A 115,343-nucleotide genomic window follows, 5' to 3' on the forward strand; every position below is an offset into this window, starting at 1 on the left:
TGACAGGGGGTGTTGATGGTATCGCCGGAGTGCCGCGTCCAGACCTTTTCGGGATCGACTTCTATGATGACGGAAATTATTACTTCTTTTTGTTAGCTTTGTTTATCCTGGCCTTGCTGATTTCCGGCCTTATCCGGATATCGCCACTGGGGCAAGCATTGAAAGCCATCAAATCCAATGAGGTAAGAGCGGAGCAGATCGGCTTTAATGTTCAGCGGCTTCAACGATCAGTCTTTACGATTTCCGGAATTTATGCCGGTATTAGTGGCGGCTTGCTTGCTTCGCTGATTTTCTACGTCGGTCCGCAGATGCTCCACTGGAGCACGTCCGGTGATATCGTAATCATGGTTCTGCTGGGGGGGATGGGTACGTTATTCGGGCCTATTCTCGGTGTTGCCATTTTCGAGATTATGCGTGAATGGCTGTCGACCCAGACATCGCACTGGTACGGCATACTTGGCCTTGTCTTCATTATTTGCACGATTGGGATGCCGAAAGGGATTGCGGGATTGGTAACGCAGCTTTGGGACCGTATCACGCCGGGGGGCAAGTCATGAGCGGTGCAGAACAAGCAAAACACGTATTGCGTTGTGAGGATATTGAGGTGTCCTATGGCGCATTCAAGGCCGTAACCAATGTCAGCTATGAGTTTAAACCTGGTCTGTTGTACGGTTTGATAGGGCCGAATGGTGCAGGGAAGACGACGCTTATGAATGCGTTGTCGGGGCGCGCCCAACTCAGCAACGGGCGCGTGTTTCTCAATGAACAGGAGATTACGAAGCAGCCACCTCATGCTCGGACATGGGCAGGCCTTGGTCGAAGTTTCCAGATTACCCAGATATTTTCGGAGATGACGGTCTTTGAAAACCTGCGTCTTGCGGCACAGGCACATCATTTCAGGTTGCAACCATTCTGGCGTCCGGTCGGGAAGTTCAGAGAGATTGCGAATGATGCCGAAAGAGTGTTGCAGGAGATTGGACTCGAGAGTTTCGGTCATATCAGTGCCGGAAGCCTCTCCCATGGGGATCAGCGCGCGCTCGAAATCGGACTTGCCTTGCTAAGCGAGCCGCAAGTTCTACTGCTGGATGAGCCACTTGCCGGGGTCGGGCATGATGTCGCGGAAAAGGCCGTCGAATTAATCCGTCGTGTATCGCAAGGGCGCACAGTCTTGCTGATTGAGCATAACATGGACGTCGTAATGGAAATTTCCGATGAGATTATTGTCATGCTGGCGGGTGAAATACTGGCGTCAGGCGAGGCTGAGACGATCAAGAGTGATCCTCGTGTTCGAACCGCATATCTGGGAGAGGAAGAATGAGCATTCTGGAAATGCAGAATTGCAATGTCTTCTACGGTAAGGCTCAGGCATTGCATGATGTTTCAATCATAGTGGGAGATGGCGAGATAGTTTCCCTGATCGGTCGAAACGGCGCCGGTAAAAGCACCTTGCTGAAGGCAATCATGGGCCTGAACCCAATAAAATCTGGTACACGTAAATTCGAAGGCCGCGATGTCACCAATGCGACCACCGAGATGCTAGGACGGTCCGGCATCGCATTCGTGCCAGAAGATCGGCGAATTTTTGCAACATTGAGCGTTGATGAGAACTTGCGTATTGCGACAGTGATGGGACGCAAGGGGCCATGGAATCTAGAGCGCGTTTACAATCTATTTCCGAGGCTGAAGGAGCGGATGAATTCTCGCGGGGATACATTGTCTGGTGGGGAACAGCAAATGCTCGCCGTCGGTCGTGGGCTGCTCACAAATCCGAAGCTGTTGCTATTGGACGAACCCACAGAAGGTCTTGCGCCTTTGGTGGTCGCGGATCTCATCAAAGCTATGGAACTTATCAACGCGGAAGGCGTCGCAATTCTTCTTGTCGAGCAAAATTTGAAAGTGCCACTGAAACTCGCCAAACGGCAGTATCTGATTGATAACGGACATATCCGATGGTCCGGAAAAACAGATGAACTGTTGGCAGAACGGGAAAAAATCGAAGCACTCATAAGCCTCTAAAATTGGGAGTTAAGCGAATGTCAGATGTATATATCATTGGAATAGGGATGTCGCAGTTTGGGAAGTTCTTGAACCGTTCCGTCAAGGACATGACTGCTGAAGTAGTTGAAGAGGCTCTGAAAGACTCCGGTCTGGAACGAGAGAATATTCAAGCGGCATTTTTTGCAAACGCCTCCCAGGCGGCAGTTGAGGCGCAGTATCTGGTGCCGGGGCAGATTGCCTTGCGTTCTGCTGGGTTCGAAGGGATTCCGATTACCAATATCGAGAATGCCTGCGCCAGTGCGAGTACTGCCCTCAACTCAGCCTGTGCCTTTGTCCAGTCCGGGCAGGGCGATATCGCGCTTGCAATTGGAACCGACAAGATGAACTCGACGGACCGTGCCCGCTCCTTTGCGGTTTTCGACGGTGGGTGGGATGTCCATACGGCTGACGAATCCATTGCCCGGTTACAGGCTATGTCAAAAGACTTGCCGTTGCCGCCAGAAGCGGAAGATAACGGCGGACAACGCAGCGTCTTTATGGATGTCTATGCATCTCTGGCGCGTAATCATATGAACGCATTCGGGATAACACAAGCCCAGATTGCGGCCGCTTGTGCAAAAAACCATACTCATTCCCAATATAACCCCAAGGCGCAATATCAAAACAAGATGACAGTGGAAGAAGTACTGCGGGACCGACCCGTTGCCTGGCCGCTGACACTTGCCATGTGCGCCCCGATTAGTGATGGCGCTGCAGCGGCTATTGTGGTTTCGGAAGAAAAAGCGCGCCAGATCGGCATGGGACGTGCCGTAAGGATCGCGGCGTCTGTCCTCCGGTCGGGCACAAACCGCAAGCATGACGAATTCAACAAGCAGATCACCCATCTGGCCGCAAATGCCGCCTATGAAAAGGCGGGTCTGTCCCCGAAAGATATGGACGTAGCGGAAGTCCATGACGCAACGGCTTTTGCGGAGCTGCTTCAGGTTGAAGCTTTGGGATTCTGTGAGTTTGGGGAAGGCGGCCGCCTGTCCGAGGAAGGTCATACGACAGTTGGCGGGCGCATTCCTGTCAATCCCTCCGGGGGCTTGGAGTCCCGTGGTCATCCCATTGGGGCAACCGGCCTCGCGCAGGTTTATGAACTCGTAACCCAACTGCGCGGGGAGGCGGGCCCTCGTCAGGTGGAGGGAGCGCGGACAGCCATAGCCGAAAACGGAGGTGGGTTCCTGGGCTATGAAGAAGCCGCTGCCTGCATCACCATATTGCAGAAGAATTAATCGAAGACGGGAAAAACAGTCATGCGCGTAATAGACTATTTCGATCGTGGTGTTGCGCTGGATCCGGAACGGACTTGCCTGAAGGACAGCCGTATTTCTCGAAGCTATGCGGATGTGCAGGAGCGAAATTACAGGATTGCTAATGCTCTTATTCGGATGGTCGTAAAGCCTCAGGCGAAAGGCGCTGTTTTCAGTTCCAATGCCGTGCCGGCATTTGAATGTTGCCTTGGTATGTTACGCGCGGGCGTCGTATGGGTCCCACTCAACGCGAAAAATGAAGTCAAGGAAAACGCCTATATCCTCGATAACTGCGATGTCGAAGTTCTTTTCTATCATAGTGAATTTGAGGAAAAAGCCGGAGAATTTGCCAAGCTTTGCCCGAAAATCCGGCATTTCATCTGTATCGATAAGTCGGGTGGTCGCGGCGTCTATCTGGAAGACTTGATAGAAGGCGAGGAGAGCACCGATCCGGATATCCCGAGTGATCAGGACACATTAGCCTCTATCTTTTCATCTGGCGGAACAACAGGCCTTCCCAAGGGTGTGCTTTGGAGCAATCGTATTTGGGATGCCATGATTACGGCTTTCTATACTACGATGCCTATGAAGAAACCGCCGGTTCATCTGGTCGTTGCCCCGATGTCCCATGCGGCAGGTGTCCTCGCTATTCTCTCTATGGCGAATGGCGGAACTCAGGTAATTCTTCCGCAGTTTGATGCGGAAATGGTTGCGAAGACAATCGAGAGCGAAGGCGTCACACATCTCTTCCTTCCGCCGACGGCAATTTACATGCTACTCGCGTATCCGGACGTGAAGAAATATGAATACAGCAGTCTGGAGCATTTTATCTACGCGGCGGCACCCATGTCAGTTGATAAGTTGAAGGAATGTCTGGATATCTTTGGTCCGGTCATGAGCCAGTCATTCGGGCAAGCTGAGGCACCGATGTTTTGCACCTATTTATCACCTCAAGATCACCTTGTAATAGGAAGTAATACAAAGGAAAAGCGTCTGGCGAGTTGCGGGCGCCAAACCCTGCAGACCCGTGTCCGGATCATGGATGATGAGGGCAATCTCCTGCCGCCGAATGAGCGCGGGGAAATTGTCGTTAAAGGCAATCTGGTGATGACAGGCTATTATAAAAATCCAGAAGCAACTGCGGAGGTTTCCACATTCGATTGGCACCATACCGGCGATATCGGATATATCGACGAAGACGGGTATGTGTACATTGTCGACCGGAAGAAAGACATGATCATTACCGGTGGTTTCAATGTTTACCCGAGTGAGATCGAGCAAGTGATTTGGGGGCATCCTTCCGTTCAGGATTGTGCGGTGGTAGGCGTACCCGACGAAAAATGGGGTGAAGCCGTGAAGGCGGTGATTGAGTTGAAACCAGGCTGCACGCTTGAGGAAGAGGAAATTATTAACCTCTGCAAGAAAAATCTTGGCAGTGTTAAGGCTCCGAAGTCCGTCGAAATCTGGAAAAGTCTACCCCGCACACCGGTTGGAAAAGTGCGCAAGAAGGATATTCGTACGAGCTACTGGACGGACAAGGAGCGGGCGATCTAGCTTCCCCAGGCGCGTGCGGCCTGAGGGAACAAATAACCCTGAAAAAGCAAAAAGAATGGGGAAATGATGTAATGAATATTTCCAGCTTTTTACCCAGCGTTGCCAATGTTCATGGCGACAAGCCGGCTGTCTCTCTCGGAACGAAGCGATTGCATACCTACCGCGCGTTCTCGGATCGTGTCACCGGCCTCGCCGGAGCGTTACGTGGCGAACTTAGGTTAAGCGTGGGTGATCGCGTTGGTCTTGCGATGACGAATACACCGCAATATCTTGAAATTTTGGTTGCCTGTTGGCATGCGGGGCTCTGTGTTGTGCCGATGAACTCAAAACTTCATCCAAAGGAGTTCTCCTACATCTTGGATCATGCCGGCGTTAAAATCTGCTTTGTCACTGAAAACCTGACGGAGGGCGTTAGCGAGTCCCTTGGTACGGTCGATGGATTTAAACAGGTTATCTGTGTTAATGATGATGAATATGAAACTCTGATCAAACACGCGCCTATCAACAAGGTTGATGTCTCTGCCACGGATCCAGCGTGGATATTCTATACCAGCGGAACAACTGGACGCCCAAAGGGGGCAACACTCACCCATCAAACCTTGCTCGCTATGACATTGCGATACTACGCGGATATAGATCAACCTTCACCGGAGGATAACTATTTCCACACGGCTCCGATGTCTCATGCGGATGGTCTTTACGCCCTTCCGCATCTAATAAAGGCATCACATCATATCGTGCCGGAAAGCGGTGGATTTGATGTGGCGGAGATTTTCGGCCTTCTTGAAACCTATAAGAACGCAACCTTCATGGCTGCGCCGACGATGCTGACGCGGATGACGAATCATCCGAAGGCAAGCGAAGCCAGGTCCGAGAATATCAAGACAATCTATTATGGCGGGGCCCCTATGTATCTGGAGGATACGAAACGCGCCATTGCCACATTCGGACCCTGTTTTGTGCAGATTTTCGGACAGGGCGAATCGCCGAACACTGGCACTAGTCTCAGCAAGGAATTGCATGCAGACTATGATAACCCGAAATATGAAAAGCGACTTTCAAGTGTTGGTTTGCCGCGCACAGGGGTGGAAGTCAGAATTGTCGACGAAGAGGACAATGAAGTTCCGACCGGAGAAATTGGCGAGATTGTCTTAAAAAGTGATGTCGTCATGGCGGGTTACTGGAATGATCCGGAGGCTACGAGCCGGACAATCAGAAATGGATGGCTCCATACAGGAGATGTCGGATTTTTGGATGAAGACGGATTTCTCACCCTGAAGGACCGCTCCAAAGATATGATAATTAGCGGTGGAACCAATATATATCCGCGTGAGATTGAAGAAGTGCTGCTCATGGACAGCCGCCTGGAAGAGGTGTCTGTAATCGGCCGTCCTGAGGCGGACTGGGGCGAGGAAGTCGTTGCCTTTGTCGTGCTGAGGGAAGGAGCATCCATTACAACGGAAGAACTCGAGAATCTTTGCCTGAATAATATTGCCAGGTTCAAGCGGCCCAAGGAGTATTTTTTCGTCGATCAATTGCCAAAAAGTAATTACGGGAAGATCCTGAAAACTGAGCTCAGAAAGCACTTTCACCTGAAAAATTCATAAGTGCCTGACAACATAAAATTTCCGGGATGATCGCTAATTTTGTTTCCCTGTTTAAAAAAATCTCCCTGATACATGTCTAATTTTCCCTGTTAACTTTTTTAGGGAATAAGGAAAAACAATAATGAGAATAGAGAGTTATCACGTATTCTAAGAGGAATTTACGTTGAAATAGCTAAATTCCCCGTATTTTCCCTGTTTATCAGGGAAATAGGTGGAGACGGGTTCGCTTCTGACTGCTACCTCCACCACTCATTCAGAGGCGAACCCTGGTCCAATCCAGGTTCGCCCCTGAACGCCGCAGTTCCGGGGCCTTTGGTGATACCCTCCGTGAACAGAGACACATCAATAGGAGCATTAAAGCCGTAAATCGGCATTCGTCTCTGTCGCCCTGTTTCAGGGTCCAGTCCATGGTATATTAAGATAGTCTATTGATGGAAACCGAGATGCTTTCGCTGCTCATTCCAGTCGGTTGGAAGAGGGTTTATTCTCTTGAGGGACCTAACAGTCAGCGTCTCGGGCTGGCGGCCTGCAAGAATTCCCTCAATGATGGAGGGCGCCAGGCATACAATCATAAGTGCTAGAGAGATTTTGGTGTCGTCCTCTTTTTGGGCAATTGTCCCGAATAGTTTGGTTATTTCATTATAATGGTTTTTCTCTGACAACACCGCCCGCTTCCTGATAGAATACCCGAGATTTAAACCAATATTAATGAGAAATTCAGTGGCGCTATCTTCAAAGGTTACCAAGAAAAAATCTAAGCCATCTCCAGCTTACCAGGGGCCGCGTTCTACTCTCAGGACATTGCAACTAATAGAGAGAATATCGGCTCAGCCCGAGGCTACCACGTTGGCTCAGTTAAGTCAGGACCTGGAGATGCCTAAGAGCAGTCTGTTGGGATTACTTCGCGCTTTAACACAACATGGATATCTTCAACATGAATCCAACAATTATACGCTTGGGCCTGCGGCTCATCGACTTGCGATGGCCATAATACCGAACCTGTCGCTCCCTAAAGTGGCTAGACCTATCATGCGTGATCTTTCTGTTGAAACGGGGGAAACGGTAGTCCTGGCAGTACTAGATGATGAGTTGCGGCGCGTTGTTTATGTGGATAAGACGGAAAGTACCAGCGCGATACGTTATACTGTTCCGATTGGGACAAGTCGGCCACTTTATTGTAGTGCAGCTGGCCGGATATTATTGGCTTTTCAATCTCCTCAGTGGATTTTGGATTATCTTTCCACAGCGCCTTTTGAGAAACTTACTCAGAATACTGTGACAAATGTCGAAGACCTAAAATCTATCATAATGCAGGTAAAGAAAGACAAATTTTCAACTACCTTCGGAGAAACTTCCGAAGATGTCGCGGGCTTTTCTGCAGCAGTATTTGATATTGACTTGAAAATTGCCTTCGCTTTGAATATTGGAGCTCCATTGGAGAGGGGCCGCAAAAACTCGGCTTTATATATCGATGCAATACAACAGGCCGCAGAGAAGCTTTCTTTACGACTGGGGTCGGTTAATACAAATAAGGGAGCCTGAGTAACTTTATAGGCCACAAACGGAGCAGAGGAAGTTAATGCATTTGATCCGGTAACCATAGTGTTAGCTCGGGTAAGAGCAGCAAAATAGCGATGGCTACAATATGCGCGATGACATGTGGGAATGTTCCCATAAAGACATCCAGCAACGAGGTATCTGAATATTTAGCTACAACAAAACAATTCAGTCCAAAAGGTGGAGTGACCATACCAATTTCTGCACAAACTATTATTATAACGCCTAGCCACACGAGATCGAAACCAAGTGATGCCACAACCGGAGCAACAATTGGAACTGTTAGAACAAGAATTGCCATTTGGTCCAAGAAGCAGCCAAGTGCTATATAGATCAAAACTAAAACAATCAGAATCATCCATGGGTCTAATGGCAGGCTTCCTACCCAACCTACGAGATTTTGGGTAGTTTGTGTGAGAGCAAAGAAAACCGAGAAAATATGAGCTCCAAGCATAATGATTGCGAGCATACATGTGGTTTTAACGGCTCGGGATATGAGTGAATATACTTCACCTGGGGTCCTTTTGCCTCTAGTAAAGTAGATGATGGCTGAAACGAGTGCTCCCAAAGCGGCCGCTTCAGTAGGTGTGGCAATACCGGTATAGATAACTCCGGTTACGGATAAGAACAACACCAAGATTGGTCCGACTTTTCGTAGTGTAGAAATCTTTTCACGCAAAGGCACACGTGCGCCTAGCGGCGCACGTTTAGGATCTTGCCACGCCAAAAGATACGTTGTGATCATGATCGTCATCATTATCAGAATCCCCGGACCGACACCGGCTATCAGGAGTTTGGCGATGTTGACGTCTGCAAGAAGGCCATAAACCACCATTGCAATACTCGGTGGGATGAGCATGGCAAGTGTCCCTGAAACCGCGACTACTCCGGCGGCCATTCGAGGTTCATAACCACGTTTCCTCATAGCAGGCAGAGATGTTGAGGAGAGCGTTGCGGCCGCCGCAGTTGACGAGCCGCATATAGCGCCGAATCCAGCGCCTGCAAGCGCGGTGGCCATCCCAAGTCCTCCTCGTACTCGCCCGAACCAGGCGGCAGCTGAGTTAAACAGATCGTCTGCGATTCCAGAACGAAGTACGAATTCAGCCATTAGCAGGAACATCGGGATCGTAACAAACTCGAATGTCATAGCTGTATCACGGGGCATGCTAGACAATATAGCGATAGCCGCTGAAGTTCCGCCGACCCAATATAATCCAATCATGCCTGAAATGGCTAATGCAAAGCCTATAGGGATTCCAAAAACCAAAAGGACTAGTAGCAGAAGTGAAATTACTGTGGCGATCATTCTACAGCCTCGTCCTCAAGACAGACATAATTATCTCGTCCGAATTTAACCAACATATAAAGGTGATGAATGAATCTTAAGCAGAGTATTCCTGCACCGATTGCAATTGGCAGATATGAGAGCCAGCCAGGCCACATAATATATCCGGGCAGAAATTCGTTGCGAAAAAAACCGTCGATAGCATGTGACGTCGCTCCGTAAGCGATTATAAAAAATGCTATAGCTGCGAGCGTTGTACCCATGAATTCTGAAATAGCTTTCATGCGATCAGGAAGATGGGCGCTGATCAGTGTAATCCTGATATGATCACCCGAACGAAAAGTAGGCGACAAGGCGAAATATATCAGAATGCTCATGATATAGTATGTAGCAAGATCGGCGGCCCATTGAATTGGCGAATTTATACTGTATCGGAGCACCGCGTCGAGGCTGATCACAATCATGAGGATTATCATGGCCCCTATTGTTATTGTGAGCGCCACTTGTTCTAGCCGCCTGATGATCGATTCCATCTTTGCTCCCTGCTCGTGGTAAAAGAGAGATTTCTTGTTCACCACTTTTTCTTTTTTTAATTCACTAAGACTTTGATAATGCCGCCCTCAATTGAGGGCGGCAAGAGTCTTTGCTCGGTTGATTGATCTTCAAATTTAGTTACTTATTCAATCAACATTTTTTGAACAGGACTACTGGGAGGAGTTTGCTTGTTGGAATGCTTTGAGGACTTCTTTCCCCTTTTTCCCAACGCCATTCATCTCATTAGCCCAGTCTGCTGCAACACTTTCGACTTGCTGATGCCATTCGGCTATCTCCTCAGCAGTGAGCGTCTTGGGCTTTAATTTTCCGGAGGAGACAAGTTTATTGCGGACTTTCTTTTCATCTTCGTCCATCCATTTACAAAGCCGCTTTTGCGTCATCTCGGCTGCGTTCGTCATGACCTTTTGTGTTTCCGCCGACAGCGTGTTCCATTTTTTTTCTGTCATTGCAATGATGATGCCGGCGGAACCAAGTTGAGGGCCCTCCACCATATAGTTCAAGACTTGATCCAAGCTGTATTGTTCGAGAGCGTTAAGAGTAAACAAGGCTCCGTCAACCGTTCCACGTGAAACAGCATCATAAAGTTCTGGTGAAGAAGCGCGAACAGGAACGGCGTTCAGCGCGTGCATGGTCTTGTTCATTGCGCTGCCGTTAGCTCGTATTTTCAGTCCATCAAGATCTTCAATTTTGGAAACTTCCTTCGAGGAAGTAAGAATGCGATAAGGAATTAATACGGCAGCAAAAAGAGGATACAATCCAAGTGGTTTTAATTCTTCTTCGTACAAAATTCCACCGGGCTTGGCAATCTCCCAAAACTTGGATGTTCCTTCGCAAGAATCGGCGTACATCCCCGGTAATTCCGATACTGTTGACAAGGGCATTTTGTCCGAAGAATAAGAAGGAATAATCAAGGCAAGGTCGGCCAGGCCTGAATTTAGGACGGCCAAATTGTCTTTTCCGAGCTGGGCGGCTGGGTAGACTTCAAACGCTACGTTACCGTTCGTGCCAGCGGTTACCTCTTCAGTAAAAATTTTGGCGCCTTCAGTCCACAAATAATGTGTTGCGGGAAGCACATATGCGTATTTCAGTGTTTGCTGTTCTTGAGCGGCCGCGCTGGACATTGTTGTCAAACATGCCGCGACAAACGCCAATGCTTTGCCGGCTTTTCCAGCTCTCGACCAAAAGGTCTCCGATTTCGGGCGTGAGAGATGTAAATTTCTCGTATTGCCCTCCATTGGCAAGTGTGTCCAGGTGTTATTTCGACGCTTCTGTATCATTATTTTTCCCCTCGCTCTTAGTTCATAATTTAGAACGCTATTCAAAAAAAATATATTTGTCAATTTTTTTGGCCAAATTTTAATGGCGTAATCCTGATTTGTTTGAGTGTATCTAGTAACTAGTACAATTACCTGATACTGGACAATCTGAAGCATTGATAACTCGGTATTTTATCTAACATAAAGAAATATATAATATTATTAACTTAAATCTTGCTTTCTTGCGTGAGTGTCAGATTGAAATGATTTTCAACTACGATTGAGCGGAATTAATTTTTTTGAAGATTCGCTATTCAAAATAGCGCTTTTTTTCTCAGTCCGGAAGTTTATGCATGATCACCCCTAATGGGCTGAAGCGGCGAGAGCTGAATATAAGCCAAATAGCATAATGTAGGCCGGAATTCTGCACTTTCTGTGTGTTTGAGATTGCGGCTGGATTTCATAACTCCACCTCCATTCTATTTTTATGTAATTCGGTTTACATAAATTTTTCGTATTGACGTTCTAAAAATAGAATTGTATTCGATAAATAGAACAATGGAGGAATTGATGGATTTCCAGTTTGATGAGCGATTTGAGGATCTGCAACGCCAGATTTATTCGCTGTGTGAGGGATTTGATGATCAGTATTGGCTTGATCGGGATAATGACGGCCGTTTTCCGGAGGAGTTTTATCAGGAAGTGGCCCAAAACGGTTGGCTAGGGATTGCTATGCCGGAAGCTTACGGTGGAGCCGGGCTGGGAATATCTGAAGCGGCTGCAATTTTGCAGGTTGTTGCGGAAAGAGGCGGATTAAGCGCAACTTCTGCAATTCACATGAATATTTTCGGATTGCATCCTGTAGTTGTGTTCGGTACCGACGAACAGAAATCCCGAATGTTGACTCCGCTTATCAAAGGGGAAACAAAAGCTTGTTTCGCCGTGACAGAGCCTACGACTGGCCTGAATACGACGAAATTGAAAACCAAAGCTACACGACGCGGCGACACCTATTACATTTCGGGGCAGAAGGTGTGGATATCCACTGCTCAAGTAGCAGATCATATGTTGATCATTGCGCGAACCACGCCATTGGAGGATGTCAAAAGACCAACTGAGGGTCTGACTCTGTTCTACACAAAACTCGATCGAAACTATGTCGATGTCAGAGATATTCCGAAGATGGGTCGAAAAGCAGTCGACTCGAATGAATTATTTATAAACGACCTCCCTGTTCCAGCCGAAGATATGATTGGAGAAGAAGGTCGCGGTTTTGAATGTATTCTCCATGGTATGAATCCGGAGCGAATTCTGGTTTCGGCGGAGGCCGTCGGCGTGGGCAGATCGGCTTTGTCGCGTGCCGCTAACTATGCGCGAGAACGTATCGTATTTGACCGCCCAATTGGCCAGAACCAAGGAATTCAACATCCTCTTGCTAAATCATGGATTGAGCTTGAGGCAGCCCATTTGATGGCATTTCGTGCAGCCCAACTATATGACAGTGGTCTGCCATGCGGTCCCGAAGCCAATGCCGCGAAATACTTTGCGTCAGAAGCAGCCTTTAAAGCATGTGAGAATGCGTTCTTTACTCATGGCGGATTTGGATATGCCAAAGAGTTTCATATTGAAAGATTGCTGCGCGAGATCATGATTTTCCGCGTAGCTCCGATTAGTCCGCAACTAATTTTGTGCAGTATCGCAGAGAAAAAGCTCGGCCTGCCAAAATCTTACTAGGGGACTCTTGATATGGATCCGATACGATCAATGCTCTTTATCCCGGCAAACAAGCCTACCTGGATTGAGCGCTCTCCGACATTTGGGGCAGATGCAGTAATTCTTGACCTTGAGGACAGTGTGCCAACTAAGGATAAGGAGCTTGCGCGGGAAAATTCTGCCTCAATGATACCGTCACTGACGGACGCCGGTCAGCGGGTTTATATCCGTATTAACCGCTCAAATTATATGTATGATTTTGATGATATCCTCGCCCTGACCTGTCCGGGAGTTGAAGGGCTTATGCTTCCGAAAGTCAGCGGAATCGATGATATATCGTTAGTAGATGCGCTTATAGGTGAAGCTGAATTCCGGAAAGGGCTGAAACCCGGTTCGATTGCGTTGGCGCCGGTATTGGAAACAGCGTCGGCAATTATAAAAGCATATGAAATCGCATCACATCCCCGAGTGGCGCTGGTAGTTGCTGCGAGTGCAAAGAATGGAGATGTCGCAAGATCTCTGGGATTTCAGTGGACTATAGAAGGCACAGAAACACTTTATATGCGGTCCAGTTCCATCTCTGCCGCACGCGCCGCAGGGAAGGTTGCAATTGGTGGATTGTGGCAAGACGTCCACGATATGGCTGGACTCGAAAAATGGGTTAAAGGAAACCGGCAACTCGGTTTTCATGGGGAACTTGCCCTGCATCCATCGAATGTAGCTGTAATTAACGATATCTATACGCCCTCAGACACTGAGATCGCCTACTACTCAAGAATGATAGCTGCCTTCGAAGCCGCACAGAGGGATGGGCGCGGTGCCTTGATGTTTGAGGGAGATCATATTGATCTGGCCCACATCGAAACGGCCCGCAGCATAATTTCACTCAACCAAAAAATCAAAAGCAAGTGAGGAACCATGTCAAACGCACATCATTCTGGTCGATACTATGAGGAGCTTATCATTGGCGACACCTACCAACATTCAATTCGTCGCACAGTAACGGAAACGGACAATCTTCTGTTTACAGCGCTTACGCATAATACTCAGCCCCTTCATCTCGACGAGGAGTTCGCAAAAGGAGAGCTATTTGGGACTCGCGTCGTCAACAGTATCTATACCTTGGGGTTCGCGGTTGGTGTGGGTGTCACAGAGCTAACACTTGGAACCACCCTCGGAAATCTCGGATTTGGCCGGATTGATTTCCCTAAACCTGTTCGTATTGGCGATACCTTGCGTGCTGAGACGACAGTGGTCGAAAAAAGGGATTCAAAATCAAGATCGGACGCGGGTATCGTCGAGTTTGAAACCCGAGGCTATAACCAGCGTGACGAAGTTGTTGTGATCGCTCGCAGAAAGGCATTCATGAAGAAATCTCCAAGCCAGAGAAGAACAAATTCGGCTAAGGAGGAGACTCAAAAATGACTTCAGATGTTGTTTGGCGCCCAAATGCAGAAATTATTTCAAATAGTAATCTTGTTGCATTTATGGAGCGCCATGGCATCGGCAATTATGCTGAATTGCAACAGAAAGCTGAGCTAGAGCCAGAATGGTTCTGGGAAGCGATTCTCGAAAATATCGACTTTCAGGCTCCATATAAAGAATTGCGAGATGAACGACGAGGGCCGGAGTTTACTTCGTGGTGTATTGGAGGAAAGGCAAATATCGCTCAAAATTGCCTTGCTCGCCATAAGCATACGCCCATTTGGGAATCTGATGCCATCGTCTACGAAAAGGAAGACGGGAGTACTCAGACATGGACGTATCAACGGCTTTCCGATGAGGTTGATGCTCTTGCAAATGGCTTGCGGGAAATTGGGTGTTCCCGGGGTGACGTAATCGGGCTTTATCTTCCTAATTTGCCAGAGGCATTCGCAGCCTTTCTGGCAACAGCAAAAATTGGTGCGATTGTGCTGCCGCTTTTTTCCGGGTTTGGTGCAGCCGCTCTTACGGATCGTCTTAAAGATGCGGGTGCTAGTGCCATCATAACCGTCGATGGAACCATTCGGCGTGGGCGTCTCGTCGAAATGAAGTCCGTTGTTGACGAGGTGGCAACGAATCTCCCTCAACTTGAAAGAGTAATTGTGCTCAAGCGGGCGATCTGCGCCGGAGTGGAGACCTATGATCGAGATTATAACTATGACGAACTGATCGCTAAGGGTACAGGGGCGAGCCATATCGAGGAGACAAACGCGGATGACCCGCTGATGCTCATGTATACTTCCGGCACTACCGGAAAGCCTAAGGGAACGGTTCATACACATGTCGGATTTCTAGCCAAGCTAATACTGGATATGGGGCTAATGCTTGATCTCAAATCGACAGACAGGTTGCTCTGGATAAGCGATATGGGATGGCTTGTAGGACCCTTGATTGCTGTTGGCGCAACTAATTCCGGAGCAACAACTCTTATCGTTGAAGGCGGACCTGACTTTCCAGATGCAGGACGCATGTGGCGTCTTATTGATGAACATCAAATTTCATTTCTGGGGTTGGCGCCGACGATTGCCCGCTCATTTATGAAAGCAGATGGCGCTGGTGTTGAAGATAGAAAACTATCGTCTCTCCGGGTTTTGGTTTCTACTGGAGAGGCATGGACTGCGGATGCGTGGAATTGGGTTTTCGACAAAGTCTGTCGTCGCCGGATACCAATCCTAAACTATTCGGGCGGAACTGAAGTCGGTGGCGGGATACTTGTGGGTACGGTCCTCCACGCTATGAAGCCTTGTGCTTTCACTACAGCTATACCAGGCATGCAGGCTGACATTGTCGACGAGACCGGAAAGTCTGTACCTGACAATGTTGTAGGAGAACTCGTTCTACGTGGGTCTTCTATGGGGCTTAGCCGAAGCTTGTGGCAGGATGATCACCGCTATTTAGAGAGTTACTGGCAAGATTTTCCTGGCTTGTGGCGTCAAGGCGACTGGGCAGTTAGAGATGACGAGGGCTTCTGGTTCATTCTTGGCCGATCTGATGATACCTTAAAAATAGCCGGAAAACGCACCGGACCGGCCGAGATTGAGGGATTGCTCGCCGGTACCGGTATGGTTGCCGAAGCCGCAGTTATCGGAATACCTCATTCCGTCAAGGGGCAAAGTGTAGGCTGCGTCGTCGTGTTGATGCCGGATTGTTCCTGGAATAAAGACCTGATGGACGTTTTGGAAGCCGCGGTTGTTGAGGGTCTGGGAGCGCCTTATCGCCCTTCTTTTATTCTTCCGGTAGCGGATCTCCCGAAAACTCGGAACATGAAGGTAATGCGTCGTATGGTGAGAGCCGCCTGTCTTCGAGAGAACCCCGGGGACACGTCTTCACTAATTAATCCGGAAGCAGTTGAAGAAATAAAAGACGCTGTCAAAAACGCCGGACTAACAAAAATCATAAATGGATAGCTTCATGATTAAGCGATTTAGTCCTCTTGCAGGACTTAAAGTAATTGATTTGTCTAAAGTACTCGCTGGTCCAGTTTGCACTCAATATCTGGGTGATCTCGGGGCAGACGTGATCAAAATTGAACCGTGTGAAGGTGGAGATGATACACGTAGCTGGCCCCCCATAGACGGGTATGATGGTGCCGTATTTCTGAGTTGTAACAGAAACAAAAGAAGCTTGGCACTGGATTTGAAGACAGGCCCGGGCAAGAAAATTCTAAGGAAACTTGTTGCGAAGAGCGATATCTTTGTTGAAAGCTTCAGAACGGGCGTAACGCAGCGTCTTGGCATAGATTACGACTCAATGAAGCAGATCAAGCCCGATCTTATCTATGCGAGTATATCCGGATTTGGTCGTAGTGGTCCTTTGGCGAACTCACCCGGATATGATGTTATGATACAGGCATTTAGCGGTATCATGAGCATTACCGGCGAGAAAGGAGGAGCACCGGCAAGAAGTGCTTTTTCTCCTCTGGATCAAACTACCGGTATTCATACGGCTCTTGGCATATTGGCGGCCCTCCGCCACCGTGACCAAACCGGTCAGGGGCAGCTAATAGAAACCTCTCTGTATGAGACGGCCCTTTCGTTTCTTTCATATACTGCGCAGGGGTATTGGACGGATGGGCGTGTGCCAGAGCGCGCCGGGTCTGGTCATGACTCTCTTTGCCCCTATCAAGCATTCATTGCGAGTGACGGTTATATTTTGATCGCTTGCGGAAACGACAAGCTATGGCAGAAGCTGTGCAAGGCGTTAGGCTTTGACGATATTGCTAGTGACCCTAGATATGCAACAAACGTTGCGCGTGTGGCTCGTTTTGATGAAACGGTTCGATTGGTTGCTGATGAGATTGTTAAAAAGACTGTTTCAGAGTGGACGGAGATATTATCTGACGCCGGAGTACCAAATTCTCCTATTCATAATGTAAGTGAGGCACTCCAACATCCCCAAGCCGTGGCTCGTGAAATGATCGAGAATCTCCCTCATCCAGCGGCCGGTAACGTAAAGGGGATTTCCATGCCTGTTTTGTTTGCAGGGTATAGCAGACGACCTCGTTCTGCTCCTCCATTGCTTGGAGAAAACAGTGTTGAGATTCTGCGTGAAATCGAGGTGAGTGAGGAGGAAACGAATACATTACTTGCCCACGGCATCATTCGCGTGACTGAAGCAAATTCAGAAATCTAGAAATAAAAAACTTGAAAGGGAATTAAACAATGAGAATAGACTATGAAGCATACAATCAGCTTGCGTTTGACCGACCCGGGGATCGCATACTGAGAATAACTCTCAATCGTCCGGAAAGTTTAAACTCGTTAGATGCGGAAGGGCATGCCGAGATTACTGAGATTTGGCGAGATATTGATGCCGACCCGGATATCAGCGCGGTAATTCTGAGGGGTGCGGGCAAGGGTTTTTCTGCCGGTGGAGATTTCTCGATGATTGAGGAAATTATATCGGATTACGATGCGCGAGTTCGCGTTTGGAAAGAAGCCAGGGACCTAGTTTACAATATCATCAATTGCAACAAACCAATTGTTTCTGCAATGCATGGTCCGGCGGTCGGTGCAGGACTTGTTGCGGGACTTTTATCCGATATTTCGATTGTGACACCCACAACAAAAATAATTGACGGACATACTCGGCTTGGCGTTGCAGCAGGCGACCATGCGGCGATTATTTGGCCCCTCCTTTGTGGAATGGCACGAGCTAAATATCATTTGCTTTTATGTGAGCCAATGAATGGACAAGAAGCTGCCGATGCCGGGTTGGTCTCACTTTGTGTGCCAGAAGAAGAGCTTGAGAAAAAATCAATTGAAATCGCAACTCGCCTCGTAAATGGAGCGCCGAGTGCTATCCGTTGGACAAAATATTCTCTTAATAATTGGCTGCGTATGGCCGGCCCCTCATATGATACCTCCACTGCATTGGAGATGTTGGGATTCACTGGGCCGGAGGCTCGTGAAGGTGTGGCTTCACATCGTGAGAAGCGAACTCCTGTATTTCCCAGGCATTCTTCCGCGTAATTAGATATTTGCGGTAACTAAAACTGCTGAATTTCAGATGAAATTCAGCAGATTATTGCCAAGTAAGATAAGAAGGAAGGGGCGTTAAATGAATGCCAGTAAGGATGAAGGGCTTGTTTGTCCATCTGATTTACCATTGGCCGGACTTAGGGTACTTGATTTTACCTGGCTTCTGCCCGGACCGTTTGCGACATTGTTGCTAGCCGATCTCGGAGCGGATGTCATTAAAGTCGAGCGGCCTGGAAGCGGTGATTACCTACGGAATATTCTCCCTGCCATGTTTGAGCATATTAATCGAGGTAAACGGAGCATCACAATTGATTTAAAAGATTCAGATGCGCACTCTGATTTGTTGAAGCTTGTCTCATCATCGGATGTGGTCCTTGAAGGGTTTCGTCCCGGAGTAGCTGACAGGATTGGAATTGGATATGATGCCTTGTCGGCAGTTCGATCGGATCTCATCTATGTTTCGATTTCAGGATATGGGCAGACAGGTCCATACAAAGCTTTGCCCGGGCATGACATTAATTATCTAGCGATGTCGGGGGCGCTTTTTGTGCCTGCATCCTGGAATGAAAAGCCTCATCGAAGTGGATTGCCTGTTGCTGACCTTACTGCGGCTTTATATGCGACCGTGAATATTTCAGCTGCAGTCCGTAAGCGCGACAAAACTGGAAAAGGAAGCCGTATCGACCTGTCGATTGCCGAAGCGGCATTGCATTGGTCGGAAGTTCGAATGGCGGGTGTCGATTCAGACAAACCAACTTGGCATCATATTCATCCTGCTAACGACGTGTTCGAAACGAAGGATGGAAGAGAACTATCCATAGCTTTAGTGGAAGAAAAGTTTTTTTTAAGTTTTTGCGCCGCTATTGATCGACATGATTTACATAATCGATTTGAATCTGTTGAACAAATCACAAAGGATCACTCTGCAGCTGCTGCGCTTCACGCAGAGCTGGTACACATTTTTAAGCAGCATAGTCTTGAGGAGTGGGTGAAAACACTTGGCCAGTCTGATGTACCTTTTGCGCCCGTGAGCAATCCGAACGAAGTCCGTCAGAACCAGCACTTGAATGCCCGAGGATTATTTGACAACACGTTTATGTCAATACCGGGCGGATTGGGGACTCGAAAAGACATGAGTGCCGCGCCGGAAATTGGCGAACACACGCATGAAATACTCTCGGAGTTAAAATGACACAATTAGTAGGCAGAAACCATGGCTCATGATGAAACAAGACCTCTTAGCGGCATTAAGGTGCTGGATTTTTCAAAATTCATCGCTGGCCCTATTTGTACGCAATATCTCGGTGCCATGGGGGCGGATATCATAAAAGTTGAAGATCCGGACGGAGGTGATGGAGCGCGTTCCATTCCACCATTCGTTGGTGATGATGGGGCGACCTACTTGGCCATGAACGCCAATAAGCGGAGTATTTCGGTCAATCTAAAATCGCAAGCCGGCCTCGACATTATTCTGAAAATGGTGCCGGAAGTCGACGTTGTTGTAGAAAGCTTGGCACCTAATGTAGCAGATCGTCTCGGTATTGGTGCGGATGCCCTCAGGGCAATAAACCCAAAGCTTATCTATTGTTCGATTTCCGGGTTTGGCAAGAATGGCCCCTTAGGCGATCAACCTGGTTATGAAGTAATGATGCAAGCTTTCAGCGGGTTGATGTCCGTTACTGGGGAGCCTAATTCCGGACCGCTTCGCATAGCTTTCTCGCCGCTCGACCAGACGACTGGACTGCATGCATTGACGGGCGTTCTTGCAGCTCTGCGGCAACGCGATTTAACTGGCGTCGGTAGTGAAATAGAAGTTTCCTTATTCGAGACCGCTATCGCTTTGCTTGGATGGCATGCACAGAGCTATTGGATCGACGGTGTGCCGCCAAAACGAGTGGGTTCTGGACATGCTACCCTCGTCCCTTATGGCAGCTTTCGTGCTCAGGACGGCGACGTTCTGATTGCAATAGGAAGTGATAATCTATGGCGCAAATTTTGTACAGCCGCCGATTTGAATGCGGCGAAAGATGATCCACGCTATGCCAAAAATGCGGGTCGCGTAGCGTTAGCCGATGAAGTTAATAGGTTGGTACAGGATCGAATCTCTGAAAAATCCATTGCGGATTGGACTGAGGTTTTTACGGAACATCGGATTCCCTTTGCACCGGTAAATGATCTTCCTACCGTGCTTAATCATCCGCAACTTGCTGCGCAAGGCCTCGTAGATGAATTTAAGCATGCTGTTGGCGGCGATATGCGTGCAGTGGGACATCCGGTAACATTTAAAGGTCTTTCCCGATCCATTTTAAAACCTCCCCCCTTACTTGGCGAGCATACTGATGAGGTTTTGATGAGTTTGGGATACTCCAAGGCGGAGGTTGAAGCACTGGCTGAACAGGGAGCTATTAGTTCAGAGATAGAAAATAAATAGTCACAGGAAGTTATCTCACAATAACAATGGAGTTAAGTAGTGAAAAGTGAAGAACTAAAAGGAAAAGTCGCACTTATTACAGCGGGTACTTCAGGTGTGGGACTTAGGGTGGCCGAGCAGCTTGCTGAGGCTGGTGCAATGGTAATTGTGAATGGTCGTACGAAAGAAGGGGGTGAGAAGGCGCTTAAAAGGCTTGAGCCAATTTCCCCAAAAGTGAGATTTATTGCTGGCGATGTATCCAATTATAACAGTATTAAGTCTGTAGTCGATCAAATCGATCAGGAATACGGCTGTCTGGATATTCTTGTTAGCGCTGGTGCGCCGGGTTTGCCAGGACCAATGCCGTTTTCTGCTATGACACCTGAGCAACTCGAACAGGGATTCGTGACCAGAATATTCCCTCGAATTTTTCCTGTACATACTGCCATTCCGGCCCTAAGCAAATCAAAGGAGGCATCTGTTGTCATGCTTACAACAGATGCAGCGCGGCATCCGACTCCTGGAGAAACCGTCGTCGGGGCAGTTGGCGCTGCCGTCATGCTTGCTACCAAGGCGTTGGCGAAAGAGTTGTCATCAATTGGAATTCGCGTTAATGCCGTAGCGATGACAATTACGTCGGATACGCCCTCTTGGGATAGGGCTTTTGGTTCAGAGAGTTTTCAAAACAAGCTTTTCTCGAAAGCAGTTTCCCGCTTTCCACAAGGTCGCCCTCCCAATGCAAGCGAGGTAGCAGACGCTATATCATTCTTGCTGTCTACACGAGCTACTCAAATTACCGGTCAGACAATAAGTGTGAATGGCGGGCTATCTTATGGCGGCTGGTGAAGAGCCGCAGTGCAAAACGAAATTTATCACGTCAAGTTTTGTAAATGCGTGTATGCATAAGTAGAAAAATATATTCATATGATCGCAAAACACCTAGCTGATCCAGAATGAAATAGCAAAAGACAGCAGTATTATCCCTATTAAACAATAAAGGCAGCGATGATGATCCCAGTTAGGAGACTATTCCATATGATATAAAATAATCTATTGATGGAAACCGAGCCGTTTTCGCTGCTCATTCCAGTCGGTTGGAAGAGGGCTTAATCTTTTAAGGGATCTAACCGTTAACGTCTCCGGCTGGCGGCCTTTAAGAATATCTTCAATGATAGAAGGCGCCAGGAAAGCGAGGGGGAGCATTCGGGTAATTTCCGTATCAAAGATCTTTTCGCGAATGGCGATTTCCTTGACTGATTTGACCTCTCCAGACGCCAGCTGATCAAACCAGTTTCTTGCCGTTGCAATCAGCCGACAGAGATCCGGATCAGGTTGACGAGCTTTGGTCGCACTTTCGATTATCAGCTTCGTCTCCATACCTTGGCGCTGCATAGTGACGGTATGGTTCAGGGTAATGATGTCGTTACGACTATCAGTCGGGATCGCCTCAATTATTTCCAACAAGTTGAACAAGGCATTGCGGCTTAAATCAAAGGAGATGGTGTCGGTGGAAAAGCCGACCCTGTGAATGATTGTCCGCAAAATAGATTGTTGATACTCGATATTCTCGTCAATCAATTCGCCTGCCAGTTCGTCCGCCTTGACTTTCAGTATTTCCAAGAGAGAAGGAGCGCGATTGGCAAGTTCGAGTAAATCCATCAGCCTCTGTCTGTCTTGAAGCAGGTTATGGATAAGCCCGATAACCATTGACTCCACAGTCTGCGCAGGCAGTCGCCATCCATTGCTATCGGACTTCGGATGGGACACCAGCTTCTTTGAGATATAATAGCGATATCTCTTGCCATTCTTGCTGGCCTGAGCTTGATAGAGCGGTTCTCCCTCTTCGTCAAAGACCAGCCCCGTCAGCAGAAACGGTGCTTTCACATTTGTCGGCGAAGACCGCTCCCGGCGATTGCTGCTCATCATATGCTGAACCTGGTCCCAGGTCTCCTGATCGATGATAGCCTCATGCTGACCAGAGTAGGTTTCTCCTTTATGTGGGATCAATCCTATGTAAAGCGGGTTTGACAGCAATCGATACAGGTTACCCCGCAAGAAGGGCTTGCCGCCTGTAACAGATTCATCCTTTCGGATAATTTTCTTGGTAACAATGCCGAGACGGTCTGCCTCTGCTTTTAAAAGCCGTACTGTTCCGAGTTCGATATAGAGATCGAACAATAATCTTACTGTTGCGGCTTCCTCCTTATTGATCACCAGCTTGCGATCCACGACATCGTAACCTAGCGGCAGATTGCCGCCCATCCACATGCCTTTCTTTTTGGAGGCCGCGATTTTATCCCTAATTCTTTCCGCCGTGACCTCCCGTTCAAACTGGGCAAAGGAGAGAAGTACATTCAATGTCAGCCGTCCCATATAGGAGGTGGTATTGAATGCCTGCGTCACCGAGACAAAGGAAACATCATGTTGATCCAGCTTCTGGCATTGTCAGAGGAAAGTGACTAGGCGCAATAAAGAAGAAAGGTGGTATCTTTATGCAGCGAGTTGCCGCCACTCCATAAGGGCCGCTTCACGTTGTAACTCGAAGTTTTTGCGGCTATTGAGATGAGGCTCGTGATTGAAATGATTATAAACTGATGAGTGAATTGAGATAAATTTCTGTAGCGATTTCATGCTTCGGAATTTGGTCATCGCTCGTTCTCGTCGTCGGAACGGTTGATGCGAATTCTCTGCTCGATTATTGATCCATCGCCCCGTTTCCTGGCGGGTCTTGTTGCCGATCGCTTTCATCGCAGTTCTGTAGGAACGAAGCTTATCCGTCACGATTATTCGCGGATTGCCATATTTCTTCATGGCTTTTTTCAAAAACTTAAGTGCAGCTTTACGATCCCGCCTCTTGGTGACAAAGGACTCGAGAACTTCTCCTTCATGATCAACGGCTCGCCAAAGGTAATGGATTTCACCGTTGATCCGGACGAAGCCTTCATCAAGATGCCATCTCCATTGAGATCCTATTCGCATAGATGCGGATCTTGTCTTTCTGATTTCTGCAGCAAACACTGGTCCGAACCGATTCCACCAGGCGCGCACCGTCTCATAGCTAACGTCGATACCCCGTTCATGCAGAAGATCTTCAACCTGACGCAGTGACAACGGATATCGAACATACATCATCACGGCCAGGCGGATGATTTCCGGTGAGGTCTTGAAATAGCGGAATGTATTTTTCATGAGCAGATCGTAAATCCAGCCTCGTCACAGCTCAAGCCGTTTTCCTCTGACAATGCCTCCTGGTGCCTTGTCACGGCGATAGCAGCCCTCGGGATCAAAACATCATTAAAGGACATGTTGACCATCGGCTATCAGCCAATGCTTCTAATAACACTGGAAACACTGTTCATCGCCGCATAGGTTCTTATCGGCGGCGCCTATCTACTAACGTGATTTGTGGTAATGAAGCTTTGTTATAGTAATGATGTTCTGTGAATATATCAATCGGATGTAGTTCCCTGTTCTCAATTATTAATTCCCTAATCGGAAATTAATTTTCCCTGTTAAATTTCTTTGGGAAATTCTGAAAACATTAATAAAAATTGCGATTTACGGCGGTGCGTTGGTTGATTTAGGGTAAATTTCGTCAAGAATCCCAGTATTTTCCCTGTTTAACAGGGAAAATTGTAGAGACGGGTTCGCATGAGACTACTAACACCACCACTAATACTGAGGCGAACCTGGATCCAGTCCAGGTTCGCCCCTGAACCCCGCAGTACCGGGGCCTTCGGGGCTATCCGGTGATGGCAGAGACTCTCCATGGTAGCCTCATTCTGTAAATTTTCCCCTTCGTCTCTGCCGCCCTGTTTCAGGGTCCAGTTCATGGGATATTACGATGGACTATTGATGGAAACCGAGGCGCTTTTGCTGCTCTTTCCAGTCGGTTGGGAGGGGACTTGTTCTTTTGAGGGTGTTGTCACATTAACGTGCTTAAAGCGCAGAGAAAGGTCATGGCACTATTTATGCGGCAGCGCTTGCAGTTTCCCAAACGCCATATGCTGCAGCGCGACTTTCCTTTAAATGAGATCGGTATAATAGGTGGCGTTGGAGAAAAAAGTTATTGTAAGCGGCTGATTGAACATTAAGGAAATTCTGAGCAGATCCTGGTGACTTAAACTTCTGCATTTTTCGTTCTCTTCTCCTTACCGGGAGATGTGAATTTTCCGCCCGATTGTTCTCTCTTTTGTTATCAATGTGCTCAACTTTCAAGCCTAGAATTCGAAACGCTTTATGATAGGATTACAGCTTGTCTGTGACGATTTGCGTTGGCGCAAAACCCTGCTTCTTCAATAATTTTCTCATCAGTTTCAAGGCAGCTTTGGCATTTCGCCTTGGTTGTACAAGGAAATCCAGCACTTCGCCTTCACTATCAACAGCACGCCAAAGGAAATGCCGCGTTCCTCGAATAACAATAACCATTTCATCCAGATGCCAAATATCGTTCGGAGTAGGGCGGCAAGATCTCAGATTTCTGGCGATTGGTCCGCCAAACTTTAGAAACGTCTTCGAACGGTTTCATAAGAAATATCTAGACCTCGTTCCGCGAGCAAATCTTCAATATCCCGATAGCTCAGTGTAAATCAGGCGTAAAGCCAAACAGCGTGTTGAATTATGTGCGGTGGAAAACGATGGCGCTGGTAGGAAATATTTTTCATCGAAGAAGACTAGTTCAACGCCGGATTATTTTCCACGAAGTTAATGTGACAATACCATCCAGATTCCATCTCTACTGAGATCCTATTCGCATCGATGCTGAACTGGCCTTTTCAATTTCTGCTGCAAATATGGGACCGAACCGATTCCACCGGAAACGCACCGTCTCGTAGCTAACGTTGATACCTCGTTCATGCAGAAGATCTTCAACCCGTCGCAGTGATAGTCGATAACGGATATACATCATCACGGCCAAGCGGATGATTCCATGTGAGGTTTTGAAGTATCGGAATGGATTTTTCATGAGATGACCGTAAAAACAGCCTCAACACGGCCCAAGTGATTTTACTCTGACAGCACCCTTTGGACTGATCCGGTCAGCCCTGGTTTCTTGATTTCAGGAAAAGGGCTAGTTGTCTGTCGTGACGGCTGACGGCGGATCGTCGGCTGTCATTCAGCCAGGTCGGCCATCTTGCGCCCTCGCCCGTTGGCTGGTCCCCGACAACCGTGACCCGTTGAATGATGCGTTCTTCGGAAAAATCGTTCAACACATAATGCTGGGTGCACCGGTTATCCCAGATTCCGATGGCGCCTTCCGACCAGCGGTATCGCACCGTGAAACGCGGGTTCTGGACCCAGCCAGTCAGAAAGTCGAGCAAGGCCGCGCTTTCCGGTGCACTCATTTCGACGATACGCCGGGTAAAATGTTCATTCACATAGAGCGCTTTCCGGCCCGTTTCGGGGTGAATTCTGACGACCGGATGAATGGCCATCTGTTCGGGGTGATTATGCGGTAGCGCATCATGTAGTGCCGTCAACCCAGTACATAATTCCTGCATCGGCGGGGATAGCGAATCGAACGCGGCACAAAGATTTGTCCACATCGTATCGCCGCCGGTTTCGGGACATTTGACCATGTTCAGAATGGACATCAAAGACGGTTGTTCCTGGAATGTCAGGTCCGTGTGCCACTCATCGGCAATGCCGCCATTGCTCGCCACCAGCTCAAAAACTTCCGGATGATCCAGATACGGGTTTTTCAGGTTTGGATGCCCTTCCAGTTCGCCAAAATGGCGCCCAAGGACGACGTGATCCTCAACGGAAAGATTCTGCTGCGGAAAAAACAGCACCATATGTTCGGCCAACAGACGCCGTATTTCCGCAATATCGTTGCTATTGACAGTCGCCAGATCAATGCCCTGTACTTCTGCGCCCAATGCACCGGACAGTCGGTTGATATCCCAGTTTTTCATGTCAGCCCCGGCTTTTTTGTTTAATTGTAACCCCAATCCGCTGATTTGATAAATGTTTCTTTATCGTTGTTAAGGTTTTGTCAGAAGAAAATTGCTTGGTGGCATTTGCTCGTCGACTAGCGTCCGAGCATGTTAAAACAGAACGCATTTCGCTATTTCAAAACCTTACCTGAGATCATTCGCCTTGCAGTGAAGATGTACGTCAGATTTGCCCTTTTACTTCGCAATGTTGGGGACCTTCTTCATGAACGGGGCATCGATATCTGTCATGAAACAGCTCGCAATTGGTGGAACCGGTTTGGTCCGTTGTTCGCTAGAGAAATACGGAAGAAACGACTTCACCCTTCCCTGAATCATTCCAACTGGCGATGGCATATGGACAAAGTAGTCGTGAAGATAAATGGCGAAACTCACTACCTGTGGCGAGCCGTCGATCACGAAGGAGATGTTCGGGAAGCCTGTATTTCCAGATGGCGAGATTGTAAGGCTGCACTGAAATTTCTCAAGAAAATCACAAAGCGATACGCAAGACCGCACGAAATTGATACAGATCGTTTAAAACCATATCCTGCTGCTATGAAGACTATCGGAAATGATGAGGTTCAAGAAGTTGGCCGCTGGTCCAACAATCGCTGTGGAAACTGCCATCTATCATTTCGGCGAAGAATGCAGGCGATGCTGAATTTCAGGCGCTGATGAAGTCTACAAAAATTCGCCTCTATTCAAGCCTCAAAGAAATGCTGCACTGGCCGAGTGGCGGCAACTTGGTGCGGCATAATGGGGGCACCGCTATGCCGCTTTTTAGGCCATACATAGACTACGTCGCATTAGTCTGACAGCGCCTCGGTGAGGCATTGGATGCCTCACCGTGTTGGCTTGTTAATTTTATTTGAGCTTGCCGGGCAAGCTAAGATCTCCTGACGCGACATCGAATACATCGGTCACGCATAGAAGAGGTGCGTGGACATTTGCGTTCACTTTCAATGCGGCGGTTACTCCGTCATATGAGGCCCCGGCAATTGCTTCTGCGTCAGCAAATGAAACATTGATCTTGACTTCAGGTCCGTCAAACAAGGGAGTGAAGCCTGGACTGTCGATAAATATCGGAAGACCCGGCCAGGTGGCGGGCATGGCGGGGGATTGGCCTTCGGGAATATCCCGAACGGCCAATGCGCCTTCTCCGCAGGCTGCCGTCGGTGCGAGGACGACCCAATGACTATGCCATTTTGTGCCGTCATTTGCCGGATCTCCGTCCCCGTCCTCATCATATAACGGGGTGTCATCAAAATCTGGGTGGCTGGTGGCGACAAGTGCCAATATTCCTGTATTCCCTTCAAATCCGACAGTTGAAGGGTCAAGGGATGTCGGCCAGACATAGGATAAAACGGTTGCACCACCCAGAGAGCCGGTGGGCGACGGCACCTCCGAACCGGCTAAGCCGTTTGTGGTCATATGAAAGGTAACTGTGCGCCCCTTGCGGTGAACATGCGCGGCCAGAATATCAAAGGCGGCGATTTTTGAGCCGTCCGCAGGAGAGACAACAGCGCCCTCCTGATTGACGGCGTGAGATTTATGACTGGCATCTGCGAAGGCAGAGCCGGTGCAGAAGATTAGAATTGTTGCGATAGCCAAGGTTTTCATAGTGAGCTCCTAAATATAATATCGACTCGATACTAATAACTTGGAAAATTTGATATTGCAATAATAATTTCGACTCGCTATTTTAATTTCCATGAAAACAGATGATCAACGACGTATCAAGGACCTGATCGAACGGCTTGGCCGTATCAGTGCAGCGGATGAATGGGGCGATGATATCAACCCGACCCAGTGGACGGCATTGTCCTATCTGGCGCGGGCCAACCGATTTTCACGCTCTCCGTCCCATGTTGCGGATTTTATGGCGACAACGCGGGGAACCGTTTCGCAAACGCTCAAATCGCTTGCCCGCAAAGGGCTCATCACGGAGAACCGTTCTGAGCATGATAAAAGATCAATTTCCTATTCGATTACGGAAAAGGGTGAGATGCTCTTTAATAAAACGAGTACGATCGAAGAGGCGGTTTTACTGCTTAGCGGGCAGGAGGTATCCACTCTTTTAACTGGCCTTGAAGCCCTGGCCCGCACGGCGCTAAAGCAGAGAGGATATAGAAGTTTCGGGGTGTGCGATACATGCGACTATCATCGCAAAGAGCCAAAGGGCGGATACTGTAATCTGTTGAAACTGCCGTTATCACCAACGGATGCCAAAAAGATTTGTCATGAACACAGATTGGTTGTCGAAGCTTAGGACGGCTCTGTCACATTAACGTCCCACGGCATTGTCACATTGACTAACCTAAAGCGCAGAGATTTCTTTGTGGTAATCTTCAGGCAGCTATGCTTGCACTTGTCCTAATGGCCAACGCCCTATGATAGGATCTTAGATTAGCGATGACAATTTGCGGTGGAGAACAGCCTTGTTTCTTCAATAATTTCCTTATCAGTTTCAAGGCAACTTTAGCGTTTCTACTTGGTTGTACGAGGACATCCAGGACTTCTCCTTCAGCATCGACGACATGCCACAGGAAATACCGTCTTCCTCGAATAACGACGACCATTTCCTCTAATTGCCAAATATAATTGGGAGTAGGGTGGGGAGATCTCAGATTCCGCGCAATTGGTACGTCAAACTTAGAAACCATCGTCGGACAGTTTCGTAGGAATTATCCCGGCCTCGTTCGGCCAACAGATATCCAATGTCCCGATAACTTAATGTAAATCGGGCATACAGCCGAACTGCCTGTCGAATGAGGTCAGAGGAAAAGCGATGCCGGGAATAGGAGATCTTTTGCATCGGTGGAGTTTAGATCGTCTTCAATTTCGTCGCTAAGTTAATGTGATAACACCAATCAGCTTATGTTGGATGATGATGCCCTGGATCACGCCGCATTTAACCGTTGGGCATATTGTTTTCGCCCTTGGAATATCAAGCTACATCCTTGTCGCCACACCATTTGAAGAGATGGATCTAATCNGACCACGCCGACAGAACCTGCAGAATAGCTAACACGTATTTACAGAAGGTAATTTCGCTCTAAGGAAATCTTTTGCATTTCAGGAGGCGCCCATAGATGACAATACCTATCTCTGACTTCATCAGTTCGAAACTGACAGTTTTACCTTTCGTATTTGTCAAATATGCCCTTTTCTTGACAAAAACGCCACTAGTCTAAGCATATTCGTTGCCATAGCATCTATAAGGATATGGAAGGGGCTGGCAATGCGGACGATCTGAAATCACATCCGCTTTGCAGGCATTGATGCACAACATGTCAGGTTACAGCACGTAACGGGAAGAAATTTAACATGGGAAACGAATGCAAACGTCGGTTACCGGAAGCTAATGACAGGCTATTCCTCACAGAGGCCGGGATCGAGACAACCATGATGTATAAGAAGGATTGGGAGTTTCGGCATTTCTGTCTGTTTGAGTTGCTGCAAAATGATCGGTTTGTGGATGATCTGCGTACCTATCATACGGGCCTGATTGAGGTGGCCGTTGAACATAAAGTCGGTCACCTGTTGGATGGTGTTCATTACCGCGCGAGCCCCGACTGGGGAGCCTTGTTGGGCATGTCTGAACAACAGCTTGCAGACCTCACCGCAAAAGGTATCGAAATTTATTCTGAGTTGTCTCAAGAATATGCGACCGAGGACACACCGATCCCGGTCGGATGTTGCATTGGTCCACGTGGCGACGCCTACAACGCTGATCTCGTAATGAGTGCTGAAGAGGCCTAAGAATATCACAGTGTACAAATCGCCACCGCTAAATCGGCTGGTGCTGATTTTATTTCTGCCCTGACCTTCAATCACATCGAGGAGGCAATTGGGATCACCCGAGCCGCTAGCGCTGCTGAAATACCAATCATAATGTCGTTTTCGCTTGGCCGAGAGGCTGTCCTCAAGACGGGACCGACGATCGGTGACGCTATTGAGGCAGTAGAGGTAGCCACCGATCGAGCACCCCTTTTTTACATGATAAATTGCAATCATCCGATTGACTTCGCACCTGCCATTGCTGCACCGGGGCGCTGGATTGACAGGTTGAAAGGAGTGCGGCCCAACGCCTCTTCTCTTGATCACGGGATACTATGTAAGCTTGGCCACCTTGAGGAAGGCGATCCAATTGAGTTGGGACAGCAAATGGGGGATCTGGCGCGGAGGTTTCCGCAGCTCAACGTTTTTGGCGGATGTTGTGGTACTGATCGGCCCCATATGGAGCAAATTGCTAAAAACGTTCTCAATGTTCGGGCGCACGCCTAAAATCGGCTTTGTCACATTAACTTACGATGGCCGTAGACAAACTCCAGTAATTTTTCTTAAGCAAGCGGCGCTTGCATTTTTCCAAATCCCAAATTCTTCAATGTTACAATCTCTCTCTGACACTGCCTTTGACCTCGACAAAGGTCTGGAAATCTCACTATCCGCAAGGAAACTCGTTTCTTGATACTTGCGGGCAAGACTGTTGCTCTTCGCCTCACACCGCTTCGATTGGTTTGGCGATTTGGGATATGTGTTGAAACTTCTTGCGATAGGCCGCGGGCGACAGGCCGACGCTTCGTTTGAAGAGCCTTCGGAATGAAGCCGAGTCCTCATAGCCAACTGAGATCCCGATGTCGTCAACTGAATAGGATTCAATTTCCAGCATCTGTTTGGCTTCCTCGATCCTCAACGCCTGCACGTATTCAATTGGCGACAATCCTGTTGCTGACCGAAAGCGACGAGAAAATGTGCGGGCATTTAGGCCGGAGCGTCCGACCATGTGTTCGACTGGATTAGCCACAGCATAGTTGTCGGCGATCCATACCTGACAATCAGATATCTGTCTGTCTGTCGTTTCTATCGGACGGGTCATCACTGAATAGGGCGACTGGCCTTCGGAATGCCCACTGATCAAAAAGACTTTGGCAGTTTCAATAGCGTGCTGATATCCGCAAAACCGGGCGATCAGGTAGACCGCCAGATCATGCCATGCACTGACGCCACCGGCCGTCACGATAAGATCAGACTCCGCGGTCAAGCACAGAACAGAATCATTGCGAAACGCAACTTTTGGATAGTGGCGCTGGAACATGTCACGATAGGCCCAATGGGCCGTTGCCTCGTGCCCATCCAAAAGGCCCGCCTCGGCCAGCATAAGTGACCCCGAACAGACGGAAGTTAGCAGTGCGCCGTCCGAATGCACTTTGCGAAGCCATGCAATTTCACGCGGATGGCGCCCTTTGGGGACATCATAGATTGAAGTATACATATCGCAAACAATCACCGCGTCGGGCATATCAATTTGGCTCACAGCGGTATGCGGCTCTACAGGGATATTCCCCAGACAGCGAAAAGCTTTGCCATCCGTTGATGCAATGCGGACATCCAATAGCTCGTCACCTGGAGCCCCGACCACCATGTCGGCATAAACCGCCCCTACCGATTGTAAAACATCATAAAGTCCGTAAAGAACTGACGCTGAGGTTTCTGGCGCCGCCAGCAACACGATCAATGGCTTTCTGTTTTTACTCATGGGAACTTCTGTCTTATTTGGCACGGTACTGGCATATTTGCCTTATGTGTTTGTCCAGTATGCCCATTTTTTGGCGAAATTGCCACTTACGCTTATAGCGGCGTTAACCTAGCTTTGCGAGAGAAATTTGAATGGGACTAAAAGGAACGAGAAGATGGATAAATTCAATAGCACTCTCGAAAGGCTTTCTAGTAGCTTTGATGGAAATATTATCGGGCGCGAAGATACTCAATTTGACGAGGCCCGCGCGGTTTGGAATGCGATGATTGATCGCCGGCCGTTGATTATTGCTCAGTGCCGGACCGTGCGTGATGTGCAGGCCACGGTCAGGCTGGCAATGGCACAGAATCTGCCCATCGCAATTCGTGGTGGGGCGCACAATGTGGCTGGTCACGCGGTGTGTGACGATGGCGTGATGATCGATCTTTCGTTGATGAGAGGTGTCGAAGTTGACGCAGCAAGCTGTGTCGCAAAGGTCGAAGGCGGCGCCCTGTGGCGGGATGTAGATGCAGCCACTCAAGTGCACGGCTTGGCGACGCCGGGCGGGCTGATATCGGACACTGGCGTGGCGGGGTTGACGCTTTCAGGTGGTATTGGATGGTTACGCGCGCAACACGGACTTTCGATAGATAATCTGATAGCAGCGGACGTGGTTATTGCTGATGGCACTTTGGTCCGGGCAAGCGCCGATGACAACCCGGATTTGCTTTGGGCCCTGAAAGGGGGAGGCGGCAATTTCGGGGTCGTGGTGCAGTTCGAATTCAAACTGCATGCCATCGGGCCGGAAGTCATGTTCGCGGCACCTATCTATGCGCTGGAAGACGGCCCCGGACCAATTCGCGCGTGGCGCGATTTTTTGGCCGTACACGGCGATCGCGTTGGATCGTTATGTGAATTTTCCACAGCGGCTGAGGGCGACGATTTCCCAGAAAAATACTGGGGAAAGCGGGTCTATACACTGGCCTGTGTTTATAATGGCGATGCAGAAGCAGGGGAGTCACTTTTGCAGCCTCTTCGTGAATTTGGGAACATGGTCACTGATTTCTCGGATCGGATTAGCTATTGCGATGTGCAGCAATTGTTCGACACGTTGATGCCCTTTGGTGATTTCAGAAGCTACTGGAAGGCTCGGTATCTGACCGACCTGCCCAACGATATGATTGATCTTGCGATGAAAAACGCTGCTGCTGCGCCATCGGATAACTCAATCTCGTCATTGTGGAATTTTGGCGGCGCGACTGCCAAAGTTGCTGCAGATGCGACCGCATTTGGCGACCGGTCCATGGGCTGGATGTATTCGTTAGATGGCGTCTGGTCTGATCCCGCTGATGACAATGTTAACATGGCCTGGTCGCGCGATGGCTGGGACAGTGCGGAACCATTCGGTCACCACGGTCGCGCCTATCTCAATTTTCCTGGGCACGGGGAAGACGGCGCAGATTTGACTCGGATAAGTTTCGGAGAAAATTATGAACTTCTGGTTGAAATCAAGATTAAATACGATCCGGAAAACCGGTTCCGCTTCAACCAGAATATTGTTCCGGAGGCATTGTCATTTTAACTTCAAATCTTTTCCCTGTTGATCAGGGAAATAGGGGAAGACGGGTTCGCTCTAAACTTCAGCCTCCACCACTTCTTCCAAGGCGAACCCGGCTCCAGTCCGGGTTCGCCCCTGAGCTCCGCAGAACCGGGCGCTTTGGAGATATCCCCTTTGAACAGAGACGCCTCGATCAGGTTATTTAAGCCGCAATTCGGCATTCGTCTCTGCCGCCTTGTTCCAGGGTCCATCTAGAAGATCTTCAATATCTAAACCACCCAATGTAGATCATGCATACAGCCAAACTGCATGTTCAATGATGTGAGAGAAAGCGATGCTGGGACTAGGAGATTTTTTTTGCATCAGCTGAGATTAGATCATCATCAATTTCCGGGTTACAGAGTTAATCTAGCATCACCGGAGTTCATTAATGACTATGTCGAAGATCCGTGCAAAGACATTTTGCGCGTTGCGGTGAAGCGTTATATGTATATTGGCTTCAATATTTTTTATTTTGGGAGTTAGGTGCCATGACCACGCAATATGGTCAGTTTTGCCCGATTGCAAAGGCAACAGAAATCCTTGGTGAGAAATGGACGCTTCTGATTGTCCGTGAGCTTTTGATGGGGGGGACGCGGTTTAACGACCTGCAACGAGGGCTTACCACGATATCACCCACAATTCTATCCAAGCGTTTAGCGACGCTGGATGAATATGGCCTTATCTACCGTCGCCGCATCGACGGGCAACGCGGGTTTGAGTATTTTCCGACCGAAGCCTGCCAGCAACTGAAGCCAATCCTGCTCGCGTTGGGTAGCTGGGGAATGCATTGGTCCAGAAATTATTTAACTGCAAATGATTACGATGTAGAGCTTTTGATGCTCTACCTGGAGCGTAGCGTTCAACCGGAGAAATTACCCGGATCCAAAGCGGTCATTCGGTTCAAATTTTCAGATTTCGAAGGCATCTCCAACTGGTGGATTGTCGTCAACGGAACCGATGCGGTCGATGTTTGTACGACAGATCCAGGCAAGGATGTTGATGTCTATATTACCACATCCGTTAGAACGATGGTCGATGCCTGGATGGGGCGATTGACCTATCAACAGGCAATAGCCTCGGGCGATTTCGATGTGCTTGGCCCCGCCGCGTTGACCCGCAACATCAAAGTCTGGTTGGCCCAAAGTGTGTTTGTCGATATCCCGTCACCTAGTGAGATTTTGGGTATTTCAGCTAGCAATCTTCTTTAGTGCTGAGCAGGTAACGCCAGATATTTAGCCTTTGATGCGACTGATGATTGTCAAACTGATACATTCTGGGCGCGCCTGTGGTCCAAGGGGCCCATTACCCTCAGGATTTAGACTTCCCGGCTGTCAACCATGACCGTCGGGATGCTTTTTTAGTCCAATTTCGCTTCGAGTATAATGTTGAAAGGTGTCTGGGCCACCCGACGGACGCGAGGGAAACCGGCTTCGATAAGCACCTCTGACAGACGCCGCTCGCCTGCTTGCGCTCCAAGCGCTAGTCCGACCTCCTGTGACAGTGAGCAGGGCGTACAGACAGCCGTTGATGCTGCATAGTACAAGCGGCTGACCGGGTTGATATTTTCTTCAACTGCATTCCCCGCAGCTGGTTCAACCAGCATCAGGCTGCCGCCGGATTTCAACGCCTTTCTTGCGTGACGGGCTGCGCCAACAGGATCACCCATGTCATGCAGACAATCCATGAAACAGATTAGGTCAAAACCATCTGCAGGATAGGATTGCGCATCCGCAAGCTCAAAGCGCGTATTCGTTGTTGCATCGGCCTCTGCTGCACGATCCTTGGCGGTTTCAATTGAGGCGGCATGATTATCGAAGCCGACAAAGGTGGAATTAGGAAATGCTTTAGCCAATACGATTGTCGATGCCCCGTGCCCACAGCCCACATCGGCAACTTTGGCACCGGCAAGGAGTTTTTCCTCCACGCCTTCCATTGCCGTAATCCAGTCGGATACCAGAAAAGTTTGATAGCCCGGCCGAAACAGTGACTCGCTGCCGCAAAAAAGCCGGTGATGGTGTTCACCCCATGCAATTCCTTCGCCCGTGCGAAATACATCTACAATTCGGTCTTCATCCAGCCATAGCGATGCGGCGACTTCCAGCGCGGGAACCAGAAAGACGGGGCTTTCGGGATCTGCGAGAACGGGAATATAGGCGTCTGGAAGTGTGTATGTGCCTATGTCCTTGTCGTAGATCAGGTAGCCGCCGGCCACCTGGTTGTTGAGCCATTCGCGAACGTAGCGCTCGGCCAGTTTGCATTTGCTGGCCAATGCGGAGGAGGTCATTGCTCCGGCACCCGCCATGGCCCGATAGAGACCCAGCTTGTTTCCGATATTTGTCATGACACCGGAGAGCGTGGCGCTGACATCAGAGACGACTTGTCCGGCGAAGGCTTCTGTCGTGAGTGTTTCCATTTTCATTTCTAAGACTCCTGTTTTATTGCGTCTACCGTCGTTAGTGCCCGATACGACCTGGTTGGAAGGGCAGTTCAAGTATGTGAGAATGAGATATTATGGGCCGGCTAAACGTCCTGGATATCGCGGCCGTTCAAAATGCGGTTAAAGCCGATATCCTGCAACGCGCGTTTAGACATATTGCGCATCACATATTGTTCGCGCTGATGCCGTTCGAATGCCACGACACGCTCGGCCGCAAATTTCCATGCGTTCAGGATGTGCGCCCCAAAACTGAGCCGGGATCTGGAACGTAATAAGGAAGCCGAGTTGAGCGTGGGAATGAAATTTACCAATTTCGCTGTTTGAGCCAGCGAGGTGGATAGGGCATGATGCTGTATCAGCAAGCTACTTCTAAATTTTGACATTTGGTCACTCCCGTCGATTGTCTACCAGGGCATATCGCCTCAGGTCATGACCGGAAAGTAGGCCGCGATGCATTGGCAAAATAGTTCACAAGAAATAGCATCCAACTACATTAAATGGAGTAACATACTATTTCTGGATGAGTAGTTATGAGGGAGGGCGGTTATTATTGGGCTAAGGTGAGCGGATCTCAAATTTCGAGCAATTGGCTCACCAAATTTCAGATACCCGCGTCGATTTGTTTCGTGTGGAATATCTAACCCGCGATTTGCTGGAAGATATTAAATATGCCGATAGCTCAGTGTAAGTCGAGCCTACAGCTAAACAGTAAGCTGCATGAGTTGAGGCGGAAAGCAATGCCGGGGATTGAAGATCTTCCAAATTGAAGGGGGCTAGTACAATGCCGGCTTCTTTTTCACGAAGTTAATGTGACAACGCCCTTATGCACGGATTTCCACATCACTTTCGCGCGCGAAGGCCATCAAGAAAAATATTTAGAAAGCTATTTGCAATTTCTGAATAAGTTTCGCGATTTCCTCTGGTTTGCCAATACGGAACCCAATTAAATGCCCCAAATATTGCGGCAGCGGCGAGTTTTGGCTCACATGGCGCGATTGACCCATCCTTTACTCCCTGATCGACTAAGTCTCGAATAGCCTGATCAAGTTTCTTTCTTCCTTTTCGTAAAGTTTTACGGCTCTCTTCGGATAGAACATTATCATTTGATAGAGCCAGACATGCCCCGAATTCATTGGACAACAGGTCCAAATAGCTTCGCATGATCATAGCAATGCGTTCCAATGGCGGGAGGTCGTTATTCTGGCTGCTAGCCAAGGTCTCTTCCATAAATTCAAGGGCTAAGCGGCTACACTCAAAAAGAATGTCATCTTTATTTTTCACATAATAATAAAGCGTCCGCTTTGAAACATTCAGCTCAGACGCAATATCATCCAGCGACGTCCGATCAAATCCGTGTTCATTGAACAGTCGAGCACCAGTACGCAAAACCGCCATGCGTTTTTGTTCTCGCGGATCATCACGGGTTAAATCCATTTCGCTCCATGCGACTGATGCCATTCCTCTGCCCTTTTCCTAAACCTAAATGTCACCTAACCGACTTCAATCTGATGTGCAAGTCGCGTATTTTTTTAAAGTATATACCATTACTATTGACGTGTAACCCACCGGTGGGATACAAATCGACAAATTAAAAAATACGGGGCTTAAAACAATAACCATTCAAAACGGATCACGGATACGGCAGGGATTCTATGGGAGATAAAAAACATGCAACTCACGTCAGTCATTAGAAGGGCTGCGCAAGCAAACTCCAAGGGGATGGCCACTATTTACAAAGACCGGCAACAAACCTGGCCGGAGTTTGTTGAGCGTGTCGCAAAATTGGCGGGAGTCCTTCAGAAAGCCGGTATGAAAAAAGGCGACCGGGTCGGCATGCTTGCCCTCAACTCCGATCGGTATCTGGAATATATCTTTGGCGTTTTGTGGGGCGGTGGGGTTATCGTCCCGATGAATCTGAGGTGGACTCCCGATGAGAATGCCTATTCAATTGATGATTCCGGAACCGAGATCATGCTCGTCGATGAAAATTATACGGGTATGGTTCCGGCGATACGGGGAAAGTCCCGCTCTCTGAAAACATTGATTTTTTCTGGTGAAGGTGACACGCCGGAAGGAATGTTGAACTACAATGAAATTATCGAGGCCGTCGAGGCCGTTGAGGATGCAGGGAGGGGCGGTGAAGATCTGGCCGGTATCTATTATACGGGAGGTACGACCGGATTTCCTAAAGGTGTGATGCTGTCGCATCGCAGCCTTTACATTAGCAACCTGTCAAATTGTCGTGAATTCTGTATACCTGACGGCGGTAGTTATTTACATGCGGCGCCGATGTTTCATCTTGCAGACGGGGCGGCTTCCTTGGCGGTGACATTCGCTGGCGGTACGCATATCATGATCCCGAGCTTTTCGCCGGAGGCGGCGCTGAAGGCCATACAGGACCACAGACCGACAAATGTTCTGCTCGTCCCGACGATGATTCAAATGCTTATCCGGAATCCCGACTTTGCCAAATATGATACCTCGTCTTTAACGACGATAATGTATGGCGCGTCGGCTATTAGCGAGACCGCGCTGGTTGAGGCGATGTCAAAGCTGCCGCATACGAAATTCGTTCAGGCCTATGGGCAGACGGAATTGAGCCCTGTTGCAACAATACTCGCGCCTAAATATCACGTAACGGATGGGTTGAATTCCGGCAAACTACGCTCCGCGGGAAAGGCTGTCGGAACTTGCGAGCTTAAGATTGTTGATGAACAGGGGTATGAGGTTCCCACGGGGACTGTTGGTCAAGTTGCCGTAAAGGGGCCCATTACAATGCTGGGTTATTGGAATAAGCCCGAACAAACAGCGGAAGTCTTAAAGGACGGCTGGGTTTATACGGGCGACGGCGGATATCTCGACGACGAGGGGTTCCTGTTCATTGCGGATCGCCTCAAAGATATGATTGTTACGGGCGGTGAAAATGTTTACTCCGCCGAGGTCGAGCAGGCTGTTACCAAACATCCGGCTGTTGCAGAGTGCGCTACAGTCGGTATACCTCACGAAAAGTGGGGCGAGAGTGTGCATTCTATTGTCATTCTCAAGCCGGATGCCACCGCGACGGAAGACGATATCATCAAGCATTGTCACAATCTGATTGCCGGCTACAAATGCCCGCGCAGCATAGAATTTCGCACTGAACCCTTTCCCTTGTCGGCGGCAGGTAAAGTACTGAAAAAGGATTTGCGAGCACCCTATTGGGAAGGCAAAGAGCGCAATATTAATTAGGTGTATATAAAATATTTAGGAAAGCGAATATTATGCGTAGAAAAATTGTTGTCGCGGGCGTTGGTATGACGCCGTTCGTAAAACCCGGTCAGAACGAACCTTATCCGGTCATGGGGGCCAAGGCGATAAATATGGCTCTTGAAGATGCCGGTATCGGGTATGACAAAATTCAACAAGCCTATGCAGGTTATGTCTATGGCGACAGTACCTGCGGCCAGCGCGTTCTGTATGAAGTTGGCATGACAGGCATCCCCGTCATCAACGTCAACAACAATTGCTCGACGGGTTCCTCTGCTCTTTTCCTCGCGCGTCAAGCGGTTGAATCAGGCGTTGTAGACTGTGCGTTGGCAGTTGGTTTCGAGCAGATGACACCAGGCGCCTTGAGGGATGTGTGGACGGATCGACCGAGCCCGCTCAGCAAGTTCAACAAGGTGACAGATGAGCTAACACAGGATTTCACATCGCCAATGGCCTTGAAAATGTTTGGTGGTGCAGGGATTGAGCATCAAAAAAAGTACGGCACGAAAGATGAGACTTTCGCCAAAATTCGCGCCAAAGCAAGTGCTCACGCTGTTCACAACGACAAAGCAATTTTCCGCAAGGAAGTTTCTGTTGAAGACGTTATGGAGTCACCTAGGGTCACCAGCCTCCTTACGCGCCTCCAATGTTGTCCGCCTACTTGCGGCGCCGGTGCGGCCATTGTCTGCACTGAAGAGTTTGCCAAAAGACATGGTATCAACACAGATGTCGTTATTGTCGGTCAGGCTATGACAACGGATTTTGCGTCGACCTTCGATAAAGACGATATGATGCGGGTTGTCGGGTATGACATGACAGCCGCCGCCGCCAAACAGGTTTATGAGCAAAGCGGTGTTGGTCCGGAAGATATCGACGTAGCCGAACTTCATGACTGTTTTACGGCGAACGAACTAATCACTTACGAAGGCCTTGGTTTCACGCCGGAAGGTGGTGCCGAAAAATTTATTTGGGATGGTGATAATACCTATGGTGGAAAAGTTGTCACCAACCCGTCTGGCGGTCTGCTGTCCAAGGGCCATCCTCTCGGCGCAACAGGGTTGGCGCAATGCTTTGAGTTGGTCAATCAGCTGCGCGGTACTGTCGGTAAACGGCAGGTTGAAGGTGCAAAAACGGCGCTCCAGCATAATCTTGGGCTTGGTGGCGCCTGTGTCGTTACACTTTACCAGGCGACCTGAATCTTTCCTCCCATAGGGGCGTTTTGCTTCGGCAAAATGCTCCTGACCTTCTATTCATGAGCTATAGCAATGATTGACCGTAGTCATATCGGGCGCGAATTCGGTGTCCATACCGCAGAAATAGAAAAGGGCCGCCTCAGGTTTTTCGCCAAAGCAACCGGTGAAACCAATCCCATCTATTTCGATGAAGACGCGGCGAAAGCTGCCGGACTTCCGACGCTTCCGGCACCACCGACATTTTTGTTTTCGATGGATATGGAGGTGCCGGACCCTTTCGAGATTCTTGCCATCATGGATATTGATCTGGGGAAAATACTTCACGGAAACCAGGAATTTACCTACCACAAGGACGTTTATGCCGGAGATTCTATTTCCTTCAAGTCAACGGTAACGGATATTTTCGACAAAAAGGGCGGCGCGCTGGAATTCGTCGTTAAAAAGACGAGCGCTACAAATCAGCATGGAGATGTCGTTGCCGAGATGACACGCACCATTGTTGTGCGGAACGGGTAAGGGGGAAAATAGTGCCAAATGTGACCTTTGCTTCGGTGAATGTTGGCGATGTAATCCCCGCTTTGACTAAGGATGAAATTACGCGCACGACCTTGAGCCTTTTTGCGGGCGCTTCGGGCGATCATAACCCCATTCATATTGATATAGATTTCGCCAGAAAGGCGGGAATGAAAGATGTTTTTGCCCATGGCATGCTGTCCATGGCGTATCTTGCGCAAACTGTCACTAACTGGGTGCCGCAGACAGCGTTGCGCAGCTATGGTGTCCGGTTTTCCGCCATTACCCATTTAAAAGACAGAATTACCTGTTCCGGTGAAATAATTGAAAAATTTGAAGAAAATGGCGAAACACGTGTTCGCTTGAAGCTTCAGGCCGCCAATCAGGATGGTGAAGTCAAGCTGGTCGGCGAGGCGGTTGTCGCCCTTCCCTAATGCTAACAAATAGAGTGTTGAAGCAATGAAAAAACTTACAGGAAAAGTCGCCTATGTAACTGGTTCCGGACGCGGCATTGGCCGTGCCGTTGCCCTAAAACTGGCCAGGGAAGGCGCAAACGTTGTGGTCAATGATCTGGACCAGGAACCCGCCGAGGAAGTGGTTGGCGCGATCAATGCCATTGGCGGCAAGGCAATTGCGGTTGTCGGAAGTGTCACGGACGAGGGTTTTGGCGATAAGTTTATCAGTTCCGGCCTCGAGGCTTTTGGCGGTATCGACATTATCGTCAACAATGCAGGATACACATGGGATGCGCACGTTCATAAAATGAGTGATGAGCAGTTTGATGCGATGATTGACGTTCATCTGAAAGCTCCGTTCCGTATTATGCGTGCGGCTTCCCCATACATCCGCGCTCAGGCCGACAAGGAAGCGATCGAAGGACGGGAGGTTTTCCGCAAAATCGTCAATATCTCGTCAATCGCGGGCACCGGCGGGAATGTCGGCCAGATCAACTATTCGTCGGCGAAGTCCGGCGTGCTTGGGATGACCAAGACAATGGCGAAGGAATGGGGGCGGTTGAAAGTGAATGTGAATTGCGTCGCTTTCGGCTTTATCCGGACCCGCCTGACCGAAGCAACCAATGAAAAGAAAACAATTGTTGTTGAAGGTAATGAGGTTGGCATTGGCATTCCGGAAAAACTTGTTACCGGGATGGAAATGATGATCCCGCTGGGACGCGCCGGAACACCGGAAGAAGCGGCAGATGGCGTTTATTTATTCTGCGCGCCGGAATCCAACTACGTTAGCGGTCAGACCCTGATCGTTGGCGGCGGCCTGACCATCTAGACCATAAGGAGAAGCCTATTTTCTTTTGTACTACTAAGATGCCGTTTTGTGTGTTGGCTTTAAGAGAGCGAAGCAGTGAATTTAAATTCTCGCCGGCATTGTCGACTAGTTGATAGCTCCATTTTTTTAATATAAGCAAACATAATTTACTTGCTGGTTGACCATTAAATATATAAAATTGATTTCAATAAACGAAAAACGAAAAACAGGGAGAAAGCAGATGAAAAATAAACTTGGCGTTAAAACTTTTGCCGCGGTGATCGCTTTTGGCACGATCGCCATGTCTGGTAACTTATCTGTTAACGCAGAAGAGTTGCGGATTGCGGTCGGCATGGCCGGAGATAGTGCTCTAGTCCGCGGAATGCAAAAATTTGCAGACAATTTGAAAAATAATACAGGTGGTGAATATACGGGTAAAGTTTACCCCAATACTCTTCTTAATTTTGCCGAGAGCATGAACGGACTCCGCGACGGAATCGCAGATATCGCCTATGTGGTACCTGCTTATCACCGGGCAGAATTCCCCAATTCTAACCTCATCGTCGATACTGCTACTTTGTCTACCAATCCCGTTATTATGGCAGGTGCTGCGAATGAGTTTATGATGAACTGTACTGCCTGCCTGAAAGAGTACTCGGTGCAGAATCAAGTCTTCATGGGCCTTTCTGTTCTTGGTCCTTATTATCTGATGTCGAAGGATAAAATTGTTAGCCTCAAGGATTTCCAGGGGAAAAAGATTCGCGGATTTGGCCCATTCGGCCGCTGGATTGAGGCAATGGGGGCGTCTGCGGTTGTGCTATCCGCCAACGATGTTTATGAAGCTATCAGTCAGGGCCAACTAGATGGCAATACCCATACTGTCGACAATCTAAAAAGTCTGTCGTTGGGTGAGGTGACGGATTACCTGCTGGATGTCCCGATTGGTCTCTACATTGGCAATTCCATGTTTAATGTAAACAAGGATATCTGGCATGGCCTGTCCGAAAAACAAAAGCGCCAGTTCCTTCTTTCTGCTGGCGATGCACTAGCGTTTACGACAGTAACCTATCTTGCGGATAATATGGCCTATATGAAGGATCCTGCTTCTGTCGGTGTCGAACTCACTCAGCCGAATGCCGATGTCGTCGATGCAACTAAAAAATATTATGAAGACGAATTTGCCATTGTCGCCGACCTAAGTGTCAATAAGTATGGCATCGCGGATGCGGCAGAGCAGATTCAATTTATGCGTGCTCTGGTTAAGAAATGGGAAAAACTGGTCGCTTCCATTGATCAGACCGACCCTGTTGCCGTCGGGAACCTCTTTAATGAACAGATTTTCGGCAAGATTGATATGAAAATTCTCGATTGAATAACTGCTTGTACATCTCAGGAATTTTCCATGAAAATTTTAGGACGTATTATCTCAAGCCTCGTGATCGCCTCCACAATGTTGGGGGCGGTTGCATTGATCCTGATGATGCTGCAAATTGTTGCCGATGTAGTCTTCAAGAATATTTTCTCCTGGCCTCTGCCGCTTACATCGATTTTCGTTGCCAACTATTACATGGTGATTGTGGCATTCCTCCCGTTAGCACTGGCTGAAAAGCTCAGCCGGCACATTTCAGTAGAGCTATTATTCCAGCATTTTTCATCGACATGGAAGCGCTGGGCGGGCGGTTGTATCTGTCTTTTCGCCGGTGTCGTCAGCGCCGGTGTCGCTTGGCAGTTGTGGTGGGAGGCGCTTAAGCGGTTTCGTGCAGGAACCTTTATCGTCGAACAAAGTATCTCCATGCCAACATGGCCAAGTTATTTCGTACTACCAATTGGCTTTGGCCTTCTTGCGCTCGTTCTTTTCTACAGAACGGGGATAGTAGTCACAGGGTTTTCGAGCGGACTCCACGAAGAGCCTTTAGACGGCGCGAAAGCGTCGGAGAAGGTGTAGGGGCGCAATGGAAAGTGAAATTATAGGCAGTCTCGGACTTCTGGTCCTTGCCGGAATGTTACTTCTTCGTATTCCCATTGGGATTTGCCTGATTGTTGTATCTTTTGGCGGTATTTGGGTACTTATCGGTCCACGCCCTGCTTGGGGCATCCTGTCAACGGTGCCTTATGAATTTTCCGCTAAATGGACATTGTCCTCCGTGCCGATGTTCCTGTTTATGGGATATGTCTGCTTTTATGCAGGGCTTACAAAAGGTTTGTTTGCTGCCTGCCGAAGTTGGCTGGCGCGACTTCCCGGAGGCTTGGCGATTGCCTCTGTGCTGGGTTCGGCTGGCTTTGCCGCCGTCACTGGGTCAAGTGTCGCCTGCGCAGCGGCTATGGGACGCATTGCCATTCCCGAAATGCTCGCGAGCCGTTATAATCCAGCACTTGCTACAGGGTCAATCGCCGCCGCGGGAACTCTCGGCGCGCTAATACCGCCAAGTATTCTTCTAATTTTGTTCGGTATATTTGCAGAAATTCCGATCAGCCAACTATTTATCGGCGGGATCGGTGCAGGTGTATTAACCGCAGGCCTCTATATTTTTACCATATGGTTGCTTGCGGTCATGCGCCCGGAACTGGCGCCACGAATGACCGAATTGCCTCCAATGGCAGAGCGCATTGCTCATTTGCGGGAAACCTGGCCAATTTTACTGCTAATGGCAGTAGTTATCGGGGGTATGTTTGTTGGGTTATTCACGGCGACTGAAGCAGGCGCTGTTGGTGCCTTTGCATCCATCATTATAGCCGGTTTTAAGGGTTCCTTGAATTGGCCTGCTTTTTTTTCGGCAATACAGGAGACACTGACGACGACAAGTGCATTGTTTCTGATCGCCATTGGCGCAAATCTCCTGACGCGATTTTTAGCGCTCTCTGGCAGTGGAGACATGATTGCGGAGGCTGTTATCGGTTTAGGTTCAGACCCGATCCTATTGCTTCTCGGAATTTCCTTTCTTTATCTGTTGCTTGGCATGTTTCTCGATCCGATAGGCGCAATGTTGTTGACGCTTCCGGTGTTGCTCCCGGTTCTGGAGGGCGCACATATTGACCTGATCTGGTTCGGAGTTTTTTTGGTGAAGTTTCTTGAAATCGGAATGATCACGCCGCCGATCGGCCTGAATGTGTTTGTCATCAAGGGCGTCGTCGGAGACCAGGTACCATTAACCACTATTTTTCGAGGAATACTCTGGTTCCTTATGGCTGATGCGGTCGTAGTGGCGATCATGATTCTGTTTCCGGAAATTATTACCTATCTGCCAAGTCTTATGGATTAAGTATAGAATCCAGTGGAATATGCCAAATTGCCATGGCAGAGGATTAATATTCTGGAGAAAAAAATGAGCGATAAGGGTACTTTGAGAGCCCCGCAGACACCAAGCCGAATTCTTGTCGCCAATCGTGGTGAGATCGCAATTCGGATCATGCATGCGGCGGCGGAACTCGGTATTGCGACCGTCGCGATCTATTCGGACGACGATGCGTCGGCTTTGCATGTCCGAAAAGCTGATATGGCCGCCTCCCTTGGCGCATCTGGCGCGCGGGCCTATCTTGATGGCGCGAAGATTGTGGCGATTGCGCGGGAAACAGGCTGTGATGCCATTCATCCCGGATATGGCTTTTTAAGCGAAAACGCGAAATTTGCGCAAAGCTGCCTCGATGCCGGGATCATTTTCATCGGGCCCAAACCGGCGACATTAGAGCTTTTTGGCGACAAGGTTGCCGCGCGCAGGCTTGCCGAGAAAGCCGGTGTTCCGCTCCTGGCCGGAACGGCCGGACCAACCAGCGTCGAAGAAATGCACGACTATTTTGACAAGCTCGGTCCCGATGGTGCGGTGATGATCAAGGCGGTTGCCGGTGGTGGCGGCCGGGGCATGCGGAAGGTGGACAAGGCATCGGATCTGGATACAGCCTACAAACTTTGTAGTTCCGAAGCGGCGGCCTCCTTTGGTAACGGCGATGTTTATGTCGAGCGGCTGGTCCGCCGCGCGCGGCATATCGAAGTCCAGATTATTGGCGACGGCAATCAGGTCGCCCATCTTTGGGAGCGCGAATGCACCATTCAGCGGCGCCATCAGAAGGTTGTGGAAATTGCGCCGGCACCGGGGCTAGACCCTGCATTGCGGAAGCAGTTACTTGAGGCCGCCGTGACGCTCGCCAGGGCAGGGAACTATCAAAGTCTCGGGACGTTCGAATTTCTCGTTGACAGGGACTGCGAGGATCCCGAAAACGCTTTCGTCTTTATCGAGGCAAACCCGCGCCTGCAGGTGGAGCATACGGTCACCGAGCAAGTAACGGGACTGGATCTGGTAAAGCTGCAGATACGGATAGCGGGCGGGCAGAGCCTGTCCGACCTTGGCCTCGACAAACCATCCGACCTGCCGCGCGGATACGCGATGCAACTGCGGATAAATGCGGAGACGGTTGGTAAAAACGGGGAGGTCAAGCCGTCCATGGGGGAACTCACTGCGTTCGAGATTCCGTGCGGTCCGGGTGTCCGGGTCGATACAGCCGGTTATGTCGGCTATCACTCCAACCCGAGTTTTGACTCACTCCTTGCAAAACTGATCGCCTATGATCCGTCACCGGTTTACACCGACGTTATCGCAAGGGCCTATCGCGCCCTCTGCGAATTCCGGATCGACGGCATAACGACAAATATCCCGCTTCTGCAAAATCTATTGCAGAATCCGGCCTTTCTTGAAAATGACGTCGATACCGGTTTTTTTGAGTTGCATCTTGCAGAGCTGATACAAAAAGATCATGCGCATCCGAGCCGTTACGCCCGGTCAGAAGCCGGAAACGACAACATGCAGGTGAAAGAAGTTTCGGTGGCGTCGCCGGGCTTCGCAACCATATCTGCGCCCATGCAGGGGACCGTGATTGCGATCAAGGCAGGGGTTGGCGAGACAATTGACGCAAATGGAGAGGTGCTGGTTTTGGAAGCCATGAAAATGGAGCATATCATCGTTTCCGGCATCTCCGGCAGGCTGGACAAGCTGTTTATCGAAATTGGCAGTACGGTTGCGGAAGGGCAACCTCTCGCATTTGTTGAGCCGCAAGATGTTGAAATCGAGGCCACGACCGCAGAAATTGAAATTGATCCGGACTTTATACGGCCCGATCTCGCCGATGCGCTGGAGAGGCGGCGCCGAACGCAGGATGCGGCGCGACCGGACGCCGTTGCCCGACGCCGAAAAACGAAACAGCGGACCGCTCGCGAAAATATCGAGGATCTGACAGATCCAGGGACCTTTGTGGAATATGGCGGGCTTACCGTGGCGGCGCGTCAATCCCGTAACACCCTCGAAGAGCTTATCGACCGCACCCCGGCCGACGGGCTGATCGCGGGCATTGCGCATATCAACGGCGCGCATTTTCCGCCGGAGAAGGCGCGTTGCGCGGTTCTGTCTTATGACTACACGGTGCTGGCTGGAACCCAGGGTTGGAAAGGTCATGAAAAAACCGACCGGATGCTCGAGGTTGTCCGCCGCCGGCGGCTGCCGCTCATCTTCTTTACCGAAGGCGGTGGGGGACGGCCCGGCGATACCGACGTGATCAATGCGGGCGGCCTGACAACGCCGACGTTCCACAAACTTGCTGAGTTGAGCGCGCTCGTGCCGCTGATTGCCATCAATTCCGGTCGTTGTTTCGCGGGCAATGCGGCGGCTCTGGGCTGCTGCGATGTGATCATTGCCACCGAGAATTCGAATATCGGTATGGGGGGGCCGGCGATGATCGAAGGCGGTGGCCTTGGTGTCTATCGTCCCGAGGAAGTCGGACCGATGTCGATACAGGTTCCAAACGGAGTGGTTGATATTGCCGTAGCGGACGAGGCGGAGGCCGTCGCTGCCGCGAAAAAATACCTGTCCTATCTTCAGGGGCCGTTTACGGAATGGGATTGTGCGGATCAACGCCGACTTCGCAATGTCGTGCCGGAGAACCGGCGTCGATCCTACGACATGCGCGAAGCCATTGACCTGATCGCGGATACGGATACGGTGCTGGAACTGCGGCGGGATTATGGTGTCGGTATGATTACCTGCCTCGCCCGGATAGAAGGGCGGGCAGTCGGGATTATCGCTAACAACCCAAGGCATCTTGGCGGTGCGATCGACAGTGATGCCGCCGACAAGGGCGCGCGGTTCATGCAGGTGCTCGACGCCCATGGCATCCCGGTGCTTTTTCTCTGTGATACACCCGGAAACATGGTCGGACCGGAAGCGGAAAAATCAGGTCTTGTGCGTCATTGCAGCCGTCTCTTTCTGGTTGGCGCAAATCTTAGCGTACCGTTCTTTACGGTGGTCTTGCGCAAAGGATACGGGCTTGGCGCGCAGGCTATGGCGGGCGGTGGCTTCCATAACCCGCATTTCCTCGTTTCCTGGCCAACAGGAGAATTCGGGGGTATGGGCCTTGAAGGGGCTGTGCGGCTCGGTTATCGGGAAAAGCTGGCAGCAATTGAGGACGCGGAGGAGCGCGAAGCGACCTTTCAGACACTGGTCGATGAGCTTTACGAAAAGGGAAAAGCGCTTAGTGCCGCGTCCCTGTTCGAAATCGACGATGTCATTGATCCTGTGGAAACGCGCCAATGGATTTCAAGTGCAATAGATACACCGTATGAGAACAACAGACTGGAAGGAAAGAGGCGTCCTTTTATCGATTCCTGGTAAAAAATTGTGACTGCATAAAACAAGTAAAAAGTAGAGAATTCGAGAAATGATCAAGACTAAATTAGGTCAGCATATAGGAATGGCACGGCAGTCGAAAGAGGCGCGGCCTTCCTATCCTGATCTCTACAACATGGGTGTTGTCCTCTCATGCCTGATCGGTAAAGTATGAACGAGATTTCCTGCCTGTTTGTTTCGAAGATGGATCCAAACATGCCGCATAGTACTAGCAAGATAAACTCCGGAATGGAGTATGGGGTAATTGACGAGCATGATTGCAAAGTATTTATTGGGCAAAACAACCGGTTTTACACTGGAGAAACTTGGCGTTTAGCTTTTCCAGTTGGGCGATACCGACTAGTGGAGGATTTATAGGGCTTGGAGAACAATTACACAGGTGAAAGAAGGGCTCAGGTGGATCGGCGGGCAAAATCCGACAGGCGGATGCTTGGGGCTGCGATCAGTCTGATTGCGGCACATGGATCGAAAAATGTGAGCATGGCGCAGATCGGTATGGCGGCTGGATACAGTCGAGGACTGCCGGCGGAGCGGTTTGGAACCAAACTCCGGCTTCTGGAAGCTGTCGTCAGTATGACTGAGGCCTGGTTTAATAAGCGACTTCAGAAAGTTCTGGAAGGCAAAACAGGCTTGGAAGCGTTGTCGGCACGCATTGTTGCGCATATGGAGTCGGTCCGTGATTCTTCGGAAGCGGCTATCGCGGTTTATCACCTGATTGTTGAAGCGACAGGAACGGTTGTTGACCTTAAGCCAAGGATAACCAAACTGAATCAATCCTATGCTGATGGCATGAAAATTCATATGGAAGAGGCGCGCGCCAAGGGTGAATTAAAAGATGGTGTTGATATAGACCGTCATGCTCTCGCTATTGTCAGCGCCATGCATGGACTTGCTATTCAGGCTCTTATCCGTGGTGATATTGGCAGTCTTGGTTTGGACGCACATTATATCGCGGAAATACATATCGCCGCTATCGCTCGAAAAAAGCAGGATTAATAATGGCTTTTGAAGATAGTCATAATACGGCCAACGCATTGGCTCAATAGGGGCAAAAAAAAGTTCATGTAGTTCCAAAGTTGTAGAAAATAGGCGATCTAGACCAAAATCGAATTGTGATGCTATTGGAAGCGCGGATTACCTTGGAGGACGCGGCAAGGCCTGAGGTGATTCCATGTCGGGACCGGCTTGGCTAACTCGCCGCCAAAGACAGAAAAGCATTCTTTATGATATAGCAGTTTTGGGAAATTGGGAGGGTCCGTTCGTCAAATTATCCCTGCGCCAGGCGCGCTGCTCGCGAATGTCAAGCAATCGAAAAATTTTGAAAAGATACTATCTTGGGTAAAGCCATTGGGCCGGGCAGAAACCTCCGGACAATTGCGCTGATCTGATAAAATTCGGCTGCTACTAATTTCCCGATAGGCCGGCTATCGGGCTTAACGGTTTCGCAATACATGACAAGGAATGTGTAAATAACATTTCCCGGAAATTACTTTAAGATAAGTGCAGGAGGTTTTTGAGCGCTCTCAGTATTAACCTCATCCCACTTATGTTTAGTATAGACTGAATTATTGGTCACTAATAAATTATGGGTTTGGCGGGTCACAGTGGTTGGGTTGGAATTGGAATAATCCATTGGGAAAGAAAAACTCTATGAATATCTTCGAATTTGGAGAGCCAAATCAACTCGATGAAATGCATCAATTACTTCGTTTTCAGGTGCGACGATTTGTGGAGAAGGAAATTGTTCCGAATGCAGAGCTTTGGGAAAAAGAAGGGAAGATCCCCCGTGAGCTATTTCGGAATATGGGGGAGATTGGGCTGCTCGGGATGCGTCACCCAAAAGAATATGGCGGGGGTGGTCTTGGCTCACTCGCCTCGGTCATTTTGGGTGAAGAGTTAGGTCGAAGCTCTTATGGCGGTGTTGCTTCGTCTATAATGGTACATAGCGACATGTCCATGTCGCACATCGCGCTTAATGGGAATGAAGAACAAAAGCAGAGATATTTGCCTCCCGTATGCCGCGGTGAGAAAGTCGGGGCCGTTTGTATGACTGAACCAACCGCAGGATCCGATGTTGCGGGATTGACGTCCCGAGCCGTTCGTTGTGGCGATGACTGGATAATCAACGGAGAAAAGACATTTATCACAAACGGCGTCTATGGTGATATCTACATTGTGGCCGCCAAAACCAACCTGGATGTAAAGCCGAGTCAGGGGTTGTCGCTTTTTATTGTCGAAAGAGAAACTTCAGGGTTCAAGATAGGAACAAAGTTTGACAAGCATGGATGGCGCGCGTCTGATACAGCGGAGTTGATCTTTGAAGATATGCGGGTTCCTCATTCTAATCTGATAGGTGAGGAGGGCAGAGGTTTTTACTATCTTATGAGTACACTGCAAAATGAGCGACTTGTTGCCGGCGCGATGAGTGTGGGTCAGTGTGGAAAAGCAATAGAACTTACTGCTGATTATATGAAGTCACGTAGAGCTTTTGGAAAAACACTCTGGGAGCAGCCGGTGGTGCGGAACAAGCTTGCTTGGCTTGCGTCTAAGGCGGCGGCGGCAAGGTCATTGGTTTATACATGCGCCCATATGATCGAAGAAGGTCAAGATACCGTTCGCGAGGTTTCAATGCTTAAGGCTTTCGCCTGTGAGACTTTGCAAGAGGTAGTTCATGGCTGTCTTCAATTGCATGGCGGATCCGGCTACATCATAGGGACACCTATTGAGAGAATGACTCGCGATGCCCGCATTCTGACTATTGCCGGGGGCGCCACTGAACTTATGCTTGAAGAAGTTGCAAAACGAATTTAGGGGCATTGCCACATTAACTTTCCTAGGAAGAAAAATCTCCTAATCGTGTTTTCTCAGACGATGATTGAAATTTTTTCGGCCATGTTATTTGCGCGAATAGCTACCCTGTTGGCATTGTCAGAGGAAGGTCGATAAGCGATGAGAAGAATTGAGGAGTTGCCGTTTAAGCGGCAAGTAGCCGCCATTCTGCAATTGCCGCTTCACGTTTGAGCTTGAAGCTTTCGCGGCTGTGGATATGACGTTCCTGGTTAAAGTGATTATGGATTGACGCAATTTTCTGTAGTGATTGTACGCTTCTGAATTTGATCATAGCTCGTTCCCGTTGTCGGAACGATTGATGAGAATTCTCGGCTCGGCTATTTAGCCATTGTCTAGTTTCCTGACGGGCCTGATTACCGATTACTTTCATCGCAGCGCCATATGAGCGCAGTTTATCCGTTATGATCACTTTCGGACTGCCATATATCTTCATGGTTTTCTTCAAGAACTTCAGAGCAGCCTAGCGATCCCGTCTCTTGGTGACAAAGGCCTCCAAAACTTCCCCCTCATGATCGACGGCTCTCCAGAGATAATGGACTTCGCCATTGATCCGCACGAAAACTTCATCCAGATGCCATCTCCATTGAGGTCCTATTCGCATCGTTGCTGATCTGGTCTTTCTAATTTCTGCAGCAAACACTGGTCCGAACCGATTCCACCAGGCGCGCACCGTCTCGTAACTAACGTCGATACCCCGTTCATGCAGAAGATCTTCAACCTGACGCAGTGACAATGGATAACGGACATACATCATCACGGCTAAGCGAATGATCTCGGGTGAAGTTTTGAAATAACGAAATAGATTCTTCATTGGCCGACCGTAAATCCAGCTTCAACATGGCTCAAGTGATTTTCCTCTGACAATGCGCCTCATAATGGTCGAGATGGAAGATGGCGCCGTTAAACAAAGATCTTTCAATGAGCTCTTTTAGACCAGTAGAAATTTTTTGTGTAGAGAGCTCATAAATTCTCAGTCCTATGCAAGGCGACAATTTATTCGACAAATATGGGGCGCTTCGCATACCAATTATCAAAGCGCTACCAATGATCGCATCATAACTGTGAAGTGCAAAGGGGGTGGCAGTTTAGCTTGGGCGTTCGTAATGGCGATACGGCTAACTTTGATAATTCGGACAGATGAAGGGAATGCAATATGAATACGGCAATCTTTCAAGGATGTATCCCCGCGTTAATGACACCCTGCGATGAGAAACAGCAGCCAGATTTTGATGCGTTAGTGCGAAAAGGTCGTCAGTTGATCGAGGCTGGAATGTCCGCGGTTGTCTATTGCGGCTCAATGGGCGACTGGCCATTACTTACTGATAAAATGCGTATGAGAGGGGTTGAACTTCTTGTTGAAGCAGAGGTTCCGGTGATCGTCGGAACAGGTGCGTTAAACAGCGCCCTTGCAGTGGAGCATGCGGCCCATGCTCAGAAATGTGGTGCTGATGGTTTGATGGTGATCCCTCGGGTACTGTCACGCGGTTCATCCGCCGCAGCTCAACGGGCGCATTTTGCGGCTATTCTAGACGCCGCCGGTGAATTGCCATCGGTTATCTATAATAGTCCATATTATGGTTATGAGACCCGGGCTGATATGTTTTTTGATCTTCGCTCAGAACATAAGAACCTCATCGGATTTAAGGAGTTTGGCGGGCGGGAGTCTTTGAGCTATGCGGCTGAAAATATTACCAGCCAAGACGACAATGTAATCCTTATGGTCGGCGTGGATACTCAAGTTTTCCATGGGTACGTAAATTGCGGCGCTATCGGATCTATTACCGGCATTGGCAATGTACTTCCGAAAGAGATACTGCATCTTGTGTTGCTTTGTGAGAAAGCGGCGAAAGGAGATGCAGTCGCGCGTCGGAGTGCCCAGGAGTTGAGCGATGCATTGATGGTCCTTTCAACCTTTGATGAAGGACCTGATCTCGTTCTTTATTATAAATATCTGATGGTCTTAGAAGGCAATCCCGAATATGAACGGCACTTCAATCAAGATGATGCGCTTACTTCAAGTCAGAAGAACTTTGCGGCTAACCAGCTGAAACTATTCAAAACCTGGTACAATGCATGGATTGAAGGCCCTGAAAATCGGCCCTAAAACCGATTCCAACCCAAATGCAATTATACAAACACTCTCTCAAGAGACCAATTCGACAATTGGATCACTTTTTTAAATTTAGTCCGTTCGTCTCCTTTCAGTCTCAAGCAAAGAGCGCGAAATAACCTCCGAGGAAAAAAATGGAATTTAAGAATTTTATTGATGGGTCATGGGAAATTGGGACTGACACAACTACAAATATTAATCCCTCAGATCGATTTGATACGATCGGGATTGCCGCCCGATCCCATGCGGAACAAGTTAACCAAGCCATTGATAGTGCGTTTGAAGCTGCATCCAGTTGGGCGAATACAACGCCACAACAGCGGTTTGACATTTTAGATTTTGTTGGGACAGAGATTTTAGCGCGTAGAGAAGAAATTGGCCGATTATTGAGTAGAGAAGAAGGAAAAATTCTCACGGAGGGAATAGGCGAAGTCGCTAGGGCAGGGCAAATCTTTAAGTTTTTTGCAGGTGAAGCTTTACGTTCGAATGGCGATCATCTGCCGTCTGTCAGGCCGGGAGTAGATATTGATGTTATACGTCAACCTCTCGGTGTTGTCGGACTAATCACTCCCTGGAATTTCCCTATCGCCATACCAGCGTGGAAAATTGCTCCGGCTTTGGCGTATGGAAATACCGTTGTCTTCAAACCGGCAGAACTCGTTCCCGGTTGTGCCTATGTGCTTGCAGAAATATTGTCTCGGTCCGGACTTCCTGATGGAGTTTTTAATTTGGTGATAGGCAAAGGATCTGTAATAGGTCCGCAGCTAATCGAAAACAAAAAAATTAGCGCAATCTCTTTTACGGGCTCTGTTCCAACCGGAAAATCAATAGCAGCTGATTGCGGAGCTCGACTCAAAAAAGTGCAGCTCGAAATGGGGGGCAAGAACCCCATGATTGTACTTGATGACGCGGATTTGGATGTAGCCGTTGAAGCTTGCCTTAACGGAGCATTTTTTTCTACCGGGCAGCGATGCACAGCGAGTTCGCGACTAATAGTAACGGAGGGTATTCACGACCGATTTGTATCAACTTTATCCGATCGCATGAGTAAGTTGATCGTCGGACATGCTCTTGAATCTACTACTCAAATGGGGCCCGTTGCCGAAGTAAGCCAGCTTAATCAGAATCTTGATTATATTGAAGTCGCGCGTTCTGAGGGGGGAAATGTTCAGGGCGGCGAACGGCTCTCAAGAGATACAGACGGTTACTTTATGGCGCCCGCGCTCATCACAGAGACTAATAATAACAACCGTATAAATCGCGAAGAAGTATTTGGGCCTATTGCTTCGGTTATACGTGCACGTGATTACGAGGAAGCTTTAACGATCGCCAATGACACACCTTTTGGTCTTGCCGCGGGTATATGCACCCAATCCTTAAAGTTTGCCAGTCATTTTAAGAAGTTTTCTCAGGCGGGAATGGTTATGGTCAATCTGCCTACAGCTGGAGTAGATTACCATGTGCCGTTTGGGGGAATAAAGGGCTCAAGTTTTGGTGCACGAGAACAGGGAACCTATGCCGCGGAGTTTTATACCTCGGTAAAAACCGCTTATGTTATGCCTTGATTAAGACTATCACGCTAACGCTTGCCTGTACTAGCAATCGAAAAAATGTGAAGGGCCGAGAAACATATTTAAGCTTTTCATGCGCAATCTCTGCGCGATGAAGTCACATCATATAAAATCTGCGGACTGTATACCGTAAACTTCTACTACGTTGAAAGCCTTAACTCTTCTTTTCCAGATTTTTGACAAACTCTTCCTTTGAGCCGTAAAATCCTGGTTCTCCGAACATTTGATTGGCCACGAGTTCAATTTGGCTGTGGTTTGGTTCGACACCGTTCTCTTTGAGTAGCTGATGGACTGTTTCAATAATTGTATCCATCGTATCAACGCGCGCGAGTGTTCCATAAATGTCCGTATAACTGGGTCGGCCCAACGCTTCCGAAATTAGGTCCGTATAATTCAGGACGTTTAAGGGGTATTGCGCTGCCGCACCGGCCAACATTCTTTGGCATGAATGATAAATTGTGACGACGCAGTCAGCTTGCGCTGCAACGGCACCCTCCAGGAGCATACGGTAGTTCTCTCGTTGGATGTCAGGATAGGTTTCTCCAATCCCGCCGCAAACATAACCAAAATTTCTATTTTGCTTTACGGGCACCAGTTCAACATGCGGGATAGAGGCGAGAAGCTCTGTCACATGCTCAGTCACACCCGGGATCCCATCATGTTCTTGCAAAACAACACGGCGAGGAGGACAATTCGCGAACTGGCTGCGCATTTTGTCGAGATACTTGTGTAAAAACTGTGTCACATGAGCCATCGCATAATCCGGCTTGTCGTAGTTAACCCAGTTCTCGTTGAATTGAAGAAGGCAGGTCGGACACCATGAAATAACTTCCTGAGCTTTCATTTCCTCGAAAGCGCGGCTGGTTCGACTCGCGACACGTTCATAAGATCCGATGTCTCCACTTCGATGCTGAGTCACGCCGCAGCAAAAAGACGTTCCTCCAGCTATTTCGTATAAAATTTCCAGAGCATCTAGAATTTCCATCATATTCATAACGATATGCGGCGTACGTAGCACGTTGCAACCCGTGTAGAATACGACGTCAGCCGGTCCGCGCCCCTTGGTTCGCGTAATCTTGCTAATTACGTCCGGAGGCAATTGCATACTGGAAAGGAGCCTGATGGCCTGACTCATTGCCCTGAATTTGTCGCTCGATGCCTTCCGCCTGTCACGTTCCGGTGTCCGGCTCACATCCTGTATCGTTCTTAGGCCGCTTATCCAGGAACGGACATTGATATTTTCTGGGCAAACGTCATTGCATATTCCGCTACCGTTGCAGGCGTCAAGCCAGTCACTTGCACGGCTCGTGCTCGATTTTCCTTCGCTTAGGGACTTCAGGCCCGATACGAGCTGTCCGGCATCCTGAGACTCCAAGCCTGCTAGTGGAACAACTGGGCAAGCCTCGACGCACAATCCGCATTCGGTACAGGAATTGGCCACTTCGCGACAGTAGTCTTCGGTAAAGTTGAGGAAGTTGTCCATATGCTGTCCCAGTGCCAGTCTATCAGCAAGAGTAAATGTTACTCCGAATGTTTCAAGATTTAGAAGTATAAGATTTCTGCGCTGCACATCTAATTAATTCTGGAGGAAGAGATTTCCGCACATTTATGTGACTCGTTTATGGTTGCGACATTAGTATCGCCGTCCGAAATCAAAATGAAGGACTGCGAGGATGACGATGGCAAGAGTTCAAATTCTGTTTGCCACGATGACAGGTACAGCGGAATTGGTAGCGGAAGAACTAATGGATCATTTGTCAGGGCAATCTGTCGATTGCTCAATGGATCCTATCGATACATTTGATGTTTCGCGGCTCGAAAACCTGGAAATTATTCTGATTTGCACCTCGACAACGGGTGAAGGTGAAGTGCCTGACAACGGCCTGGAATTCCATCGCTACCTGAGAGAAGAGCAGCCCGATTTGCGACATATACGTTTCGGAGTTTGCGGACTTGGGGACAGTAGTTACTCCGCAACTTTCAATGCTGGCGGTGCTCAGTTCGAAGCCGCTTTAATTAGTTGTGGGGCAGTGAAGATTGGGGAACGCATGTTACATGATGCAAGCAGTGAAGTTCTTCCCGAGGATCAGGCCGTAGGATGGTGCGACGATTGGCTTCGCCTCCTGAGCTTGTCGGATCAAACGGTCTGATCCTTTTTTTATCATGACATTTCGATTAGCAATCGTTGGGGCAGGGCCGGCGGGGCTCTATTTGGCGGATGGGCTCATCCGTCAAGCGGATTGCCCAATTGAGATAACAGTTTTTGAAGATCTGCCGACACCATTCGGGCTCGCGCGTTATGGGGTGGCCGGCGATCACCTGGGAACAAAGGCTGTCACACGGTTACTTGCGCGAGTTTTTCGAAACGATGCCGTGACATATGCGGGGAACGTTCGAATAGGCGATGCAATCAGTCTCGAGTGTTTAAGGGAAAATTTTCACGCTGTGGCAATTGCTACGGGCGTAAATGAGGGGCGTAGCGGCATACCAGTTGACAGTCCTGAAATACCTGTGATTTCGGCATTTGATTTTATTCGATGGGCGAACGGGTATCCGGATATGGATTTTCCGTTAAAGGCTGGAACCTGTCATCGCGTGGGTATTGTCGGGAACGGAAATGTCGCGTTAGATGTCGCCAGAATTTTATTGCGGGGGAAAAGCATGTATGACTCTTCAGATTTTCCCGAATCCCGGCTTTCGACAATCGGAAAAATGAAGACACGTGAGGTGCGTCTGTTGGGTCGCAGAAAGGCGGTTGATACCCGCTTTTCACCCAAAGAATTGGATGAACTTTTAAACCTTCCGGAGACGTCAATTCGTACGTTCGGAGTTGGGGAGGGGGCCAGTCCAGGTACCCCGGAAAATGCGATTCTTAAAGCGGTAAATGAAACTGCGAACGTCGAATACAGTCGTTCCGTTACCTTCCATTTCGAATGCGATCCAATCTCCGTATCCCACAAAATTGTCAATTTCGGAGCAAGGTCGATTTGTGTTGATGCTCTTGTACTGGCAATCGGTCAGTCGATTAGCTCCCCATTTAATTTGCCATTGGCTGACGAAGGTTACATCGCAAATGAATCTGGGCAAATTACTGGTTATAAAGACCTGTATGTGGTCGGATGGGCTGGCGGCCCGCCAACTGGGACAATCGGCACCAATCGAGTGAGCTCACATAACGTGGCTAAGAAGATTTTGTCGGCGCGACATGATTTACTCTCAAAAACACTCGCATCAAATATTTTGGAGGTATTGAGAAAGGATGGCGTAAAGCCTATTGGATGGGCGGATTGGTTAGCGATCGACGACGCGGAATGTCTTGCTGGACAGCTGCGAAATCGACCGCGGGAGAAATTTACGACACGTTCAGAAATGCTGCGAGCCGTTCCAAAATATTCTGTGGATTAGTTTAAGGAAGGCTAGTTTCTTGAAGGATCCAATCCGAGAATGCCTTTTCGATATATGTTATATTTTCTTCGTTGCGTGTGGAGAGGAAGTATTTTTGTCCTGACCGAACACGGCGTTCGAATGGTGCGATGAACGAGCGATCAATCAGCTGTGCTTTTTCCAGCAAGTTGTCGCCCAATGTGAAACCCACCCCGCTTCGGACCAGTTCCAACGCGTCTCGCGCATTTTGCACGTAAATATTCTGCTGGTTTTCAGGCTGCTCAAGTCCGACTTCAGCAAACCATTTGGAAAAAAGCGTTCCGTCATCGTCATGCACCAGGGTACGCTCGCGCATACTTTCCAACGACACCTTTCCCTGTAACGGTAACTGGCTCGCGCTGCAAACCGGGTAAACGGACAGTTCAAAAAGTTCAACAACACGCCTATTGGAATAATGCGTTCGATTAATCGAAATGGTTATATCTGCGGGCACATCTGTTTTCGTTTGTCCTGGTGGAAGACGAAGAAACTCAATGCTGAGATTTCGATACCGATTAATGAAGCGATTTAATCGCGGCAGCAGAAACAGACTCAGATATCCGGCAGGTGCGGCCACGGTGAGTTTGCCTTCAGGTTGCTCCGGATTAAGCTCCCTTGTCCCGGCTTCCAGCGTTTGGAATGCTTGCCGGGTCGTTCGTGAAAGACGATCTCCTGAGATCGTCAAACGAAGCCCGCGACCAACACGTTCAAACAAAGAGACGCCAATCGCTTCCTCCAGTTTCTTGATCTGATGGCTAACTGCACTTTGCGTTATATTCAGCTCTTTGGCGGCATGGCCTAAGTGAAGATGTCTGGCAGCGACTTCAAAAGTTTCGAGCGCCTTCAACGAAATTAGATTTCCCTGGATTTTCATTCACAATTACCTTCAAGCATTGCAACCAATTAGTTTTTCTAATCGATAGATTAAATTCTTATCAATATTCATTCAAGAAATATGACTGTACTGTCTTCGGAAACTAAAGACACGGAGATCATAAATGGCTCGAATTGACCCTAAGAAACTTGCAAGGTACTGCCAGATTGCGAATGATTTAGATGCCGGGAAGAGCCTAAGAGACTCTAATGATCGCGATGAAAAGGCACGCGCTTTCCAGGCGCGGCTTTACAAGGAAGGTGTCGATTATTCCAGCGGTAATTTTCGTACGACTGGAATGTATAGATTTCCACACCAAAAAAGCCTTCAAAACGTGGATATCGCATGTGTCGGGTTACCTTTGGACAGAGGCGTACCTTTCGACCGGGTCGGAACGCGTCAGGGACCGCAGGCCCTTAGATATTGGTCAAATTCAGAAGGCGGATTTCATGAGACCTCCGGTTTCAATGTTATGGAGAATTGTTCCGTCATTGATTGGGGCGATCTTTCTTTTGCCAAAAGCGGTTTCGATCTTTCAGCAAATATTGATGAAATAGCGGACTTGTATCTCGGATTCCAGGAAGCCGGTGTGTCAGTTTTTTCAATCGGCGGTGAACATACATGCACGCTTGGTATACTCAAGGGGCTGAGCGGCAATGGCGAAAATCCCCTTTCACTCATTCAGCTCGACGCGCATCACGACACTCTAGGGACTATGAACGGGTCGTTGATAAATGACGGATCGGTGTTCCGGGTTGCCGTTATGAATGGCTACATAGATCCCGAAAAAACAATTCAAATTGGCGTTCGCGGCCGCAATCTTATGGGGCTTGAGTTTGCTAAGACAGTTGGGATTACAACAATAACTGCGCGAGCTGCCCAGGAACAGGGCATGGCAAGTGTTGCGGAGAAAGTGCATGAAATTGTTGGAGACAGTCCGAGCTATCTCTCGATCTGCTCTGATGTATTTGACGTGTCGGTTATGCCGGGAACGACACTGCCGTCGGCTTTCGGTCTGATGTCAAGAGAAGTGCGTGATTTGCTCGATCAACTACATAGCGTGAATTTATTCGGTGCGGATCTAATGGAGTTTTCGCCCGTTCACGATCCAACCGCTTCTTCCGGAGCGCTTGCGGCGGCAATTGGGTATGAACTGCTGACAATTCTCGGTATTTCAGTATGCCGACGCAATTCTGGCACAACTCGACAAACTGTTTGGAATAAGGCGGAGGTTTGAAGTGAACGCATATGCTGATCTTAAAATAGCTTCGTTAGAAAGCGAGCCTGCAAATCCTTGTCGCGCACCCGGTATTGCCTGCCTAGTGAAGGAAGAAAAGCCGACGGCGAAGTATAAAAGACTGAAATTCTCGGACAAGCTACTCAGGAATCTGGATTGGAACCTGGTGAGAACCTTCGTTTCAATTGTTTCGAACAGGAGTTTAACCCGCGCTGGCGAAGAGCTCTATCGAACACAGCCCGCGATCAGCGCCGCGCTAAAGCGATTAGAAGACAGTCTTGGCGTCGTGCTAATGGATCGCTCGAAATCTGATTTTCGACTCACGTCCGAAGGAATTGCTATATACAAATTTGCCCTTCGCGTACAACGCTCAATTGGGAATATCTGCTCCATTGCCGCGAAGGAAGCCCCGGATACAGCTATACATATTTATGTTGCTGAATGCGCCGTTTCTCCTTCAATACTTAAGGTCATTACAGCGGAATTTGCTGCCAACACGAATATTGGCACAGATCTTCGAATCCTCGGGGAGTCCGAGTTTCGGGATACACTAATCGCGGATCCGAATGCCTGGTTCATCTCCACTACAACTGACTGTCGTCAAGGTGACGCGACCTTTGTTCTCAATGAGTCCTCCATGAGCGTCTATTGTGGTCTGAGCGGGTTGGAAGTCGATTGCGCTCATTGCCGTACATCGTCATCAACTTGGATCGACGTCAGTTGGGGATTGAACGAGCAGGACAGTATGTGTGAAGTGCGGCGCCAGATGAATATGCAAAACTCTCCTTCAATGACTGTGTCCTCCTTCGATCGCGTTCGTGATTTAGTTGTCGCAGGATTAGGTGTTTCGGTGCTGCCTGATGACCTTGTCAAGGATGAATTAAGTGCTGAAAAAGTAATAAGAATTTCTCCTCAAAGTCAAATTTCATTGAAGACAATTCTTCGTTTACCCCGGGCTTTCGTCGCTCTTTCTGAGATTGAACGAGAGGCCGTTACCAACCTTCAAAAAAGCCTCTCGTCAATTTCAAGAAAGATTTGAGGGAGTAAGCAAACTGACAAAATTCTCAACCCAATCATGTAAATCTCGTCCTACAAGGAAAAGGAAAGAAAAATGAGAAAACTATCAACGCTGATAACAGCCTCAGTTGCGGCATTGGCCATTAGCTCCTCATCAGCCCAAGCTGCAACGAAAATGAATATGGCGACAAGTTGGGGCGGCGGACCGATGATTGAGTCGGTTGCTCAAAAATTTGCCGACAGCGTCGCAACTTTATCGGGCGGCGAGATAGAGATCATCGTCTATCCAGGCGGAACCCTCGGCAGTCCTCTGGAGGTTTCAGAAACCGTGAAAACAGGCCTGGCTGAAGCAGGGCATAGTTCTGCTAACTATGACTGGGGCAAAAACCCGGCTAATATTTTCTTTGGAGGCTGGGCAGGCGGTTTGTCACCTGATCAGATGCTTAGTTGGCTCTACCAGGGTGGTGGTCTCCAGCTCTATAAAGAATTCAGGCTTGAGACCGCCGGGGTAATCGAAATGCCATGCGGCATGACGCCGCGTGAAGCCGGGATGCATAGTCGGAAGTCCGTCAAAACCCTCGAAGATATAAAGGGACTTAAAATTAGAACCGCCGGCGTCTGGTCGGCTATCATATCTGATCTCGGAGCGACAACTGTTAGTTTGCCGGCCTCCGAAATCTTCTCAGCGTTGGAGCGCGGCGTCGTCGATGCCATTGAATGGAACTCATTCTCTTTGAACCGGGCGGAAGGCTTTCATAATCTCGCCGAATATTTAATCGTCCCTGGCGTTCATCAACCGGTTGTCGTGACGAGCTGTCTTTTCAACCCGGAGGCATGGTCGAAATTAAGCGAGAGAGATAAGGCCATAATTGAGGTCGCCGCCAAGGAAGTCACTTTCGATTTTTACGAAAAACTTCAATTCGAAGATATCGATGCCTATAAATTCTTCCAATCCTCAGGTGTGAAGATTGTTGAACTAGATGATGAGGTAAAGGCGGCTGTCAAGACGAGTATAGATAAATGGGCGACCGCTACCTTGGAAAAAGAGGGGGACGACAGTTGGTTCGCGCGGCTTTATCATGACCAAGAAAATTTCCGTAAAAACTGGCTATTGTTGAGCGGATACCGTTGATCACGGATGCAAGTCTATTCACGGTCGGGGCCAAAGGTTTATCGATATTCCTTTGGCCCAATCGTCGGGGTGCAAGATGCTAGCATATGTCAAATTCTTCAATCGCCTTGGTAAAGGCTGCGGTGTTTTTGCCTCCGTTGCCGTGATCATTCTCTCGTTACTTATGTTGTTGGAGGTCGGGTTGCGGTACTTAGCAGGAGCGCCGACGATCTGGAGTTATGAAGTAAGCTATATGCTCAACGGAGTCGCCTTTGTATTTGGTTTTTCTTATGTGACTCTCAAGAATGAGCATATTTGCGTTGACTTCCTCTCCAGCCGCATGCCGACGAAAGTGAATGCCACAATAAATCTTTTGGTGACCCTAGCACTGATATTCCCCTTGTTTTGCTGGCTTGCATTCCATGTTTCAGCCGATGCAATCAAGTTTTTTGAAGATGGCCGAACGTCCGGAGTTTCGGCGTGGAATCCTGTAATTTGGCCGTATAAATCTTTGCTTGCCATCGGGCTTATCTTTGCAGCATTGCAACTTTTTAATTCATTGGTCGGTCTCTTTCTAAAGGTCGCCTTCAATTCCGAGATCAAGGAATGACTGAAATTCTGCCTTTTCTGATGTTCCCTGCTCTGGGAATATTGATTTTTTGCGGTATTCCTGTTGGCTTGTCGCTTTTGGCTATTGGGCTCGTGTTCGGTGTGTTCCGTTTTGGGGGGGCGGCCATTGTGCAGATATCTGCAAGCCTCGATAGCCTTACGACCTCCTACGCGGTTGCTGCAGTGCCATTATTCGTTCTCATGGGCGCAATACTGGAGCGCTCGGGAATGGCGGCGCAGCTTTTCGATAGTATATATGGTTGGACACGGCGCTTGCCTGGCGGGGTCGCGATTGGCGCCGTTATTATCTGCACGGTTTTTGCCGCTGCAAGCGGTATTACCGGCGCAACGGAGACAATCGTCGGCATACTCGCTGTTCCGGCGATGAAGCGGTACAAATATGATCACCGCTTGATCGCCGGATCAATTTGCGCCGGTGGCTCGCTGGGGACAATTATTCCGCCATCCGTTCTCGCGATTATTCTCGCGCCTGTTGCTGGGGTGCAGGTTGGAGATCTCATGGCGGGGATCGCTATTCCCGGTTTAATCCTCAGTCTCTCATATATTGTCATGATCCTGGGGCTTTGCCGCTTCAAACCAAATTTTGCTCCAAGAGATCCCGACGAAAGCCCAATAAATTATAAGGCGCTAGTTATTTCTTCTATTCGGTCGTTACTGCCGCCACTTGTCCTGATTTCTGCAGTTCTTGGTTCGATAATGTTTGGTATAGCGACAACGACGGAAGCCGCCGCAGTTGGTTGCGGTGGGGCAGCAATACTCGCAATAATTAATCGTCAATTTAACGTGCAGAAACTCTTGGATGCCGGCGGTCGCGCGATGGTGGTATCTGTGGCAATTTTGACGATCCTTTTTGGTGGAATGGTGTTCTCAGCGGTATTTGTCGCCAGCGGAGGCATGATGGCATCGCAGTCTTTTTTAAGGGGATTGGATATAGACCTCGTGTGGTTGATGGTAATCGTTCTCGCGATGGGGTTTTTCCTCGGGATGATGCTTGATCAAATTTCGATAATATTCATTATCGTTCCCGTTGCTGTTCCGGTTCTCAAAGCGCTCGGTGCTGATCCCCTGGTGTTCAGTGTTCTGTTTATGCTGATCCTGCAAACCAGCTATCTAACGCCGCCCATGGCCCCAGCGGTTTTCTATTTTCGTGCGATTAGTCCGCCGGAAATTAAGTTGACCGAGATGTACAGCGGTGTAATTCCTTTTGTGTTGGTGCAGTTCATTGTTCTCTTTGCGGTAGCTGCCTTTCCGGCGCTCGCAACCTACCTTCCAAGTGTTCTCTATCCACTGAGATAGATGTTCTAACTGCCGAGCACCCTCGAACCCGCGAATTCAACCGATTTATCTTTAATTGCTCGCAAAGAGGTATGACGGATGCAAATTTATACCGAAAGTGAAACTCGAAAGGCATTGCCCTTTGATCAGCTGATTGAGGCGATACGCGAGATATTTAAATCGAAAGCAGAGGCGCCTCTCAGACACCACCATTCAATCCCTCTGGAGGAGCAGCCAGTTGCCACCCTGCTATTGATGCCCGCTTGGAGGGAGAGTGCTTTGGGCGGTATAAAAATTGTCAATGTGAACCCTGGAAATTCTGCACTAGGCATTCCTGCATTATCTTCGACCTACCTGCTCTTTGATGCCCAGACGGGACGCCACCTGGCGTTGCTTGACGGAGGAGAGATTACCAATCGTAGAACGGCTGCGGCATCTGCTCTGGCGACGAGTTATTTGGCAGCGGAAAATGCGCAAACCTTGCTGATTATTGGCGCTGGCCGCGTTGCAAGCAACTTGGCTTATGCTTTCCGCAGCGTCCGTCCCATTAAAGAAGTTCTGGTTTGGGATATTAATAAAGAGATGGCTGCAAATTTGATTGTGAAATTACGTAGCGACGGGATCGTAGCGAATGAGGTAAAAGATCTTGAGAACGAGATTGCAAAAGCGGATATTATCAGCTGTGCAACACTCGCAACAGAACCGATTGTAATGGGTGAATGGTTGCGTCCGGGCCAACATTTGGATCTGATTGGAAGTTTTACGCCGCACATGCGTGAAACGGACGATGTGGCGATATCACGCGCTCGCGTATATATTGATACTCAGGGTGCACTGTAGGAAAGCGGCGATTTGATTGGCCCGTTGAAGTCTGGCGCCTTGTCAAAGGATTGGATTGCCGGAGACCTATTCGGCTTATGCCGTGGCGAGGTTCAGGGACGTTGTGCGCCGGATAAGGTTACACTATTTAAAGGCGTCGGTTCGGCAATCGAAGACTTGGCGGCGGCAATGCTAGTATATGCCTCTTTCGGTCATAAAACGTCCGACTGAGTTTCCCGCGTGTTGAGCGTAACAATTTTTGTAAGATAAAGAGGTAGCGTCATGTCTATTGAAAGGTTCGATATCGGTTCTAGAATGAGCCAGGCCGTCAAACACAACCAAACAATTTATCTTGCCGGACAGGTTGGCAGCCCGAAGGGCACCATAAAAGAGCAAACGAAAGAAGCGCTGGAGAAGGTCGAAAAACTTCTCGCGGCGGCCGGATCCGAAAAATCGAAAATCTTGCAGGCCACGATATGGCTTGCGAGCATGAATGATTTCGATGCTATGAACGAAGTTTATGATGCGTGGATAGATCCCAACAATCCTCCGGCAAGGGCTTGCGGAGAAGCCAAGCTGGCCGCGCCTGAATATCTTTTTGAAATCATCGTTGTTGCCGCCGCTTAAGGCGTCCTAAAAGTTGCTGAGGTCGCCGGCAACGATCAGCGCTAAAAGAGAGTTTGCGCTAATTTTCTGAGCGTTGATTGCGGCCGGAATAGTAGATGCATTTTATCATGGCGTGAAGATGCCGATCGGGTGCTCAATTGCTAATGGGAAGAACTTTATGTCGGACATTATGGGCTAACGTGCAGGTCCGGTTCCGAATATTTTGCATCCCGCGACAATGAGTATTGTCGTAACAGCGAGCATGCCGGCAACTAAAACATACACCAGAATGTTTATTTCAACGTCCCATAGGCGGACAAGCGACCAACCGATTATGGCGATGATCAGGAGACGCGCATTAATGGCAAGAAAAGGGATAAACGGTTTGTTGGCACCAAACAGAGCGAACGTGAGGCCCAGGGCCGCGCCGATAAAGGGTAACGGAAAAGCGATGATGTTAAGATAGCTTACGCCCGCGGAGATTACCCGTGGATCGTTGGTGAACAATTCCATCCAGTATTCTGCGGCAAATAAAGCGATCGCTCCCAAAGATGCACCGATGGCAGTTGCGATGACCATTCCGGCCCAAGCTATCTGCCGAACTCGCTCCCAATTGTTGGCACCAAGATTGGTCGCGACCATGGTGATGATAGCCGATCCCAGCGCGAAGGTGATCGGGATTTGTAATAACTCAAGCCGGCTTGCCGCACCATAGCCGGCCAGGGTTGCCTGTCCATATCCTGCAACAAGGGTTGTTGTAACGATTACAATTAATTGATTTTGCAAAACATTTAGGGAAGCAAAACCGCCTATGCCCAGGATCTCCCTCATGTGGGACCAAGATGGCATTAGGTTTTTAAGATAAAGACGAACCAGGGACCTGCTGGAAATAAGATACAGGAATAGAACACATGCTCCGACTAAGTAAGATGACAGTATCGCGATAGCGGCGCCGTATACGCCCAGTACAGGGAAGGGGCCCCAGCCAAGAATTAGGGCGGGCGCCAGGGACAAATGGAATATTTCTCCGATAACTATTGCGCTGGCCGGAACGATCATATTGCCAGTTCCACGAACGATGTTGGCAAGGACGTTCATGATCCATACGAATGTAATCCCGCTAAAAACAACCATGGAATATCGCGTGGCTTCCTCGAGAGTGGCGCCTTCGGCGCCCATCCAGCTATATATCGTCGGCCCCGTCGAGAGAAAAATGCAAGTGAAAAGGATGGCCACGATCAACGCAAGTAAAATCCCCTGTGACGCCACTCGAGACGCCTGATCCTGATTGCCGGCGCCCAATGCGCGTGCGACCGCGGCTGACGTGCCGGTGCCTATGCCACTGGCCGACATCATCTGCATGATCAGGAATATGGGGAACACCAAGCTAACGCCAGCCAAGGCATCTGTTCCAATCCAGCCAACAAAAAGGGCGTCAAACGCGATAAAGGATACGCGGGCGATGGCTTCACCGACATTTGGCGCCGAAAGTCGCAAAAGTGTTCCAAAAACCGGCCCCTGTAACATGCGGTCAGTCGATGACGTTGATTTCTTCGGTTCAATTGGTGCGTCGCCATCCGGTAACCATGCTGATTGTTCGATTGTCATTATTATTCTTTCAGTTGAGCTGGCCGGAAGAATTTTCTTCGCCCGGTTAGAGGAAGCAGCTCCAATGTCAGGAAAACAATTACCTGTCAGGTAATGAGATGGGCCGTCACCTGGAAAGGAAAATACGAAACGCTGTGCGCGTTTAACAGAGCGACAATGGACAAAAGCGGGTCATTTGGGACAGTGCTGCACTTCGGCTACGCCATGTTGCCTTAGGAAATTTATCCGAAGGTAAAGCTGCGGACGATGAGTATCGTTCAAAAAGTGGAAATATCTTTAAAGCGCAGTCGATACTGGTGGGGGCTTATACCGGTTGTTCTCTTGAACAGGCGACGGAATGAGTTGGGCTCATCATAGCCAACGGATTCGGCGATATCGTCTATCGCGTCATCCGACGTTTCCAGCATTTGTTTTGCCTCTTCAATCCGCAACGTCTGTACATAGTCCAGCGGCGTATAACCGGTTGCAGATTTGAAACGCCGTTTGAAGGTTCTCGAATTGAGGCCGGACAGTACGGTCATTTTCGCAACAGGATTTACTCTTTCATAGTTATCAGCAATCCAGGTCTGGCAGTGGGCGATGATCGCATCGTCATGCTGTTTCGGACGCACCATGGCGGCAAAGGGTAACTGGCCGTCATTGCGATCTCCAAAAAGGAAGACCTTTGCAATATGCCGCGCTTCTGCTTGACCGCAAAACCGCGCGATCAAATAAAGCGAAAGTTCATGCCAAGAAGAGGTTCCCCCTGATGTAATCACTTGGTGCTGTTTGCCAGCAGGAACAAGAATTCTGTCCGGTTTCAAAAGAACTTTCGGATAACAGCTTTTAAAATATTCAAGCGCGCCCCAGTGAGAAGTCGCTTCGAGACCATCCAGTAGGCCGGCTTCGGCCATCATCAAGGAACCGGTACAAACGGAGCAGATAATGGCGCCTTTGCTGTGCTGATCCTTGATCCACGCAACCGCCTCGGGCCAGTCGCCAATAGGATCAATCCCCGAAAGCACATCCAGGTCGGCGACGATGACGACATCTGAACGGTGTGCTTCTTCAAAAGTATGATCCGGAACAATTGTTGCCCCCAACGTTGTTCGGATAGGCGCCGTTGAATGGCCGACTATCCGCGGTGTCATTTTACCGCAATTTGATTGCTCGCCGGTTAGGGTTTCCCAAGCCCCGCCAACGCAGGAAAACACCTCATGGAGGCCATAAACAACATGGGCTGACATTTCTGGAACTGCCACAAGACTGACAGTGATATTTTTTGAATAAACTGAAAGAGGCATGTGCCGTAGTGTCATGTTTGACCCGTTATTGTCAACAATGAAACTAATAAAGAGATTCTTCTTGTGTCAGAAGATGCCCAACAGCGAGCCCTTTTGCTCAAATTTTTGCGCTCGCCAAAGGAGATACAAATGTTGAATTTCGGAGAAACATTATTAACCGCACTTGCCTTGATTGAGCCGCGCAAGACCGACAATAGAATTTTCACGGAGCCGGTGCAGATTTCACAGACGAATAGAAGCGATATTATTTCGGCATTGAAAGTGCCAGGTAAATGGATTGGCCGCCTTTTCCTGAAATATCGCCGCCGCCGCGATTTGGACCTGGCCAGATTCAGGCTTTATGGAATGTCTGATTTGCATTTGCAGGATATCGGACTCAGGCGTTGCGATATCTACGATGCGGTTGAGAGAAAAGCAGAGGCATACAAAAAGAAGAAGTCGGGCTTGCTTAAAGCGGTCAAGAAAAAACTAATGGATGCACGTAAGACCCGCGAGGCTTATGTGCAATTGATGTCCATGGACGCAAGACAGTTAGCCGATATTGGGCTCACGCGCAGTGATCTCCAGGCTGTCCGGAATGGCATTGTCAAGGATTTTGCCAATTGCAACCGGTTACACGCAAGCAACACTAACGATCGCCGGCGTGCCGGTTGATCAATCGTGGCCGTTTCGCCGTCCCCTCTCGAAATGCCGATGGCTTGACCGCGATATTTTCTCGATTTTTTCCACGCCTTGATATGCGGCAAATGTCCTTTTTGACCCGATATTGTCAATAATGAGACTAACGGGGCGCGCCAAATTATGTGAAAAGCCCTGCAACGGCGAGCCATCTTAACATCTTTCCTCGTTCGCCCAATGGAGAAGAAAATGCTCAAAACTACACGTCGTAAATTGCTCGGCGGATCGATGATCGGTGCCAGCGCGCTCCTAAGTGGAGTCGGCTTGAACGCAACGGCTGACGAACTGAACAGAAAAGGAAAAATCATGCTGAACAAGTTACCGGCCTTGCCAAACGGGCTGATTGAAGCCGCCGAATTTCCGCTGATTGAAGCCATTCATGGCCGCCGCTCCCGACGGTTTGCGCGCGGCGCGTCGATTCCGGAAGGGCCGCTGGCCTACACTTCCAAACACGATCCCGCGCCGCTCAGCGACATGGAGCAGCTTTTGTTGCTGACCACAGTTGGCGGGAATACCGGATGGTCGAACCTTATCCCCAATAACCGTTTTTATCTGCCCAAGATTCCGAATTACGCAGGGGCTGCCGGTGGTCGCACCTTTCCATCCGCCGCGGGATTTCACACGACGGAAATTTTTTATACGGATGACAAGGGAACATATTTTTTCCCGACAAGGGATATGCCTGCCACAACCGCAAAATCGGCTGAGGATGGAACGGATCTCAACGCCTATCTCAACGAGCATAAGGCTCGAATTGTCAAGCTTTCCGACGGCCGTTTGAATACGCCGGCCACTCCTTTGCATATGGAAATGCACAACGAATGGTGCGCGAATGTTCCGGGAAGTACGCTAATTATTCCGGTGGCGGATCTCGCTCAACATATGATCCTTGTCATCTGTTATCTGGTTCAGAACGGGGCTTGCATTTATGACGACGTCAATAATCAGCCGATCTCAGGCCTGGAAAAGTTCAAGAACCTTGTGGATATCGAAAACCCGTATCCGCTTAGCTATGTTGAGCAGCTGGGGCTTACGGAAGTTACGGTTGAGCTGTCCACGTCATGCTATGCGGGGGCGCTGATGCTTCAGGCTCTCGGGCTTGGCGGTTGGATGTATGAAGGGATAAATCCGTTCAGTATTCTCGGTGCCAGTGGCGATCCGGATGTACCGGGGTTGGGTTTCCGCTTTGATATGCTCGAGGAGCAGCCCTTGCCGAATGTGACAGGCCTTGAAGGTGTGTTTGAAGGCCATTGCCCGCCGCATTTCAAGGATATGCGCGCTGCCGTTGACTCCGTCGTTACCCGAAAATTTGGTGACGGTGGACCTTTCAATAAGCAGACAGACGGACCCTATAAGCAAAACGCAGAAATTCGGGGCAGCGCTGCGCCAATCGGTGATGAGTTTATCGATTGCGTCACGACCATGGCGCAATACATTTTCGACAAATTTGGGCGCTTCCCGGCAACCGTTCCCCCGATTTTCACCTTGATGTATCTGCAGGCGCATCAACTCGATACGGAGTTTTATGACACGCATTTTACATCCGGTGCTTATCTTAGAACGCATGCCGATCACGATAAAAACTGGGTCTGACGGTACCAGAAAAAGATTTTCGGGCGGTTGAAATAGGCCGTAAATGCCGCCGCTCGAATTCTGGTAAGTTTCTGAAATCACAGATTAATACAAAAAAATTACATGCTTATTTAACGGAGAATCACCATGATTCAACGATATTCAATACTCATTTACGCCTTGGTTGCCTACGCTATCGCATCCTTCAATCTCGTCTATATCATGGGATTTCTTGCGGAGCTTTATGTTCCAAAAAATATCAGTGATGGCATTCAGGGTGAGCTTTGGACGGCAATTTTGATCGACATCGGACTCCTCTGGTTATTCGGTTTGCATCATTCCATCACGGCCCGCACCTGGTTCAAGAAATACTGGACAAGATTTGTTCCGCGGCCGATCGAACGGGCGACCTATCTTTATATGACGGCAATCATGACAGGGCTCCTGATCCACTTCTGGCGACCAATCCCGATAACAGTCTGGCAGTTCGATACTGAGATACTGAGAAATTCTATTTACGGCGTCTATTTGCTCATCTGGGGTCTCATGTTGCTTGCGACTTTTCAGTTCGGGTATTTCGGCTTTTTTGGTCTGAAGCAGGCCTGGGAAAGGTTTCGCAATAAGCATGCGGCTGCCACGGGGTTTAGCGCGAAATGGCTTTACGGTATTGTCCGTCATCCAATCAGCTTATGCTGGATGATGATGCCCTGGATCACGCCGCATTTGACCGTTGGGCATATTGTTTTCGCCCTTGGAATATCAAGCTACATCCTTGTCGCCACACCATTTGAAGAGATGGATCTAATCNCACCACGCCGACAGAACCTGCAGAATAGCCATTTTGTTTCTTCGGTAATTTGTTTCTATAGAAGGTATTCTCGTTCTAAGGGAATACCTTCCGTTGCTGAACTATGATTCGTCGGATACGATTTCCCTGTCTATTGCTTTCACGGTTCGTTTGATGTCGCTTTCCTGCGTTACCCATGAAGATATGCTGATCCTTATGGCGTTGCGACCGCGCCATGTCGTTGGGCCGAGCCAGGCCTCTCCCGATTGCTGCACGCGGCTGGCCAATTCAGCCATCTTGTCTTCATGTCCGGGGAAGGTCGCAACGACTTGGTTCAAGACAACATCATTCAATATCTCGAATCCGATGGACTTCAGCGCGTTTGCCAGGGTCTCAGCGTGCCGGCAGCAGCCATCCACCAGATCCTCAACGCCTTCGCGTCCGAGGCTTCGCAAGGCGGCCCAGACTTCGATGGCGCGGGCGGAGCGGGAAAATTCAGGAACCATGTCCTTCGGGGCCGCAGTTTCGCCAGCTTTCAGGTAAGGTGCCACCGTCGCCATCACGGCATGGACGTCTTGCGGTGTGCGGCAGAAAGCGATGCCGCAGTCATATGGCGTATTCAGCCACTTATGCGCATCCGTGACCCAGCTATGGGCCTTATCGAATCCCTGCAGGAGAGGTCGTTTGCTTGTTGATGCAGCGGCCCAAAGTCCAAAGGCACCGTCGACATGAACCCAGGCGCCGACTTGATTTGCCCTATCCGCGATTTCCCCAATTGGATCGAAGCCGCCGGAATTTACATTTCCGGCCTGGGTCAGCACCAGCGAATTTGCCGTGAGTTCCGGCAGCGCATCAAGTCGGATAGCGCCATTTTCATCACAGGGAACATATTCAATATCGGCGGAGCCAATACCCAGCAGTGAAAGGATTTTCTGGTTAATCACATGCATTTGTTCCGACGCGACCACATGGATTTTCGGCGCGCCCCAGAGGCCCTGCTTCTGAACATCCCAGCCGGCTTTTCGAAGCAGGGAATGCCGGGCAGCGGACAGGCATACGAGTGTCCCGGCCGTCGTTCCGGTAACGAACCCGACGGACGCCTTGGCGGGCAAACCCAGAATGTCCAATAACCAATCAGCGGTTACTTTTTCTAGGGCGACGCCGACCGGACTTGTGGCGTCGTTGAAGACCACCTGATCCCACGCAGAAGTCATGATGCGGGCGCCAAGCGCAGCGGGCAGGGCGCCACCAACGACCAGTCCGAAGAAGCGGCCGGCGGCGGTTGCCGTTGTTGCTGGCGCGCCATATTTCGCCAATAAATCCAAAGTATCCTGTGGGTCGCTTGACTGCGCGGGGAGGGGTTCCAGAAACCGTCTCAGGTTGTCGATGTCCCCGTCCGAGGGAAACACCCTGCGCGCTTCCAGCCCGGACAGATAATCGCGGCTATGGGCGTGGGCGATGTTCAACGCCTGAATGGAATTTTCGAGACGATCGGCGGTTTTTATGATAGAGGACATGACAAACCTATATTGGAGTTAATCTATATAGATGAATGACTATATAACTTTTGAGGCTGAGTCAACGGCTGATATTCTCAAGGCGCTCGCAAATATTAACCGGCTCCAGATTTTGATCTGGATTCTGGATCCGCGAAAATATTTCCCGCCGCAGCGGGACGGTGATCTTGTGGACGATGGCGTTTGTGTCGGATTTATCACCGAGAGGGTCGGGCTTAGCCAGCCGACGGTTACCAACCACATGAATATTCTTGCGGATGCGGGCCTGGTTACACAAAAGAAAATAAAGAACTGGGTCTTCTACAAACCCGACAGGGAAAAAATTGACGAATTTAAAGAAAGGCTGGGTCTGGCATTGGATACCACGGGCGTTTCGTAGCATCGTCTCCGGGCGGCTTAATTTACGATAAACACATATGTAACTTTAAATTTGCTTTTATTTCAGATCACAATCCTGTAGCGTCAAAGTTGGGGTTGAAATATTGCAGCACTGCGATTGAGCAAATGAGATGACCAAGAAGAGAGCCTATAAGATGCGCGATCGTGCCCGGTCGCAGCAGGCAACGCGCGATCGAATTGTGCAGGCGGCGATGGAGCTTCACGAAGAAGTCGGACCGCGGCTGACGACGATTAGCGGAATTGCGGAACGCGCCGGTGTTCAGCGGTTGACCGTATACCGTCACTTTTCTGACGAAACCGCTATCTTTCAGGCCTGTACGTCTCATTGGCTCGAGTTAAATCCCCCGCCGACGCCCGATGCCTGGGAGAATATTGCGGACAAATCAGATCGGCTGAACGCTGCACTTCGCGCCTTTTTCGATTACTACACAAAGACCGAACGAATGTGGAGTCTGTCATATCGGGATGTAACTCTTGTTCCGGCATTGCAGGCGCCGATGAAGGAATTTGAGGAGTCGGTCAATATTCTGGCCGATCAGTTCGCGGGTGAGTTGGCCGGATCCAGTGCCAATTGCGAATTCCTGAAGGTCACAATTAGGCACGTTTTCAGTTTCTCGACCTGGCGTAATCTGGATGAGCAAATTCCGGATAATTCGAAGAAAGTTCAAATTGCCAGTCTTTGGATTTCCGCCATTTTGAGCGAACAGTGACGGACACCGTCCTCACCAGATCTTTGCCTTTTTCGCTAAGCCCCTGAAATCCCGGCACCGTCCGCGCCGATAGATTCTTATCTGTCCGTTTGCTGGGTCTCGCGCCTATTTGATACATCATCTAACATATTGAATGAACATATTTGTTTATTTAATATTGACATCTGCTTTCACGTGCCCTAGATATTTCAACGAACAATAATGTTTAATGAAATATCAATGGAAGGAGAATGGCTATGGCCAACCTCAGCGCGCCTGAAATGTTTGATAATCAGGCAGTGACGAAAAACTGGAAAATGCTGTCTGCCTGGATGCCCGTACCTGAGCTGGGTGTTCTGCCCGTCAACAGCTTTCTGCTGAGGGGGCGCGAGGCACTTCTCGTCGACACCGGGCTCGGCATGCTTGCTGACGATTTTCTGGAACGGCTGGAAAGCGAGATTGACCTCGAGGATCTGAAATGGATCTGGCTCAGTCATATGGATGCTGACCATATCGGCAATTTGCGCTCGCTCCTTAATGCCGCGCCGAACGCCCGTGTCCTTACAAATTTCCTTGGAATGGGAAAACTGAATCTTGCCGGATTTGATGTTTCACGCGTCCATCTCATCGATCAGGCGGGCGTGCCGGACATTGCGGGGCATAATTTGGCTCCCGTGCGTCCGCCTTACTATGACGCGCCGGAAACGATAGGTTTCTTTGATCGTGACGACGGCGTTTTCTTTGCTGCGGACAGTTTCGGCGCCCTGCTACCCAATGTCGTCCAGGATCTCGCGAGTGTCTCAGATGCTGATCTGGCGGATGGTCTTTCGCGCTGGTCGGCAATAGATGCGCCGTGGCTTTCTCTGGTTGATAAGGGCGCTTTCAGTCGAAATTTGGCCGGTTTGAAAAGGCTTGATCCGGCGATCATGGTCTCCAGCCATCTGCCGGTTGCCAGACACGGAATATCCGAAATGACCGAGATCATCACAAAGGCCTATTGCGGCGATGCCGCAATTGTCGCTGATCCGCTGTCAGTCGATCACCTGCTTCGCTCATTTGCCGCTTAACCGTAAGGGACCCTGAAAATGACGTCACTCAGTCTTGCAGAGAAAAATAGAGAAATCGCCGAAGCCTTTATGGCCGGAGTACATTCGAACAATGTCGAACATTTTTCGATCATCGACAAAGTCGTTGCGCCGAATGTCAAATGCCACGGTTTTCCTGGCGGGAATCCAACAGACCCCGAAAGCTATAAGAACTGGTTCTTTGGTTTTCGGGAGTCCTTTTCCAATCTCGAATTCGAAAATACAGCCGTCATCGTCGATGAGACCGCGGTTGCTGTCCGCTGGGTGGTTAGTTGCGATCATACTGGCCCCTTTGCGGGTGTTGATGCCACACACAAGCGGGTAACCTTCGATGGCATTGTCATCTATCGCATCGAAGCCGAACTTATCTCTGAGGTTTGGCTGCAAATCAATGAATTGCTCCTGCTCAGCCAAGTCGGCGCAATTGGACAGGCCGCAGCTTAACAACAACATTCTTAGAAACGGAAAAATCATCATGCAACCAACATTAGCCCTATTTAGTTTTCCCTACGCAGGCCCCTGGAGAAAGGAAATGACCAATAGTCATATCGACCTCGCGCAAGACATAGCGAAGGAAGAAGGAATTCTTTGGAAGCTTTGGCTTGAGAATGAAGAGGAACAGACCGCTGGCGGTGTGTATCTGTTTGAGGATTCTCAATCGGCCGATCAATACTGCGATAAGCATAAGCAGCGTATGCTGGCGATGGGTTATAGGGATATCGAAATACGGACGTTCAGCATCAATGTTTCGTTATCTCGCATCACCAATGCGGACCCCGAAATGCTGAAAAGGATTACGCCGGTCTTCGCCTAATGGCTCAGGTTTATTAGAGCAATTCGCAATCGCTGATCTGCTATTTTTCCTAAATCTATGTGAGTGAATTAAATGTTGGAAACAAGAATTACAAAAGACTTCAACCTGTCGACGCCAATCATAAATGCCGGGATGGCAATGGTCGCGCGTCCGAGGCTGGCCGCGGCCGTGTCAAATGCCGGTGGTCTCGGGACAATCGGCTGCGATATAAATCCGCCGGCAATATTACAAAATCATATCCAGGAAGTGAAGGCATTGACAGACAAGGCGTTTGGCGTCGATTTGATTGGCGATTTTCTGACAGATGATCATATGGACATTCTCGTTGAAGAAGGCGTTCCCCTCGTCATCTTTTTCTGGTCGCCGCCGACACTGTCCCAGGTTAAGCGATTGCAGGAAAATGGATCCCGCGTCTGGATGCAGGTCGGCGCCGTCTCGGAGGCGCAGGAAGCTATACGTCTGGGGATGGACGGCCTGATCATCCAGGGTGCGGAGGCGGGAGGCCATAATCGTTCCGAAGCGTCAACCATGACATTATTTCCGAGAATTCGGTCACTTTTTCCAGACATTCGGCTTATCGCTGCTGGCGGAATCGTCAATGGTGCGACAATGGCGGCGGCCCTTGCGCTTGGGGCAGACGCCGTCTGGTGCGGCAGCCGGTTCCTTGCAGCATGTGAATCGGCTGCTCATGACGACTACAAATCAGCCGTCGTCAATGCAGATGTCGGAGATACCCTAGTAACGTCAATTTACGGACCGGAATGGCCGGGGCAAAAAATGCGCGTCATTGTGAATAATGGCGCGAAGACTTCTATCGGCCGAGAAGACGACGCCATACGTGAAGCGGCAGGAGCTGTTATCGGCACCACCAATCTGAATGGTGAGAAAATTCCGGTGCCGAGATACAGCGCTATCCTGCCAACATCTGATTTTGAAGGGGATATCGAACAGACTTGCCTCACCGCGGGTCAAAGCATCGGAAATATTTTTTCCGTATTGTCCGCGGCAGATATTATTCAGCAGATGACCACCGAAGCAATCGCGACTATCAACGCCTTATCGTCTGGAATATTGTCGCGAACGCCTGCGCCCGCCATATGACGCTGTATGTTACGGGCTATAGCGCGCCGGTCGCGTCATATTGAGCTGTCGAATAAATCTGTTCCTTCAACCAGGAAAGAAGCAGCTGATATTTTCCTGATTGCGCAAAAGAGGCGGTAGTGACCAGCCAGTACGTGGACCTTGTACTGGCTGGTGGCCCCACCACCTTTAAAAATCCAGCAGCAATATCATTTTCAATCAGGAGAGTTCTTCCAAGGGCGATGCCCATTCCGCTCATGGCGGCTTGCAGCATTAAATCCGCCCTGTCGAAAGAATGTCGCCGTGCCGCATTGGGTTTGGCGGCGTGAATTTCCTGAAAATAATTATCCCAGCTGTAACCGGTGCCGTCATGTTGGCCGCGCCGGTCCGAAAGCAGTGTCAGATTTTCCTCCGCCAGATCCCAGAAATTGTGATCCGCACCAATTTCGAAGCTGGTTTGTGCCACAGGAGTAAACTCGCAATGTGCCAGATGGTCTACATGAAATCCGGGGTAGGGACCCGGTCCGAAACGAATAGCGACATCAGCCTCCGCAGCATGGAGATCAACCATACTGTCATTGACGTCAAGGGACAGGTCCAGACCCGCTTCATCCATGCGGGAAATCGCCGGCACCAACCATTTCATGGCCAGGGAGGAGGGGACGGTAAGTTTAATTTGATTGGACTGGCGATCGGTTCTGATTTTCTCTAACGCGGCGTTCCAGACGAGAGTCGCGCTTTCCGCGGCGTCACATAAAATCTTTCCCGTTTCGGTGAGGGTTATTTTTCGTGTCGTTCTTTCAAACAACGGCAACCCGATCGCATCTTCAAGCATCCGGATACGATGGCTTATGGCCGATTGATCGATGGATAGTCTCAAAGCGGCCCCTGCGAAGCTTTTCTCCTCCTTAATGGCAATGAGAAAAGCCGCTGATTTAGCCAATTTGTTTACTAATGCTGAATTTTTATTCATGAAAAAAATGCACTTATATGTGAATTTATATCCATTGAAATAACATAAAACTGCCTATAAATAAAAAATAATTCATAACATAAGGAAATAAGCCATGTCAGAAATTCATGCAGTAAGCAGCATTATAAACGCGCAAATAGTTAATGGCTTTGTTCGTGGCCAGGAGGGGGGTAATCCGGCGGGCGTTGTACTGGATGCTGACAATCTCACAGAGGCAGATATGCTGAATATTGCCGGAAAAATAGGTCTGTCTGAAACAGCTTTCGTATCAAGATCGAAAACCGAGGGTTTCAAGCTTGATTTTTTCACGCCTAATCGCCGCATCGCCCATTGCGGCCATGCGACAATCGCAACTTTTTCCTATCTGGCCGAAATAGGATTAGTTGCGGATGGATTGACGTCAAAGGAAACGGTGGACGGGCCGCGGAAGATCATCATAAAGGAAGGCGCTGCGTACATGGAGCAATTGGCGCCCCGCTATCGTCAGTCGTCTGACTGGACGGAAGAAGGTGTCTCTGCCGAAGACATTTTAAAATCTCTTAATCTTGCTCCGCAGGACCTGGATCAGAGAATTGATCCAGTTTTGGTGAATACGGGGAACAGCTTTGTTGTCATTGCTGTTAAAGACCGGCAGGTGCTGCATAACATTCAGCCGGATTTCGACGCAATTACCAGGATCAGCGATAAGCTCGATCTCATCGGTTACTACGTTTTTACGACCGATGTGGGGTCACAGGAAATCGATGCAACAACGCGTATGTTCGCGCCACGCTACGCCATCGAGGAGGAATCTGCGACAGGAATGGCCGCGGGTCCGCTTGCCTGTGTGTTGTTCGACTATCTGGGGCTTGAGAAAGAAAAAATTGTTATCGGGCAGGGCAGTTTTATGGCTCCCCCGTCACCGAGCCTTATTACAGTTGAGCTAATTCTCGACAACGGGAAGATCGCCGGCCTTATGGCGGGAGGATATGGGAAGGTGATGAAAAAGATGGAAATCGAGATCTGAAGGATTTCCACAAGCAATCAATTACTCAATATATGACGGCGAACCAAAGCTCGCCTTCATAAGCCGACGCTAAAATATCGCCGATATCATCAAAAAAAACTAACTTTCATCTGTTCCGAATAGATTCTTGCTCACATGTTCAAGATGGGCAGTCATCGCCTGGCGGGCCATAAAGACAATCATTCCGGTCTTATGAATAACCAGCAGATGGACGAATTCCGGATCAAGATGGACGTTGACGCGGGATCGGAGTGGGAGCCGCTTTGTACGATGCAGAAAAAAGATCGCGGTTCCGTATCGGCGTTTCTCAAGGATGTTTCCTTCTTCAGTAAAGGGCCGCGGCGCTATAACGCCGCGAGGATAGAGGTGCCGGCGCCAGCATTCCTTGACGATAATGTCCTGTCCACCCAGGCTGGCTTTGGCAAGATCCTTGATCCAATAGCAAAAAATGGTGGCGATCTGGCGGACCGGATAGTAACGACCTCTCCGGATGTAACGGTGTCTACAAATCTCGGGCTATGGGTTAATCGTCGCGGTATTTTCGCGAGAGATGCCGTTGCGGATATCGTGATTGCCTATCAGGGATGTGTTGCTCCGGAGGCGATTGAGGCCGCCGGACGAATCATGTGCGACCGTCGCGACATTGGCGTTCTCGCAGTCACCTCGGCTGACCGGCTCAACGCTGGTTGGACGGCGGCCAAGCGGGCTCGCCATCGTGGAATGATCCATGCGGAAAGCTATGTGGAGCGATTGATGACGCAGCTGCCCTCCCATTGCGTTATTGTCACGGTAATTGATGGCCATCCCCTGACCCTCTCCTGGCTGGGGTCCGTTGCCGGGCACAAAGTTGTTCCTCTCGGCGTGGAACATTTTGGTCAAACGGGAACGATCGCAGACCTACATAACCATTTCTCAATAGATGCGGATGCCATTGTGGATGCTGTCGAGCAACTGTCTCCTGGCAAGCCACTTCGTTTCCGGGCCGTGTAATTCCGGGAGCGGATCAACGGGATCGTCATCCATAGGCACTTCCCGAAGTGCCATTATCCTTGGAGAAAATTAGTTGCTCTGTTTTCGATAAATATTTCCCTGTTAGTTTTCGCAGGGAAAATCAGAAAACGTCGTTAAAAATAAAAGAGTTTTGTAGAATAGGTGGTCGATTTGCGACCAAATTCATCAAAAATCCCTGTTTTGCCCTGTTTATCAGGGAAAATGGCGTAGACGGGTTCGCATGAGACGGCAACCTCGACCACTTCTTCAAAGGTGAACCTGAATCCTGTCCAGGTTCGCCCTCTGAGCAGGACAGAACCGGGACATTCAGGGCTATCCAGTGTTGGTAGAGACTCTCCGTTGAGGCCTCATTCTGTAAATTTTCCCATTCGTCTCTGTCGTCCTGTTTCAAGGTCCAGACCATCGGGAAGTACAATTGACTTTTGAGGGAATCCGAACTGTTCCCGTTGCTCATTCCAGTCGGATGGAGGCCTGATCTTTTTCTTAACGGTTTTGACATTCAACGGACTCCACATGTTAAAGCCGCCAATGAGTTGGTCGCTTGCCTCGCCTGGAGCAGCCGTACAAAGGCAAGAACAATCCCCCAAATGTAAACTCCATTTCGTAGCTATTCACTGCCCAAGCCATTTGTGCCTGGCGTTACTATTCACGACTTTCTCTTAGAAAGAAATATCAACGCTTTATCAATATGGCTGGCCTATAGCGCGGATTGATAGCGTAGGTAAAGTTTCAAGGGGCAATCAAATATGGGATAACTGAAAATATGGGTGGTCAGCAGCATTGCCACTTTTATCTTGCATAGAAAGCGAAGTGCACTAGACGCTTTCCGTCGGTAGGCGATGCGAGCTATTGACCATAGACCGAAGAGATACATAAATGACAATGCTATCGATGCATTAGCCGGGCAAATTGACAGCAAAAGAGCTAAAAATCCCGTTGATAATTTACATCTACCTGTCAGACGACGAGGGAGAAAAATGTGACATGCGTAGGCTTGTTTAATGAATCCAACGGATATCATCAAGGCTACGTTTATCACACTCGGCATAAATTGTTTCACTTGACTCCATACCCATTAGTAGGTATGAGTTGGACCAACCAGTAGGTATGGAGCCAATGACTGTCAATTTTCATCCATCCAAGACGAAGCTGCTAGACGCGGCGCTGCAGGTTATTCGCGCAAAGGGATATTCGGCGACGCGGATCGAGGACGTCTGTGCGGCGGCAGGGGTAACCAAGGGTAGCTTCTTCCATCACTTTAAGAGCAAGGAAGATCTGGCGCTGGCGGCGGCGGATTACTGGTCCTCGACGACCGCGGAGTTATTCGCCCGCGCGCCCTATCACGATCATGCCGATCCACTCGACCGCGTGCTTGCTTATGTGGAGTTCCGCAAGTCACTACTACAGGGCACGGTCGAGGAATTTACCTGCCTCGTTGGAACCATGGTTCAGGAGGCTTTCGCGACCGATCCAGCGATCCGCGATGCTTGCGACGCCAGCATCTCGGGACATGCCGCGACCCTGGAAGACGACATCGCGGCGGCGATGACGCTCTACGGTGTAAAGGCGGACTGGACCGCCAAAAGCCTCGCGCTCCACACCCAGGCGGTGCTCCAAGGTGCCTTCATCCTCGCCAAGGCGAAGGGCGGACCCGCCGTTGCCATCGACAGTGTCGATCATCTGAAACGCTACATTAAATTGTTGTTCACGGCGGACAGCCCGGCGGAACCTTCAAGATGACCTCCCGACCCAAACCCATCATTACCGTCTTCGAACGTTCGCCCGATGAAGGCAAGGGATTGGCGCGTGACATGCGCGTGCGCTGGGCGCTGGAGGAAGTCGGCAAGCCCTACGAGGCCCGTTCCGTCTCATTTGCCGCCATGAAGGAGCCTGCCCACCGGGCACTCCATCCCTTCGGGCAGATCCCGACTTTTGAAGAGGGTGATCTTTGCCTTTTCGAGACGGGCGCGATCGTGTTCCACATCGCGAATAGGCACGCGGGCCTCCTTCCGGACGAAGCGAATGCAAGAGCACGCGCGATCGCCTGGATGTTTGCGGCGATCAGTACGATTGAACCCGTGATCATCGACCGCGAAGTGGTCCACTATCTCGAACGGGATGAAACCTGGTTCGAGCAGCGCCTGCATACTGTCGAGGATCGTATCCGCAATAAGCTGACCGATCTGTCGCGGCACCTCGGCGATGCCGACTGGCTCGACGGTATGTTCAGCGCCGGCGATCTGCTGACGGCCGATGTTCTGCGCCGATTGAATGGATCGGGATTGCTCGATGAACATCCCAACCTCTTGGCTTTTGTCGCTCGCGCCGAAGCGCGTCCGGCTTTCAGGCGGGCATATAAGGCACAATACGCTTTCTTCAATGCCGCTGTATCGGTTTGAGCGATGGCAAGCCCTCACGATTACACGTCAACACCAGGGGAGACATCAGAAATGGAACCGACAATATACCTGTTCTTCAAAGGGAACTGCCTTGAGGCGATGTCCCACTATGCCGAAGTTCTCGGCGGCGAGATCATCTGCGTTTTCCGCAATGGCGACGTTCCTGATCCCGAAAGCCGCATGCCCGGCGGCGACGATATAGTGATGAATATGGCCATGAAGCTCGGCAACTCCACTGTGATGGCTTCCGACAATAGCGAAGAAATGTATGACAAGCCGCAGGGCTTCCGCGTCTCCATCGCGCCGTCATCGCGTGCTGAATTCGACCGTATCCATGCCGCACTTGCGAAGGACGCTCAATCCGTCGAAATGGATCCGGGTGAGACATTCTGGGCCGAACGCTTTGCCATGTTCACCGACAGTTACGGCACACCCTGGATGCTAAACTTCGATGGCGCCAAGGCGCAGAACTGAAGGAGAAACCAGATGCCGGAACTTGCGACATGCCTGTGGTTCGACGATGGCGAAGCACGCAAAGCTGCTGAATTTTATGCGGCGACATTTCCTGACAGCCAAGTCGGCCGGGTAAACGCGGCCCCCGGCGATTTTCCGGGCGGTCGGGAAGGAAGTGAACTGACCGTCGAATTTACCGTGCTGGGGCGGCCATTTATCGGGCTGAATGGCGGCCCTATTTTCACGCCGAATGAATCGGTCAGCTTCATGATTATCACCGAAAATCAGGAAGAGACAGACCGTTACTGGAACGCAGTCATTACCAACGGTGGTATGGCGAGCGAATGCGGGTGGTGCAAGGACCGTTGGGGTTATTCCTGGCAGATTACGCCAAGACGGCTCATTGACCTGACGACCAGCGCCGACCGCGCGCAGGCCAAGCGCGCCTTCAATGCGATAATGAAGATGCAGAAGATTGATATCGCGGCTCTCGATGCTGCGGTCGAAGAAATGTGAAGGAGATATGACATGAGTTACATCGACGGTTTCGTCATCGCTGTGCCGACCGCTAACAAGCAGAAGTTTATCGCCCACGCCGAAATGGGCGACAGCGTTTTCATTGACCTCGGCGCAACGCGCGTCACGGAATGCTGGGGCGATGACGTGCCGGTTGGCAAGGTCACGGATTTCCGCAAGGCCGTGCAGGCCAGAGACGATGAAACGGTCGTCTTTTCCTGGGTTGAATGGCCCGACAAGGAAACCCGTGATGCGGCCATGACGACGATGACCGGCTGGATGGAAAATCCGGAAAAGGGCGATCCGCGCATGAATCCGGAAAAGAATCCGATGCCGTTTGATGGTATGCGGCTGATCTATGGCGGCTTCACGCCGCTGGTCGTCGTCGGAGCCAATGTGCAAGGGAAGGAAAAGTAACATGCCCGGTACCGTAACCCTGCACCGCGTTTTCACCGCCAAGCCAGAGAAGGTCTATCGCGCCTTTCTTGAGCCAGACGCGATGGCAAGCTGGGTGCCTCCCTTTGGCTTTACCTGCACGGTGCATGAGCTTGAAGCGAAGGAGGGTGGACGGTACCGTATGTCCTTTCGCAACTTCACGACCGGCGACATTCATTCCTTCGGCGGCACCTATCTGAAACTCATCCCCGGCGAGGCGCTCGTCTACACGGATAGATTTGACGATCCAAACCTGCCCGGTGAAATGACGGTGACCGTCACGCTGAAGGCAGTGTCGGTGGGCACGGAAATGACGGTGGTTCAGGAAGGGATACCCGACCTGATCCCGCAAGAGGCGTGTTACCTCGGATGGCAAGAGTCTTTGCGAAAACTTGCCAAACTCGTCGAGCCGAACATCACCCAATAACCAGACTGTTCTCCGTCAGATCATGTTGGACAGGTTAGGGACAGTCCAGAATTTCCGCCCACCTTTTGATTAGCCAGCGGTGCTTGCTCCTTCCCGGAAGCCGAAATGCCTTATGATTGGATTTCAATTTATCAGTGACGATCTTTGACGGCGTATATCCTCGTTTCTTCAATAGCTTGCCTATTGGCTTTAAAGCAGCGTTGGTAATTCTCTTTAGGCGTCGGAGGAAATGCAGCACGTCGCCTTGGCTATCAACAGCCCGCTACAGAAAATGGTACTTACCTCGAATAATGATGTCCAATCTCGCGCCACCAAAAGGTCTTCGACATCCCGATAGCTCAGTGTAAATCTGGCAAATAGCCAAACAGCATAGTGGATGATATGATGTGGAAAGTGGTGCCGGGAAAAAGTGAAATTGTGCATCAGGTGAGGCCAATTCAGCGCTCCTTCGATGGCAAGCAAAATTCGAATTTGTTTTTGATGCTTCGCCAAATGCTGCACAAAAGGTAATACCGGTTGATCTTGACCAGGATCAATGCAAATTAATTGGTTTGTTACATAGTTACTGCTCCCCGATCCATATTTTTTACGTGAGGAGTGAGACATGACTAATGAAAGCAAAGTCCATCCCTATATTGAATGGGCCAAAAGCCGTCTTGATGAAATGGATGCGACCTTGTCCACGCTTCAGGGCAAGGTTGAGGAACTCGGGGAGGATGCCCAGGTGAAAGCAAAGGAAGCGCTCACCGATATGGAGGCGCAACGCGATGCCTTCAAGGCGTTTCTCGACAAGAATCTTGAAAGCGCGGAAAGCGTCTGGGACGCACAGTCGGCGAAGCTGAAAGAGGACTGGAAAGCGTTTGAGGACGAAGTCGAGATCTATGTGAAAAGCACCAAAAACAATGCCGAGCAATATGAGGCGGCTTTCAAGGCGCGGGCGGATGCGCAAGTGAAGGCCTGGCAGGAAATGATGAACAATGCTTTCGCCGCCGCCGCAAAATTTCCAGAAGAGCGCAAAGCGGATTTCGACGATGCTGTCACCAAGATGAAAAGCGAAGCCGATGCCGCCGAAAAGCGCCTTGCCGCCATGAAAAAAGCGGGACAGGAATCATGGTCGGCGCTCGATGCGGCCCTGGCGGAATCCAGAAAGGCGTTCGACAAGGCGAGCGAGGACATGCAGAAGGCGTTTAAGCGCGCCCTGAAATAGAGCATTTCATGACTGAGGCAAGGGGGAAGCGGCGGACGCGGATGAATGCTTCATCCAAGCCGTCTCAATATCATCCGCCGTGCCGTGATGAGGTGCGTCAGGTTTCCCCTTTCCCATAGCAATGTCGAAGATTTTCTTCATGAACGCGGCACCGAAATCTGTCTTGAGATAGTTCGCAATTAATGAAAACGGTTCTCTCCGCGGTTTGCATGCGAGATATGTGAGAAAACTCCTCCTCTCCGGGTTCATTCCAACTGGCAAGCGAACTTAGTTGAAGTTGCGCTGTTGTTATAACGGTAGGCCCGCTTAATGATCTTCTCTTGAAGAGGGGCCGGATTATTGTAACGGTTATGTGTTCGGGGTTGGTATTCTCTTTAATGTTGGCGGCGAATATTTGTGGCATAATGTCGACGCGTTTCTTGCCCGTTTGGCTGGGTTTGCGGGTGTCTGTCCGTATCGAGGAAACGAGAGGAGATATATGATGAGACCAATTTCGCGACGGGACTTCACAATCGCGGCTGCGTCTTGTGCGGCGGTTCTGTCAATTCCAATCGGTGGCACCATACAGGCCGCTCAGAATGCCAGTGTTACTTATTTCAATGCCCGGCCCGGGTCGCGTTCCCGCGATCTGGCCTTCGATCGCGACGGCATGGTCTGGTATTGCGGTCAGAGGGATGGCACGCTGACCCGGCTGGATCCGTCGGACGGTTCATTGCATCCGGTTTCGCTTGGCGAAGGGGCCGCGCCCCATGGCGTGATTCTGGGGCCGGACGGCGCCATGTGGATCACGGAAGGGGGACAGAACGCCATCGCCCGACTCGATCCGGAAACAGACGCTGTCGATCTGTTCCCCTTGCCAACGGAATTCGCCCGGGCAAATCTCAACACCGGGGTGTTCGATCATGATGGCGTTTATTGGTTCACGGGACAGAATGGCGTATATGGCCGCGTCGACCCGGCAACGGGCAAGCTTGACGCCTGGCCGAGCCCGGGCGGACCCGGCCCGTATGGGATTACCGTTACCCCGGGGGGTGAAATCTGGTATGCGTCGCTCGCCGGAAGCCATATCGCCCGTATCGATCCCGCAACTGCCCAGACAATACAGTTCGACCCGCCAACCCCGCGGCAGGGCGCGCGTCGGGTCTGGTCGGATTCGCATGGCCATTTGTGGATCAGCGAGTGGAACAGCGGGCAGGTCAGTGTCTATAATCCTGCCGATGAGTCGTGGAAACAATGGAAACTGCCAGGCGATGGACCGCGCGCATATGCCGTCTATGTCGATGAACGTGACATGGTATGGCTTACCGATTTCGGCGCCAACGCCATCGTCATGTTCGATCCGGAGAGTGAGAGCTTCACGAACTACCCGAGTGATCAGTCCGGCGCGAACGTCCGCCATCTGACCGGCCGCAGAGGGGAAGTCTGGGGCGGTGAATCCGGTAATGATCGCATCGTCCGTATCCGGTTCGGGGATACTGCATGAAGCCATTCACAGGGGGTATTGCCCTGGTTGTTTTTTGCGGTGTCGTGTCAGGGGCGATTGCCGAGGACGTTTCCGGGCGCGAGGCTTTTGCCCCCTGTCGTGCGTGCCATAGTATGGAGAGAAATGCCGGCGTGATGGCGGGACCATCATTGTCTGGCCTGATTGGTCGCGCCGTCGGCGGGGACCCGGAATTTCAGTATTCCCCGGTCCTGCGGAAAGCAAAAGACGAGGGTCAGATCTGGACAATCCGCCGGCTGGAAGAATTTCTTGCCGATCCAGAAGGTATGTTCCCGGGTATGTGGATGTCTTATCCGGGCATCCGTGACGAGGAAGAACGCGCGGCCTTGACGAGATATATCGTTTCTGCGGGCGACTGATATTTCGCGTTTTAGTTATGTCAAAGGACGCCACCCTTATGGGTGCCGTCAGAGAAAAACCGGTCTTTGACCTAGTCTTGGCAAATCCATAAACCCTCGGAATGAAAAATCATCATCCTTTCCGGTGTTTCAAAGCCTCCCTTGTAGTTTTTTGGCTGAATTTGAGTTTCCCTCTCGATATCTTGGGAAAATCAGACTATTTCTTTCAACCTATCCCTATGGAGGCGCAGTTTTTTTGATTTTTGGCCCCGAAAATTTTTCTGATCGACGAAAAGAACACTGATCTCAAAATCCTTATTGATTTTCACGATAAGTAGCTTGTTGAAGTGGCCAGCGAGATTAATTTCAACTGTGTCATGCTTTTTGAACGGAGTAATTGTCTTTACTTCAACAAAATCGTTGCCGAGGCGGGCATCCGAGCCTTGGGCATAGTTCCGGTGAAGCTTCAATCCAAGTGTAATTGCGCCGTAAAGTTCACCTATGTCTCCATATATCTGGAGATGTTTTCCGGTGAGTTGATGGTATTCTTCGGCGGTCGAAAGGAATGACTCAAAAATTGGAACCAATGAAAGGTCACCATCCGGATATTTAACTCGCCATTCCTTGTGTTGGATCTGGGCGTTGATTTCATCCCAGCTAATCCATTCCCCGTCATCCCAAAATGAATCTTCATTTCCCGGCATAGCGCACTCGCGATATTAGCAATAATCGATAATACTAGTGCCAAAAGGTTACCTCTTCGTTTCCAGGTGTAATTCGGATTCAGAAAACCTGAAGTTATTAAGTAGTGCCACATTAACTTCCCGTTGGCTTAGATATTCTCGATGATTGGGCTTGTTGCTGTCCAAGCATCGATCGCTTCGTCATGGAACTGCTTGCCGTGAATGCGATTGAATAGGTGGCCTTGAATAGCGAAGGAATTTTAAGTGACAACACCATGCCGAAGTAGTTCTATTACTCCGATGTTTTTAGTACAATTTCCCTTGAAATTTCCTGCGTATGATGTCCGACCTGATAGAGCGGTTTTCCTGCGGCTGATGGTGTTCTTGAAAACATTGGTGCGGCGTTGGGTTGGAGTATGCCGTCAACCGTAACAACAGATTCCCTCTCTTTCAGATGTGGGTGGTCCGCAAGCCACGGCTGCTCTTGGCAGGTGCGCACCGCGCGCGAGCCGAGGAAACCATTCGCAATGCCCTTGTGGTCCGTCCGGAAATTCCGAAAATGTGAGTGGTGTAATGGACTATCATGTTCCCTTCGGCGGGACAAAAGGGTCAAGCTTTGGGTCGCGTGAGCAAGGCAGTTATGCGGCGGAATTCTATACAACTGTAAAAACTGCCTATACGCTGCCGGGATCGGGATTATTATCGGAACAGGCAACAGGGCCGAACAGGCTCTCACATGGTGAATTAGAAGGATGCGATGACGCAATTCTCGGGGATCACGGATCAACAGCCGGAAATTCTGGTGATAGGTGCTGGAATAATCGGCATATCGGCGGCAATTGAGTTGCAGGCCCGGGGAGCCAGGGTAACTGTTGTCGACCGCACCGCCGTTGCGGCGGAGGCGTCGCGCGGGAATGCAGGCGCCTTCGCCTTTTCCGATGCGACACCGCTGGCGTCACCAGGTATCATGAGAAAAGCGCCGAAATGGATGCTGGATCCGCTCGGTCCCCTTTCCATTCCGCTTCCCTATCTTCCCCGCATTGCGCCCTGGTTATATCGCTTCTGGCGGGCGAGTTCTCCCGACCGGGTGCAGGCCGGGATCGCGGCTTTGGTCGCGCTTATGCATCTCTCTAAAGAGAGATTGTTCCCCTTCATGGAAAGAAGCGGCACTCATGACTTGCTGCGGCACCATGGAAATCTCCAGCTCTTTGAAAGCCGCAAAAAGTTCGACGAAACGCTTCCCTCCTGGCAGGCCAGGGCCGATCATGGCGTCAAATTCACTCATCTTTACGGTCCGGAAGAAATCGCCGGGCATCAGCCGGGACTCGACCCCCGTTTTATTGCGGCAACTTACACGGCCGACTGGTACGGAATTGCGGACCCCAGGGAATATACAGAGGCTTTGGCGCGGTATTTTGAATCCTGTGGCGGTGTTATTCGCATTGCCGAAGGTCGCGCCCTTGAAGCGGATGCGACGTCGGCATCCCTCGTTCTCACGGACGGAACAAAACTGACGGCGGATCACATCGTCGTTGCCGCCGGAGCCTGGTCACATCAGCTTAGCCGGACGATGGGGGATCATATTCCGCTGGAGACGGAGCGGGGGTACAATACGACCCTGCCCGTAGGTGCCTTCGATCTCAAGCGTCAGCTCTCCTTTGAGGAGCATGGCTTCGTTGTCACGCCCCTCGCCAGTGGTATACGTGTCGGAGGAAGCGTTGAACTTGGTGGCCTAAAGGCGCCGCCCAATTTCCGTCGCGCCGACGTTCTGCTCGCCAAGGCCAAGGCTTTCTTGCCGGACCTTAAGACAGAGGGCGGGACACAATGGATGGGATTTCGTCCGTCCTTGCCGGATTCATTGCCTGTGATCGGCCACTCTGCGCGTTCTGACCGGGTGACCTATGCGTTTGGTCATGGGCATCTTGGATTGACCCAGTCGGCGGGGACAGCGGCATTGGTGGCAGAAGTTGTTTTTGGCGGGAAGAGCAGTATCGATATGACCCCTTATCGCTCAAACCGGTTTTAGGATCTCCCATGGCACAACATACATTCCTTTGCATAGATGGTCATACTTGCGGTAACCCGGTGCGCGTCGTGGCGGGCGGTGGGCCGATGCTGGAAGGCAAGACAATGCTGGAGCGGCGGGCGCATTTCCTAACTGAATTCGATTGGATCCGGACCGGACTTATGTTTGAACCGCGCGGCCATGACCAGATGTCGGGATCGATCCTGTATCCGCCGACACGGGACGACTGCGATGTCGGCGTGCTCTTTATCGAGACGTCCGGTTGCCTGCCAATGTGCGGGCACGGGACGATCGGGACCGTGACGATCGCCATCGAAAACGGGTTGGTGACACCCAAAACGCCGGGCGTTCTAAATCTCGATACGCCTGCCGGCAAAGTTGTCGCGAAATACCGGCAGGAGGGCCGCTTCGTGGAAGAGGTTCGGCTCACCAACGTGCCCTCCTTTCTCTATAAGAAAGACCTTACCGCCGATTGTCCCGGGCTGGGCGAACTCACCGTGGATGTCGCCTATGGCGGAAATTTCTACGCGATCGTCGAGCCACAGCCGGCGTATCAGGATACGGCTGATCACCGGGCGCTCGATCTCGTCGGATGGAGTTCTGCCTTGAGGGCCGCGTTGAACGAAAAATATGACTTCATACATCCTGAACAACCCGACATCCGGGGACTGACGCATATTATCTGGACGGGCAAACCGACAAATCCGGAAGCGACCGCGCGGAATGCGGTCTTCTATGGAGAGAAGGCGATTGACCGCTCGCCCTGCGGAACGGGAACCTGCGCGCGGATGGCGCAATGGGCGGCCCGTGGCGACCTGAAGGTTGGCGATGAGTTTATCAATGAAAGCATTATCGGTTCCCTGTTCACCGGACGGGTGGAAAGTTTGGCCAAAGTCGGGGAACTTGACGCGATCATACCGTCAATTGGCGGCTGGGCCCGGGTAACCGGCCTGAATACAATATTTATCGATGACCGGGATCCCTTTGCCCATGGTTTTGTCGTTATCTGAGGAGAGTTGAAAATGAAAATTACCGCGATCAAGGCCTGGCAGGTGGACTTGCCGTTGAAGGAGGGACGCTATAGCTGGTCCAACGGCAATTTCGTTGAGGTCTTTGACAGCACGGTCGTCGCCGTGGAAACCGATGAAGGGCTGACCGGTTATGCGGAATGCTGCCCGCTCGGCTCCGCCTACCTGCCGTCCTATGCCAAGGGGGTGCGGGCCGGGCTTGAAGAACTAGCGCCGCATCTGATTGGCAAAAATCCGCTTGCCCTGAACAAGATAAACCATTGCATGGATGCGGCATTACGCGGGCATCCTTATGCGAAGGCGCCGATCGATATCGCCTGCTGGGATATTCTTGGGAAGGCGACGGAACAGCCCATCTATATGCTGCTCGGCGGGGCCATGCAGGAGGATGTTGCTTTGTACCGCGCCATTTCCCAGGAAAGCCCGGAACAGATGGCGGAGAAGATTGCAGGCTACAGTAAGGAAGGCTACACCAAGTTCCAGCTCAAAGTCGGTGGCGACGCCAATGACGATATTGATCGTATCCATGCGACGCGGGCGGTATTGAAAAAGAGCGACCTGCTTGTGGCGGATGCCAATACCGGCTGGACACGGCATGAATCGGCACGGGTGGTCGGCGCGGTGGCCAAGCTCGATGTCTATATCGAGCAACCCTGTCTGACCTACGAGGAATCGGTGTCGATCCGGCGGCGGACGGCACTTCCCTTCATTCTGGACGAGGTCATTGACGGGGCAGGGACCCTGGTCCGCGGTATCGCGGAGGATGCGATGGATTGCATTAACCTGAAAATCTCGAAAGTCGGCGGTTTTACGAAAGCGCGGCTGATGCGCGATCTCTGTGTTGCCTCCGGCATTCCCATGACGATTGAGGATACCTGGGGCGGCGATATCACCACGGCGGCCATAGCTCATTTAGCCCGCTCAACGCCGGAAGAATTTTGCTTTTCCGCGACGGATTTTAACTCCTATGGCACCGTAACAATCGCGACAGGCGCACCGCAACGGGTAAACGGCCGGATGACCGCGGCCGATCGTCCCGGCCTTGGTATTTCGCCCGATTTCAATGTTCTGGGTGAGCCGGTGCTTACTATTTCATAATCAATAACCGCATGATTTTTCAGTGATAATCCAGATTAATTGAGCGCTCAGCATTTCTTCACGATACCGTTTACGATTAATATCCAGGCGTCAACGATCTCAGAATAATGACGGTTGGGATCTTCAATCGTACTCTACATTGACAGCCCGCGAAGCAGGCAGACCGTCATAGTCATAAGAGTATAAAGATAGCTTTCCGGAACGGAGCAACGGCAATGCCGTCTGTTGATATCGCATGTGCGGGCCACCTCCTCGAAGAAAAGAAGTCTGGCAATCTTTGAGAACACGGTTCATTTGAATATAGCGCTTACGCAGATTGCGTTTCCGTAAAATTAGTATTGTTCAGAAGCAACTTTCCTAATTGTCTCCACCGCAGTAGCAAGATGTTTCTTTTCGCTTCTTGACGTGTAAACAATAAACGCTGGCAGCAAAAAATCCGGCGCGCCTGCAATTTGTGTCATGCGCCCTTCGTCGATTATCGCGCGAACATGGCGTTCGGGGAAATAACCTGAGCCGCCATGCTTCAGTATTTGATGGAGGCCCAGCCATCCGACATTGGCGGAAAGCGCGGCGCCCGTGAATTCCGGAAAGCTCGCGCTATGCTGGACATAAAATTCGGGTCCCCAATCGATATAGACATACCCCGGACCGGGTTCCGGGAGATCGTTAGGGTTAGTCGACACAAGGATAAGGCGCTCTTCAATCAACGGCTCGACGGTGAGGCCGGGTCGATTATGCGGCGTATACATGACGCCGATATCCAGCCGGGCTTCTATAAGACCCTGCATGAGCTCCGGCTCAAAACTTATTTCGGCGCGGATCGAAATGCTGGGCGCGAGTTGTTGCATACGCGGCAACCAGTCCAGAAGAAGCTGATCCCAGAGGCCGAACCTGCCGCCGATGGTAATTGCGCCCGTAAAGCCGCTTGGAATCCCGACATCCTGACGAGCCTGTTCAACTGTACGCACAAGGGTGGAGGCATGTTTTTGAAATTGCGCTCCTGCGGGCGTAAGCGTCGTGCCCGCCTTGTTTCTGATGAACAAAATGCATCCGAGCTGTTCTTCGAGAGAATGAATGCGAGCGCTGACGGTGGATTGCGTCACATGAAGCCGGTCCGCTGCCTGGATAAAGCTGCCCGTTGCGATGACCGTAAGAAACGTTCGGGCTAACTCTGTGTCCATAAGTCGACTCCTCATCAAAAAAACCGAAAAATTAATATCGGCAAAATCGATAATATAAACAATTTTTTATCGTTTGTTAAATATTAGAATTAGCTCTATATCCAAAATTGGACATAAAACTGCGATTTTAAGGCGAAAGGAAAGTCTAGGGATGCCCATCCTGTTGCCTGATCTTCCCTATGCGTATGACGCGCTGGAGCCGTATATCTCAGCGGCGGCGATGGAAATCCATTATGGAAAACATCATCGCGCCTATGTGAGCCAGGTTAACTACCTGGAGAGATTGCGGCAGTCAGTTCATGACATCAAATATCAAGAGCGGACACTGGAGGAAATTCTAGACGAAACCGCAGGGCAAGCTCGATTCCAGCGGTATTACAATAATGCGGCCCAGGCCTGGAACCACACTTTTTTCTGGCATTCAATGAGTCCGATGGGCGGGGGCATGCCATTCGGAGACATAAAAGAGAAGATAATTGCGGACTTCGGTGACTATGACGCCTTCGCCCATCAATTTAGAAATGCCGCCTTGGACCTGTTCGGCTGCGGTTGGCTGTGGCTGGTCCTGGAGAATGATGTCCTTCGTATAATCCAAACGTCCAACGCAGATACACCTGCATTGGGGCGCCAAACCCCACTCCTTACAATCGATCTGTGGGAGCATGCCTTTTACCTCGATTACCAGAACAAACGAAGTGATTACATCGATGTCTTCCTCGAGCGTCTAATAAACTGGGAATTCGTCAATTCGAACATAGCGAAACTAAATCGGGCGCGTTGCGATCAAGCAACGAAAGCGCCCTGGCAAAAACATTGTGGCGGCGGTGACAACCGGTTTTCCAATTGGTGCGTCAATAAAGATGCCGACGAACGACGAAAGGAAAATATCGTAGATGAAGAAATATAAGAGTTTCGGAGAAAAATTCAGGAACAGAGAGCTCCCCCAGAAATCGTCGCGGTGCATGTTTCGAGAATCAGAAACTGACTTTTTTAGTGATGAAGAAATACTCGAGCTATTGAATTCATTGTTGGAGGCGGAACGAGCGGGAGCCCGCGCAGTGTCGGCGCTAAGTCATCAGTCCGACGATACCGCGGACAGATCAACACTCCATGAAATCGCCGTAGATGAAGGGAGGTTCTGCGCCATGTTAACCAACCATATTATCCGCTTCAACGGCCTTCCAAGCTTAAAAACCGGTGAATTTCTGAACAAGATTATGGCCCTGGAAAGCTTCGATGAGAAGCTGGAATTACTTGATCGCGGGCAGTTCTGGGTTGTTCGCAAACTGCAAGGTGCGCTCTCTCGCATTGGCGATGAAAAACTGCATGACGACTTAATGGATATGCTCGAGGTTCATGAAATCAACATGAAAAGTGCGGCGGCGTTGCGGACATCCCGCGGAACGCTGACCACGCCCGGTGTCAATTAGGTGGAACTGGATATTGATAATGAAATTTACTGATACCGGAACGGGATTTTCCTCACCGCCCTGTTTCGCGCATGAACTTGAGCTAAGCGGCGATGGTTTTTCGATGGTGGATTTGCAAACGGCCATAGAGGTAGAGCGCTGGCGGAAAGCGAAAAGAGCCGAACTGATTGCCGCGCGTCTTAACTTATCGGACGATGACCGCCGCAGCCATGCGGGGCGGGTGGTCAATCAGCTTGAACAGGCCATAGAAGACAAGGAAAATCTGGTTATCGGCGTTTACTGGCCGATCAAGGGTGAAGTCGATCTTCGTCACTGGATGCACGGGGTAGTCGGGAGGGGAGGCCGCATCGCCTTGCCGGTTGTGGTTGAGCCGCGACAGCCGCTGAAGTTTCATGCCTGGACACCGGGTTCGCGCATGAAACTGGGTGCATGGAATATTCCTATCCCCGCCCAGAATAAAGAAGTCAAACCTGACATTGTCATCGCCCCATTGGTCGGTTTCGATTCCGATTGTCACAGGCTCGGCTATGGAGACGGATTTTATGACCGTACGTTGATGTCGCTACCTACTCGGCCGAAAGTCATCGGGGTTGGCCATTCATCGGGCGCTCTCACTACAATATTCCCGCAACCACACGATATTCCGATGGATTCGATAGTGACCGGGGAGTGACGATTACTTTACTTCCATTAAAGGAGACTCTTCATGCCAAATAACTCAATTCAGAAAAGCGTCCGTTTGGTTGTTGATGGGGTGGTTGTCTCAGTAATCGGATTAGTTTCGTATTTTCTTGCCTCCTACCTGTTGGAAACCGATCAGCGAGAGATCCTGACAATCAGCGGCAGCCTTAACCTGATCTGTTTAGGTACAATCATTTGTCTTGTTGGATGTGTTCAATCGCTGGAATTAGTGATTAAACGGTGACATTTCTCGATTTGGTTTTTTCGGTGTACCGCCCGTTACCGCAAATGCAACCACCACTGTTGGTGCGATCATTTGCCGCATGAAATTTACGGGTCACCGTAAAATAGTAATTGAAATACTAGTTAATCTGATATAATTAGCATTTAAAATACTAATTATAAATTGGTCTCAAAAGCCCCTTGTGGAACGAGAGCTCGCTGCCGAGCCGAGAAGATATTTGGAGCTAACATATTGCGCGGAAACAGCACTGGAATACGACGCTTTCATTATTGCGGCAATTCCGGTCGACACTAAACTGACGGAGGTTCACGATGACAGTTCAATTTACCAAGGCTTCCCTGCAGGATCAGACTGTAGGACACATTGCCGCGACTCTTCCGGGGGCTTCGGCAATATTCAGAAATTTCAAGATCGACTTCTGTTGCGGCGGGGACGTCACATTGGATATGGCGGCAAAAGATTTAGGTCTTGATGTATTCGTTATTGAGCAAGCGTTATCCGCGCTGGAATCAGATGAACTGCCGGCTTCAACCAATTTGTCGTCGGGTGAATTGACAGAATATATTCAAAGCCGGTTCCACGATACGCATCGGCGCGAGATTCCAGAGTTGATACTTCTTGCCCGCAAAGTCGAAGCTGTACACAGAGACAATCCGAAAGTACCGGCGGGTGTTGCGACGCTCCTCAAGGAGATGGAAGGCGAGTTGGAAGTCCATATGAAGAAGGAAGAGCTCATTCTGTTCCCGGCAATGCGCTGGGCGGATACAACGTTGGACGCGCCGATTTCTCAAATGCGCTACGATCACACGGATCATGGCGTGTATCTGCAAAGATTGGCCGAACTGACGGATAATTTCACGTTACCGGAGGGCGCCTGTCGCTCCTGGCAGGCCCTGTATGCCGGCCTTGCAAAACTGACGGAGGATCTGCAGGACCATATCCATTTGGAGAATAATGTCCTGTTTCCCCGCTTTGAGACGGTTTGATGGAGGATTTTGGCGCATTGCTTTATATATCCGATATCGGCGTACTTTAAAGATTGAGGATGGATCATGCGACTGGCGGCTTTTTCGGACTTTGGATTAAGGGTAATGATGCGGTTGGCCGATAATCCCGATGCCATGCTTACGACGGGGGAAATCGCGAAGGAGTTCAATATTTCCTATCATCATCTGACCAAGGTGGTGCAGGATCTCGTTCGCGGAGGATTTCTGCAGACCAAGCATGGTGCCGGCGGGGGTATTAGTCTTGCCAGGTCACCGCAATCGGTCACTCTGGGAGAAGTCGTTCGGTATCTGGAGCAAAGACATGCCCTTGTAGAATGTTTTCGCCAAGACGGTGGCGATTGCCGGTTGATGCCTAAATGCCGATTAAAAAGCCGCCTTCATAAAGCGAGAGAAGCATTTTTTGCGTCTTTGGACACATCGACAATCGCCGATTGCGCCTATCCTGGAGATCATCCGGAAATTTCACGGTAGATGTAGGACATCAAGGTAGAGGAAGATGGAAAAAGTGATTGATGTCCTGTCGACGGGACCGGAGAGCGACATAGAAGTCGAGGCGGAGGTTATTGCCAATGGCCTCGGAATGTCTGTGGCGAAGCTCCAGAGTGAAATGCGCAAGGGAGAGGTTACCAGTCGCGTCGAGCAGGGAATGGAAGAAGATCAGGGGCGGCTTCGACTGACTTTTTCTTTCGATCGCCGCCAGTTCCAGATCATCGCGGATACAGAGGGGAGGGTCATCAAGAGTTCGTCCATTAATTTCGGGAGGCGCGTCCCCGCAAAACAGAAACCGTAGATTAGTCGAATATCTGGCGCCGTAGATGGTGCAAAAACCAGTTAGTAGAAACATTAGAGGAGCTGTTAATGGTTGGACAATTGACCGTTAATGAGCGGAAATTAGCATTTTTAATACTTATTTTGATTGCCGTTGTTGGCCTGGCGATGGCGATAACCGGTGCGGATAAGCTTTTTGTGGTACATGGCCTGATTATCTTCCTGTCGGCACTCGGGACGATATTCCTTGTGATTTCCGGGTATTTCTTACCGCCGCCGGATATTGAAAACGCCAAACATTATTACGATGATCCGACGCGGGCCGGAATTATTATCGCAATGGTCTGGGCGGTTTTCGCCATGTTCATCGGTGACTGGGTTGCCTGGTTGCTCGCCTTTCCGGAAATGACTTTTGACGCCGCCTGGGCCAGCTTTGGCCGTCTTCGGCCCGTCCATACTACGGGCATCATTTTTGGCTTTGGCGGAAATGCCCTGATCGCCACCTCATTTCATGTTGTCCAGCGAACCAGCCGGGCAAGAATGCCGGACAACCTGAGCCCCTGGGTAGTAATTTTCGGCTATAACCTGTTCTGTCTTCTGGCCGTGTCAGGCTATTTCATCGGGATCACGCAATCCAAGGAATATGCGGAACCGGAATGGTATGCCGATATCTGGCTCGTCATCATCTGGGTTACCTATTTCATTTTGTATTTACGGGTCCTCGCGCGCCGGAAGGAGCCGCATATATATGTCGCCAACTGGTACTATATGGCCTTTATCCTTGTCGTCGCCATTCTGCATATTGTGAATAATCTGGCGATCCCGATTTCGCTGATGCATGCAAAGAGCTATTCTGCATTTTCCGGCGTGCAGGATGCCATGACCCAATGGTGGTATGGCCATAATGCCGTCGCCTTTTTCCTGACGGCGGGCTTTCTCGGCATGCTTTACTACTTTCTGCCCAAGCAGGCCGGAAGACCCATTTACTCCTACCGGATGTCAATCGTCGGATTTTGGGGCATCACATTTTTCTATATGTGGGCGGGATCTCACCATCTGCATTATACGGCGCTGCCAACCTGGGTGCAGACGCTGGGAATGACTTTCTCCGCCATGTTGCTGATCCCGTCCTGGATTGCCGCCGGGAATGCCCTGATGACGTTGAATGGCGCCTGGCACAAGGTGCGGGATGACGCGACACTCCGGTTTATGATGGTTGCTGCCGTCTTCTATGGACTGTCTACTTTTGAAGGATCGTTTATGGCGATCAGGCCCGTAAATGCGCTGTCGCATTATACGGATTGGACGATCGGTCATGTCCATGCAGGGGCGCTGGGCTGGGTGGCTCTGATTACATTCGGGGCGATTTATGCGCTGGTTCCCTGGCTATGGAAACAGAAGAGAATGTATTCGCCAAAACTGGTGGAAGTTCATTTCTGGCTCGCGCTCTCCGGCACGCTCATCTACGTCTTCTCGATGTGGAATTCCGGTATTATTCAAGGGCTTATGTGGCGGACCTATAATGAGAGCGGAACGCTTGCCTACTCGTTCGTTCAGTCCATGGTCGAAATGCATCCCTATTATATTGCGCGAGCGATTGGCGGCCTGTTCTTCCTCATTGGTGCAATTGTCGGTTGTTACAATATCTGGATGACGGTCCGATCAGCGCGGATGCTTGCGGGGGCTCCAGAATTCGAAACTCCTGATCTTGGCATCGCGTCCGCCCAAGAAATCAAGGCAGGAGAACAGGCGTAATGTTCAATTTTCACTACCGGCTGGAACGGTATTCAATCCGATTTGCCATATTGGTCGTCATCGTTGCGAGCATTGGCGGATTTGTCGAGATTGCGCCTCTTTTTACGATTGATGAAACGGTTGAGCCAGCGCCGGATATGCGCGTCTATACACCGTTGGAGCTTGCCGGACGCAACATTTACATTCGGGAGGGATGTTACGCCTGTCATTCGCAAATGATCCGGTCCCTTCGCGATGAGGTGGAACGCTATGGACCCTATTCGCTGGCTGCTGAATCCCAATATGATCATCCGATGTTATGGGGCTCGAAGCGGACAGGTCCGGATTTGGCGCGGGTCGGGGGCAAATATTCCGACTACTGGCATGTGGTTCACATGAATAATCCGCGCGATGTCGTGCCAGAATCCGTCATGCCCTCCTATCGCTGGCTGGGCCGAAATGAGCTGGAGCCGGCCGATTTTGACCTTCACCTCCGCGCACAGCAAAAGGTAGGTGTGCCCTATACCGACGAAATGGTGGCAAACGCCATAAATGATCTTTCCGGACAGGCAAATCCCGATGGAAAAAGGGCGGAGGGTGTCCTGGCGCGCTATGGGGAGGCCACCAATATCCGCGACTTTGACGGCGACCCGACGAAGGTGACCGAGCTTGATGCACTGATCGCCTATCTCCAGATACTGGGCCGTCTAACGGAAGTTGCCCATCAGAATCCGGTGATGAAAAAATTGGAGGGCCCGAAATGAATTTCGAACATGAAATGCTGGTCGGCTTTGCAAAATCCTATGGCCTGTTTTATTTGCTCGCCCTCTCCCTTCTGGTGCTTGTCTATACCTACTGGCCATCCAATAAAAAACCGTTTGATCGCGCGGCCAGAAGCATCATCGATGATGAGGACCGGCCATGGGAATAGAGGAACGGGATAGATACACCGGTCACATGACAACCGGTCATGACTGGAACGGCATCAAGGAACTGAATACCAAGGTTCCCAAAGCCGTCTGGATTTTTCTCTTCATTTCATTTGTCTTCTCGGTCATTTGCTGGATCCTTTGGCCTGCCTGGCCGCTCGGCGAGACATATACCAGGGGAATACTTGGGACGGATCAGCAAAAACGTGTTGACCAGGTTGTTGAACGGGCAATTGAAGACCGGGCAATCTGGACAGGCCGGATAATGGATATGGACTATGGCGAGATCCTGTCGGATCAGAGTTTGATGCAAATTGCGCGGGAGAATGGGGGGCGTCTCTTTCTCGACAATTGTGCGGCATGCCATGGCAAAAAGGCAGAGGGTGGTCCGGGTTTTCCTGCCCTAAAGGATACGGCCTGGCTCTGGGGCGGTACGCCGGAAATAATTTCTGAATCGATCCGTGTCGGGATCAATTCCGGGCATGAGGATAGCAGAGCGAGCGAAATGCTGGCCTTCGGTCGCGACCAACTGCTACCTCGGGACGAGATCCTGACGGTAATTGACTATGTTCAATCACTGTCGCCGGTATCCGCTGATCAAGAGCCGAAACAGGACCGCAATGCGGCTGGAAAAGCATTGTTTCTTGAAAATTGCGCGTCCTGCCACGGGGAAAATGCAAAGGGAGATGTCGAGACGGGCGCTCCGGACCTGACCGATGATTTCTGGATATACGGCGGAACACGGGCGGCGATTTTTGCCACTGTCTGGAATGGTCGGAAAGGGCATATGCCGGCCTGGCAAGGCCGCCTGTCCGATGTCGACCGGAAAATACTGACCCTCTTTCTGCTGGATCTATCCGGGATGGACGTCGATGGGAGGTCGAACAATTAAAGTGGCAGGGATGAACGGAAAATCTGGCAAGCGGACACTTGTGATCTGGTGTGTCTTGGCAGGGCTGGCGATTATCGGCGCCGCGAATGCCCATCTTGTTTATGTCGCGGTGACGAGTGATCCAGACTGCCTGCTGTCAAAATCTGATGCCGCCGCGGCGGATAAGAAGTATCGCCCCGTGAAATCCGGATGCTGACTGGGGAGGTGGGAATGTCGAAGACGATCTGTGAGGAGAATGCATCATGACAAGGATACCGAAAACCGTTCCACCGTTACCTCCGGAGGTTTCGTTGGACCGGCACCTCAGCCGTATGGCCGCCGTGGGCTGGTTGAGGGCCGGATGGGAAGACATGATGACGAACCCGCTGACAAGTTTGGCCTATGGCGCAGCGGTCTTTATTGCGTCCCTTCTTGTGGTCGCCAGCCTCTATACCCTTTCTCTGGATTATATCCTGTTTCCGGCGTTGGCGGGTTTTATGGTTGTTGGTCCGGCGCTCGCGATCGGGCTTTATGAAAAGAGCCGCCGGATTGCCGAAGGAACGAACGCGTCCCTATTCAGCATGATCCTTGTCCGGCCGAAATCCGGCGCCCAGATCCTGTTTATTGGCGTCATGCTTTGTCTGTTGATGTTGCTGTGGATGCGCGCGGCCGTCTTGCTATACGCGCTCTTCTTCGGCCTGCTGCCGTTCCCGGGCCTTGACCATATTTTGCCGATTTTAACGACACCGGAAGGTATACTATTGCTGATCGTCGGAAGTCTGGTCGGGGGTCTTTTCGCCTCTTTCTCATTTGCGATAAGCGTGTTCGCCGTTCCCATGTTGTTGAATGAAGCCATGGATGCGCTGACCGCGATGGGCCTCAGCATGGCGATCGTGTGGAATAACCTGTCGGTGATGCTGACCTGGGGCGTCATTGTTCTGGCGTCATTTGTGGTTTGCCTGCTGACGGGGCTTCTGGGTTTGATCGTTATTTTTCCAGTTTTGGGGCATGCTACCTGGCACGCCTATAAGGCGCTCCGCTAACGCCTGTTCTATCGGCGGCGTGAGTTTCCTTACATCACTCGAGTTTTTCGTCCTATTTCTGAAGGATTGGACAATGGCAATACCCAGATTACGAGACTATCAGGGCCCGGCAATATTGAGCTATGGATTTCGCCCGTTTTTCTTTTTCGGTTCTCTTTTTTCGGCACTTGCAATGATGGCCTGGTTGCCTGTGTTTTATGGCACTCTGGAATTATCGAGCTTGTTTGGCCCGATTGACTGGCATGTTCATGAGATCTTTTTCGGGTACCTAGCCGCGATCATCTCCGGTTTTTTGTTCACGGCGGTCCCGAACTGGACCGGGCGCATGCCCATACAGGGACGGCCCTTGCTGCTGCTTGCGGTGATCTGGGCCGCTGGACGTATCGCCGTCACATTCTCTGTTTATCTTGGCTGGGCATTGACCATGATCATCGACATCGCTTTTCTGACGGCCATTGTCTTTGTGATCGGGAACGAAGTCATTGCGGGGAAAAACTGGCGAAATCTTAAAGTTCTTATACCGGTTTCACTTTTTTGGGCGGCGAACATCGGTTTTCACCTTGAGGCGCATTTTTTCGGGATAACTGATTATAGTCAGCGCCTAGCTATGGCTGTTGCCATTTCCCTGATCATGCTGATTGGCGGTCGAATAGTTCCAAGCTTTACGCGAAATTATCTCGTTCGCAGGAACCCCGGGCGGTTGCCCGCGCCTTTTAGTCGATTTGACGCCCTATCGATTGCTTTGGGTGTTGCCGCCTTTGCCGTTTGGATCGTATTGGCCGATGGATGGATCGTTGCCGGGTTTATGGGGGGCGCGGGAATTATGCAATTCGCAAGGCTTGCCCGTTGGGCCGGGGACCGGACGCGCGGTGATTTTCTGGTCGCTATCCTGCATATCAGCTATCTTTTCATTCCTGTTGGGTTTGTTTTGATCGCGCTTGCGAACATTTGGCCGGCGTATTTTTCTCCCGTTGCCGGAATGCATGCTTTTGGCGTTGGCGCCGTCGGATCAATGACCCTATCCGTGATGATCCGGGCGACTTTCGGTCACACCGGCAGGCCGCTTAAAGCCGATATAAGCACGAAGCTGATCCTCACCATGGTCTGGTTATCGGCAATTAGCCGCATAGCCGCGGCGCTTTATTCCCCCGGCATGGAGCATTTGCTTCATATCGCCGCCACGACATGGGTGTTGGCATTTCTTGGATTCAGTCTGGCTTTCGCACATCTCCTGCTCAGGCCGAAAGGTACTTAGCGCATTATTTTTTCAATGTCGGGAACTTTTCTGGCCGCGGGTCGTCTAATGGGCAAAAGGAAATACGATGATGCCCCTGAAACTCGCAAATTTTGAAATGATGGATGACGTCGAACTTGCACGTCGCGCCGCCCGCCGGGAAGCGCTTGCCGTCCGCATAATAACTACCCGAAATAATCAACGGCTCTTTCGCACGGCCTGGAGTGTTTTGCGTCACCATGCCGATGCGGAAGATGTTGTTCAGGAAGCTTATCTGAAAGCATTTAGCTCGATCGAAAGCTTTAGTGGAAAATCCAGTTTATCAACCTGGCTTACACGTATTGTCTATAACACCGCCATTGATCGGCAACGGGCTATTAAACGCCGGCAGAAAGAACTCCAGAAAAAAGATGTCGCTGTCCTTGATGACTATCAGTCGGGGTATTCAATGGAATCCATTTCCCGGTCGCCGGAATCAGAAATCATCCGAAAACAATTCTCGGAGCTCCTCAAACAATCTGTCGCCAGACTGCCCGATGAATATAGATCTGTTTTTGTGCTGCGCGATATCGAGGGTTTGTCCATTTCGGAAACCGCAGATTCCTTGCAAGTCAAGGAGGCTACGGTCAAATCCAGACTGTTCAGAGCGCGTCGCGATATTCGCAAAAATCTGGAACTAAAGTTTGAAACGATTTTTACGGATACCATCAAATTTGCCGGGGCCGATTGCGATGCAATGACAAACCGAGTGTTAGCCGCCCTGGGAATTCAATCTTAAAATAGAAAATAGGAGTTAATCGATGCCAGATATTACCCGGAATCCGTTTTCACGTCGCCATTTGCTGACCGGAGCGGGAAGAACGCTTTCATTGGCCGCCGTCTCATTAATAGTCGGAAGTAAAATGAAGACGGCCTCCGCCGCGGATGTTTCGCAAGATGTCAAGATCCTAAACGCAGCCATTTCCCTTGAGCATGAGGGAATAGCGGCCTATCAAATCGCGGCAACAAGTGGTCTTTTGCAGCCGGCCGTCGTGGAAATCGGCGTCGCATTTCAAGGGCATCACAAGGGGCATAGAGACCTGTTGGTAAAAGCCGTTGAAACGCTTGGTGGAAAGCCATCCGCGGAAAAATCTTTGGATGAATATGCGAAAGATCTCAATGCTGCGTCTCTCAAGAACCAAACCGATGTACTGCGGCTGGCGCTCGGGCTTGAGCGTGGAGCAGCGAACGCCTATCTCGGATTAATCCCGTCCCTGGGACCAGATTTTCATCAGGTTGCCGCGCAAATGGCGGGCGATGAGGCGTTCCACGCCGCCATCCTCGCAAATGCTCTTGGCGAACCAATTCCCAAAGACGCACTGATCTTCGGGTAAATCACATAATTGATGTTGTGAGTACAAGAGATGAAACGTCAGTTGAATATCATGTTGTGTTGTTGTGCCGCTTTGCTTTCGAGTAGCGTGTTTGCGAATGATGCAAAAATACCAACAGCCGCAACGGCAACACAACTGATATCAGAAGGAGACAGCGTCGCCCCCAACGCTGTCTCCGACGATCAAATTGCTGCAGGTGGACGGCTTTATAAACAACGCTGTGGTGGGTGTCATTCGCTGGATCGTAATCGGATCGGGCCGCGCCACCGCGGGGTTTACGGCCGCAAAGCCGGGTCGGTCGGTGATTTCAGCTATAGTGAGGCTCTGCAAAACTTTGATGTCGTTTGGACGGAAAGCACTTTGGACAAATGGCTGGAAAATCCGACGGCCTTCGCCAATGGCACATCGATGGGTTTCCGGCTCCGTAAGGCCGAAGAACGCAAGGTCGTTATTGCCTATCTGAAATCCCTGTCGGACACGGCAGAGAGCCGAGGCAAAAAATAGTGCCCATAACCTATTCAGCCATTCCGGGAGTTCAAATGTCAAACGCCACTTTTCCAGTCAGCAAAGCCCTTCAGAAAAAGCCGTTAAGCCCAAACACAAATTCGGTGAGCCGCGAAGCAGCCGAGGAAGCGGTCAGGGTATTGATCCGCTGGCTCGGGGACGATCCGTCACGAGAGGGACTGACCGATACTCCGGCCCGGGTCACGCGCGCCTTTGGCGAGTGGTTTTCAGGCTACAGCGAGAGTCCCGCGGATATTCTTTCCCGCACGTTTGAGGAGGTGGCGGGCTACGACGATATCGTCATTGTGCGGGGGATTGGCTTTGAAAGTTTTTGCGAGCACCATATGGCGCCGATCATCGGCACGGCGCATGTTGCCTATCTGCCGGACCGGCGGGTCATCGGCCTGTCGAAGCTGGCGCGGCTGGTTGATATTTATGCAAGGCGCCTGCAGATACAGGAAAAAATGACGGCGGAGATTGTCAATTCCCTACAGGTATTCCTGAAGCCGAAGGGGGCCGCTGTGATGATCCGGGCCGATCATCATTGTATGTCAACCCGCGGCATTCGGAAACATGGAACGGACACCGTTACCAGTAGTTTCACAGGTGTATTCCGGAGCGATCCGCTCTGGCAGCAACGCTTTTTACATCTGGTCGGGCTGTGCTGACCATGCGATAATGGACGATACAAGCAAGAAGATCGGGGGATCCGGAATTATGAAAATTGCCTATGGCAGCGATCTGCACCTGGAACTTGATATCGCGAAGCCGGATCTTGCGCCGGTTCAGACGGCGGATGTGCTGGTGCTCGGCGGGGATATTTGGAAAGGACGGAACAAGTTGACGGGCCGCCCGAATATTGTTGAATATGCTGAGGAATGTGCAAACACCCTGTCCATTCCCGTGCTGATTATTTGCGGCAATCATGAACTATACGGTCAGGAAATTACCGGTTTTCTCGCCGACTGTCGTAGGTTTGCCGAGATGTCGGAAAATGTCTTTTTTCTTGAGAACGACGTGCTTGCGCTGGGGGGTGTCCGCTTTCTCGGCTGCACCCTCTGGTCTGATTTTGCTATGGCGGAGGATTCGGTTCCAGCGATGGATCTTGCGCGCGAGGTCATTCATGACTACCGCCGAATAAAGCATGCCGACCCGGTCGGGGAGGGACGCTATATCCTGCCCGAAGATTCCCGTCGCTGGAACGCGGAAAGCCGTGCCTTTCTCGAGAAATGGCTTGCGACGGAATTCGATGGAAAAACGGTCGTGATCACTCACTTCCCGCCGATCCCCATGAGTGCGCCCGAATTTGCGGAAAGTCCGCTTACGCCCTATTTCAATAACAATTGGACAGCGGAAATCGCTTCCGGCGCTCTTTCGCCCGACATCTGGATTTCCGGCCATACCCACCATATGGAAGAATTGACCCTTGGGAGAACCCGCGTCCGGTCCAGCCAGGGCGGCTATCCGGGCGAGCTTGGTCCGTTCCGCTGGGGGATGATCGAAATATGACAAGCGCCTCGTCATATTCCCCCGCCCTACCCACCATTTCCCGGGGCGGAATCTAGATCGACTTTGGTTTCTTCGTCACATTCATAATCTAACCAGTCTCGACATCAGATCTGTCTACGCTTCTTTTATATAAAACCGACAAGACAGCGTTATCCGGAGAGTCCATGACATTTTCTCCGACATAGCATAAGTCTGACTATCTGTTGTAAAATGAAATGTAATTTCGTATTATGGCTATAGGTTTTGAAAAATAACTTGGCGAAGCAGGGCCCTTTTCGGCGTGGCGATATACTGGATGAGCTAACGATGGGCGCCATTCCCAATAAGCCAGAAGAACTTTTGACCATAGAGTGTCAAGAGATGTCGACAGACCGGTGAGGTTTTTAAGGTGCTGATTGAAGGCGGGCTTAAGCCATGACAACTGGGCAATTTGATGTTTGCGGAAAATACGGGAGTAGGGTTGGTTATGAATAGAGACGATCAAAATACCTGGTATCCAAGCGAGCAGCAGATCGAACAAAGTCAAATCATGAAACTTTGCCGTCATCTCAATCTGGAGAGTTATGACGCCCTTTACGAATTTTCCTTATGCGACCCCGATGCTTACTGGCGGGGGGTGAATGATTTTTGCAAAATACAATGGAGTACAGACTACCAACGCTATCTTGATTTATCGCGCGGCATCGAATTTCCGTCATGGTTCACGGGCGGTGAGCTGAATTGGGTCGATACAATTCTGGACAATGGTTTTGACGATAAGAAAACGGCGATAATCTCGGAAACTGAAAAAGGTGCGCCGCGAAAAATTACCTATGCAGATTTGCGGGATGAAGTTAAAGGCGTGGCTGCCGGGTTGCTCTCCATTGGCGTGCGACGGGGGGATCGAATTGGGCTCTTAATGGAAAACGGAATAGACGCGAGCGTTGCCTTTATTGCACTCAGCTATATCGGCGCGATCGTGGTTCCTTTGTTTAGTGGATTTGGCCCAGAAGCGATTGTGGCGAGGCTGGATTCCTGCCAGGCACGCGGGATAATAACGTCTAACGGATTTCACAGGCGGGGGCAGTTTGTAGATGTGTCCAAAACGGTCAGCGACGTCTGCAATCAGTTAGACGATATAGAGTTTGTCGTTATCAAGCCTTCCTCCGATGATATTCAGCCCATGCCCGATCAGGTAACAACCTATAGCTGGGACGAGATAAAGCAGCCATTGGAAGCGGCTCCCCCTTCTTCTCGAATGGCGCCAAACGATCCGTTTATGGTGATTTTTACCTCAGGCACAACAGGAAAGCCAAAAGGCATTGTACATGTGCATGGCGGCTTTCCAATAAAAATTGCCCATGATGCAGTCATTCACTTCGATGTCGGTGCGGAGGATGTTTTTTGTTGGCCCGCTGATATGGGCTGGATTGCTGGATCATTGGTCTTGTGTACCGCTTTGATGCGGGGCGCGACATTGGTGTGCTACGATGGCGCGCCGGACTTCCCCGATTGGTCGAGGTTGCCCAAATTAGTGGAACGGTATCGGATCACACATTTCGGATCAGCACCCACATTAATCAGGGGTTTTTTCGCCAATCACGATGTTTATGCGAATGTCGACATGTCTTCTATTCGCTTATTGATCACCGCGGGGGAAACGATAGCGCCTGAGCATTTCTTGTGGTTTGAGCGGGTATTCGGACGGGGCGAGGCACCATTGATCAATTATACCGGCGGGACCGAAGTTTCCGGCGCTTTGCTTGGAAGTGTGGTCGTGCGGCCAATAGTGCCCGCTGGTTTCAATTCACGGTCCCCCGGAATTGAAATTGACGTTGTTGACGCCTCGGGAACTCCCGTTCAGGAACAGCCGGGTGAATTGGCCGTCCGCGCTCCCTTTGTCGGCATGACGGCAAGCTTCTGGCGAGATGAAGAGCGTTACCTCGATACCTACTGGAGGACTATTCCAGGTATGTGGATCCATGGCGATCTTGCCATGCGTGATGGTGAGGGAAATTATTTTATTCTGGGGCGGTCAGATGACACCCTGAAGGTTGCCGGTAAGAGGGTCGGACCAGCTGAAATAGAAGAAATTCTCATCGAAATTGACGGTGTAATGGAAGCTGCCGTCATTGGGGTGGACGATCCGGTAAAGGGGCAAGCAATTGTTGCATTCATTGTATGCTTCAAGCAGGTCGCAGATATCGGGCAATTGGTGGCGATGCGTGTTAGGGAACAGCTGGGCAAACCGTTTGTGCCAAGTGCTGTTATCATCGTTTCTCAGCTTCCAAAAACTCGAAGCTCAAAGATAATGCGTCGCGTCATTCGTAGCGCTTACTCCGGTATGCCGAAAGACGATATTTCCTCAATCGTTAATCCTGAATCCATTGACGAAATTGAGCTGGCCGTAAAAAACAGATAGGAGAAAACCTTGGATCTTTTCTTGCGTGGAAAAAAAGTACTTATTACGGGGGCATCCCAAGGCATCGGCGCTGGTCTTGCGGAAGTTTTTGCTGAAGAAGGGTGCGAGCTTTATCTCGTTGCTCGGTCAAAGGAAAAGCTGGATAGTCTGGCAGATCGGTTGCGTGGCGATTTCAAGGTCGACGTTTCGGTTATTGACTGTGATATTTCCGAGCCTGGCGCGGCCGAGAAAATAGCGGCTGATGCTGGCGATATTGACATTCTGATTAATAATGCCGGTGCGATCCCGGGAGGCGATCTTTGGCAGGTTAACGCAGATGATTGGCGTGAGGGATGGGAAGTTAAGGTATTCGGCTACATAGATCTTTGTCGGGAATTCTATGCAAAATTCAAGCAGCACGGCGGGGGTGTTATCCTCAACAATATCGGCAATGGCGGTGAAAATTTTGATTTCCGTTATATCGCCGGAACGACGGGCAACGCGTCGTTAATGGCGTTCACTCGAGCGCTTGGCGGGAAAAGCCTTGACGATAATATTCGTGTACTCGGCATTAACCCGGGCCCGGTGGCGACGGATCGAATTGTAAAAATCATGAAGGCCCGCGCGGTGGAACAGTGGGGGGATGAACACAGATATGCTGAGTTACTCGGGCAATACCCCTTGGGACGCGCGGCGACTGTACGGGAAGTCGCGGATTTATTTGCATTTCTCGCATCGCCCCGGTCAAGTTATACGTCGGGGACAATTATCACGATTGACGGTGGCCTGACGTCGCGCCGTTCAATCTGAATTGAAGTGCGGGAAAAGATAATATCGTTCGTAAGTTACCGCGACTGAACCAGCTCCATGAGAACATGTCGTTGAATTTTGCCGGTCGGGGTAAATGGCAATTCATCGAAAAATTCCAACCTTTCAGGAAGTTTATAGGTTGCGATCGTATCTTTCAGAAAATCCACAAGCTCTTTGAGAGTGGGTTTTTGTTGATCATTCTTTGCAACGACGCAGAGACAGTTGCTTTCGCCTAATCGTTCATCCGGCAGGCCGATGATGGCGGCATGCAGGATTTTTGGGTGGGTATACAGGATTTCTTCGACTTCCCGCGGATAGTATTTTTTCCCGCCACGATTAATCATTTCCTTGAGACGGCCCACAATTCTGAGATTGCCGTCCGGATCGATCATGCCAAGATCGCCGCTTCTAAACCATCCATCGTCTGTATACGACTTGGCGTTGGCGTCCTCATCTCCAAAATAGCCAAGCTGAATAGACGGACCCGCGCTCTGGATCTCGCCGACTTCGCCATCGGTGACCGGGGTTGATCCGCCTGTAGAGCATATCCGAAGTTTCATTTCCGTTCCCGGCTTTCCGACCGAGCCGGCGACGCTTTCCGGATCGTCCTCTCGCCGGGTATAGGTATGGTATCCGCCGCATTCCAGCATGCCATAGAGCTCTATTAAATTACCATCCAGGCGGCGCTGAAATTTACGGACGAGTTCAACCGGGCAAGACGTTCCGCCGGTAATAACAGTTCTTAAAGACGATAAATCATACTTTTCCTGGTTGGGAGCATTCAGAAGAGCAACAATCGCGGCCGGTGCGGTTGGTATGTAGGTAACCTTTTCAGTTTCAATTATTTCCAACGCCTTGCGGGCATCGAAATTTTCCATTAGCACAAGCCTGCAGCCCGCCATGACAGTCTGGAGTACGGTCAGGTATCCCCAATTCAATGCGAGAGGTAAATAAAGCAGCATCACTTCATCGGACCCTAAATCCATGTCTTTGTTTAACATGCGGGCTGGCCAGAGGGAGGTGTTGTGGTTATGCGTGACGCCTTTCGGATTCCCGGTTGTCCCGGAGGTAAACATCATGCGCATGATGTCGTCAGGATTGGTCGCTACCGGGACAAAATCATTCGGCGAGGACGTTGCGGATAGGGCTTCATCAATTTCAACTGCATCCGAATTTCCGTCACGGCTCCCGCGCACGACGCCGATAAAAGTGAGATGGGGAAGGCTAGGGCGTAGTTTGTTGATCATTTCCAAATGATCAAAATTTTTGAATGACCGGCAACAAATTAGACCCCTGCAGTTTGCCGTTCTTAAAACATATTCGACTTCCCGGCTTCGAAAATCGACGCTTATGGGAATGCCAATGGCTCCGATACGCTCAATGGCAAAATAGATCAAAACGAACTCGATCCAATTTGGAATCTGGACAGCGATAAAATCGCCTTTATCCAGTCCATGGCGCCTAAGTAATGCAGCGACTTTATTTATGCCGTCGTCAAGCTCCCGGTATGTTAATCGGGTCCGTCCATCGGTAATCGCTTCCCTTTCTGGATCTGACTTTACCAGCTTGTGCAGTAAATCTGCGAAAGTCTCGTCCGCCCATATTCTTTTTTCGCGATAAAATCGAATGTTATCTGGGCCGAACACCTGCTCAATATTCATTGCGTCGCCTATTTCATAGCTCGAATTTGCCTTATTCTTGGATATCTCATTCGGAACAAAAAATAAATAAAAAAAGAATTAAGTTTTGCAATACGAAATCAAATACCGCATATTTTCCATGAACGGATTATATGACAAACGGCGCTATCGTCGGTAAAAGCGACACTGCAAACATGGGAGATAATTCAGATGTCCAACCAAATGGCGGAATTTCACAACGTCGAGGGAATAGCCGGCCTTTCCGGAGTGGAAGGAAAAGTTGTGCTCATTACCGGGGGGACCAGTGGCGTTGGGTTGCGATCCGCGGAAATACTGGCGACGGCCGGAGCGAAAGTCGTTGTAAATGGCCGGTCAACGGCTGGCGGAAATTCAGCTCTTGAACGATTACGGGAACTCTCGCCGGAGTCCTATTTTGAAAGAGGCGACTTGAATATTTACGACGATGTCCGCCAGGTTGTAAAAAACACGGTGGAGCGGCTTGGCGGAATTGACATTCTGATAAGTGCTGGTGCGGAAGGCCTGGTGGGGCCTCGTCCCTTCAGCGAAATGAGTGTCCAAGATATCGAGGATACTTTCAGAACTCGGTTTTACCCAAGAATTTTCCCTGTGCATGCAGCTCTCCCGGCATTTCGCGAGCGCGGCTCCGGATCCATTGTTATGCTGACAACTGATGCCGCCCGGCATCCCACGCCGGGGGAGGGTATCGTCGGAGCCGCCGGAGCATCGGTGATACTGGTAACGAAATCCTTTGCCAAGGAATTCGCGCGTTGGAATATTCGTGTGAACACCGTCGCCATGACCATTACCTCAGACACCCCCTCATGGGATAGAATTTTTTCCAAAGAAGGGTTTTCCAGCAAACTCTTTGAAAAGGCGATAAGTCGATTTCCAAGTGGCCGGCCCCCGAACGCGAATGAAGTCGCGCAAGTAGTCACCTTTCTTGCATCAAATGGCGCAGCACAAGTGAACGGGCAAACAATCAGCGTAAACGGTGGTTTGTCTTTCGGCGGATGGTGAATTAGACGGCGCATATTGTTGTGAATTCATCATCTGTTGCTTGCCAGGGAGCCTCCTGTGAGCGGCTGCCTTCGCGACGGCCCTCACGTCTTCAATTAACTTTGATTGTCTTCTCTGGAAAAGAACACTCCCGACTTGAGACCCTTGGTGAGAATCTCTTCTTTAATCCCCCATTCTCGTAACGCCTGAATGGTGTGCTGCCCCGGCTTTGGCGCGGGATACCGGATCTCGCCCGGGGTCGCTGAGAAACGAGGCGTTGGTCGGGGCTGCGTGACACCGTCGACGTCAGCAAGCAGCGATCGCGCCTTGTTGTGCGGATGGCTGTTTACTTCCTCAAGGGAAAGAACTGGGGAAAAGCAGGCGTCTGTTCCCTCCAAAATATCTGACCATTCGTCGCGGGTTTTCTCCCGGAATATGGTCGCAAACCGTGCTTGAAGTTCCGGCCAATTATTTCGATCATTACGATCGGGAAGGTCCTCAAACTTGAGCCCTATCAATTCGATCAGGGTTTTATAAAACCGCTCTTCAATGGCACCTATTGCTATATATTGGCCGTCTTTTGTTTCGAAGCAGCCATAATATGGCGCTCCGCCATCAAGCACGTTGGAGCCGCGCTCTTTATGCATTTCCCCCATTTGTTGAAAGGCGTGGAATACTGTCATCAAGCTTGTGACACCATCGATCATTGACGAATCCACGACCTGTCCGGTGCCGGATTGTTTTGCCTGAAAAACGGCGCACATAATCCCGAAAGCCAAATATAGCGCACCGCCGCCGTAATCACCCAGCAAGTTGAGGGGCGGGACGGGGGGACCATTTTTTGCTCCGATACAATGTAATGCGCCGGTGAGCGCGATGTAGTTGATATCGTGACCGGCCGACATTGCGAGCGGTCCGTCCTGTCCCCAACCGGTTGCCCGGCCATAAACGATCCGAGGGTTTAATCGATGGCAGTCATCCGGCCCGATCCCCAGCCGCTCCGCGACGCCGGGCCTGTACCCTTCGATCAAGACGTCCGCCTTTTCAATCAAGGAATGTAGAGTCGCCAGCCCGTCCTCCGTCTTAATGTTGATGGCAACGGATTTTTTATTGCGGTTGCGGAGATCAAATTTCGTTGGAAATTCAATGCCAAGATCAACCGATGAAACGCGGTCAATACGCAAAACCTCGGCTCCGAGATCCCCAAGAAGCATTCCTGAGAATGGAGCCGGCCCCAAGCCCGCCATTTCGATTACCTTAAGTCCGGCCAGTGGTCCCATTTCGACGTCTTTCTTTTCCGGTTTCCTTGTTGTTAAACAGGCTCCCAGCCCATTACATCCATAATTACGTCCAGCGGCACAAAAGACGGCTGAAGTGCCTTGATACCATGGTCGATAATGGATTGCGGTGTCCAGCCTTCAGAACGGTGAACCGAACGTACGGGGCGGGTATGACCAAACAGGATAAGCTCGTTTCCGCGCGTACCAAATATCTGGCCGGTTATGTCCTTTGCCGCGTCGCTCGCAAGGAAGACGGCCATTGGCGCATTCTTCTCCGGGCTGAGAAATTTCTCTGACATCTCGGCAATACGTCTTCTCTCGGGTGTATCCAACGGGATATTCGCGACCATGCGGCTCCATGCCGACGGTGAAATGCAGTTTGATCGAACATTATAGCGGGCCATATCTATGGCAATACCTTTGGATAAGCCGACAATCCCCAATTTGGCCGCGCCATAGTTTGCCTGTCCCGGGTTTCCGATAAGGCCGGTATTCGAGGTTATGTGAAT

Annotated in this window: 109 protein-coding genes and 9 pseudogenes (2 of these 118 only partly in view); 89 read left to right on the forward strand and 29 right to left on the reverse strand. The window is 50.2% G+C overall.

The window, feature by feature from the left end:
• The 6 genes from GQF03_RS10105 to GQF03_RS10130 form a co-directional block, all read left to right on the forward strand.
• Positions 1–557, forward strand: the 3' portion of a protein-coding gene (locus GQF03_RS10105) for a branched-chain amino acid ABC transporter permease (protein WP_161339156.1). 391 nt of this gene lie to the left of the window's left edge; 557 of the gene's 948 nt are visible here — the last part of the coding sequence; its start codon lies beyond the left edge, outside the window; its stop codon occupies positions 555–557.
• Entirely contained in the window at positions 554–1,318 is a 765-nt protein-coding gene (locus GQF03_RS10110) for an ABC transporter ATP-binding protein (protein WP_161339157.1), read from the forward strand. The genes GQF03_RS10105 and GQF03_RS10110 overlap by 4 nt, the downstream gene beginning before the upstream one ends.
• Entirely contained in the window at positions 1,315–2,016 is a 702-nt protein-coding gene (locus GQF03_RS10115) for an ABC transporter ATP-binding protein (RefSeq protein WP_162858462.1), read from the forward strand. Before GQF03_RS10110 ends, GQF03_RS10115 begins: the two co-directional genes overlap by 4 nt.
• Positions 2,017–2,033: 17 nt before the next feature.
• Entirely contained in the window at positions 2,034–3,272 is a 1,239-nt protein-coding gene (locus GQF03_RS10120) for a thiolase family protein (protein WP_161339158.1), read from the forward strand.
• 21 nt (positions 3,273–3,293) lie between these two features.
• Positions 3,294–4,844, forward strand: coding sequence for a class I adenylate-forming enzyme family protein (locus tag GQF03_RS10125; RefSeq protein ID WP_161339159.1), 1,551 nt, complete (start codon positions 3,294–3,296; stop codon positions 4,842–4,844).
• Between the two features lie 71 nt (positions 4,845–4,915).
• Positions 4,916–6,451 carry an AMP-binding protein gene (locus GQF03_RS10130; protein WP_161339160.1) on the forward strand — a complete coding sequence of 512 codons (1,536 nt, stop codon included), beginning with the start codon at positions 4,916–4,918 and terminating at the stop codon, positions 6,449–6,451.
• 425 nt (positions 6,452–6,876) lie between these two features.
• Here GQF03_RS10130 and GQF03_RS18665 read toward each other — a convergent pair whose 3' ends face one another.
• A complete protein-coding gene (locus tag GQF03_RS18665; RefSeq protein WP_162858458.1) occupies positions 6,877–7,197 on the reverse strand; it encodes a hypothetical protein in 321 nt (106 codons plus the stop codon).
• Here GQF03_RS18665 and GQF03_RS10135 point away from each other — a divergent pair.
• Positions 7,160–7,993, forward strand: a complete 834-nt coding sequence (locus GQF03_RS10135; RefSeq protein ID WP_240958684.1) for an IclR family transcriptional regulator — start codon at positions 7,160–7,162, stop codon at positions 7,991–7,993. The genes GQF03_RS18665 and GQF03_RS10135 overlap by 38 nt on opposite strands.
• A 34-nt stretch (positions 7,994–8,027) precedes the next feature.
• Here GQF03_RS10135 and GQF03_RS10140 read toward each other — a convergent pair whose 3' ends face one another.
• The 3 genes from GQF03_RS10140 to GQF03_RS10150 form a co-directional block, all read right to left on the reverse strand.
• Positions 8,028–9,314, reverse strand: a complete 1,287-nt coding sequence (locus tag GQF03_RS10140) for a TRAP transporter large permease (RefSeq protein WP_161339162.1) — start codon at positions 9,312–9,314, stop codon at positions 8,028–8,030.
• A complete protein-coding gene (locus GQF03_RS10145) occupies positions 9,311–9,826 on the reverse strand; it encodes a TRAP transporter small permease (protein ID WP_161339163.1) in 516 nt (171 codons plus the stop codon). The genes GQF03_RS10140 and GQF03_RS10145 overlap by 4 nt, the downstream gene beginning before the upstream one ends.
• A gap of 171 nt (positions 9,827–9,997) precedes the next feature.
• Positions 9,998–11,125 carry a TRAP transporter substrate-binding protein gene (locus GQF03_RS10150; RefSeq protein WP_161339164.1) on the reverse strand — a complete coding sequence of 376 codons (1,128 nt, stop codon included), beginning with the start codon at positions 11,123–11,125 and terminating at the stop codon, positions 9,998–10,000.
• Between the two features lie 549 nt (positions 11,126–11,674).
• Here GQF03_RS10150 and GQF03_RS10155 point away from each other — a divergent pair.
• The 9 genes from GQF03_RS10155 (at position 11,675) to GQF03_RS10195 (ending at position 21,535) form a co-directional block, all read left to right on the forward strand.
• Complete coding sequence (locus GQF03_RS10155) at positions 11,675–12,838, forward strand: acyl-CoA dehydrogenase family protein (RefSeq protein WP_161339165.1); 1,164 nt, start codon at positions 11,675–11,677, stop codon at positions 12,836–12,838.
• Between the two features lie 12 nt (positions 12,839–12,850).
• Positions 12,851–13,729, forward strand: coding sequence for an HpcH/HpaI aldolase/citrate lyase family protein (locus tag GQF03_RS10160; RefSeq protein ID WP_161339166.1), 879 nt, complete (start codon positions 12,851–12,853; stop codon positions 13,727–13,729).
• Positions 13,730–13,735: 6 nt separating this feature from the next.
• Positions 13,736–14,242, forward strand: coding sequence for a MaoC family dehydratase (locus tag GQF03_RS10165; protein WP_161339167.1), 507 nt, complete (start codon positions 13,736–13,738; stop codon positions 14,240–14,242).
• Positions 14,239–16,206: an AMP-binding protein gene (locus tag GQF03_RS10170; protein ID WP_161339168.1), complete on the forward strand. Its 1,968-nt coding sequence runs from the start codon at positions 14,239–14,241 to the stop codon at positions 16,204–16,206. The genes GQF03_RS10165 and GQF03_RS10170 overlap by 4 nt, the downstream gene beginning before the upstream one ends.
• Before the next feature lie 4 nt (positions 16,207–16,210).
• A complete protein-coding gene (locus GQF03_RS10175) occupies positions 16,211–17,431 on the forward strand; it encodes a CaiB/BaiF CoA transferase family protein (RefSeq protein ID WP_206376162.1) in 1,221 nt (406 codons plus the stop codon).
• A gap of 29 nt (positions 17,432–17,460) precedes the next feature.
• The gene (locus tag GQF03_RS10180; protein ID WP_161339170.1) at positions 17,461–18,270 is read left to right on the forward strand and encodes an enoyl-CoA hydratase/isomerase family protein; all 810 of its coding nucleotides are present in this window, start codon (positions 17,461–17,463) and stop codon (positions 18,268–18,270) included.
• An 88-nt stretch (positions 18,271–18,358) separates the two neighbouring features.
• On the forward strand, positions 18,359–19,471 hold the full coding sequence (locus tag GQF03_RS10185) for a CaiB/BaiF CoA transferase family protein (protein ID WP_161339171.1): 1,113 nt from the start codon (positions 18,359–18,361) through the stop codon (positions 19,469–19,471).
• 21 nt (positions 19,472–19,492) lie between these two features.
• Positions 19,493–20,710 (forward strand): CaiB/BaiF CoA transferase family protein, encoded by a 1,218-nt coding sequence (locus GQF03_RS10190; protein WP_161339172.1) that lies wholly within the window; start codon positions 19,493–19,495, stop codon positions 20,708–20,710.
• Between the two features lie 39 nt (positions 20,711–20,749).
• The gene (locus tag GQF03_RS10195; protein ID WP_161339173.1) at positions 20,750–21,535 is read left to right on the forward strand and encodes an SDR family oxidoreductase; all 786 of its coding nucleotides are present in this window, start codon (positions 20,750–20,752) and stop codon (positions 21,533–21,535) included.
• A gap of 204 nt (positions 21,536–21,739) precedes the next feature.
• On the opposite strand, the gene GQF03_RS10200 is transcribed toward GQF03_RS10195, so the two are convergent.
• From GQF03_RS10200 to GQF03_RS10220, 5 genes and pseudogenes are all read right to left on the reverse strand, one after another.
• A complete protein-coding gene (locus GQF03_RS10200) occupies positions 21,740–23,122 on the reverse strand; it encodes a recombinase family protein (RefSeq protein WP_241691218.1) in 1,383 nt (460 codons plus the stop codon).
• A gap of 57 nt (positions 23,123–23,179) precedes the next feature.
• A complete protein-coding gene (locus GQF03_RS10205) occupies positions 23,180–23,878 on the reverse strand; it encodes an IS6 family transposase (RefSeq protein WP_206376154.1) in 699 nt (232 codons plus the stop codon).
• Between the two features lie 780 nt (positions 23,879–24,658).
• Positions 24,659–25,353, reverse strand: a pseudogene (locus GQF03_RS10210) (IS6 family transposase).
• A 113-nt stretch (positions 25,354–25,466) separates the two neighbouring features.
• A pseudogene (locus GQF03_RS18895) lies at positions 25,467–25,655 on the reverse strand (IS6 family transposase); the annotation flags it as partial.
• 73 nt (positions 25,656–25,728) lie between these two features.
• A complete protein-coding gene (locus GQF03_RS10220; RefSeq protein ID WP_161339175.1) occupies positions 25,729–26,604 on the reverse strand; it encodes a TauD/TfdA dioxygenase family protein in 876 nt (291 codons plus the stop codon).
• A gap of 129 nt (positions 26,605–26,733) precedes the next feature.
• Between GQF03_RS10220 and GQF03_RS10225 the strand changes: the two are divergent.
• Positions 26,734–27,382 (forward strand): annotated as a pseudogene (locus GQF03_RS10225) (IS6 family transposase).
• Between the two features lie 107 nt (positions 27,383–27,489).
• Here the strand turns inward: GQF03_RS10225 and GQF03_RS10230 are convergent.
• Positions 27,490–28,245, reverse strand: a complete 756-nt coding sequence (locus GQF03_RS10230) for a hypothetical protein (RefSeq protein ID WP_161339176.1) — start codon at positions 28,243–28,245, stop codon at positions 27,490–27,492.
• A gap of 91 nt (positions 28,246–28,336) precedes the next feature.
• Here GQF03_RS10230 and GQF03_RS10235 point away from each other — a divergent pair, with 91 nt between their 5' ends.
• On the forward strand, positions 28,337–28,894 hold the full coding sequence (locus GQF03_RS10235; RefSeq protein WP_161339177.1) for a MarR family winged helix-turn-helix transcriptional regulator: 558 nt from the start codon (positions 28,337–28,339) through the stop codon (positions 28,892–28,894).
• Between the two features lie 79 nt (positions 28,895–28,973).
• Here the strand turns inward: GQF03_RS10235 and GQF03_RS19180 are convergent, their stop codons facing one another.
• Positions 28,974–29,288 (reverse strand): DDE-type integrase/transposase/recombinase, encoded by a 315-nt coding sequence (locus tag GQF03_RS19180; protein ID WP_380744045.1) that lies wholly within the window; start codon positions 29,286–29,288, stop codon positions 28,974–28,976.
• 742 nt (positions 29,289–30,030) lie between these two features.
• Here GQF03_RS19180 and GQF03_RS10245 point away from each other — a divergent pair.
• Together GQF03_RS10245 and GQF03_RS19185 are read left to right on the forward strand one after the other, a co-directional pair.
• On the forward strand, positions 30,031–30,387 hold the full coding sequence (locus GQF03_RS10245; protein WP_161339179.1) for a homocysteine S-methyltransferase family protein: 357 nt from the start codon (positions 30,031–30,033) through the stop codon (positions 30,385–30,387).
• 60 nt (positions 30,388–30,447) lie between these two features.
• Positions 30,448–30,912 (forward strand): homocysteine S-methyltransferase family protein, encoded by a 465-nt coding sequence (locus GQF03_RS19185; protein ID WP_422125159.1) that lies wholly within the window; start codon positions 30,448–30,450, stop codon positions 30,910–30,912.
• A gap of 214 nt (positions 30,913–31,126) precedes the next feature.
• On the opposite strand, the gene GQF03_RS10255 is transcribed toward GQF03_RS19185, so the two are convergent.
• A complete protein-coding gene (locus GQF03_RS10255; RefSeq protein WP_161339180.1) occupies positions 31,127–32,164 on the reverse strand; it encodes a GlxA family transcriptional regulator in 1,038 nt (345 codons plus the stop codon).
• Between the two features lie 154 nt (positions 32,165–32,318).
• Between GQF03_RS10255 and GQF03_RS10260 the strand changes: the two genes are divergently transcribed.
• Positions 32,319–33,725: an FAD-binding oxidoreductase gene (locus tag GQF03_RS10260; protein WP_161339181.1), complete on the forward strand. Its 1,407-nt coding sequence runs from the start codon at positions 32,319–32,321 to the stop codon at positions 33,723–33,725.
• A gap of 506 nt (positions 33,726–34,231) precedes the next feature.
• Positions 34,232–34,951 (forward strand): winged helix-turn-helix transcriptional regulator, encoded by a 720-nt coding sequence (locus tag GQF03_RS10265; RefSeq protein ID WP_161339182.1) that lies wholly within the window; start codon positions 34,232–34,234, stop codon positions 34,949–34,951.
• 149 nt (positions 34,952–35,100) lie between these two features.
• On the opposite strand, the gene GQF03_RS10270 is transcribed toward GQF03_RS10265, so the two are convergent.
• The 3 genes from GQF03_RS10270 to GQF03_RS10280 form a co-directional block, all read right to left on the reverse strand.
• Positions 35,101–36,162 carry a class I SAM-dependent methyltransferase gene (locus GQF03_RS10270; RefSeq protein WP_206376149.1) on the reverse strand — a complete coding sequence of 354 codons (1,062 nt, stop codon included), beginning with the start codon at positions 36,160–36,162 and terminating at the stop codon, positions 35,101–35,103.
• A 101-nt stretch (positions 36,163–36,263) separates the two neighbouring features.
• The gene (locus tag GQF03_RS10275; protein WP_161339183.1) at positions 36,264–36,563 is read right to left on the reverse strand and encodes a hypothetical protein; all 300 of its coding nucleotides are present in this window, start codon (positions 36,561–36,563) and stop codon (positions 36,264–36,266) included.
• A 457-nt stretch (positions 36,564–37,020) separates the two neighbouring features.
• On the reverse strand, positions 37,021–37,638 hold the full coding sequence (locus GQF03_RS10280; RefSeq protein ID WP_161339184.1) for a TetR/AcrR family transcriptional regulator: 618 nt from the start codon (positions 37,636–37,638) through the stop codon (positions 37,021–37,023).
• Positions 37,639–37,848: 210 nt separating this feature from the next.
• Between GQF03_RS10280 and GQF03_RS10285 the strand changes: the two genes are divergently transcribed.
• The 11 genes from GQF03_RS10285 to GQF03_RS10335 all read left to right on the forward strand — a co-directional run bounded on the left by GQF03_RS10285 (position 37,849) and on the right by GQF03_RS10335 (position 51,874).
• Positions 37,849–39,408 carry an acyl-CoA synthetase gene (locus GQF03_RS10285; RefSeq protein WP_161339185.1) on the forward strand — a complete coding sequence of 520 codons (1,560 nt, stop codon included), beginning with the start codon at positions 37,849–37,851 and terminating at the stop codon, positions 39,406–39,408.
• A 32-nt stretch (positions 39,409–39,440) separates the two neighbouring features.
• Positions 39,441–40,622, forward strand: coding sequence for a lipid-transfer protein (locus GQF03_RS10290; protein ID WP_161339186.1), 1,182 nt, complete (start codon positions 39,441–39,443; stop codon positions 40,620–40,622).
• A gap of 69 nt (positions 40,623–40,691) precedes the next feature.
• Positions 40,692–41,135 carry a MaoC family dehydratase N-terminal domain-containing protein gene (locus tag GQF03_RS10295; RefSeq protein WP_161339187.1) on the forward strand — a complete coding sequence of 148 codons (444 nt, stop codon included), beginning with the start codon at positions 40,692–40,694 and terminating at the stop codon, positions 41,133–41,135.
• A gap of 35 nt (positions 41,136–41,170) precedes the next feature.
• The gene (locus GQF03_RS10300; protein WP_338401312.1) at positions 41,171–41,566 is read left to right on the forward strand and encodes a MaoC family dehydratase; all 396 of its coding nucleotides are present in this window, start codon (positions 41,171–41,173) and stop codon (positions 41,564–41,566) included.
• A gap of 25 nt (positions 41,567–41,591) precedes the next feature.
• Positions 41,592–42,416, forward strand: a complete 825-nt coding sequence (locus GQF03_RS10305) for an SDR family NAD(P)-dependent oxidoreductase (protein WP_161339189.1) — start codon at positions 41,592–41,594, stop codon at positions 42,414–42,416.
• Between the two features lie 220 nt (positions 42,417–42,636).
• Positions 42,637–43,767, forward strand: a complete 1,131-nt coding sequence (locus tag GQF03_RS10310) for a C4-dicarboxylate TRAP transporter substrate-binding protein (protein ID WP_161339190.1) — start codon at positions 42,637–42,639, stop codon at positions 43,765–43,767.
• A 30-nt stretch (positions 43,768–43,797) separates the two neighbouring features.
• Positions 43,798–44,340 (forward strand): TRAP transporter small permease, encoded by a 543-nt coding sequence (locus tag GQF03_RS10315; protein WP_161339191.1) that lies wholly within the window; start codon positions 43,798–43,800, stop codon positions 44,338–44,340.
• 7 nt (positions 44,341–44,347) lie between these two features.
• The gene (locus GQF03_RS10320) at positions 44,348–45,655 is read left to right on the forward strand and encodes a TRAP transporter large permease (protein WP_161339192.1); all 1,308 of its coding nucleotides are present in this window, start codon (positions 44,348–44,350) and stop codon (positions 45,653–45,655) included.
• 63 nt (positions 45,656–45,718) lie between these two features.
• Complete coding sequence (locus tag GQF03_RS10325) at positions 45,719–49,048, forward strand: carboxyl transferase domain-containing protein (RefSeq protein WP_161339193.1); 3,330 nt, start codon at positions 45,719–45,721, stop codon at positions 49,046–49,048.
• A gap of 375 nt (positions 49,049–49,423) precedes the next feature.
• A complete protein-coding gene (locus GQF03_RS10330) occupies positions 49,424–50,059 on the forward strand; it encodes a TetR/AcrR family transcriptional regulator (protein ID WP_161339194.1) in 636 nt (211 codons plus the stop codon).
• A 654-nt stretch (positions 50,060–50,713) separates the two neighbouring features.
• Positions 50,714–51,874, forward strand: coding sequence for an acyl-CoA dehydrogenase family protein (locus GQF03_RS10335; RefSeq protein WP_161339195.1), 1,161 nt, complete (start codon positions 50,714–50,716; stop codon positions 51,872–51,874).
• Between the two features lie 163 nt (positions 51,875–52,037).
• On the opposite strand, the pseudogene GQF03_RS10340 reads toward GQF03_RS10335, so the two are convergent.
• Positions 52,038–52,724 (reverse strand): annotated as a pseudogene (locus tag GQF03_RS10340) (IS6 family transposase).
• A gap of 342 nt (positions 52,725–53,066) precedes the next feature.
• Between GQF03_RS10340 and GQF03_RS10345 the strand changes: the two are divergent.
• A complete protein-coding gene (locus tag GQF03_RS10345; protein WP_161339196.1) occupies positions 53,067–54,017 on the forward strand; it encodes a dihydrodipicolinate synthase family protein in 951 nt (316 codons plus the stop codon).
• Between the two features lie 140 nt (positions 54,018–54,157).
• Positions 54,158–55,588 (forward strand): aldehyde dehydrogenase family protein, encoded by a 1,431-nt coding sequence (locus GQF03_RS10350; RefSeq protein ID WP_161339197.1) that lies wholly within the window; start codon positions 54,158–54,160, stop codon positions 55,586–55,588.
• Between the two features lie 160 nt (positions 55,589–55,748).
• On the opposite strand, the gene GQF03_RS10355 is transcribed toward GQF03_RS10350, so the two are convergent.
• Positions 55,749–57,077: a (Fe-S)-binding protein gene (locus tag GQF03_RS10355; RefSeq protein WP_161339198.1), complete on the reverse strand. Its 1,329-nt coding sequence runs from the start codon at positions 57,075–57,077 to the stop codon at positions 55,749–55,751.
• A 190-nt stretch (positions 57,078–57,267) separates the two neighbouring features.
• Between GQF03_RS10355 and GQF03_RS10360 the strand changes: the two genes are divergently transcribed.
• Together GQF03_RS10360 and GQF03_RS10365 are read left to right on the forward strand one after the other, a co-directional pair.
• On the forward strand, positions 57,268–57,744 hold the full coding sequence (locus GQF03_RS10360) for a flavodoxin domain-containing protein (RefSeq protein WP_161339199.1): 477 nt from the start codon (positions 57,268–57,270) through the stop codon (positions 57,742–57,744).
• Positions 57,745–57,757: 13 nt separating this feature from the next.
• On the forward strand, positions 57,758–58,999 hold the full coding sequence (locus tag GQF03_RS10365) for an FAD/NAD(P)-binding protein (protein ID WP_277346463.1): 1,242 nt from the start codon (positions 57,758–57,760) through the stop codon (positions 58,997–58,999).
• Position 59,000: 1 nt separating this feature from the next.
• Here the strand turns inward: GQF03_RS10365 and GQF03_RS10370 are convergent, their stop codons facing one another.
• A complete protein-coding gene (locus tag GQF03_RS10370) occupies positions 59,001–59,891 on the reverse strand; it encodes a LysR family transcriptional regulator (RefSeq protein ID WP_161339201.1) in 891 nt (296 codons plus the stop codon).
• Positions 59,892–60,015: 124 nt separating this feature from the next.
• Here GQF03_RS10370 and GQF03_RS10375 point away from each other — a divergent pair, with 124 nt between their 5' ends.
• The 7 genes and pseudogenes from GQF03_RS10375 (at position 60,016) to GQF03_RS10405 (ending at position 66,607) form a co-directional block, all read left to right on the forward strand.
• Positions 60,016–61,128, forward strand: a complete 1,113-nt coding sequence (locus tag GQF03_RS10375; protein ID WP_161339202.1) for an arginase family protein — start codon at positions 60,016–60,018, stop codon at positions 61,126–61,128.
• Between the two features lies 1 nt (position 61,129).
• The gene (locus GQF03_RS10380) at positions 61,130–62,167 is read left to right on the forward strand and encodes a LysR family transcriptional regulator (RefSeq protein ID WP_161339203.1); all 1,038 of its coding nucleotides are present in this window, start codon (positions 61,130–61,132) and stop codon (positions 62,165–62,167) included.
• A 72-nt stretch (positions 62,168–62,239) separates the two neighbouring features.
• Positions 62,240–63,277, forward strand: a complete 1,038-nt coding sequence (gene dctP / locus GQF03_RS10385; RefSeq protein ID WP_161339204.1) for a TRAP transporter substrate-binding protein DctP — start codon at positions 62,240–62,242, stop codon at positions 63,275–63,277.
• A 76-nt stretch (positions 63,278–63,353) separates the two neighbouring features.
• Positions 63,354–63,866 carry a TRAP transporter small permease subunit gene (locus tag GQF03_RS10390; RefSeq protein WP_161339205.1) on the forward strand — a complete coding sequence of 171 codons (513 nt, stop codon included), beginning with the start codon at positions 63,354–63,356 and terminating at the stop codon, positions 63,864–63,866.
• Positions 63,863–65,182, forward strand: coding sequence for a TRAP transporter large permease (locus tag GQF03_RS10395; RefSeq protein ID WP_161339206.1), 1,320 nt, complete (start codon positions 63,863–63,865; stop codon positions 65,180–65,182). The genes GQF03_RS10390 and GQF03_RS10395 overlap by 4 nt, the downstream gene beginning before the upstream one ends.
• 78 nt (positions 65,183–65,260) lie before the next feature.
• Positions 65,261–66,211, forward strand: a pseudogene (lhpI, locus tag GQF03_RS10400) (bifunctional Delta(1)-pyrroline-2-carboxylate/Delta(1)-piperideine-2-carboxylate reductase).
• 51 nt (positions 66,212–66,262) lie between these two features.
• Complete coding sequence (locus GQF03_RS10405) at positions 66,263–66,607, forward strand: RidA family protein (protein WP_161339207.1); 345 nt, start codon at positions 66,263–66,265, stop codon at positions 66,605–66,607.
• A gap of 174 nt (positions 66,608–66,781) precedes the next feature.
• Here GQF03_RS10405 and GQF03_RS10410 read toward each other — a convergent pair whose 3' ends face one another.
• Positions 66,782–68,194, reverse strand: coding sequence for an MATE family efflux transporter (locus GQF03_RS10410; protein ID WP_161339208.1), 1,413 nt, complete (start codon positions 68,192–68,194; stop codon positions 66,782–66,784).
• Positions 68,195–68,451: 257 nt separating this feature from the next.
• Positions 68,452–69,477: a GlxA family transcriptional regulator gene (locus tag GQF03_RS10415; protein ID WP_161339209.1), complete on the reverse strand. Its 1,026-nt coding sequence runs from the start codon at positions 69,475–69,477 to the stop codon at positions 68,452–68,454.
• 63 nt (positions 69,478–69,540) lie between these two features.
• Between GQF03_RS10415 and GQF03_RS19110 the strand changes: the two genes are divergently transcribed.
• Positions 69,541–70,131 (forward strand): YjiS-like domain-containing protein, encoded by a 591-nt coding sequence (locus tag GQF03_RS19110; protein ID WP_161339210.1) that lies wholly within the window; start codon positions 69,541–69,543, stop codon positions 70,129–70,131.
• Positions 70,132–70,344: 213 nt separating this feature from the next.
• Entirely contained in the window at positions 70,345–71,748 is a 1,404-nt protein-coding gene (locus GQF03_RS10425) for a hypothetical protein (RefSeq protein ID WP_206376141.1), read from the forward strand.
• Between the two features lie 888 nt (positions 71,749–72,636).
• On the opposite strand, the gene GQF03_RS10435 is transcribed toward GQF03_RS10425, so the two are convergent.
• On the reverse strand, positions 72,637–74,031 hold the full coding sequence (locus GQF03_RS10435; protein WP_161339212.1) for a pyridoxal phosphate-dependent decarboxylase family protein: 1,395 nt from the start codon (positions 74,029–74,031) through the stop codon (positions 72,637–72,639).
• Between the two features lie 31 nt (positions 74,032–74,062).
• On the opposite strand from GQF03_RS10435, the gene GQF03_RS10440 reads away from it, so the two are divergent.
• The 6 genes from GQF03_RS10440 (at position 74,063) to GQF03_RS10465 (ending at position 78,119) form a co-directional block, all read left to right on the forward strand.
• Positions 74,063–74,410: an ArsR/SmtB family transcription factor gene (locus GQF03_RS10440; RefSeq protein WP_161339213.1), complete on the forward strand. Its 348-nt coding sequence runs from the start codon at positions 74,063–74,065 to the stop codon at positions 74,408–74,410.
• A 130-nt stretch (positions 74,411–74,540) separates the two neighbouring features.
• Positions 74,541–75,140, forward strand: coding sequence for a TetR/AcrR family transcriptional regulator (locus GQF03_RS10445; protein ID WP_206376139.1), 600 nt, complete (start codon positions 74,541–74,543; stop codon positions 75,138–75,140).
• A gap of 236 nt (positions 75,141–75,376) precedes the next feature.
• Complete coding sequence (locus tag GQF03_RS10450; RefSeq protein ID WP_161339214.1) at positions 75,377–76,186, forward strand: MBL fold metallo-hydrolase; 810 nt, start codon at positions 75,377–75,379, stop codon at positions 76,184–76,186.
• Between the two features lie 18 nt (positions 76,187–76,204).
• Complete coding sequence (locus GQF03_RS10455) at positions 76,205–76,648, forward strand: ester cyclase (RefSeq protein ID WP_161339215.1); 444 nt, start codon at positions 76,205–76,207, stop codon at positions 76,646–76,648.
• Between the two features lie 31 nt (positions 76,649–76,679).
• Positions 76,680–77,018: a monooxygenase gene (locus GQF03_RS10460; protein ID WP_161339216.1), complete on the forward strand. Its 339-nt coding sequence runs from the start codon at positions 76,680–76,682 to the stop codon at positions 77,016–77,018.
• A 72-nt stretch (positions 77,019–77,090) separates the two neighbouring features.
• Complete coding sequence (locus GQF03_RS10465; protein ID WP_161339217.1) at positions 77,091–78,119, forward strand: NAD(P)H-dependent flavin oxidoreductase; 1,029 nt, start codon at positions 77,091–77,093, stop codon at positions 78,117–78,119.
• Positions 78,120–78,135: 16 nt separating this feature from the next.
• Here GQF03_RS10465 and GQF03_RS10470 read toward each other — a convergent pair whose 3' ends face one another.
• Positions 78,136–79,071 (reverse strand): LysR substrate-binding domain-containing protein, encoded by a 936-nt coding sequence (locus GQF03_RS10470; RefSeq protein ID WP_161339218.1) that lies wholly within the window; start codon positions 79,069–79,071, stop codon positions 78,136–78,138.
• Between the two features lie 94 nt (positions 79,072–79,165).
• Between GQF03_RS10470 and GQF03_RS10475 the strand changes: the two genes are divergently transcribed.
• The 8 genes and pseudogenes from GQF03_RS10475 to GQF03_RS10510 all read left to right on the forward strand — a co-directional run bounded on the left by GQF03_RS10475 (position 79,166) and on the right by GQF03_RS10510 (position 85,318).
• On the forward strand, positions 79,166–80,077 hold the full coding sequence (locus GQF03_RS10475) for a PhzF family phenazine biosynthesis protein (protein WP_161339219.1): 912 nt from the start codon (positions 79,166–79,168) through the stop codon (positions 80,075–80,077).
• A 126-nt stretch (positions 80,078–80,203) separates the two neighbouring features.
• A pseudogene (locus tag GQF03_RS10480) lies at positions 80,204–81,067 on the forward strand (hypothetical protein); the annotation flags it as partial.
• Between the two features lie 1,137 nt (positions 81,068–82,204).
• Positions 82,205–82,828: a TetR/AcrR family transcriptional regulator gene (locus tag GQF03_RS10485; RefSeq protein ID WP_161339221.1), complete on the forward strand. Its 624-nt coding sequence runs from the start codon at positions 82,205–82,207 to the stop codon at positions 82,826–82,828.
• Entirely contained in the window at positions 82,825–83,487 is a 663-nt protein-coding gene (locus GQF03_RS10490) for a glutathione S-transferase family protein (RefSeq protein ID WP_161339222.1), read from the forward strand. Before GQF03_RS10485 ends, GQF03_RS10490 begins: the two co-directional genes overlap by 4 nt.
• A gap of 51 nt (positions 83,488–83,538) precedes the next feature.
• On the forward strand, positions 83,539–83,961 hold the full coding sequence (locus GQF03_RS10495) for a VOC family protein (RefSeq protein ID WP_161339223.1): 423 nt from the start codon (positions 83,539–83,541) through the stop codon (positions 83,959–83,961).
• A gap of 12 nt (positions 83,962–83,973) precedes the next feature.
• Positions 83,974–84,456, forward strand: coding sequence for a VOC family protein (locus GQF03_RS10500; RefSeq protein WP_161339224.1), 483 nt, complete (start codon positions 83,974–83,976; stop codon positions 84,454–84,456).
• 12 nt (positions 84,457–84,468) lie between these two features.
• The gene (locus GQF03_RS10505; RefSeq protein ID WP_161339225.1) at positions 84,469–84,873 is read left to right on the forward strand and encodes a DUF1428 domain-containing protein; all 405 of its coding nucleotides are present in this window, start codon (positions 84,469–84,471) and stop codon (positions 84,871–84,873) included.
• A 1-nt stretch (position 84,874) separates the two neighbouring features.
• Complete coding sequence (locus GQF03_RS10510) at positions 84,875–85,318, forward strand: SRPBCC family protein (RefSeq protein ID WP_161339226.1); 444 nt, start codon at positions 84,875–84,877, stop codon at positions 85,316–85,318.
• Positions 85,319–85,352: 34 nt separating this feature from the next.
• On the opposite strand, the pseudogene GQF03_RS19190 reads toward GQF03_RS10510, so the two are convergent.
• Together GQF03_RS19190 and GQF03_RS18910 are read right to left on the reverse strand one after the other, a co-directional pair.
• Positions 85,353–85,568 (reverse strand): annotated as a pseudogene (locus tag GQF03_RS19190) (hypothetical protein); the annotation flags it as partial.
• 53 nt (positions 85,569–85,621) lie between these two features.
• A pseudogene (locus GQF03_RS18910) lies at positions 85,622–85,741 on the reverse strand (IS6 family transposase); the annotation flags it as partial.
• Between the two features lie 181 nt (positions 85,742–85,922).
• Here GQF03_RS18910 and GQF03_RS10520 point away from each other — a divergent pair.
• The 3 genes from GQF03_RS10520 (at position 85,923) to GQF03_RS10530 (ending at position 88,385) form a co-directional block, all read left to right on the forward strand.
• Entirely contained in the window at positions 85,923–86,525 is a 603-nt protein-coding gene (locus GQF03_RS10520; protein ID WP_161339228.1) for a sll1863 family stress response protein, read from the forward strand.
• 478 nt (positions 86,526–87,003) lie between these two features.
• Positions 87,004–88,008 (forward strand): Vgb family protein, encoded by a 1,005-nt coding sequence (locus tag GQF03_RS10525; protein WP_206376138.1) that lies wholly within the window; start codon positions 87,004–87,006, stop codon positions 88,006–88,008.
• The gene (locus GQF03_RS10530; RefSeq protein ID WP_161339229.1) at positions 88,005–88,385 is read left to right on the forward strand and encodes a c-type cytochrome; all 381 of its coding nucleotides are present in this window, start codon (positions 88,005–88,007) and stop codon (positions 88,383–88,385) included. Before GQF03_RS10525 ends, GQF03_RS10530 begins: the two co-directional genes overlap by 4 nt.
• A 191-nt stretch (positions 88,386–88,576) precedes the next feature.
• Here the strand turns inward: GQF03_RS10530 and GQF03_RS10535 are convergent, their stop codons facing one another.
• Complete coding sequence (locus GQF03_RS10535) at positions 88,577–89,068, reverse strand: hypothetical protein (RefSeq protein ID WP_161339230.1); 492 nt, start codon at positions 89,066–89,068, stop codon at positions 88,577–88,579.
• Between the two features lie 552 nt (positions 89,069–89,620).
• Between GQF03_RS10535 and GQF03_RS19195 the strand changes: the two are divergent.
• The 4 genes and pseudogenes from GQF03_RS19195 to GQF03_RS10555 form a co-directional block, all read left to right on the forward strand.
• Positions 89,621–89,737 (forward strand): annotated as a pseudogene (locus tag GQF03_RS19195) (aldehyde dehydrogenase family protein); the annotation flags it as partial.
• A 67-nt stretch (positions 89,738–89,804) separates the two neighbouring features.
• On the forward strand, positions 89,805–91,073 hold the full coding sequence (locus GQF03_RS10545; protein ID WP_162858463.1) for an NAD(P)/FAD-dependent oxidoreductase: 1,269 nt from the start codon (positions 89,805–89,807) through the stop codon (positions 91,071–91,073).
• Positions 91,074–91,081: 8 nt separating this feature from the next.
• Entirely contained in the window at positions 91,082–92,083 is a 1,002-nt protein-coding gene (locus tag GQF03_RS10550; protein ID WP_161339231.1) for a 4-hydroxyproline epimerase, read from the forward strand.
• A 12-nt stretch (positions 92,084–92,095) separates the two neighbouring features.
• Positions 92,096–93,199, forward strand: a complete 1,104-nt coding sequence (locus GQF03_RS10555) for a cis-3-hydroxy-L-proline dehydratase (RefSeq protein ID WP_161339232.1) — start codon at positions 92,096–92,098, stop codon at positions 93,197–93,199.
• Positions 93,200–93,531: 332 nt separating this feature from the next.
• On the opposite strand, the gene GQF03_RS10560 is transcribed toward GQF03_RS10555, so the two are convergent.
• Positions 93,532–94,380 (reverse strand): LysR family transcriptional regulator, encoded by an 849-nt coding sequence (locus GQF03_RS10560; protein ID WP_161339233.1) that lies wholly within the window; start codon positions 94,378–94,380, stop codon positions 93,532–93,534.
• Between the two features lie 151 nt (positions 94,381–94,531).
• Between GQF03_RS10560 and GQF03_RS10565 the strand changes: the two genes are divergently transcribed.
• The 21 genes from GQF03_RS10565 to GQF03_RS10665 all read left to right on the forward strand — a co-directional run bounded on the left by GQF03_RS10565 (position 94,532) and on the right by GQF03_RS10665 (position 110,897).
• Complete coding sequence (locus tag GQF03_RS10565) at positions 94,532–95,287, forward strand: superoxide dismutase (protein WP_161339234.1); 756 nt, start codon at positions 94,532–94,534, stop codon at positions 95,285–95,287.
• Positions 95,274–95,810 carry a DUF6306 domain-containing protein gene (locus tag GQF03_RS10570; protein ID WP_161339235.1) on the forward strand — a complete coding sequence of 179 codons (537 nt, stop codon included), beginning with the start codon at positions 95,274–95,276 and terminating at the stop codon, positions 95,808–95,810. The genes GQF03_RS10565 and GQF03_RS10570 overlap by 14 nt, the downstream gene beginning before the upstream one ends.
• A gap of 19 nt (positions 95,811–95,829) precedes the next feature.
• Positions 95,830–96,483, forward strand: a complete 654-nt coding sequence (locus GQF03_RS10575) for a 5-formyltetrahydrofolate cyclo-ligase (protein WP_161339236.1) — start codon at positions 95,830–95,832, stop codon at positions 96,481–96,483.
• Between the two features lie 33 nt (positions 96,484–96,516).
• The gene (locus tag GQF03_RS10580) at positions 96,517–96,735 is read left to right on the forward strand and encodes a hypothetical protein (protein WP_161339237.1); all 219 of its coding nucleotides are present in this window, start codon (positions 96,517–96,519) and stop codon (positions 96,733–96,735) included.
• A gap of 311 nt (positions 96,736–97,046) precedes the next feature.
• Positions 97,047–97,721, forward strand: coding sequence for an iron-sulfur cluster repair di-iron protein (ric, locus tag GQF03_RS10585; protein ID WP_161339238.1), 675 nt, complete (start codon positions 97,047–97,049; stop codon positions 97,719–97,721).
• 66 nt (positions 97,722–97,787) lie between these two features.
• The gene (locus tag GQF03_RS10590) at positions 97,788–98,213 is read left to right on the forward strand and encodes an RrF2 family transcriptional regulator (RefSeq protein ID WP_161339239.1); all 426 of its coding nucleotides are present in this window, start codon (positions 97,788–97,790) and stop codon (positions 98,211–98,213) included.
• A 25-nt stretch (positions 98,214–98,238) separates the two neighbouring features.
• The gene (locus tag GQF03_RS10595) at positions 98,239–98,532 is read left to right on the forward strand and encodes a DUF6522 family protein (RefSeq protein ID WP_161339240.1); all 294 of its coding nucleotides are present in this window, start codon (positions 98,239–98,241) and stop codon (positions 98,530–98,532) included.
• Positions 98,533–98,600: 68 nt separating this feature from the next.
• On the forward strand, positions 98,601–100,265 hold the full coding sequence (gene ccoN, locus GQF03_RS10600) for a cytochrome-c oxidase, cbb3-type subunit I (RefSeq protein ID WP_161339241.1): 1,665 nt from the start codon (positions 98,601–98,603) through the stop codon (positions 100,263–100,265).
• Entirely contained in the window at positions 100,265–101,008 is a 744-nt protein-coding gene (gene ccoO / locus GQF03_RS10605) for a cytochrome-c oxidase, cbb3-type subunit II (protein ID WP_161339242.1), read from the forward strand. Before ccoN ends, ccoO begins: the two co-directional genes overlap by 1 nt.
• Positions 101,005–101,175, forward strand: a complete 171-nt coding sequence (locus GQF03_RS10610; protein ID WP_161339243.1) for a cbb3-type cytochrome c oxidase subunit 3 — start codon at positions 101,005–101,007, stop codon at positions 101,173–101,175. Before ccoO ends, GQF03_RS10610 begins: the two co-directional genes overlap by 4 nt.
• Positions 101,166–102,065: a cytochrome-c oxidase, cbb3-type subunit III gene (gene ccoP, locus GQF03_RS10615; protein ID WP_161339244.1), complete on the forward strand. Its 900-nt coding sequence runs from the start codon at positions 101,166–101,168 to the stop codon at positions 102,063–102,065. Before GQF03_RS10610 ends, ccoP begins: the two co-directional genes overlap by 10 nt.
• Before the next feature lie 10 nt (positions 102,066–102,075).
• A complete protein-coding gene (locus tag GQF03_RS10620; RefSeq protein ID WP_161339245.1) occupies positions 102,076–102,261 on the forward strand; it encodes a hypothetical protein in 186 nt (61 codons plus the stop codon).
• Between the two features lie 46 nt (positions 102,262–102,307).
• Positions 102,308–103,087 (forward strand): DUF2189 domain-containing protein, encoded by a 780-nt coding sequence (locus GQF03_RS10625; RefSeq protein WP_161339246.1) that lies wholly within the window; start codon positions 102,308–102,310, stop codon positions 103,085–103,087.
• Between the two features lie 73 nt (positions 103,088–103,160).
• Complete coding sequence (locus tag GQF03_RS10630) at positions 103,161–104,342, forward strand: NnrS family protein (protein WP_161339247.1); 1,182 nt, start codon at positions 103,161–103,163, stop codon at positions 104,340–104,342.
• A 67-nt stretch (positions 104,343–104,409) separates the two neighbouring features.
• Positions 104,410–105,099, forward strand: coding sequence for an RNA polymerase sigma factor (locus tag GQF03_RS10635; protein WP_206376136.1), 690 nt, complete (start codon positions 104,410–104,412; stop codon positions 105,097–105,099).
• Between the two features lie 22 nt (positions 105,100–105,121).
• Positions 105,122–105,694 carry a ferritin-like domain-containing protein gene (locus tag GQF03_RS10640; protein ID WP_161339248.1) on the forward strand — a complete coding sequence of 191 codons (573 nt, stop codon included), beginning with the start codon at positions 105,122–105,124 and terminating at the stop codon, positions 105,692–105,694.
• Between the two features lie 30 nt (positions 105,695–105,724).
• The gene (locus GQF03_RS10645) at positions 105,725–106,198 is read left to right on the forward strand and encodes a c-type cytochrome (protein ID WP_206376135.1); all 474 of its coding nucleotides are present in this window, start codon (positions 105,725–105,727) and stop codon (positions 106,196–106,198) included.
• A 35-nt stretch (positions 106,199–106,233) separates the two neighbouring features.
• Entirely contained in the window at positions 106,234–106,866 is a 633-nt protein-coding gene (gene folE / locus GQF03_RS10650; RefSeq protein WP_161339249.1) for a GTP cyclohydrolase I FolE, read from the forward strand.
• Positions 106,867–106,915: 49 nt separating this feature from the next.
• Entirely contained in the window at positions 106,916–107,707 is a 792-nt protein-coding gene (locus GQF03_RS10655) for a metallophosphoesterase (RefSeq protein ID WP_161339250.1), read from the forward strand.
• A gap of 466 nt (positions 107,708–108,173) precedes the next feature.
• Positions 108,174–110,108, forward strand: coding sequence for an AMP-binding protein (locus GQF03_RS10660; RefSeq protein ID WP_161339251.1), 1,935 nt, complete (start codon positions 108,174–108,176; stop codon positions 110,106–110,108).
• A gap of 9 nt (positions 110,109–110,117) precedes the next feature.
• Positions 110,118–110,897: an SDR family oxidoreductase gene (locus GQF03_RS10665; RefSeq protein WP_161339252.1), complete on the forward strand. Its 780-nt coding sequence runs from the start codon at positions 110,118–110,120 to the stop codon at positions 110,895–110,897.
• Between the two features lie 35 nt (positions 110,898–110,932).
• Here the strand turns inward: GQF03_RS10665 and GQF03_RS10670 are convergent, their stop codons facing one another.
• Positions 110,933–112,558, reverse strand: coding sequence for a class I adenylate-forming enzyme family protein (locus tag GQF03_RS10670; protein WP_161339253.1), 1,626 nt, complete (start codon positions 112,556–112,558; stop codon positions 110,933–110,935).
• Positions 112,559–112,747: 189 nt separating this feature from the next.
• On the opposite strand from GQF03_RS10670, the gene GQF03_RS10675 reads away from it, so the two are divergent.
• Positions 112,748–113,575 carry an SDR family NAD(P)-dependent oxidoreductase gene (locus tag GQF03_RS10675; protein WP_206376134.1) on the forward strand — a complete coding sequence of 276 codons (828 nt, stop codon included), beginning with the start codon at positions 112,748–112,750 and terminating at the stop codon, positions 113,573–113,575.
• Between the two features lie 95 nt (positions 113,576–113,670).
• On the opposite strand, the gene GQF03_RS10680 is transcribed toward GQF03_RS10675, so the two are convergent.
• Positions 113,671–114,834: a CaiB/BaiF CoA transferase family protein gene (locus tag GQF03_RS10680; RefSeq protein ID WP_161339254.1), complete on the reverse strand. Its 1,164-nt coding sequence runs from the start codon at positions 114,832–114,834 to the stop codon at positions 113,671–113,673.
• 32 nt (positions 114,835–114,866) lie between these two features.
• On the reverse strand, positions 114,867–115,343 hold the 3' portion of the coding sequence (locus GQF03_RS10685; RefSeq protein WP_161339255.1) for an SDR family NAD(P)-dependent oxidoreductase. The gene runs 444 nt beyond the window's last position; the window shows 477 of its 921 coding nt (coding positions 445–921); its start codon lies beyond the right edge, outside the window; its stop codon occupies positions 114,867–114,869.

Source organism: Sneathiella chungangensis, from assembly GCF_009882935.1.
GTDB classification, from domain to species: Bacteria; Pseudomonadota; Alphaproteobacteria; order Sneathiellales; family Sneathiellaceae; genus Sneathiella; species Sneathiella chungangensis.

Bases quoted from the DNA above. Each gene is read 5' to 3' on its own strand.
- GQF03_RS10110 (WP_161339157.1), top strand. From the start codon at position 554: ATGAGCGGTGCAGAACAAGCAAAACACGTATTGCGTTGTGAGGATATT.
- GQF03_RS10115 (WP_162858462.1), top strand. From the start codon at position 1,315: ATGAGCATTCTGGAAATGCAGAATTGCAATGTCTTCTACGGTAAGGCT.
- GQF03_RS10120 (WP_161339158.1), top strand. From the start codon at position 2,034: ATGTCAGATGTATATATCATTGGAATAGGGATGTCGCAGTTTGGGAAG.
- GQF03_RS10125 (WP_161339159.1), top strand. From the start codon at position 3,294: ATGCGCGTAATAGACTATTTCGATCGTGGTGTTGCGCTGGATCCGGAA.
- GQF03_RS10130 (WP_161339160.1), top strand. From the start codon at position 4,916: ATGAATATTTCCAGCTTTTTACCCAGCGTTGCCAATGTTCATGGCGAC.
- GQF03_RS10135 (WP_240958684.1), top strand. From the start codon at position 7,160: ATGAGAAATTCAGTGGCGCTATCTTCAAAGGTTACCAAGAAAAAATCT.
- GQF03_RS10140 (WP_161339162.1), bottom strand. From the start codon at position 9,314: ATGATCGCCACAGTAATTTCACTTCTGCTACTAGTCCTTTTGGTTTTT.
- GQF03_RS10145 (WP_161339163.1), bottom strand. From the start codon at position 9,826: ATGGAATCGATCATCAGGCGGCTAGAACAAGTGGCGCTCACAATAACA.
- GQF03_RS10150 (WP_161339164.1), bottom strand. From the start codon at position 11,125: ATGATACAGAAGCGTCGAAATAACACCTGGACACACTTGCCAATGGAG.
- GQF03_RS10155 (WP_161339165.1), top strand. From the start codon at position 11,675: ATGGATTTCCAGTTTGATGAGCGATTTGAGGATCTGCAACGCCAGATT.
- GQF03_RS10160 (WP_161339166.1), top strand. From the start codon at position 12,851: ATGGATCCGATACGATCAATGCTCTTTATCCCGGCAAACAAGCCTACC.
- GQF03_RS10165 (WP_161339167.1), top strand. From the start codon at position 13,736: ATGTCAAACGCACATCATTCTGGTCGATACTATGAGGAGCTTATCATT.
- GQF03_RS10170 (WP_161339168.1), top strand. From the start codon at position 14,239: ATGACTTCAGATGTTGTTTGGCGCCCAAATGCAGAAATTATTTCAAAT.
- GQF03_RS10175 (WP_206376162.1), top strand. From the start codon at position 16,211: ATGATTAAGCGATTTAGTCCTCTTGCAGGACTTAAAGTAATTGATTTG.
- GQF03_RS10180 (WP_161339170.1), top strand. From the start codon at position 17,461: ATGAGAATAGACTATGAAGCATACAATCAGCTTGCGTTTGACCGACCC.
- GQF03_RS10185 (WP_161339171.1), top strand. From the start codon at position 18,359: ATGAATGCCAGTAAGGATGAAGGGCTTGTTTGTCCATCTGATTTACCA.
- GQF03_RS10190 (WP_161339172.1), top strand. From the start codon at position 19,493: ATGGCTCATGATGAAACAAGACCTCTTAGCGGCATTAAGGTGCTGGAT.
- GQF03_RS10205 (WP_206376154.1), bottom strand. From the start codon at position 23,878: ATGAAAAATACATTCCGCTATTTCAAGACCTCACCGGAAATCATCCGC.
- GQF03_RS10220 (WP_161339175.1), bottom strand. From the start codon at position 26,604: ATGAAAAACTGGGATATCAACCGACTGTCCGGTGCATTGGGCGCAGAA.
- GQF03_RS10230 (WP_161339176.1), bottom strand. From the start codon at position 28,245: ATGAAAACCTTGGCTATCGCAACAATTCTAATCTTCTGCACCGGCTCT.
- GQF03_RS10235 (WP_161339177.1), top strand. From the start codon at position 28,337: ATGAAAACAGATGATCAACGACGTATCAAGGACCTGATCGAACGGCTT.
- GQF03_RS19180 (WP_380744045.1), bottom strand. From the start codon at position 29,288: ATGGTTTCTAAGTTTGACGTACCAATTGCGCGGAATCTGAGATCTCCC.
- GQF03_RS10245 (WP_161339179.1), top strand. From the start codon at position 30,031: ATGATGTATAAGAAGGATTGGGAGTTTCGGCATTTCTGTCTGTTTGAG.
- GQF03_RS10255 (WP_161339180.1), bottom strand. From the start codon at position 32,164: ATGAGTAAAAACAGAAAGCCATTGATCGTGTTGCTGGCGGCGCCAGAA.
- GQF03_RS10260 (WP_161339181.1), top strand. From the start codon at position 32,319: ATGGATAAATTCAATAGCACTCTCGAAAGGCTTTCTAGTAGCTTTGAT.
- GQF03_RS10265 (WP_161339182.1), top strand. From the start codon at position 34,232: ATGACCACGCAATATGGTCAGTTTTGCCCGATTGCAAAGGCAACAGAA.
- GQF03_RS10270 (WP_206376149.1), bottom strand. From the start codon at position 36,162: ATGAAAATGGAAACACTCACGACAGAAGCCTTCGCCGGACAAGTCGTC.
- GQF03_RS10275 (WP_161339183.1), bottom strand. From the start codon at position 36,563: ATGTCAAAATTTAGAAGTAGCTTGCTGATACAGCATCATGCCCTATCC.
- GQF03_RS10280 (WP_161339184.1), bottom strand. From the start codon at position 37,638: ATGGCATCAGTCGCATGGAGCGAAATGGATTTAACCCGTGATGATCCG.
- GQF03_RS10285 (WP_161339185.1), top strand. From the start codon at position 37,849: ATGCAACTCACGTCAGTCATTAGAAGGGCTGCGCAAGCAAACTCCAAG.
- GQF03_RS10290 (WP_161339186.1), top strand. From the start codon at position 39,441: ATGCGTAGAAAAATTGTTGTCGCGGGCGTTGGTATGACGCCGTTCGTA.
- GQF03_RS10295 (WP_161339187.1), top strand. From the start codon at position 40,692: ATGATTGACCGTAGTCATATCGGGCGCGAATTCGGTGTCCATACCGCA.
- GQF03_RS10305 (WP_161339189.1), top strand. From the start codon at position 41,592: ATGAAAAAACTTACAGGAAAAGTCGCCTATGTAACTGGTTCCGGACGC.
- GQF03_RS10310 (WP_161339190.1), top strand. From the start codon at position 42,637: ATGAAAAATAAACTTGGCGTTAAAACTTTTGCCGCGGTGATCGCTTTT.
- GQF03_RS10315 (WP_161339191.1), top strand. From the start codon at position 43,798: ATGAAAATTTTAGGACGTATTATCTCAAGCCTCGTGATCGCCTCCACA.
- GQF03_RS10320 (WP_161339192.1), top strand. From the start codon at position 44,348: ATGGAAAGTGAAATTATAGGCAGTCTCGGACTTCTGGTCCTTGCCGGA.
- GQF03_RS10325 (WP_161339193.1), top strand. From the start codon at position 45,719: ATGAGCGATAAGGGTACTTTGAGAGCCCCGCAGACACCAAGCCGAATT.
- GQF03_RS10335 (WP_161339195.1), top strand. From the start codon at position 50,714: ATGAATATCTTCGAATTTGGAGAGCCAAATCAACTCGATGAAATGCAT.
- GQF03_RS10345 (WP_161339196.1), top strand. From the start codon at position 53,067: ATGAATACGGCAATCTTTCAAGGATGTATCCCCGCGTTAATGACACCC.
- GQF03_RS10350 (WP_161339197.1), top strand. From the start codon at position 54,158: ATGGAATTTAAGAATTTTATTGATGGGTCATGGGAAATTGGGACTGAC.
- GQF03_RS10355 (WP_161339198.1), bottom strand. From the start codon at position 57,077: ATGGACAACTTCCTCAACTTTACCGAAGACTACTGTCGCGAAGTGGCC.
- GQF03_RS10360 (WP_161339199.1), top strand. From the start codon at position 57,268: ATGACGATGGCAAGAGTTCAAATTCTGTTTGCCACGATGACAGGTACA.
- GQF03_RS10365 (WP_277346463.1), top strand. From the start codon at position 57,758: ATGACATTTCGATTAGCAATCGTTGGGGCAGGGCCGGCGGGGCTCTAT.
- GQF03_RS10370 (WP_161339201.1), bottom strand. From the start codon at position 59,891: ATGAAAATCCAGGGAAATCTAATTTCGTTGAAGGCGCTCGAAACTTTT.
- GQF03_RS10375 (WP_161339202.1), top strand. From the start codon at position 60,016: ATGGCTCGAATTGACCCTAAGAAACTTGCAAGGTACTGCCAGATTGCG.
- dctP (WP_161339204.1), top strand. From the start codon at position 62,240: ATGAGAAAACTATCAACGCTGATAACAGCCTCAGTTGCGGCATTGGCC.
- GQF03_RS10390 (WP_161339205.1), top strand. From the start codon at position 63,354: ATGCTAGCATATGTCAAATTCTTCAATCGCCTTGGTAAAGGCTGCGGT.
- GQF03_RS10395 (WP_161339206.1), top strand. From the start codon at position 63,863: ATGACTGAAATTCTGCCTTTTCTGATGTTCCCTGCTCTGGGAATATTG.
- GQF03_RS10405 (WP_161339207.1), top strand. From the start codon at position 66,263: ATGTCTATTGAAAGGTTCGATATCGGTTCTAGAATGAGCCAGGCCGTC.
- GQF03_RS10410 (WP_161339208.1), bottom strand. From the start codon at position 68,194: ATGACAATCGAACAATCAGCATGGTTACCGGATGGCGACGCACCAATT.
- GQF03_RS10415 (WP_161339209.1), bottom strand. From the start codon at position 69,477: ATGCCTCTTTCAGTTTATTCAAAAAATATCACTGTCAGTCTTGTGGCA.
- GQF03_RS10425 (WP_206376141.1), top strand. From the start codon at position 70,345: ATGCTCAAAACTACACGTCGTAAATTGCTCGGCGGATCGATGATCGGT.
- GQF03_RS10435 (WP_161339212.1), bottom strand. From the start codon at position 74,031: ATGTCCTCTATCATAAAAACCGCCGATCGTCTCGAAAATTCCATTCAG.
- GQF03_RS10440 (WP_161339213.1), top strand. From the start codon at position 74,063: ATGAATGACTATATAACTTTTGAGGCTGAGTCAACGGCTGATATTCTC.
- GQF03_RS10445 (WP_206376139.1), top strand. From the start codon at position 74,541: ATGACCAAGAAGAGAGCCTATAAGATGCGCGATCGTGCCCGGTCGCAG.
- GQF03_RS10450 (WP_161339214.1), top strand. From the start codon at position 75,377: ATGGCCAACCTCAGCGCGCCTGAAATGTTTGATAATCAGGCAGTGACG.
- GQF03_RS10455 (WP_161339215.1), top strand. From the start codon at position 76,205: ATGACGTCACTCAGTCTTGCAGAGAAAAATAGAGAAATCGCCGAAGCC.
- GQF03_RS10460 (WP_161339216.1), top strand. From the start codon at position 76,680: ATGCAACCAACATTAGCCCTATTTAGTTTTCCCTACGCAGGCCCCTGG.
- GQF03_RS10465 (WP_161339217.1), top strand. From the start codon at position 77,091: ATGTTGGAAACAAGAATTACAAAAGACTTCAACCTGTCGACGCCAATC.
- GQF03_RS10470 (WP_161339218.1), bottom strand. From the start codon at position 79,071: ATGAATAAAAATTCAGCATTAGTAAACAAATTGGCTAAATCAGCGGCT.
- GQF03_RS10475 (WP_161339219.1), top strand. From the start codon at position 79,166: ATGTCAGAAATTCATGCAGTAAGCAGCATTATAAACGCGCAAATAGTT.
- GQF03_RS10485 (WP_161339221.1), top strand. From the start codon at position 82,205: ATGACTGTCAATTTTCATCCATCCAAGACGAAGCTGCTAGACGCGGCG.
- GQF03_RS10490 (WP_161339222.1), top strand. From the start codon at position 82,825: ATGACCTCCCGACCCAAACCCATCATTACCGTCTTCGAACGTTCGCCC.
- GQF03_RS10495 (WP_161339223.1), top strand. From the start codon at position 83,539: ATGGAACCGACAATATACCTGTTCTTCAAAGGGAACTGCCTTGAGGCG.
- GQF03_RS10500 (WP_161339224.1), top strand. From the start codon at position 83,974: ATGCCGGAACTTGCGACATGCCTGTGGTTCGACGATGGCGAAGCACGC.
- GQF03_RS10505 (WP_161339225.1), top strand. From the start codon at position 84,469: ATGAGTTACATCGACGGTTTCGTCATCGCTGTGCCGACCGCTAACAAG.
- GQF03_RS10510 (WP_161339226.1), top strand. From the start codon at position 84,875: ATGCCCGGTACCGTAACCCTGCACCGCGTTTTCACCGCCAAGCCAGAG.
- GQF03_RS10520 (WP_161339228.1), top strand. From the start codon at position 85,923: ATGACTAATGAAAGCAAAGTCCATCCCTATATTGAATGGGCCAAAAGC.
- GQF03_RS10525 (WP_206376138.1), top strand. From the start codon at position 87,004: ATGATGAGACCAATTTCGCGACGGGACTTCACAATCGCGGCTGCGTCT.
- GQF03_RS10530 (WP_161339229.1), top strand. From the start codon at position 88,005: ATGAAGCCATTCACAGGGGGTATTGCCCTGGTTGTTTTTTGCGGTGTC.
- GQF03_RS10535 (WP_161339230.1), bottom strand. From the start codon at position 89,068: ATGCCGGGAAATGAAGATTCATTTTGGGATGACGGGGAATGGATTAGC.
- GQF03_RS10545 (WP_162858463.1), top strand. From the start codon at position 89,805: ATGACGCAATTCTCGGGGATCACGGATCAACAGCCGGAAATTCTGGTG.
- GQF03_RS10550 (WP_161339231.1), top strand. From the start codon at position 91,082: ATGGCACAACATACATTCCTTTGCATAGATGGTCATACTTGCGGTAAC.
- GQF03_RS10555 (WP_161339232.1), top strand. From the start codon at position 92,096: ATGAAAATTACCGCGATCAAGGCCTGGCAGGTGGACTTGCCGTTGAAG.
- GQF03_RS10560 (WP_161339233.1), bottom strand. From the start codon at position 94,380: ATGGACACAGAGTTAGCCCGAACGTTTCTTACGGTCATCGCAACGGGC.
- GQF03_RS10565 (WP_161339234.1), top strand. From the start codon at position 94,532: ATGCCCATCCTGTTGCCTGATCTTCCCTATGCGTATGACGCGCTGGAG.
- GQF03_RS10570 (WP_161339235.1), top strand. From the start codon at position 95,274: ATGAAGAAATATAAGAGTTTCGGAGAAAAATTCAGGAACAGAGAGCTC.
- GQF03_RS10575 (WP_161339236.1), top strand. From the start codon at position 95,830: ATGAAATTTACTGATACCGGAACGGGATTTTCCTCACCGCCCTGTTTC.
- GQF03_RS10580 (WP_161339237.1), top strand. From the start codon at position 96,517: ATGCCAAATAACTCAATTCAGAAAAGCGTCCGTTTGGTTGTTGATGGG.
- ric (WP_161339238.1), top strand. From the start codon at position 97,047: ATGACAGTTCAATTTACCAAGGCTTCCCTGCAGGATCAGACTGTAGGA.
- GQF03_RS10590 (WP_161339239.1), top strand. From the start codon at position 97,788: ATGCGACTGGCGGCTTTTTCGGACTTTGGATTAAGGGTAATGATGCGG.
- GQF03_RS10595 (WP_161339240.1), top strand. From the start codon at position 98,239: ATGGAAAAAGTGATTGATGTCCTGTCGACGGGACCGGAGAGCGACATA.
- ccoN (WP_161339241.1), top strand. From the start codon at position 98,601: ATGGTTGGACAATTGACCGTTAATGAGCGGAAATTAGCATTTTTAATA.
- ccoO (WP_161339242.1), top strand. From the start codon at position 100,265: ATGTTCAATTTTCACTACCGGCTGGAACGGTATTCAATCCGATTTGCC.
- GQF03_RS10610 (WP_161339243.1), top strand. From the start codon at position 101,005: ATGAATTTCGAACATGAAATGCTGGTCGGCTTTGCAAAATCCTATGGC.
- ccoP (WP_161339244.1), top strand. From the start codon at position 101,166: ATGGGAATAGAGGAACGGGATAGATACACCGGTCACATGACAACCGGT.
- GQF03_RS10620 (WP_161339245.1), top strand. From the start codon at position 102,076: ATGAACGGAAAATCTGGCAAGCGGACACTTGTGATCTGGTGTGTCTTG.
- GQF03_RS10625 (WP_161339246.1), top strand. From the start codon at position 102,308: ATGACAAGGATACCGAAAACCGTTCCACCGTTACCTCCGGAGGTTTCG.
- GQF03_RS10630 (WP_161339247.1), top strand. From the start codon at position 103,161: ATGGCAATACCCAGATTACGAGACTATCAGGGCCCGGCAATATTGAGC.
- GQF03_RS10635 (WP_206376136.1), top strand. From the start codon at position 104,410: ATGATGCCCCTGAAACTCGCAAATTTTGAAATGATGGATGACGTCGAA.
- GQF03_RS10640 (WP_161339248.1), top strand. From the start codon at position 105,122: ATGCCAGATATTACCCGGAATCCGTTTTCACGTCGCCATTTGCTGACC.
- GQF03_RS10645 (WP_206376135.1), top strand. From the start codon at position 105,725: ATGAAACGTCAGTTGAATATCATGTTGTGTTGTTGTGCCGCTTTGCTT.
- folE (WP_161339249.1), top strand. From the start codon at position 106,234: ATGTCAAACGCCACTTTTCCAGTCAGCAAAGCCCTTCAGAAAAAGCCG.
- GQF03_RS10655 (WP_161339250.1), top strand. From the start codon at position 106,916: ATGAAAATTGCCTATGGCAGCGATCTGCACCTGGAACTTGATATCGCG.
- GQF03_RS10660 (WP_161339251.1), top strand. From the start codon at position 108,174: ATGAATAGAGACGATCAAAATACCTGGTATCCAAGCGAGCAGCAGATC.
- GQF03_RS10670 (WP_161339253.1), bottom strand. From the start codon at position 112,558: ATGAATATTGAGCAGGTGTTCGGCCCAGATAACATTCGATTTTATCGC.
- GQF03_RS10675 (WP_206376134.1), top strand. From the start codon at position 112,748: ATGTCCAACCAAATGGCGGAATTTCACAACGTCGAGGGAATAGCCGGC.
- GQF03_RS10680 (WP_161339254.1), bottom strand. From the start codon at position 114,834: ATGGGACCACTGGCCGGACTTAAGGTAATCGAAATGGCGGGCTTGGGG.